Genomic DNA, 109,253 nt, shown 5'->3' with positions numbered 1-109,253 from the left:
GGCGAACCCGTACCTCGCCCGCGCCTTCGCTTAGATCTCAGGGGTTTTCGGCACTGCGTAGGCTCCCTCTCATGAGCGACCCCGGCCTGCGTGAGCGCAAGAAGCAGCGGATGTACGAGACCGTGTCGGACATCGCCGTGCGGCTCTTCATGGAGAAGGGGTTCGACGCGGTGTCCGTCGCGGAGGTGGCGGCGGCGGCCGAGATCTCGAAGCCGACGCTGTTCCGGTACTTCCCGGCCAAGGAGGACCTGGTGCTGTACCGGATCGCCGATCACGAGGGCGAGGCCGCCCGGGTGGTCGCGCAGGGCGAGGGGGCGGCCGTGGAGGCGCTGCGGCGGCATTTCCTGGCGGGGCTGGAGCGCGGCGACCCCGTGACCGGGCTCAGCGACCATCCCGACGTGCTCGCCTTCCACTCCCTGCTCTACGGGACGCCCTCCCTGGTGGCCCGGGCGTACACGCACCAGGAGCGGTCGGAGGCCGCGCTCGCCGAGGTGCTCGGGGGTGATCTGGACGCGCGGCTCGCGGCCGGGCAGATCATGGCCGTGCTGCGGGTGCTGGCGCTGGAGAACTGGCGGCGGATCGCGGCGGGGGAGCGGGTGGCGGACGTGCGGCCGGACGCGGTGGCGGCGGCGGAGCGGGCGTTCGGCCGGCTCGCGGCCGGGCTGCCGCCGCACCTCTCTGGTGATACTCGGTAATTTATTTAACTCGGTCACTTTTTCGCGTACGCTCGGGGGAATGACCTCGACCGAACCCGCCCTTCAGCACGTCCTCGACCGGGAACGCGCCCACCACGAGCGCTGCCGGACCGCCCTCGCCGCAATGGTCGAGGGCGCCGGTGAACAGGTCGTCATCGGGGAGGACGTGTCCGCGTCCGGGGCGGATGCCGAAGTCCTCGGACACCAGCTGCGCAGCCGGGCGAAGGCGCTGCGGGAACTGCCCGAGGGGCCGCTGTTCTTCGGGGCCCTGCGGGGCGGCGAGGGGCAGTTGCACATCGGGCGGCTGCGGATCTCCGAGCACCCGGCCGAACCGCCCCTGGTCGTCGACTGGCGTGCGCCCGTCTCCCGCGCCTTCTACCAGGCGTCGGCCCGTGACCCGCAGGGCGTGGTGGTGCGCAGGCGCTTCGGGTGGGCGCCCGGGAGCCGGGGCGACTCCGGGGATCTCACCGGCCTGGAGGACGAACACCTGGAGCAGGGGGAGACGCGCGACAGCGAGATCGTCGCCCGGGAGATCGAACGGCCCAGGGTCGGACCCATGCGGGACATCGCCGCGACGATCCAGCCCGAGCAGGACGACCTCGTCCGGGGGGATCTGGCGCTGTCGGTGTGCGTGCAGGGCGCGCCGGGCACCGGCAAGACCGCCGTCGGGCTGCACCGGGCCGCATATCTGCTCTATACCTACCCGCAGCGCATCCGGCGCGGCGGTCTGCTGATCCTCGGGCCCAACCGCACCTTCCTGTCGTACATCGCCGAGGTGCTGCCCGCCCTCGGCGAGACCGGGGTGCGGCAGTCGACCCTGGTGGAGGAGATCGCGCGCGGTCCGGTCCGGGGCGTGGACGACGAGCGGGCCGCCGTCGTGAAGCACGACGCCCGGATGGCCGGGGTGCTGCGGCGTGCGCTGTACGCGAGGGTGCGCGCCGACGGGAATGGCGCGGAGATCGCCCTGCCGGACGGGGCCTACCGGTGGCGGGTGCCGGCGGGGCGGCTCGCGCGGATCGTGGCCGAGGTGCGGGAGGAGGAACCGCCGTACGAGGTCGGACGGGAGCGGGTCCGGGCGCGGATCGTGCGCTGCCTGCGCGAGCAGGCCGAGCGGCGGGCCGGACCGCCGCCGAACGCCTGGGTGCGGCGGGTCGAGCGGGCGCGGCCGGTGTCGGCGTACATCGACGCCGTGTGGCCGCGGGTGCGGCCCGAGGAGGTCGTGGCCGGACTGCTCGGCGACGCGGGGGCGTTGGCGGCGGCCGCCGAAGGGTTCCTCGACGCCGGTGAGCAGCGGGCCCTGCTGTGGGAGCGGCCGCCCCGGTCGTGGAAGTCGGCGCGCTGGTCGGCCGCCGACCTGGTGCTGCTCGACGAGGTCGCCGGGCTGATCGCACATCCGGCAGGGTACGGGCACGTCGTCGTCGACGAGGCGCAGGATCTGTCCCCGATGGAGTGCCGGGCCATCGCCCGCAGGGCCCGCTTCGGGTCGCTGACGGTGCTGGGCGATCTGGCGCAGGGGACGACGCCGTGGGCGGCGCGGGCCTGGCCCGCGGTCCTCGCGCACCTGGGGAAACCGGACGCGGCCGTGGTCGCCCTGACCACCGGGTTCCGGGTGCCGCAGGCCGTCGTCGGCCTCGCCAACCGGCTGCTGGAGCGCCTCGACGTGCAGGTGCCGGCGGCCCGTTCGCTGCGCGGTGACGGGGAGTTGCGGATGCGGGAGACGACCGTGGAGGGCGTGCCCGGGGCGGTCGTGACGGCCGTCCGGGACGCGCTGGGGCGGGAGGGCTCGGTCGGGATCGTCGCGGCGGACGCGGACGTTCCCCGGGTGCGGGCGGCACTGGACGCGGCCGGCATCGAAGCCGCGGGCCCGGACGAACTCGGCGCGCGGGTCGCCCTGGTGCCGGCGAGTGTGGTCAAGGGCCTGGAGTACGACCACGTCCTGGCCGTCGAACCGGCGGCGATCGCCGAGGCGGAGGAACGGGGACTGCACCGGCTGTACGTGGTGCTGACGCGAGCGGTGTCGCGGCTGGAGGTGGTGCGGGCGAGGGAACTGCCGTTCTAGGGCGGCTGTTCGACGACTAGGGTCCCTGCCATGGCTGACGTCGACGCGTTCACGGACATACCCACGACCACACTGGCCGACCTGCTGGGCCGCGCGCAGGTCATGGACTTCGGGATCCGGCCGCTGTGGGGGCCGGTGCCCCGAGTGGCCGGACCCGCCTTCACCGTGCGGTGCCCTCCCGGCGACAACCTGATGCTGCACGCCGCGATCCACCGGGCCGCCCCCGGCTCGGTCGTCGTCGTGGAGTCGGGCGACCTGGACTACGCCCTGGCCGGCGGCAACGTCTGCGCCGTCGCCCGGCGCCGGGGCATCACCGCGTTCGTCGCCGACGGGCTGATCCGCGACCTCGCCGAGGTCCGGGACATGCGCTTCCCGGTCTTCGCGCGCGGCGTCATCCCCATCCCGGGCACCAAGTCGGCCGCCCGTCCGCTGAACGAGCGGGTGCGCTGCGGCGGGGTGGACGTGGACGCGGGTGACGTGGCCGTCGCCGACGAGGAGGGCGTCGTGGTGGTCCCCGGCGCCCGCCGCGAGGAGATCCTGACCGCGGCCCGGACCAAACTGGCCGAGGAGGCCGCACAGTCCCTGGACACCTGGGAGTCGGCACACCGGGCCCGCGTCAACGGGATCCTGGCGGACCAGGGATTCGAGAGCTGACCGGCGCTTCGAGGGCTGACCCGCCGGCCTGTCGCTACGCCGCGGCGAAGGGGCCTCCCTTGGTGAACGCCAGTTCGTGGAAGCGGTCGCCGATGTGCTGGTGGGTGGCTGCGTCCGGGTGGACGTGGTCGGGCAGGGGGAGGGCGGCGGCGTCCTGTGGGCCGTAGAGGTCGAGGCCGTCGAGGTAGTGGAGGTTCGGGTCGTCGGCGGCGCGCTGTTCGACGATGCGGGCCAGTTCCTCGCGGATGACGGTCAGGGTGAGTTTGCCCATGGGCGTCTCCGCCGGGTCGCCCATGGGGGCGAAGACCAGGCGGCCCTTGCCGATCTCGTCGATGTCGGGGGCGGTGGGGCCGGGTGTGTCCTCGTGGATGGCGCAGTGGATGGGGGAGACGAGCAGCAGCGGGGTGTCCGGGTGCCCGTCGCGGATCGTGTCGAGGAACCCGTGCACGGCGGGGCCGAAGACGCGCAGCCGCATCGCGTCCTGGTTGACGAGGTTGATGCCCATCTTGACGCTGATCAGGTCGGCCGGGGTGTCCCGCATGGCGCGCGCGGTGAACGGGTCGAGCATCGCGCTGCCGCCGAAGCCGAGGTTGACCAGCTCCACACCGCCGCGCAGCGCGGCGATCGCCGGCCAGATGGCCGTGGGGCTCGCCGCGTCCGAGCCGTGGCTGATCGAGCTGCCGTGGTGCAGCCACACCCGGCGGTCCCGGTCCGCCGCGGGAGCGACGGGCGCGTCCGTGCGCAGGGCGACCAGCTCGGTGGTCTCGTTGTGCGGCAGCCAGATCTCGACGTCCTTGTCCCGCGCGGGCAGACCCGTGAAGCGGACGGTGCCGACCGGGCCGGTCGTGACCTCGCCCGCCCAGGTGGCAAGGTCGACGGTGAGGCGGTTGCCGCCGGTCCCCGAGGCCTGGCCGGCCGGGACGCCGTCGACGAGCAGGTCGTACAGCCCGTCCGGGCGCGGCGGGAAGCCGGTGTAGTCGCGCTTGGTGCGCAGCGTGTCCAGCTCGACGGCGGTCGCGGCGGTACGGAACACCAGGCGTACGCCGGAGGGCTGCGCCTCGGCCATCGCCAGCTGCGCGTTGGTGTTCTGCGCCCGGGCCCGGGCCGGGAGCCGGTGGGGCAGCAGGCCGTGCTCGGTGCGCTCCACGTCGAGGGCGCCGCGCAGCAGGTCCGCCGTGAGGGGGGTGGTGATCCAGTCGTGCTCGGTGTGCATGGGTGTCAGCCTCGGGGGTCGGTGGGGGCCGCGGGCCAGTTCCGCAGCAGCGTGTCGAGGGCGTCGAGGATCCGGGCCCAGGTCTCCTCGGTGTCCGGGGCGCTGTGGCTGAAACCGCCGCCGAGCTCCAGGCTGACGTAGCCGTGGAAGACGCTGCCGAGCAGCCGGACGGCGTGGGTCTGGTCCGGTTCCGTCAGGTCGTAGCCGCGCAGCAGCGCCCGGGTCATCTGCGCGTGCCGGACACCGGCGCTCGCGGCCGCGGTCTGCGGGTCGAGCCGTAGCTGGGCCGCGGCGTAGCGGCCCGGGTGTTCCCGGGCGTAGTCGCGGTACACGTTGGCGAGGGCGGCCAGGGCGTCCTTGCCGGCCCGTCCGGCCAGGGCCTCGGCGGCCCGGTCGGCGAGTTCCGCGAGGGCGAGCAGGGCGATCCTCGTCTTCAGGTCGTGGGAGTTGCGCACGTGCGAGTAGAGGCTCGCGACCTTGACGTCGAACCGCCGGGCGAGTGCCGAGACGGTGACCTGCTCGAAGCCGACCTCGTCGGCGAGCTCGGCGCCGGCCTCGGTCAGACGCTCGGGCGTCAGTCCTACGCGTGCCATGAGGCTTCTCCCTTCTGCCTGAAAAGAGTGTGCCCCTGCCTAAAAGATTTAGGCAAATGCCTGTGGCTTTCTGCGGCCGCGGCGGGTCTTCCCCCAGGGCTTCAGGACGGAGATCACCGTCATGAAGACGTACGCGGACAGCGACACGACCGGCCCGAACAGCACGTCACCGGCGTCCGGCAGCGGCCCGCCCGCGGCGACGGCGGTGACCGCGGAGTTCACCCCGGGACGCAGCGCGAACACCGTGGCGGTCGTCGTGGCGAGGGTCAGCCAGAACTTCGTGTACACCCAGCGGTACCGGGCCAGACCCCACACCGTGCCCAGCGACAGCAGCAGGCCGCTGAGGAGCGTGAGGAACGCGACGGGCAGCAGGAGCCAGTCGGCGAAGAGTTTCATGGCCCGGACCGAGGCCTCCACGGTCCCGGCGGAGCCGTCGGTGGCGGCCGTGATCCCGAGTGCGAGCAGCCCGAGCGTGAGCCCGAGCCAGCCGGCGGAGGCGATGACGTGCACGACGAGGGCGGCCCGGCGGGCCGGGCGGCCGAGCCTCGGCGGCGGACCTGGGTGCGGCTTGGCCGGCTCCTGTTCGGTATGCGTGTCCACGTCGACCACGCTGCCGGAAGGGGGCCTCGGGGTCGTCTCACGGCGGGAGTAGACCGGCGTACTGGCGTCGGAGTACGGACGTGTCACTCCCGTCGCCTAGGTTCGCGGCATGACCGAGCCGTCCCACCTCACCGCGGTCCGCGAGTCCTACGACGCCGTCGCCGCCGACTACGCCCGGCGCGTCAAGGAACCGGCCGAGCTGGACCCGGTGTCCCGCGCGATGCTGGCCGCGTTCGCCGACCTCGTCCGGCCCCCGCACCCCGGGCCGGTCGCCGACCTGGGCTGCGGCCCCGGCAAGGTGACGGCACATCTGGCCGCCCTCGGGGTCCCGGCGTTCGGCGTGGACGTGTCGCCGAGGATGATCGAGCTAGCCCGGGCGGCGTACCCGGAACTCCGTTTCACCGTCGGCTCGATGACCGCGCTGGACATCGCCGACGGCGAGCTCGGCGGCATCCTCGCGTACTACGCCACCCACCACACCCCGCCGCAGTGGCTGCCGACGGTGTTCTCCGAGTTCCACCGCACCCTCGCGCCCGGCGGCCGGCTGATGCTGGCCGGCCACGTCGGAGGCGGCGAGCACCTCCACCCGACCCACGCCTACGGCGACCACCCGGTGTCCTACGCGTCGTACCTGCTCCCCCCGGACCGCATCGCCGAGCTCCTCCAGCGGGCGGGTCTGGTGGTCACGACGCGGGTGGTGCAGGAACCGGAGGGAGGGTCGAAGAGGCAGGTGGGCACGTTCCTGGCGTACAAGCCGCACTAGCGGCCGGCTACCCGGCGTGTGTCCACACCCGGAGCGGCCCGACGGCCTCGAAACCGTACCGGAGGGCGGCCGTCAGGTCGTCGCCCTGCTCGTAACCCACGACGGGCAGACCGGGGAACAGCCGGCCGACCGCGTGCAGGACGAGGGGCCAGGCCACGTGGGGCGGGCCGAAGACGTTGGACACACCGACCACGTCACCGCTCCGGCCGCCACCGCTCCGACGGCCACCCGCCCGTCGGCGGACCGCCCGGCGAGGACGACCGTCTCCGGATCGTCGAGCAGCGCCGGCCGGAACAGGCCGGCGTTCCCGCCCCCGTCGTCCCAGGCCCGGGCCCAGTCCCGCAGCGCGTCCGGATCCCGCACGGCGTCCCACGCGAGATCCGGCGCCGTGACGGGAACACCCGCCGGACGATGGATCCACTCCGCCTCGAACAGCACCCGGAACCCCGCCCCGGTCAGATCGAGGTCGGCGAAACTGTCCTTCACCGACGCCCCGGGCGAGACCGTGTCGATCCGCGCCACGAGCGCCGCCGGGTCGGCGCCCGGCTCCAGGGTCACGGCGTCCGGGGAGTACACCGGCGTACGCCGGGCGGCGGCCCACGCCTCGCCCCCGAACGCGCTCGCCACCCCGTGCGCCCGGCCCATCACCGCACACCACTCGGCGTTGTTGCGGGCGGCGGCCCGGACGAGGTGTCGCTGGGGAGGAGTCGTCACGAGGACGGATCATGGCGTGTCCGGCCGCGGCCGTCGATCGATTTCGCGTGCCGGGGGCGGCGCCGTCCCGCTGTTCGCGTCCCGCTGCCGGCAACTGCCGGCCACCGTCTCGGCGAAGGACCGGGCGAGTGGAGAGAGGGCGTCCCAGCGGCGGACGGCCCAGCCGACGGCGAGCGGCGGCAGGTCGGGCACCGGGACGAGGCGCAGCGGCCCGTCGCCGGGGACCGGCCGGCCGGGCACAGCGGGCACGACGGCATGGCCGAGGCCGAGTTCGGCCAGCAGCAGAGCGGTGTCCCAGTCGGCCACACCGGTGTCGGAGCGGCTCCGGATGCCCGCGTCGGCGAAGGCGGCGTCGAGCCGGGCGCCCGAGGTGGAGTTGTGGGGGAGACGGATGAGGCGCACGTCGGCGAGATCAGCCGCGTCGAGGCGGGAGCGGCCGGCGAGCGGATCGTCGGCGCGGACGGCCAGCACCCAGGGCAGATCCACGACGGGACGCTGTTCGATGCCCCGGACCGGGCCGTCCATGGTGACCCAGGCGAGGTCGAGGTGCCCGTCGGCCAGAGCCTCGAAGCACCTGCGGCTGGACGTCTCCGTCTGGAACTCCAGGCTCACCTTCGGGTAGCGCTGCCGGAACGCGACGACGGCCTCGGCCATGAAGTGCCGTACGGTCGTCCCACCCGTGGTGACGCGCACGGCGCCGCTGTCGCCGTTGACCAGGTCGCCGACGCGGCGCAGGGCCGCGTCCAGGCCGGCGATGCTGTCGGCGGCGGCATCCCACAGCACACGCCCCGCGTGGGTCGGTACGACGCCCCGCGGCCGGCGTTCCAGGAGGCTGACGCCCGCTTCCCGCTCCAGCCGCTTCACGTGCTGGCTCACCGCGGACTGGGTGCAGCCCAGTTCCCGGGCGACGGCACTGAGGCTGCCCGCCCTGCACACGCTCACGAAGACGCGCAGATCGTCCAGAGTCACGTGACCCAAGCTACAGCTTGGGTCGGTGCAGCAATTCATAGGATTGACTGGGGTGTTGCGCTTCGAGCATGCTCGGTACCGGGCCCAGGCGGCAACCCGTCCGGCGCTTTCGCAGGGTCCGGACCCGCAGCCGAAGGCACGGACGGGTGCCGACCGCGTGCCGACCGAGTCCCGGAAGGACATGCCCGTGCCCGCATCTCCCGTCGCCGCCGACCGGGCCGTCGTGCTGCTGAGGGGCCTCGGTGCCGCTGCCGTCGCCCATCCGGGCGGCACCCTCCTCGCGCACCTCACCCGGGTCCAGGGACAGCTCGCCGCGTGGGGCGCCCGTCCGGCCCTCCAACGGGCGGGCCTGTGCCACGCGTTCTACGGCACCGACGGCTTTCCCGAGGCCCTGCTGCCGACGGACCGCCGGGCGGAGCTGACTGCGGCGATCGGTGCGGAGGCCGAGGCGCTCGTCTACCTGCACGCGTCCTGCGATCGCCGGGCCACCTATCCTCGGCTCGCGGATGCCGACGGGCCCTTCCACGACCGGTTCACCGGCCTGAGTCACGTCCCGGGCCCGCAGGCACGGCGTGACTTCGCCGAGTTGTCCGCCGCCAACGAAGTCGACCTCGCCCGCACCGACCCCGCCTTCCGCGCCGCGTGGGGCCCCGGGCTCCTGAGCCTCTTCACCCGCATCCACCCCCTGCTGAGCGGGCCTGCCTGGACGTCCTGCCAGGAGGCCTTCGGCCGATGAGGAGCCATGCCCCTACAGATGACGTTGAGCGCGATCACCCTGGACTGCGCGGACCCGCTCGCCCTCGCGGCGTTCTACCAGCAGGCCACCGGCCTGGAACCGCACCCGAAGTCGAACGCCGACTTCGCCGCGCTGGGCGGTGAGGGCGGACTCATCCTCGGCTTCCAGCGGGTCGACGGCTACCGGGCACCGAGCTGGCCCGACCAGGACGTACCCCAGCAACTGCACTGCTGCTTCGACGTTCCGGACCTCGACGAGGCGGAGGCACGTCTCGTAAAACTGGGCGCGGTCAGGCCGGAGCACCAGCCGAACCCCGACAGGTGGCGGGTACTCACGGACCCGGCGGGGCATCCGTTCTGCATCGTGCGGGGCTGACCTGTCCTGTCTCAGATAAGTCCGGACAGTACGGGGCATTGACCTGCGGTGCCCGGAGACCGGTGAGACGAGTCGGAGCGGATCGTCTCGGGTAAGTCCACTTGGCGTGAATATTGAGGCGCACGCGACCACCGGCTATGACATGGTCAGATCATGAAAAGGATCGCAACGGGGGCGGCGACGACACTTGCCGCAACGGCCCTTCTCACTGGCAGCATCACTACGCCCACCCATGCCGCACCGGCCTGGGACAAGACCGTCAAGTGCAAGCAGAAGGACTGGGACGACCGGGTGATTCCCACCCGTGTCGGCAACAGCAAGCTCGGCTGGAAGCACTTCTCCGGTCCGCACAACATCAAGAAGTGCAAGATCGTCAATGCCGCTATCAACGGCAAGCCCGACAAGAAGAACGGCGCCCGCCTTGAGTACTGGGCCTATGCGTGGAACGGCAACCGCCGTGTGCAGGTCATCGTGATTGTCCAGTACGCCCGCAAGACCGCAGATGGAGACTACGACGCCGGTGCCGGCCAGAAGATCGGTGTCATCACTGCCTACTGCAAGGGCATGAACAGGTGCCCGAACTGGCTCAACCAGTGACATCGTTTGACGCGTGACTCTCACGTACGACGACATCGCGGAGCAGCAGGCGGACATCGTCCGTCTGCTGCTCCACCACATCCACGCCCCCCTGCCCGATGGCCGTTTCATCCGAGGCGTCCTGCCCTCGCCGTCTCCCGCCGCAGGGGTCCGGATTGTCACTGGCCCTCAGCATGCGAGTGCTCCAGGCGACTTGATGGTCTGGGAGATCCCTCTGCGCGCCATCGACGACCCGGAGGAGCTAGCGGGCGCGAATGACGTCCTCGGTCTCGTGCGTGCCTTGAGCACCGGCACGCAGATCGTCTCCAGCAGCCGTGTCGACTCGGTGATGGGCATGACCCTCGTCCATGTGGATCCGGCGCAGGTCGCTCCCGCCGGCCTGGAAGAGCGCGACAACGCCTTCACCATCCTGCGCACCCTTACCTATCCCTGGACCGAGGAACAGCCCGACCCGCGGCTGCGAGGATTTCTCCTCCAGGGCCCCGATCGGATGCGCCTGTATATCGACCACGAAGAAGACACCGACGTGGTCGCCGCCGACGTGAGACTGTCCGGTGCTCTGACCGCCCTGCTGGCGGCTCTTCCCTCCCTGATCGAGGAGGTGGAACGGACCGTGCCGGGCGACATCGGCGACCCGCACTGTTCCCGCTTGATCAATCTCGTCGACTGGTGACCCGGCAGGGCTGAGACCTGGAATCCTCTCCGATCGCTTCGGTCTGAAGTCCGGGCATGGTGTTCACCTGCTCTGATGTCAGGGCGTCGGCCGGGTCGAAGCCGGCCTCGGTCAGGACGTCGGCGGCGACTCCGCGGCCGACCTGGGCGAGGCCGTTCGGCCCGGGCGATCTCCTGCTCGGTGACCGGATCGGTGCCGCGCTCGGCGAGGACGCGGCGGGTGTGGTCCCAGGCCAGCTCGCCCATCGGGGTCGGTGCGGTGCGAAGGTGCCGCCAGAGCGCGGTGATCCAGCCGCCTTCGCGGTGATTGCGTACCCAGAGGCGGGAGATGTCGTAGGGGTCGTAGCGGACTTCCCACCGCCTGCCACCCGGTCCGGTGCCCGACGGCTGCCGTCGAAACGGCGTCAGCTCAGGACTGTCGTAGGTGCGATGCCGGATGCGGACGCCGTAGGAGTTGATCGTTCTGAACTCCCGGGGCAGCAGACCGATGTATTCCTGCGGGCCGAGCGGGACCGGGACGTAGCCGGCGGCGGCGACCAGGGCGGCGTACTTCTCGTTCGGGCTCATCGACCGCCCGGGTATGAACGGGTCCCGCAGCCCGTCGTGCGGGCGGTTCTGCCAGGTGACGATCCGAGACGTCAACTCAGATGCCCGGAGATCTCCGAGACTGCCCGGACATCACAGAGACAGGACATGACCGGTCCGGCCCGCCGGGTGGCGTGGCGCACTTTTGCAAGCGGGTGCTTGCAATAGTTAGCGAGGTGCTGCACTGTGGAGGCATGGCATCGCTCAACGTCGGCAATCTCGGTGACTATCTGCGCGAACAGCGGCGCACCGCGCAGCTGTCGCTGCGGCAGCTCGCCGATGCCGCCGGGGTGTCCAATCCGTATCTGAGCCAGATCGAGCGCGGGCTGCGCAAGCCGAGCGCGGAGGTGCTCCAGCAGGTCGCCAAGGCCCTGCGGATCTCCGCCGAGACGCTGTACGTCCGGGCCGGCATCCTCGACGCCGAGCGGGACCGGGACGAGGTGGAGACGCGCGCCGTCATCCTCGCCGACCCGGCGCTGAACGAGCGCCAGAAGCAGGTGCTGCTGCAGATCTACGAGTCCTTCCGCAAGGAGAACGGGTTCGGGAGCGGCGACGGCTCGGATGTCCCGGGTGCTGTGGACGGCTCGGGCGGTGCGGGCGTCGTCGGTGTCGTCCCCGGGGGCGGCGCGGTGAGCGTGGACGGGGACGCTCCCGGCGCCGGAGCCGAGATACCGGCGCCCGGCCCGGCCACGGGCGCTCAGCCCGCCCGGCGGCGCAGCCGCAAGAGCGCCGGCAAGAGCATCGAGAAGAACGACGGCAGCGACATCGACCCGCAGCAGAGCGCCGGCTGAGCCGGACCAGGGCACCGGCCGCTCTGCCGCGGATCACACAACCCTCAGCCGAACCCTCAAGCGATACAGAATCCGGGAGGACCATCACCATGGCCATCACCGACGACCTGCGCAAGACCTTCAGCGACCCGACCCCGCTCTACTTCGCCGCAGGCACCGCCGACCTGGCCCTTCAGCAGGCCAAGAAGGTGCCGGCCCTGGTCGGGCAGCTGCGCTCCGAGGCCCCCGCGCGGATCGACGCCGTACGCAACACCGACACCAAGGCCGTCCAGGAGAGGGCGTCCGCCCGGGCCAAGGAGGCGTCCGCCCGCGTCAAGGAGACGCAGGAGACCCTGCAGACCAAGGTCACGGAGTTCATCGGCTCCATCGACGTCGACATCAAGAAGCTCGGCAGCACGATCGACGCGGACCTGAAGAAGTTCGGCGAGAGCGCCCAGGACTTCGCGCTGCGCGGCGTCGGCGTGGCCGCCGAGTACGCCGTCAAGGCCCGTGAGACCTACGAGAAGGTCGCCGAGCACGGCGAGCAGGCCGTGCGGACCTGGCGCGGCGAGGCCGCCGACAGCATCGAGGACGTCGCCGAGGGCGTCGAGGAGCTGGCCGTGGCCGTCGAGCCGAAGCCGAAGCCGCAGCCGGTCGAGGTCAAGGAGGAGCCGGCGAAGCCGGCGGCCGCCGCCCCGGCGACGAAGGCCCCCGCCAAGAAGGCCCCGGCGCGCAAGACCGCCACCGCGAAGAAGACCACCCCGCCCGCGAAGTAGGACAGGCGGAGCAGGACGACGGAGCGGTCACACGGGCCGGGCACCCTGGGGGTGCCCGGCCCGTTGTACGGGTACGGTGACGCGTAGGACGAGCCGAGTCAGGTGGTGGACGTTGTGCTGATGCAGGGCTTCGCAGGGTTTATGTGGCTTCTGAGCATGGCCCTGATCGTTTTCAGCGGCTTCGCGTTGTTCGACGCGGCTGTGCGCCGGGAGGACGCCTACCGCGCGGCCGACAAGAAGACCAAGCCCTTCTGGCTGATCATCCTGGGCATCGCCTTCGTGGTGAACCTGCTCTTCCCGATCCTGTCGTTCCTGCCGATCATCGGCCTCATCGCGACGATCGTGTACATGGTCGACGTACGGCCCGCGATCCGGGCGCTCCCGGGCGGTGGCCGCAGCCAGCGCGGCTCCAGCAGTGACGGCCCCTACGGCCCGTGGAACGGCGGCCGGTAAGGGCTCCCTCCCGAGCAAGCGCCGGGGCTACGGCACGCGGTCCAGCAGCAGGACCGCCACGTCGTCCGTCAGCTCGCCACCGTTGAGGTCGCGCACCTCGTTCACGGCCGCCCGCAGCAGCTGCTCGCCCCGCAGGCCCTCGGCGAACTGGCGGCGGACCATCTCCGTCATGCCGTCCTGGCCGAGCCGCTCCCGGCCCTGGCCGATGTGGCCCTCGATCAGGCCGTCGGTGTAGAGCATCAGGCTCCACTCGGCGCCCAGCTCCACCTGCATCCGCGGCCAGCGGGCGCCGGGCAGCAGCCCGAGGGCCGGGCCGTTGTTGTCGTACGGCAGCAGGCGGGCCGGCTTGCCCGGGCTGGCCAGCAGCGGCGACGGGTGGCCCGCCAGGCACAGGCCGGCGCGGCGGCCGTCCGGCGCGATGTCCACCGTGCACAGCGTCGCGAAGATCTCGTCGTCGGCCCGCTCGTGCTCCAGCACCTGCTGGAGCGTGCCCAGCAGCTGGTCGCCGCACAGGCCCGCCAGGGTCAGCGCGCGCCAGGCGATCCGCAGCTCCACGCCGAGGGCGGCCTCGTCCGGGCCGTGGCCGCAGACGTCGCCGATCATGGCGTGCACGGTGCCGTCCGGCGTGCGCACGACGTCGTAGAAGTCGCCGCCGAGCAGCGCGCGCGAGCGGCCGGGGCGGTAGCGGGCGGCGAACCGCAGCGTGGAGCCCTCCAGCAGCGGCGTCGGCAGCAGACCGCGCTCCAGGCGGCGGTTCTCCTGCGCGCGCAGCCGGCCCTCGGCGAGGCGGCGCTCAGCCGACTCGGAACGCTTGCGCTCCACCGCGTAGCGGATCGCGCGGCTCAGCAGCCTGCCGTCCAGCTCGTCGCGGAAGAGGTAGTCCTGGGCGCCGACGCGCACCGCCTCGGCGCCGCGCTCGGCGTCGCCGGATGCGGTCAGCGCCAGGACGGCATGCCGGGGCGCGAGCTCCAGCACGTGCCGGAGCACGGCGAGCTCGTCCTCGGAGTCGCTGTGGCCGGGCGCGGGCAGCGCCAGGTCCAGCAGGATGCAGTGGACGTCGTCGGTCAGCAGCCGCCCGGCCTCCGTCAGGTTGCGGGCCGTGCGGACGCGGATCGGCTTGCCCGCCTGGTCGAGCATGTCGGGCACGATCGGCGAACCGGCCGGATCGTCCTCGATCAGCAGCAGCGTCAGGTTGGTGTGGGCGGTGTTGTTCTCCACCTTGTCCGTGGTGTTGCCGGCGGTGTCCGGCGTGCGGCCCGTGGGCGAGACGTCCTTCGCGGACTCCTCGGCCGAGCCGCCGTGCGGGGACGCGGCCTGCGCCTGACCACTCTCCACGGCCGGGATCGCTCTCTGCCGCGGTATGGGTACGGGCATCGTCTTGGGTTCCTTCCCTCCCCCCGAGGGCACGGTGGGGCGAGGGACCTCGACCCACCGACGGGGACCATAGCGGGTGTCGGCGCCGCATTGGAATGGTGTGAGCCACGCCGCTGTGCCATCGGTCAGTGTCATATGCCGCGATATGTACCGCAGTTGGACAGCTCGGAGATGCTGCGGGGATGACGAACGTCACGTCAGCGCACGGTTTGCCCGCGGTGGGGCGTGCGGTGGGTCACGTGGGCCAGGTCACCGCGGGTGTCCGATATCCGGTGCGCTGCCTTCAGACCGCCCTCCTCAGGCCGTCGTGTCCGGGTCGTCGCGTTCGGGCCGTCGCCTTCAGGCCGTGACCGGTGATCAGTTGGCGCCGGTGTCCGGGTCCGGCCGGACCACCCCGAGGATGGGCATGGATCCGGCCCCCGCGATGGTCACGGTACGTCCGGGCCGCGGCGCGTGCACCATCGCCCCGTCGCCGATGTACATCGCGACATGGCTGGCGTCGCCGAAGTAGATGATGAGGTCGCCGGGCCGCATGTCCTGGACGGCGATGTGCTTCAGCCGCTTCCACTGCTCCTGCGAGGTGCGGGGGACGCCGCGCCCGGCGGAAATCCAGGCCTGTGACGTGAGCCCCGAGCAGTCGTACGTCTTCGGGCCCTCGGCGCCCCACTGGTACGGCTTGCCGATCTGGGCCGTGGCGTACTGAACGGCCTTCTTGCCCTGCTCGGAGGCCTTTCCGTCGATCTCGTCGAGGATGCCGGAGTCGAGCCAGGCGGTCTGCGCCTTGTTCGCGGCCTCCTTCTCCAGTTCGGCGAGGCGCTCCTGCTCCTCCTTCTGCAGCGCGGATTCGAGCTTCTCCGCCTGCGCGATCTGCTTCTCGATCTTCTTCTGTGCGGCGGCCTTGGCCTTGCGGCCCGCCTCCAGCTTCTTCCACTGCGCGGAGGCGTCCTTCGCGTACTGCTCCAAGTCCTCCTGGGTGCGGGTCAGTTCGCCGAGCAGGCCCTTCGTCGCGTGGTGGCCCTCGCGGACGCGGCCGGCGCCGTCGAGGAAGTCCTGCGGGTCGTCGCTCAGGACCAGGTGGGCCTCGGGGGGCAGCCCGCCCCCGCGGTACTGGGCGGCGGCCGCGGCGCCCGCGCGGGCCTTCAGCTTCCGGAGCTTCTCCTTGCCCTTGACGATCTTCTTGGCCAGTTCGACGACCTCGGCGGACTGCTTGTCCGCCTTCTCCTCGGCGGCGTTGTACTCGTCGGTGGCGCGGCCCGCGGCGCGGTAGAGCTTGTCGAGCTTCTTGCGGACGGCTTCGAGGTCCTGGCCGGTTGCGAGGGCCGGGCCCGCGCTCGGGGTGGGGGAGGGGGTGGGATTCGCGAACGCCGTGCCCGGTGCGGCCAGCACCGTGACCGCGCAGACCACGGCCACCGCCGTCGCGATCAGGCCACGCTTGCCCGTTCCCATACCTCAGCCCCCAAACTGATTAACCGTCAGTAACGTGCGGTTCGTCCGGGGATGCTGCCATGTCCGTCCGGAAAGCGACAGGGGTAGTACTTCCCGCCGCCCCCTCGCCGTTATGCCCCCGGCCCGCGATCTCTCCGGTCTGTGTGACGAACGACTCAAAGAGATCGTTCCATCGAAGCGTGTCCTGACCGCGGCAACCCCCGCGAGGGTCAGGAGCGGACACCCGGGGCCAACGCTCCCCAGCGCACCGTCACTTCGCCCTGCCGCCACCGCGCCGGGCCGTCCGTCACCGGCCAGTCGGTCGTCAGGTCGCGCACCGCGCGGATCCAGCGCTGCCGGGCGCCGTAGGAGGCGTAGGGCGCGGCGGCCGCCCAGGCGCGGTCGAAGTCCCGCAGGAAGGCGTGCACCGGCTCGCCCGGGACATTGCGGTGGATGAGTGCCTTCGGCAGCCGTTCCGCCAGGTCCGAAGGGCGCTCCAGGGAGCCCAGCCGGGTCGCGAAGGTGACCGTGCGCGGTCCCTCCGGCCCGAGCGCGACCCAGACGTGCCGGCGCCCGATCTCGTCGCAGGTCCCCTCCACCAGCAGCCCGCCGCGCGACCCGGTCGCCGGGTCGGCCGGGGCGAGCCGCGCGCACAGCCGCTGCCACACGGCCGCGACCTCGCCCTCCTCGTACTGCCGCAGCACGTTCGCCGCGCGGACGAGCAGGGGCCGCTGCGGGATCGGGATCTCGAAGCCGCCGTGCCGGAAGACGAGCCCCGGCCGTTCGTAGGGCAGCGCCGCCGCGACCCGTGCCGGTTCGATCTCGATGCCCACCACGCGCGCGCGTGGCGCGACCGTCCGCAGGCGCTGGAGCAGCTCGACGGCCGTCCAGGGGGCGGCGCCGTATCCGAGGTCGACCGCCACGGGATCCGTGGCGCGGCGCAGCTCGGCGCCGTGCGTGGCCGCGATCCAGCGGTCCATGCGGCGCAGCCGGTTGGGGTTGGTCGTCCCGCGCGTCACCGTGCCGAAGGGGCGGGTGGCTGCGCGGGGTGTCATGCCTACGAGGTTAAGCGGCCGTCGGCGCTGTCAGGCGCGAGGTGCAGGCGCCAGTAGGTGGGGCGCCAGTAGTAGAGGGTGGTGAGGTCGCCGGGCATCGGGTCGTGGGCCGGACCCTGCTCGAACGGGTCCCGGTCCGGGTCGGCGGGCCGGAAGCCCGGGTCGACCGGCTCGTCGGCCCGTGGTGGCCGTACGTGGCGCCGCATCTCCTCGGTGACCGCGCCGATCCGCCGGAAGTTGGCCTGCGCCTCGATCAGGCTGAGTCCGTGGTTGGGGCCGCCGCCGGACGTGGGGTGGCGGAGCTGGGAGGGATCCTCCTCCCAATAGCAGACCGGGCAGATCTCGTAGGCCCACAGCTCGCCGAGGGTCTGGTGGCCGCAGCACGGGCAGGGGAGGAACTCATCGGGCGGCGGCGGTCCCGGGCTGTGCCGTGTGTCCGTCATGCCGGTGAGGGTAGGGGGCGCGGGCGCCCGCGCCCCGCTCTTTCCGGCGCACGGGCCGGGCGACGGCCACCCCCGGGCGCGCCGGTGGTTCCCGGGTCGCCCGATGGCTCCCGGGCCGGGCGACGGCCACCCCCGGCTCGGCCGGTGGCTCGCGGGCCGGGCGAGGGCCACCCCCGGCTCGGCCGGTGGCTCGCGGGTCGCCCGGCGGCTGCTCCCGGCCCGTACGTCCGAGGCCCGGCGGGCGGGGAACCTCCACGTCCTCGAACGGTTGAGCGACAAGCGGTAATGATTCGGTAAAACTGCCGAATCGGGAAATGGAGCACCTGCTTCCAGTGTTGGACTCCGTCGGAGGGCAGCGGGCGCCCTGCGGTAGGCATGCCCCGAGCGAGGAGGAACGCCACGTGAGCCAGTACATCGGCAGGCTCGGCCGGCGCTCCGCGTCGTCGTCCCCGCGCCTCCGGCTGCACCGCAAGCCCCGCCGCGTCGCCATGCTCTCCGTGCACACCTCCCCGCTCCACCAGCCGGGCACCGGCGACGCCGGCGGCATGAACGTCTACATCGTGGAGCTGGCCCAGCGCCTCGCCGCGCACGGCGTCGAGGTCGAGATCTTCACGCGCGCGACCGCCGCGGCCCTCCCCCCGACCGTCGAGCTGGCCCCCGGCGTCCTCGTCCGGCACGTCGACGCCGGCCCCTACGAGGGCCTCAACAAGGAGGACCTCCCCGCCCAGCTGTGCGCCTTCACCCACGGCGTCATGCAGGCCTGGGCCCACCACCGCCCCGGCCACTACGACCTGGTCCACTCCCACTACTGGCTCTCCGGCCACGTCGGCTGGCTCGCCGCCCAGCGCTGGGGCGTCCCCCTCGTGCACGCCATGCACACCATGGCCAAGGTCAAGAACGCCAACCTGGCCGACGGCGACACCCCCGAGCCCGCCGCCCGCGTCATCGGCGAGACCCAGATCGTCGCCGCCGCCGACCGGCTCATCGCCAACACCACCGAAGAGGCCGACGAACTGGTCCGGCACTACGCGGCCGACACCGACAAGGTCGCCGTGGTCCACCCCGGCGTGAACCTCAGCCGCTTCTCGCCCGCCGACGGCCGCGCCGCCGCCCGGGCCCGCCTCGGCCTGCCCCAGGACGCGCTGATCCCGCTCTTCGCGGGCCGCATCCAGCCCCTGAAGGCCCCGGACGTGCTGCTGCGCGCCGTCGCCGTCCTCCTCGACCGGCGTCCCGAACTGCGCTCGCGCATCCTCGTGCCCGTCGTCGGCGGCCCCTCCGGCAGCGGCCTCGCCAAGCCGGAGGGCCTGCAGAAGCTCGCCGCCCGCCTGGGCATCGCCGACGTCGTACGGTTCCGCCCGCCGGTCGGCCAGGAGCAGCTGGCGGACTGGTTCCGCGCCGCCTCCGTGCTGGTCATGCCCTCCTACAGCGAGTCCTTCGGCCTGGTGGCCATAGAGGCGCAGGCGGCCGGCACCCCGGTGCTCGCGGCGTCGGTGGGCGGCCTGCCGGTCGCCGTGCGCGACGGGCACACCGGCTTCCTCGTCCAGGGCCACGACCCGGCCGAGTACGCGCGCGTGCTGGGCGACTTCGCCGACGACCCGCAGCTGGTGCCCCGGCTCGGCGGGCAGGCCGCCCGGCACGCCCAGTCCTTCGGCTGGGACACGGCGGCCGCCGCCACGGCGGACGTCTACACGGCCGCGATGCAGGCCCACCGCCGTCGCGTACGCTCGCTGCATGGGTGAAACCGATCAGGAACAGCGCGCGGCCCAGGTCATCGAGGGAGCGCTGAAGGACGCCGACCTGGAGTGGGAGAGCCCCCGGCCCGGCACCTACGTCGCCCAGCTCCCCGGCACCCGCAAGCTCAAGACGACCGTCTCCCTGATCGTCGGCCGCCACTCCCTGTCGCTGAACGCCTTCGTCATCCGCCACCCCGACGAGAACGAACAGGGCGTCCACCGCTGGCTCCTGGAACGCAACCTCAAGCTCTACGGCGTGAGTTACGCCGTCGACCAGCACGGCGACGTCTACGTCACCGGCCGGCTCTCCCTGCCGGCCGTCACCGCCGACGAGCTCGACCGGCTGCTCGGCCAGGTCCTGGAGGCGTCCGACGGCGCCTTCAACACCCTGCTGGAGCTGGGCTTCGCCTCGGCGATCCGCAAGGAGTACGAGTGGCGGGTGTCGCGGGGGGAGTCCACGCGCAACCTGGACGCCTTCGCGCACCTCACCCAGCGCCCCGAGCGCTAACCCCCCGGCCCGCCCGGTAACGCCCCGGCGGCACCCCCACCAACTTCCGGAAGTGCCGGGTGAGGTGCGACTGGTCGTAGAAGCCGGCCGCCACCGCCGCGTCGCCCGGTGAGCGCCCCTCCAGGAGCAGCCGCCGGGCGCGCCCCACGCGCAGGGACGTCAGGTACTGGTGCGGGGCGATGCCGTAGGCCGCGCTGAACGCCCGTACGAGATGGGCGGGATGGGCGCCGAGCAGCCCGGCGGCCTCCCGCAGGGCGACGCCCTCGACGATCCGCTCGTCCAGCAACTCCCGCAGCCGCCGTGCCAGAACGGGATCGGCCGGCCGCGGGGCAGCGGGGTCGCAGCGCAGGTGCCCGCGCAACCGCTCCCCGACGAACAACAGCCTGCTCTCGGCCTCCAGTTCCTCACCGGGCCGCCCCAGCGCGCCGTGCAACTGCCCCACGCGGCGCCGCAGCAGCGGATCGCGCAGATCGGGCCGGTCGACGGCGGCCCCGATGAACTCGTTGCCGAGATGCGTCGCGTCGAGGTACAGCACCCGCTTGCGGAAGCCCTCCGGGGTGACGGGGGAGCCGTTGTGCGGCACGTGCGGCGGCAGCAGCGACACGGTGTCGTGCGGGGTGCCGTGCTCGTGCCGGTCGAGGTCGTACCGCACGGCGCCGGTGTCGACGATCAGCAGCGTCCAGGCGTCATGGACGTGCATCGGATACGCGTACTCGGTGAACCGCGCGTGGAAGACCTCGACGACACCCGGGACGGCGGGCCGCCAGGCGGAGACGATCCGGGCGGGCTGGGAGGCCATGCAAAGAACGTACAAGACCTCGACGGGGACCGCCCGGCACGCTCGGATCATGAACACGAGCACCGAACCCCCGCGCCCGGAGCCGGTCCGCTTCGACACGAAGATCGCCGTGCTGCTGCGCGCGGACCTGGAGCCCTGGCAGCGCCTCAACGTGACGTCGTTCCTGGTCAGCGGCCTGGGCACGCAGCTTCCCGAGGTGATCGGCGAACCGTACGAGGACGCGGACGGCGTGCCCTACCTGCCCATGTTCCGCCAGCCGGTCATGGTCTTCGAGGCCACCAAGGAAACCCTGGCCACCGCCCACGCCCGGGCCCTGACCCGCGCCCTGCCCCGCGCGGTCTTCACCTCCGACCTCTTCGCCACGGGCAACGACCGCGACAACCGCGCGGCCGTACGGGCGGTGCCGACGGCGGCTCTGGACCTGGTCGGCCTCGCGGTCCACGGCCCGAGGAACGCGGTGGACAAGGTGGTCAAGGGAGCGCGGATGCACCCCTGAAACCAAAGTCGGCCCCCCGTAGACCAACGGCTGATGACAGGGCGGACGGCTCCTCAGGAGACTGGCCGCATGGAGGAAGCCAGGAACGTTTCCATGGGCAAGAAGAGCCCCCGGACGCGGGCGGAGGGGGCGACGGAACTCGCCGAATCGGCCTGGGCCATCGTGCTCTTCTGCGTCGCCTGCGGTGCCGTGGCCGGCGCGCTGCTCCCGCTCCTCGCCCGCTGGCTGCTCACCCTGCCGTGGGCGCCGCTCGAAGGCCCGGCCGAACTGCTGACCTCGGTCCCGGAACCCGCCCTCACCCTCGGCACGATCGCGGTGGGCGTCCTCGGTGGCCTGCTGCTCGGCTTCACGGCGGTGCACGAGTCGCTGTCGGTCGGCATCTCCGGCACCCGGGTGACCCTGACCATCAGGGACGGCTCCCGGGCGTTCACCCGCGAGGAGATCTCCGTACTCTTCCGGGACGGCAAGCAACTCGTCCTGCTCGGCCCGGACGGCATGGAACTGGCCAGGGAGCACTGCGGCCTGCCCTGGCGGCGCCTCGCGGACGCCCTGAGGGAACACGGATACGCGTGGGCGGAGGAGGACCCCTACCGCGCCGAGTTCCGCCGCTGGGTCCCCGGCACCCCCGGCCTGCCCCCGGGCGCGGACGCCCTGCTGCGGGCCCGCGCGCAGGCCCGCAAGCACGAGGACGACGCCAAGGATGCCCGGGAGTTGCGTGACGAGCTGCTGCGCCTGGGGGTGGTCGTACGGGACGAGGAGAAGCGGCAGTACTGGCGGCTGGTACGCCGGGACTGAGGTTCACGGCGCCGGCCCGCGCCGCCGGCACCGGCGGCTAGAATCCGCGCGGAGGTCCCGTGACAGTGACCCGCGTACCTGGCCCGGCCACAGCGCTCGCGGTGCTCGTCGCCATGGTGTCGGTCGCAGGATGTGCCGACCGGGCCCCCGACGCGTCGTCGGACCGGAGCCCGGCAGGATCGGCACTCCGAGCGGCCCTTCACCTCGACGAGGACGACGGCCGCGTGGTGGTCCCCGGCGGCCCGCCGGTCCCCTTCCGTGTCTCCCTGGAGGGCCGCCTCACCGACACCCAGGCGGCACAGCGCGTACTGGGGCTCTACGTCGGCGTGATCCCCGACCGGCTCCAGGTCCGGGAAGACGGCGGGTGGCACGACGTCCCGCTCCAGTGGACCAACGAGCAGGACGACAACGGCGAGTTCGCCGCCGTACTGCCGCTCGCGCACCGCGGCAGAGCCCGAACGCAGTTCGCGTTCCGGCTGTTCACCGCGGACAGGGAGCGCGACTCCACGGCGGCCGGACTCTCCGCCGTACGCATCGCCGCGCAGCCGGCCCGGAAGGGCTGGACACCCGGCGCTCACCCGGAGGCGTCGGCGCCGCGGGTCCGCCTGCCGGTCGACCCCACGCACCTCACCATCGAAGCCCCGAACCTGCCCAGGGCGGCCAAGGGGGGCCCACCCGTGGAGTGGAAGGTGCGCGTGCGCAACGCGGCTGGCACCCGCACCCGCTCCGGCCTGCGCATCGCCGTCACTCTGAGCCCCGGAGACGCCCACCGGCCCGTCAGCCGCTTTCCCTGGTCGATCGGCGTGGACGGCCGGTGGACCGATCTGACGGGCCGGACGCACGCCGTGACGGACGAGTTCACGCTCCCGCCCGGCCGGTCCCGCACCGTCCGCGTCCGCATCGCGCTGCCGCCCGGGGCAGCAACGAACAGCCTCGAAGCCGGCGCGGTCCTGTCCGCGGCGGTCACGGCCCCCTGGTGGCCGTCCGACCCTGACGAACCCTCGGGCATCTCCGGCGACCCGGCGTCCACGAACGTCCTGGCCCAGCGGTAGGGCGGCGCTGTCACGGGGTGCAGGCCTCGGCGATCGACAGGCTGTTCTCGTAGAGGTGGTGCCGGGTGATGCGCCCGTCCTCGACGGTGAGCCGCAGCGCGAAGGGCCCCTCGAAGGACTTGCCCGTCGCGCGTACGGTCCCCGAGAGGTGTCCCATCAGCACGGCGTCGGCGCCGTCGACGAGAAAGGCGTCGACGGACGCACGGGCGTCCTCCGGCACCGTGTACTCCATCAACTCGGCGCCCTGCGCGGCACATTCGGCGCCCGTGGACCGCGGCCGGATCCATGGCACGGCCGGATTCTCGGCGAGCACCCAGTCGACCTCGTCGGCGAAGAGCGCGGTGAGCCCCTCGGTGTCGCCGGCGAGCCGGAGTGCGAGGAATCTCTGGACGGTGAGACGGGTGGCTTCCGCGATGTCGGTGGATGTCATGGGCCCAGCCTGCCGGGGCGTCGGCGGTGCGTCGATGACCTCGGAGGTAAGGGGTGCCGCCGCGGGTGGTGGTCCGGGGTGGGGGTGGGCCGGAGGCGGCGTCGAACTTAGAATCGAACGCATGAACGATCCAGAGTCGCGGCTCGCGCTGCTCCGCTTCCTGGAGCGCGTGCAGGAACGCGACCTGGCCCGCACCCGGCGGTGGATCGCTGACGAGGAACGCCGCCAGGCCGAACGCCGGCACGGTCTCCTCGCCCGGCCGCCCACGCCGGACTGGCTGATCGAGCGCGGCCTGTCCGGACAGGAATCCGTGTACGTGCACGTCGGCGGCTGCTGGAACGCGGGCCGGCGCAGCAAGGGCGTCGACCGTGACCACGCCCGGCGGGCCCTGGCCGAAGGGATCAAGGCCTGCCCGCAGTGCAGGCCGGACACGGAGCTCGGCTTCGTGGACGGGTAGAACGGCCGTGCTCGCGCGGGGGCGGCGCCGGAGCACCTGCTCCGTTGTCGGTGCCCGGGGCTAGGGTCGCAAGCGCGCGGCCGGCTTCCGGGGGTTCCAGCTCTGCAGGGAATGGTTGCTATCCCCGATCTGTCCGGGGGCGGCCCGGAGAAGTCGTCCGGGACCCAACCGACGGTCGGGCTTCGTCGATGGCCAGGAGGAGACCTGCCAGCGCCGGCCGCGCAGCACACCGCTGCGGGCGCGAGGGGTGAAGCGGGAGGTCAGGAGGGTGCCGCCGTCATGGCGAGGAGTGGTACTCCTCCCGCGTGAGGGTCATGACCCGGACCGGCTGCCCATGGGCGGGGACCCGCGTGGTGCGGTCGTACGTCATCCCGAGCTTGGTCATGACGCGGAGCGAGGCGTGGTTGTCGACGTGGCAGATGCTGACGACACGTTCCAGGCGGGGCTCACTCTCCGCCTCACCGAAGGCGAACGCCAGGACCTCGCGTGCGGCTTCCGTGGCGTAGCCGCGGCCCCAGGACCGGCGCCGCAGCCGCCATCCGATCTCCACCGCCGGCATGACCTCGGGGAGGAAGGCCGGAACGGCCAGCCCCACCCAGCCCACCAGTTCGCCGGTCGCGGTCTCCTCGGCGGCGAAGAGGCCGTAGCCGTGCTCGTCCCAGGTTGCGCGCACCCGGCCCACCCGGCCCAGCACCGCGGCGGTCCGCTCACGGGTACCGGTCGAGCCGTCACCGATGTACCGCATGACGTCCGGGTCCGCGTCCATCTCCGCGAGCGCGTCCAGGTCCGCCTCGGTCCACTGACGCAGCCGCAGGCGTTCGGTGCGACGCTCGGGGTGCCGTGCGGTCACGGTGTCCCGCTCCTTCGTGTGTCCCCGCCGGGCCCGGCCGGCAGCGCCCGGAGCCCGTCCGCCGCCTCCGCTCCCGCTCCCGCCTCCGCCACTGCCTTCTCCCCGTCCTCGGCGACCCGCCGCATCAGCACGGCGTACCCCGCCCCGGCCACCGTCCCGAGCACCGCGCAGGACCCCCACAGCCACTCCGCCCCGAACCGGTCGATGACGAACCCGGACAGCAGCGGGGCGACGAGGGCGGCCACGGACCAGGACATCGTGTACATGCCCTGGTAGCGGCCGCGTCCGTGCACCGGGGACAGCCGCACGACGAGGCCCGTCTGCGTGGGCGCGTTGACGATCTCCGCAAGGGTCCACACGCACACGGTGAGCGCGATGACCCCCACCGAGCCCGCGAACGCGGTGAGGGCGAAGCCGTACCCCGCGAGGACGGACGAGACGACCAGCAGCCGACCGGGATCCCGGTGCTCGATGAAGCGGGTGACGGGGATCTGGAGGACGACGATCAGCACGCCGTTCACGGCGATCGCCATGCCGTACTCGGCCGGAGTGAAACCGGCCTCGCCCATCGCCACCGGCAGCCCGACCGACCCCTGCTGGAATATCAGCGCGATCAGGAAGGACAGCCCGACGACGCTCATGAACCGCCCGTCACGCAGGACGGTGCCCAGGCTCACGGACTCCTCCAGAGCGGCGGTCCGCACCGTCGGCTCGGCGGGCTTGGACTCCGGCAGCCGCAGGAAGACGAGGATCGCGCAGGCCATCGTCATCCCCGCCTCGATCAGGAACCCGGCGCGGTAGCTGACCTCGGCGATGAACCCGGCCGCCATGGAGGAGACGGCGAAGCCGAGGTTGATGGCCCAGTAGTTGAGGGAGAAGGCACGGATCCGGTCCTCGGGCCGGACGATGTCCGCCATCATCGCCTGCACGGCGGGCCGCGAGGCGTTGCTCGCCATGCCCACCAGGAAGGCGACACCGGCGATCGCGACCGGGTCGTGCACGAACCCCAGCAGCGCCACCGACACGGCGGTCGAGGCCTGCGCGATCAGCAGCGTCGGCCGCCGGCCCAGCCGGTCCGCCATCACCCCGCCGCCCAGCGAGGAGAGCACCCCGCCGAGCCCGTGCAGGGCGGCGACCAGACCGGCGTACGTGGCGGAGTAGCCGCGGTCGAGGGTCAGGTACAGCGCCATGAAGGTGGCGACGAAGGCACCGAGCCGGTTGACCAGCGTGCTGGTCCACAGCCACCAGAACTCGCGGGGCAGACCCGAGACCGTCTCCCGGACGGCACGTCGGGCACGCAGGACGTACGGCATGGATCCCCCCGGAGACGACAAGGTGTAAGCAGCGCTGGTGGTACGCGCAAATTACAAGCGGCCGGTTGACGGGGGCCACTCAATTAACAGATCCAGTCAAACGTCCGCCTGCCGGGCAGCCACGCGAACGGGCGAAAGCGTGGATTACGCTCTGAGGCATGGCCGACGCACCGTACAAGCTGATCCTCCTCCGCCACGGCGAGAGCGAGTGGAACGCGAAGAACCTGTTCACCGGCTGGGTGGACGTCAATCTCAACGAGAAGGGCGAGAAGGAGGCAGTCCGCGGTGGCGAGCTCCTGAAGGACGCCGATCTCCTCCCCGACGTGGTCCACACGTCCCTCCAGAAGCGCGCGATCCGCACGGCCCAGCTCGCGCTGGAGTCCGCGGACCGCCACTGGATCCCGGTCCACCGCTCGTGGCGCCTGAACGAGCGCCACTACGGCGCCCTCCAGGGCAAGGACAAGGCCCAGACGCTCGCCGAGTTCGGCGAGGAGCAGTTCATGCTGTGGCGCCGGTCCTACGACACCCCGCCCCCGCCGCTCGACGTCGACGCCGAGTACTCCCAGTTCTCCGACGCGCGCTACGCGACCCTCCCGCCGGAGCTGCGCCCCCGCACGGAGTGCCTGAAGGACGTCGTCGTCCGCATGCTCCCGTACTGGTTCGACGCGATCGTCCCCGACCTGCTGACCGGCCGCACGGTCCTGGTCGCGGCCCACGGCAACTCGCTCCGCGCCCTGGTCAAGCACCTGGACGGCATCTCCGACGCGGACATCGCCGGCCTCAACATCCCCACGGGCATCCCGCTCTCCTACGAGCTCGACGCCGACTTCAAGCCCCTGAACCCGGGCGGCACCTACCTGGACCCCGAGGCGGCGGCAGCGGCCATCGAGGCGGTCAAGAACCAGGGCAAGAAGAAGTAAGCAGAGCTGATCAAGGCCCCTACCTGCGGTTTCTCCGCTGGCAGGGGCCTTGTTGCTGCGGTGGGGCCGTCTGTGGGCCGTCAGCTGCTTGGTCGGGCCGTGCTCAGTGCCTGGGGAAGCCCGGCTCCGGCTGTTCCCTCGCTTCTGCTCGTGCTCCCACGTCATGCAGGGCCGTGACGGCTTCCTCAGCGTCTTCCTGAGGCACGCCGACGAGGATCACGGCTGGGATCTGTGTTGCAAGGACCTTGCTGCGCCAGAGGCTCAGTCCCGTAAGTCGACGAACGACCTGAACGACGTCCAGCACACGGACGCCGGTGTCAGTGAGCACTACGTCATGGGGCACGTCGTCGCACACCAGCGAGACGTACTCGTCTGCCATCGCCACTCCCGCCCCTCTCCGTATCGGAGCGTACGAGCCCTCAACCGCCATGTCGCGTCGGTTTGGCTGCTTCGAAGATGGAGGCCACGGCCTTACGAGTGCGCTCCTGGCTCGACGGCATGAGGTGCGCGTATACGCGGAGTGTCAGGCCGGGGTCCGAGTGGCCGAGGTACTCGGCGAGGGCCTTGATGTTCTCCCCAGCGTCCAGAAGCACCGAGGCGTAGAAGTGGCGGAGCGCGTGCATGCCGTTCTCGCGGGACTCGGCGTAGGACTCTCCCGGCTTCCGCTCGGGGATCACCCCGGCCGACGCCAGCGCCCGCTTCCACACTTCCTCGTTGAGCGACGTCCGCCAGACATGACCGCCACGCGGACCGGTGAAGATCAGCTGCTTGGTCACCGGAGGCCCGTCCGCCACCTTCCACGGCAAGGTGATCTCCACCGGCGGGAACCGCTTCATGTGGTCCCGGAGGGCATCAGCGACCGGACCGGGCAGCGGCACGTCCCGCAGCTTGCCACCCTTGGGCGGGGCGAACACGGGCTTGCTGCGGCTCAGCTTGAGCTGCCGGACCACGTGGAGCGTGCCCGACGCGAAGTCGATCGCGTCGACGGCGATGCCAAGGATCTCCCCCTGGCGGAGACCGCAGCCGCCGCCCAGGTCGACCATGGCTTGGTACCGCTCATTCAAGTGCGGCTCGCTCCGCTCCCCGCTCGCGGCCCGGCCCCCGGCCGGGCCTGCGCTCCAGTCTCCGCCCCGCTCCAGCCCGGCCGGCGCCCGTGCCGCGCGATGGCAAACGGCCGCTTGCTGTCAGAGAAGGGGCACGTCGTGGTTGGGGAGGCCGGCTCCACGGCTTACGCAGCCGCTTTTGCGCGAGTTTCGAAGATCGTGGCCCCAACATCGTGCTTTACCAGGCAGATCCTGCCCGAGGCGCCGAGAACTTACGGGACCATGATCACTCGCGCAAAAGCGGCTCCACCCAAAGCCGCTCCGCCAACCTTGCTGTAGCCGCCCTTGGTGCGACCGGCCGTAGTTCAATAGAGTGATCAGCCGACAAATGCGCATACTGCAGTCCTATGCGACGGAACAGTTATAATATGCGGCGCGTATTCACCCAAACGGGCTCTACACCCAATCGTCTAAATCGAATGGCGTTTCTGTTCCTAGCCGTGGTCTCGTCGTGCCTACTAACCAGCGCCTGGGACACGTTCCCAAGAGGGTACGCACCGAGATCGACCATCGAATCACATGCGCGCACGCCTCAGCAAACACCCAATGTCACTGTGACCCTCTTGGGTGCTCAAGGAATGACGGACCGCTCACCATGCGAACTCACAGCTGTAGCAAAAAATCTGTCAGCGCAAACTGTCAATATGCAACTCTCCGTTTACGCCGGGCATCACGAGGCATGGATCGCAGCGAAGCCCAGTGCACTAGAGAAGAAGCCCAGGAAAAAGGCATTGAGATTGGAAATCGCCCCGGGGAGTGTAACTCTCTCTTACATTAACGTGCAGGCTAAGTACCCTGTACGGCGGGGAAAATCCGCCGTGGTGGTGAGCGCCACCCCCGTCGATGCCAAGTCGAACAAAACCATCGGAGCCCCTACTGCAGTTGCAACCCGTGAGATTAATGTAGATCTAGCAGGAAACAATCTGCTGACTGGAACGCTAGCCGGCGTCGGTGCAGCTGCGGCTATTGTGATTCCGGGGATCTTCGCATTGGCAGCCTGGCTCCAGATTTGGGTTTACGACCGACGTCGGCTGGGGCTAGAGGGCAAGAACGCCGCCGAGACAATTTGGGAAGACAAGTGGATGCTTCTATTTGCGGTGATTATTTCCTTTCTTGCCGCCTGGATCTACGATCTCACATCCGGTCGCGACCTGCTAGACGCCTACACCCTGCTTGATTTGCTTTGGGTTACCCTGATGGCTTCCCTGGGTGGCGGCGCACTGTCTTGGTTGTCTCTCGTCGCGTATCGATGGAAGAGGCCGCGGATCGTAAGAAGTAGTGAAATCCGTGAAGTTCTACGCGCCGCCGAAAAGTACAATACGAGGGTCGAACGGGATGTGTATGCCGCGCCCAACGACGAGAAAGGCGTTCTCTTGCATCGAGAACGGGGGAACATCGCGATCCTGATTCCGCCGATTGAATTCACTGGCCCGGATGCCTTGTGGGAAGCATCCAAGGCAAGTGATTTCAACATGAAGAATGCGATTGATGCTGTAGGCAAAGAAACCAGCAGCGATCCCTTCAATGGCACATACGCTGTTGATCAAGAGGTGAATTGGGTACGGGCACCTGTCGCGGTTGTGGACCCGCAGCCGGCTTCGGAGCCAGCCTCACAAAAGATCATTTACTACGGGAGTCGACCTGAGGGAGACGAAGAATGATCGACTGCAAGAAGAACCGGCACCGCGCCGATTGCGCGGTGCCGGTCGGGCTCTCCGACCTCGTAGCCGGGCAGAGCGGTGATGCCAGGTAGAACCATAGGCCCGGTGAAAGAGCACATAAGTCCGTATACCGCACGTCGCGCTACTCCCGCGAACGTGCACCCAGCTGATGTCACCACCACAATTATACGACGGAGTCTTCGAGAGAGGAGCCTGCGATGGCCGATGCGCAGAGGGAGGCGGCGGTCTCGGTCCGTCACCTCAGGGTCTCCTACGTGACGGCTCGCATCCACGACAAAGTGGATCTTGAACTCAGACGCCCGGCGGCTTTCGTCAGCCGCCTGTGCGATCTTCAGCCAATCAGTGGTCTTCAAGTTGGGCTTCCTTTCCGCGTGCCCGTTGAGAAGCGAGATCCGGCTTGGCAGTTTTGGTCCCACGTGGCAGAGAAACCGAAATTGCGCCCCCCTGCCGATTTTCACGACACTGCGACTAGTCGTGCCCAGGCGGAGCAGCTCCGCAAACACCTGGTGCCGCTGCGCCATGAGGCAGGGCTTGAGATCAATGTCGGGGATGACGTACCAGAGATCGTGAAGTCCGGTTTGGAGGTGTTTCTCCATCCCTTTGGTTGGACACCCCTTGCTACGGTCAGTTTGAAATGGCCGCAACCCATCCCGGTTATGGACGCTATTCAGGCTCTTAATGCGCTCGAGAGCCATGAATCCGCCATAGTCTCTTTGGGCGGGGCGAGACGGCGGGTGTCTCTAGCAGCTGCGGTCGACGTTGCAGCTGATTTGTTGTCTGATCGACTCGTTACCGACGAGGACGACACGGGCTGGTCCATGGATACAGCTTACCGACTAGCCACGGTCATTGAGGGTAGTCCGAACAGCAACCCCGCAATGCCGGAGGCAGGAGAAGCTCTTCATTTGGCGCTGAATTCCCTGGCGTGTGGTGAGGAGCCGCCGCTTCCGCCGCAGGAGGCTCTCCTGCCTCAGTACCGGAAAGACTCAAATCGATTTGCATGGAGCCCCACCAACCTCGTCTTCATGCTCGGATGTGGCACTTCTGTGGTGCTCCCCGAAGCTCTTTCCAAGCACCCCCACGGCCTCGCAGAAAGTGCCGCTGAAAGACACCGCCGTCTTGCCCTCCATCTCTCGTACCTCGCTGCCGCTACTGGGCTCATCCGGTCAATCCCTGCCACCGGTGGAGCGGACGACCTGCGGGACTGGGCTAGGCATGCAAGTTTCTCCCTGGGGCGTCACTTTGCTCCAAAGCCAGCAGACACACGCTTTTGGGGCCTTGAGACTCGCGCCTTCCTGGATAAGACAGATGCTCAAGGTGATGTTCAGCGGCTACGGAAGAAGCCGCTGAATCCGCTGCACGGGCTACCAAGCGAGTATCCTTAGACGTCCCAAGCCGCTTTTCTGTTTTTCGGCGGGTGTGCGCTCTCACTGTGCTTCTCCCCACTGGGCTTCACCTTGGCGGCCTCCAGCAGAGAAGTACAGCAACCACCCCGTCCGCAGCCAACCATCAAGAGCCTTCGGCGGACGACTGACGCTCCCAGGTGATCTCAGTGGCTGGCAGGCGAGATTTCGGGACGAAGAGGTCGTGCCAAACGTGTGCCAGATCGTACGGAGAACCGCAGGAAGCCAAGGAGCCCGCCTAGTGGGAGTCGACACCCCTCCGCCGCAGGTCAGCCCCGTGACAAGCCCTAGATCACCTGAGCTTCCCAAGCTGAGGGCTCGGCCGGCCGCCGTCGTCAGGCGCTGGTCGTCGACACAGGCAGCATGGCTGAGGCCGGTGGGGGTGCAGCGAGGCACACGCGTGCGTGATCGGTTGGCGCACCCGCCGTCGTGGCGGACTGTCCTCGGCGGAGGTTCAGACGGGACTCATCCTTGGTGCCGACCGTCAGTCGAGCGCGGCGATGCTGGGCCGTCTCTGGGCCGTCCGAGGCTGCTCGACAGTGCCCAACGACGACCAACGAGGACCACCAGGCGCACGAGCCCACCGCCCCTGACCAGCAAAGACCCAGCTCACCAAGATTCTCGGCAAGACCCAGGGCAAGAAGAAGTAGGTTCTGTGATCATGCCCCTGAGCTGCGCACACGGCGCGACTCAGGGGCCTTTTCATGCCGTGGCACCTCCCTGGAATCTCAGTCCGTGTGATCTTGCGGCCGGAGAGGCTGCCCGAGAGCCTTCCGGGCCCGCTCTCGGCTGCTCGGCATGAGGTGGGCGTACACCTTCAGCGTCAGCCCTGGGTCCGAGTGACCGAGGTACTCCGCGAGGGCCTTGATGCTCTCTCCGGCGTCCAGGAGCACGGACGCGTAGAAGTGCCGGAGCGCGTGCATGCCGTGCTCGCGGGCGGCGGCGTGCACGCGGCTCTTGGCCTTCGGGATGACGCCCGCCTTGGCGAGAGCGGGCTTCCAGAGGTCTTCGTTCAGTGACGTACGCCAGACGTGCCCCCCGTTGGGGCCCGTGAAGATGAGCCGCCGCTGACGCACCCCGATACGGGGGAAGGCGCGCAGCTTGAGCCCCGCGCTGCAAGCCGCCGAGCACACGTCGTTCTTCTCGACCTTGATCTGCCTACCAGGTGACCGGAAGTTCACGCACGCCGTAGACCGTCATGGCCGACCGCAGTGGTACTTCCTCGGGTGCGACTGTGAGACGTAGTGCCGGGAAGCGGCGGAGCAGTGCGGGGAGGGCGATGCGCATTTCGGCGCGGGCCAGTCGCTGCCCGAGGCACCGGTGGAGGCCGTGACCGAACGCGAGGTGTCCGGCCGTGGAGCGGGTGAGGTCAAGCGCGTCCGGGTCGCCGAAATGGTCAGCATCCCGGTTCGCTGCGGAAAGTGCGACGGTGACCGACTCGCCGGCCTTGATCAGACAGCCGTGGAGCTCGATGTCCTCAAGTGCGACGCGGACCACGTGATGGATGATCGTGAGGTAACGCAGCAGCTCCTCGACCACCGCAGGGGCGTCTTCCTCCTTGTCGCGGACCTCGGCTGACTGCGCGGGGTTGGCCAGCAGAGCGAAAGTGCCCAGCGCAAGCATGTTCGTCGTCGTCTCATGCCCGGCGATCAGGAGCAGGATCGCCAGTCCGGCCCTCTCGTCCTCAGTAAGTCCCGCGTGCGCAGCGAGCCCGCTGAGCACATCTTCCTCTGGCCAGGAACGCTTGTGGCGCAGCAGGTCCCGTAGATATGCCATGAGCTCCCTGACCGCCTCTTGCCGGCGTTCCGCTGTGAGGTCGCTGTTCCAGAGCGTGGCGGCGTTCCGCTGGAACCCCTGCCTGTCGGAGTAGGGCACCCCGAGCAGTTCGCCGATCACTTGTGACGGGATCGGCAGCGCGAATGCCTTGAACAGGTCGGCCGGGCTCCCGGCGAGCTCCATCGCGTTCAACTGGTCATTGACGATCGCTTCGATCTCCGGTTCGAGGAGCTTTATCCGGCGCACCGTGAAGTCACCGATGAGCGACCGCCGATAGTGGTCGTGCTCGGGCGGGTCCATGCGGAGGAAGAATCCTGGCGGCACGGGCGCCGTTCCCGGCTGGGCAATCGGTGAGCGCATGTGGTCCGGGCGGACGCTGAAACGGGGATCTGCCAGGATCGCCCGCGCTGCGGCGAAGCCGGTCACCAACCACCCCTGACCACCGTCGGCGTAGGTCATCCGATGGATTGGGCCGAGCTCCTGCCGGCGGCGCAGTTCCTCGGGCGGGTCGAAGGGGTTCTGGCGGACCGTGGGCATGACCATTGCCGGGGCGACAGCAAGGACGACATCGTCTTCTTCGACGACAGGTCGCGGCTGGAGCGCGCGGTCGAGATCATCGGAGAACGGCAGCCCGGCGAACCGGTGGCCGACCTGCTGCGGCGCGTCATCGACCAGAGTGTTTTCGCGGACACGGACTCGGAGTTGGCGCGGAAGGTCGGCCCAGCGCGGACCCGGCTGATCGCATCGGTCCCGGCACTTCAGGCGCGCGAACTGCACCTGCTGTTCGACATCCAACTACAGCTGACCGAAGCGCTCCACCTCGCTTGCCCCGAGCTGGACCTCGTCGAGGCCGCCGCGGCGGTGGGCTCGCTGGTCGGGGCGATCAAGGTCGTCGTCGCCGCATGCCAGAAGCGGGGCGACCGGCCGGAGCAGACCTACAAAGCCGTTCAAAGGGCCACCGACATCGCAATCAACGGCCTAACCTCGCTCCCCCGCCCCGCTTAGCGTGTGCAGCGCACGCGCGCTCGGTCGTGGCACGGAATAGCGGTCAACGCAGCCTCAGGCCGGTTTTCGAGGCCCGGACGGTCAGCCGGATGCTGCGCTCTGCGCTCGGACGGCCGGGGTGCTGGCGAGCCGGTCGAGGAGATCGCTGCTGGCACCGTCGCGGACATCGCCGCTCAGATACTCGCCGTGCACGACCGGATCAAGCGCATCGGCCAGCAGATCCGCCAGGCCTTCCACACCCACCCCCAGGCCGACGTCATCGAGTCCCCGCCTGGCATGGGCCCGATCCCGGGAGCCGACTTCGGTTCAGACCAAGCGCTCAGCCAGGCCACAAGTCGGTCACTGATCTACGGGGGCGGGCCGGCGCTGCGGCCCCTCTGTTCCCCGGCGTGCGGCGGGTCGTGCGGTGGCACTGTCGGCTCCGTCCTCACGACGAGAACCCGCGTGCCGCCCGCAGGATGTCACCAGGGGCCGTCCCGCACTGGGCCCATGCGATGCCGACACCCGCGTGCATGCGCACGGTCTGGTCGCCCAGGGGGATCGCCTGGTGGATCCGGTCCTGCATCCACACCGCGGCGGTGTGGGCGCCGGCGGGGTCCAGGCCGTCGGCCAGGACGACGAACTCGTCACCGCCGTACCGGGCCACCGTGTCGCCGTCGCGCACGGCCTCACCGAGCCGTCGGGCGACCTCGACGAGGACGCCGTCCCCCGCGTCGTGCCCGAAGCGCGTGTTGATCGCCTTGAAGTCGCGGAGGGCGAAGAACAGCACGGCCAGGCCGTGGGTGTCGGCGTCGCCCACGGGGGCCCGGACATGAGTGTGGATGGTCGCGGCCGGGTCGGCGTGGCCGAGGAAGGGGTCGGCGACCCCTCCCGCGGTGTCGGACCCGTGCTCCCGGAGTGCGCAGAGCCGGGCGTCGATACGGGCGTGCAGCTCGGCGGGGTTCGGCAGGCCGGTGAGGGCGTCGTGCGAGGCGCGGTGGGCGAGATCGAACTCGCGCTGTTTGCGCTCCTCGATGTCCTCGACGTGCGTGAGCAGGAAGCGGGGGCCGTCGGCCTCGTCCGCGACGACGCTGTTGCGCATCGACACCCACAGGAACGTCCCGTCGCGGCGCCCGAGGCGCAGTTCCGCGCGCCCGCCCTCGGCGCTGGTGCGGAGCAGGACGCCGATGTCCTCGGGGTGGACGAAGTCGGAGAACGCGTAGCGGCGCATGACGGAGGCCGGGCGGCCCAGCATGCGGCACAGCGCGTCGTTCGTCCGGAGGATGCGGCCGTTCTGGTCACCGCCCAGCTCGGCGATGGCCATGCCGTTGGGCGCGTACTCGAAGGCCTGCCGGAAGGACTCCTCACTGGCCCGCAGCGTCTGCTGCTCCCTGTCCAGTCTGACCAGGGCGCGCTGCATGTTCGTGCGCAGCCGCGCGTTGCTGATCGCGATGGCGGCCTGGAAGGCGTACTCAAGAGGCGGTCGGCCGGGTGCCACTCGTCCTCGAAGCGGGGGGCGGGGCCGTCGGTGTACCACTGCGGGACGTCGTCGTCGTCGAGGACCCAGCCCTCGCTGTGCGGGATGAACACCAGGTCGCCCCAGTGCTCGCCCATGCTCAGCCTGCGGTCCCAGGACGCGCGCGAGCCGGCACGGCCGGTGAGGAGGGCCTCGGCGGCGGAGTCGCCCGCCAAGGAGGCGACCACGAGATCGCCGTCCGGGCGGACGAGGTTGACGCACGCCAGCTCGTAGCCGAGACCGGTGACGACTCCGTCGGCGACGATCTGCAGAGTGTCCGCGAGACTGCGGGCGAGATGCAGACCCTGGACCGCGGCCTGGAGGTTGTGACTCTTGTCGATGGCGAGCGCGCTGCGGGTGGCGAACTCGGCGGCGACCGACAGGTCGGCGTCCTGGAAGGCCCGCTCGGCGGCGTGACGCAGGAGGACCGCCGCGACCCAGGCGGTGCCCCCATGAAACACACCTTCCCGGCGTTGCTGCTGCTCGCGCTGGCGGTGGCCGTCCTCTTCTCCCTCGTCGCCGCGGCGATCGCCTTCGCCCTCGCCCGCTGGGAGGGGGCCGCGGTGCCGGCGGCCCTGTCCCGCTGCGGCATCGCGTTCGCCGCCAGCCTCACCCTGTGCCTGGCCGTCTTCACGGCGTTGGACCGGACGTAGCGGAGGGGGGACAGGGGGCAGGCGGTCGACGGAGCCAGGCCGCGAGGGCGCGGAAGTCGGCGTCCACGAGGCCCGCGGCCGGGTCGACGCGATGCAGCAGGGACGGCCCGGGGTGACTCGCCTCGACCCACAGGTGATCCATCGTGCCGATCTCGTCGTCGACCCAGATGAACGGCCGGCCGCCGGCCCACTCGACGAGGGGGCCGGTCTTCCAGTGCAGGCCGTTCGGGCTCTGGTCGGCGCCGTGGGCCGGCCACTCCACCACGGGCAGTCGCGGCAGTCCGACGAGGGGAGAGACGACCTCGTTCGCCTCCTCCATCCAGGTCGTCGCCCAGACGAGCTGACAGTCGAGAGCCAGCAGACGCGGGCCCAGCCCGGGGTCGAGCCGCTCCAGCAGGGGGTTCTCCCGATCGGGGCGGGCCGGAGAGCCGGCCGCAGCGGTCGGTGACCGAACGGACGGTGATCCGAACGGGAGGAGCGGGCCGTCGACGTCGAGGAAGAGGAGGGGAGGCCCCGCAGCGCCGGTCACGACGGCACCATAGCCCGGCGCCGCGATCGCGGCTGGGTCAGTGCTGGGCCGCCCCGGGGGTCGCCGCCTTCCTGCCCCCGCCCGCCCCCGGGATATTCGGTGGCGGCCGCGCGCTGCCCGGTCCACCATGCCCGCATGGTCTCAGGCGAACACACCGGCGAACGAGCGGCATCCACCGCGTCAGCGACCTCGGACACGACGCGCTGGACGAAGGCCACCGTCTACCCCGACATGTGGGTCGACCCCGACGACGACCCTCGCGAGACCGACACCCAGCCGGTCGACGAGCGCGGCATCCTCCTCGACTACCTGCGCAACTACCGCCTCACCTTCGAGATGAAGTGCGCGGGCCTGGACGCCGAGCAGATGGCCCGGCGGTCCTGCCCGCCGTCCACGATGTCGCTGCTCGGACTGGTGCGGCACCTGACGGAGGACGAGCGGCACATCCGCCGGGTGATGGCCGGCGAGGACGCGCCGAAGCTGTACCGGACGGAGGAGGACCGGGACGGTGACTTCAACGGTGCCGTCGCCGACCCGGCGGTCGTGGAAGAGGCCTGGCGGCAGTGGCGTGCCGAGTGCGAGCGCACGGACCGCTGGCTGGCCGGCGTCACCGACCTCTCCACGCGCAACACCGGCTTCTCCGACTACGGCCCCGAACCCGGCGGGCAGGTCCAGCTCCGCGACATCCTGGTCGCGCAGATCGCGGAGTACGCACGGCACTGCGGCCACGCCGACCTCCTGCGCGAACGGGTCGACGGCCGCGTTGGGCAGTGATCACCGGGGCCGCAAAAAAACTTCGGCGAGGATGTCGAAAAGCCGTGCCCCGCTCCGTCCCCGGGGTGAAGGCGGCCAAGATGGGTCGCACCGGCACCGAGGAGAGCCACCATGGCCAAGTACCTGCTTCTGAAGCACTACCGCGGCGCCCCGGCAGCGGTCAACGACGTGCCCATGGACCAGTGGACGCCCGAGGAGATCTCGGCGCACCTGCAGTTCATGCGCGACTTCGCGGACCGGCTGGAGAAGACCGGCGAGTTCGTCGACGGCCAGGCGCTCGCCCCCGAGGGGGCATGGGTCCGGTACGACGGTGAGGGACGCCCGCCGGTCACCGACGGCCCGTTCGCCGAGACCAAGGACCTCATCGCCGGCTGGATGATCATCGACGTCGACGGGTACGACCGTGCCGTCGAGCTGGCCGGGGAACTGTCGGCCGCCCCCGGGGCGGGCGGCAAGCCGATCCACGAGTGGCTGGAGGTGCGCCCCTTCCTGGCCGCCCATCCCACCGTCACGGAGTGACCCAGCCGATGGACGAGGCGCTCGTCAGAAGCCTCACGCCCGGCGTGCTCACGATCCTCGTCCGCCGCGGAGCCGACTTCGCGGCGGCCGAGGACGCCGTGCAGGACGCCCTGGTCGAGGCGTTCCGCGTCTGGCCGGCAGCCCCTCCCCGGGACCCGAAGGGGTGGCTGGTCACCGTGGCCTGGCGCAAGTTCCTCGACCAGGCGCGGGCGGACAGCGCCCGCCGCCGGCGTGAGGACCTCGTCGAGGACGAACCGACGCCCGGGCCCGCGCCCGGCGTGGACGACACCCTCCAGCTCTACTTCCTGTGCGCCCACCCCTCGCTGACGCCGTCGTCGGCGGTCGCGCTCACCCTGCGCGCCGTCGGCGGGCTCACCACCCGGCAGATCGCCCGGGCCTACCTCGTGCCCGAGGCGACGATGGCCCAGCGCATCAGCCGGGCCAAGCGCACCGTCTCCGGCGTGCGGTTCGACCGGCCCGGCGACGTCGCGACCGTGCTGCGCGTGCTCTACCTGGTGTTCAACGAGGGCTACTCCGGCGACGTCGACCTCGCCGCCGAGGCCATCCGGCTCACCCGGCAGCTCGCGGCCGCGATCGACCACCCCGAGGTGGCGGGGCTGCTCGCGCTGATGCTGCTCCACCACGCGCGGCGGGCGTCCCGCACCGCGCCGGACGGCAGCCTGGTGCCGCTCGCCGAGCAGGACCGCGGCCGGTGGGACACGCGGATGATCGCCGAGGGCATCGGGATCCTCCAATCGGCCCTCGCCCGCGACCGGCTGGGCGAGTTCCAGGCGCAGGCCGCCGTCGCGGCCCTCCACGCCGACGCGCCCACCGCCGGGGAGACCGACTGGGTGCAGATCGTCGAGTGGTACGACGAACTCGCCCGCCTGACCGACAGCCCGGTCGTCCGGCTCAACCGCGCGGTCGCCCTTGGCGAGGCCGACGGACCGCGCGCCGGACTCGCGGCGCTCGCGGCACTGGACGACTCACTGCCCCGGTACGCGGCGGTGGCGGCGTACCTCCACGAGCGCGACGGTGACCCGGACACGGCGGCCCGCCTGTACGCCGAGGCGGCCCGCACGGCGCCCAACCTCGCCGAACGCGACTACCTGACCCGGCAGGCGGCCCGCCTCAACGCCGCCCGGCGCCGCTGACGGACCGCGTACGGCGGGTCACCGCACCGTCAACGGCACGGGGTGCACCTCGTCCGCCTTGTGCCCGGCGCGCTCGTGAATGCGCTGGACCGCTTCGGCCGAGGGGGCCTCGGAGAGGCAGTAGACATGGCCGGACTCCGGGTCCGCCCAGGCCATCTCGAAGTGGACCTGCTCGTCCTTCTCTATCGCGAGGTCCGCGTTGTGGGCTTCACGCAGCTGTTCCTCCGTGATGCCCTTCATGCCTCTGTGGACATCCATGAACTTGGGCATGCCTGGCGCCTCCTTCCGGCAACGGCGACGGCAACGCCCGACGGCGTCGGCCCGCGCCGCTTCGCCTCCCTCCCATGCTCCGCCCGTACAGCCACCCGGGCGACCCCGGCGGGCTCCACACCCCGGGCTCCACGCAGCAGGGCCCCGGCGTGACCGCCGGGGCCCTGAAGGACGTACGGAACGACACTGCGCCGGCGTCAGCCGCACTGGCAGGGGCTGCCCGACTGGCACCCGCAGCCACAGCCCGAGCCGCAGCCGCACGCGGCGATCAGGGGCAGGCTCCTGATCTCGGCGGGCTGTTCGGTCTCGCGCTGCCGGGCGGGGTCGGGCGTCGTGCTGGGGGATTCGGCCATGGGTCCCTCCTAGAGGCTGGTGCCTGTGCCCATTGGATGCCCATGCCGCTGGGCGCATCAACGGCGCATTGAGGCGCCCGCGCGCCCGGCCCTGACCCCTCGGCTCGACCCGGCACGACCCCCGGGACGGATCCGTCAGGCGCTCTCCGTCCCCGGAACCGCCTGGATCTCCGGCTGAGCGTCCGTCTGGAGCTCGTCCGCGTGCTCGCCCGTCACCAGGTACACCACGCGCTTGGCGACCGACACCGCGTGATCGGCGAACCGCTCGTAGTAGCGGCCGAGCAGCGTGACGTCCACGGCCGTCTCGATGCCGTGCTTCCACCGGTCGTCCATCAGGTGCTGGAAGAGCGTGCGGTGCAGCAGGTCCATCTCGTCGTCGTCCTGCTCCAGCTGGAGCGCCAGGTCGACGTCCTTGGTGATGATCACCTCGGCGGCCTTCGCCATCAGGCGCTGCGCGAGCTGGCCCATCTCCAGGATGGTGGCGTGCAGGTCGCTCGGGACCGCGCGGTCGGGGTAGCGCAGGCGTGCGAGCTTCGCCACGTGCTGGGCGAGGTCGCCCGAGCGCTCCAGGTCGGCCGACATCCGCAGCGACGTGACGACGATCCGCAGGTCCGTCGCCACCGGCTGCTGCCGCGCCAGCAGGGCTATGGCCCGGGCCTCCAGCTCGTGCTGGAGCTCGTCGACCCGCTGGTCGGCCTCGATGACGTTCTCGGCCAGCTTCAGGTCGGAGTCGAGCATGGCGGTCGTGGCGCGCCCGATCGCCGACCCGACCAGCCGGGCCATCTCCACCAGACCGTCGCCGATCGAGTCCAGTTCCTCGTGGTACGCGTCCCGCATCAGGCTTTCCCTCTCGTGCGTCTCAGTCGGGGGTCCAAGGGCCGGGGCCCACCGGACAACCGGCGGTACGACCGTCGTATTACCAGCGGTCCGAACCCCACGCTCCCACGTTCCGGCCCTAACGCGTCCGTTTCCGTCATCCCAAATGAACCAATACTGGCTCCAAGGTGAACTCTGGGCGACGAGTGTTCGAGCTCGCAGCCCGACGGCTGTGGAGGGTGCCCGAGCCATGCCTAACCTGGGTGCATGGACGTGAACGCGGCGGTCGCCGCAGTGGCTGCGATCGCCGGAGTGCTCACCGGCGTCATCGCCATGCTCGCGTTCCGCTGGAGTGAGCGCGAGCAGAAGCGCCCCACCCGTAGCTCCCTGCACACCGACGCGGTGCTCCCGCCGGGCGTGGACACGGTCCTGTCGGTCCTCAGGTCGTCCGCCGTCGTCCTCGACGAAGCGGACGCCGTGGTCAAGGCCAGCTCGGCGGCGTACGCCCTCGGCCTGGTCCGCGGCGGCAAGCTCGCCGTCGAGCCGATGCTGCAGATGGCCCGGGACACCCGGCGGGACGGCGAGATACGCCAGGTCGAACTGGACCTGCCGCGGCGCGGCACCGGACGCGGAGAGGCCCTGGCCGTCTCCGCGCGGGTCGCGCCGCTCGGCTCCCGGCTGGTGCTGCTCCTCGTGGAGGACCTGACCGAGGCCCGCCGCATCGAGGCGGTCCGGCGCGACTTCGTCGCGAACGTGAGCCACGAGCTAAAGACACCCGTCGGCGCCCTCTCGCTGCTCTCCGAGGCCGTGATGGACGCCTCCGACGACCCCGAGGCCGTCGAGCGGTTCGCCGGGCGCATGCAGATCGAGGCCACCCGGCTCACCAGCCTCGTGCAGGAGCTCATCGACCTCTCCCGGGTGCAGAACGACGACCCGCTGGAGGACGCCGAACCGGTCCGGGTCGACGAGCTCGTCGCCGAGGCCGTCGACCGCTGCCGACACCAGGCCGGCGCCAAGCAGATCACCATGGCCTCGAATGTCTGGGCGCCCGAAGGGCCCGATCAGGGTGGTGGCGGGCGACGGGAGGGCGGCACCGCAGACCTGCGCGTCTGGGGAAACCGCGGCCAGCTCGCCGCCGCGCTCGGCAACCTCGTCGAGAACGCCGTCAACTACTCACCCGCCCGCACCCGCGTCGGCATAGCGGCCCGCAGCGTGAACGCGCCCGGCGGGGACCACATCGAGATCGCCGTCACCGACCAGGGCATCGGCATCTCCGACAAGGACAAGGAGCGCATCTTCGAGCGCTTCTACCGTGTCGACCCGGCCCGCTCCCGTGCCACCGGCGGCACGGGACTGGGACTGGCGATCGTGAAGCACGTGGCCGCCTCGCACGGCGGGGAGGTCACGGTGTGGAGCGCCGAAGGCCAGGGCTCCACCTTCACCCTGCGGCTGCCGGAGGCCGGTGCGGCCCGCGACCGCGCACATCAGCAGCCCGCCCGAGAGACACGCGCAGGAGGCGCGGGCCTCGACGTGGAGGCCGGGCGGTCCACCCCTGAATCCCCCGAATCGAACGCGTACGAAACGCTTCCCGCCCCGGAGGTCCTTCCGTGACCCGTGTGCTCGTCGTCGAGGACGAGGAGTCCTTCTCCGACGCCCTGTCGTACATGCTCCGCAAAGAGGGCTTCGAGGTCGCGGTCGCGACCACCGGGCCCGACGGACTCGACGAGTTCGAGCGCAACGGCGCCGACCTCGTCCTCCTCGACCTGATGCTGCCCGGCCTGCCGGGCACCGAGGTCTGCCGCCAGCTGCGCGGCCGTTCCAACGTCCCCGTCATCATGGTGACCGCCAAGGACAGCGAGATCGACAAGGTCGTCGGACTGGAGATAGGAGCCGACGACTACGTCACCAAGCCGTTCTCCTCGCGCGAGCTGGTCGCCCGCATCCGCGCCGTGCTGCGCCGCAGAGGCGAGCCCGAGGAGGTCACGCCGGCGGCCCTGGAGGCCGGCCCGGTCCGCATGGACGTCGACCGGCACGTAGTCACCGTCGGCGGCACCAAGATCGACCTGCCGCTGAAGGAGTTCGACCTGCTGGAGATGCTGCTGCGCAACGCCGGCCGCGTCCTCACGCGCATGCAGCTGATCGACCGGGTCTGGGGCGCCGACTACGTCGGTGACACCAAGACCCTCGACGTCCACGTCAAGCGCCTGCGCGCCAAGATCGAGCCGGACCCGGGCGCCCCGCGCTACCTGGTGACGGTCCGCGGCCTCGGCTACAAGTTCGAGCCGTAGACCGGCCGCGCACGACGGCACGACGAAGGGCGGGCCCTCTCCGAAAAGAGGGCCCGCCCTTCGTCGTGCGGCGTCCTGCGACTGACTGCTCAGTGCCCGGCGCTCGCGCTCGCCGAGGCCGCGTCGGTCGGCGTCCCGGACGCTCCGTGGCCACCGGGCGTCTCGCCGCCCGCGGGGCTCTCCGGCGCGCCGGACTCACCCTCGGCGGGGGAACCGGCCGGCGAACTGGACGGGGAGGACGAGGCGCCCGGCGCGGCCGGAACCTCCGTCGGGCCCCACTCCTTGAAGTAGTGCTCGGCGGGGACGACGAACGCGCGCAGGCTCACGGCACCCGTCTTGCTGAAGGTGAAGGTGACCTTCTGCGCGTTGCCGTCCCGCACCGCCTCGCGGCTGCTCGGCAGCATCGCCGTGGCGTTGTTCTGGCCGCCCAGGACCAGCGAGCCGCCGGGCGGGATGCTGAGGCTGCCGCCCTTGGCGGGCTTCAGCTGGGCGGTCTTGCCGGTGCCCGGGAGGGTGATGGACTCCAGCGTCTCGGCCGTGCGGCCGGAGTTGAAGAAGGTCGCGGAGATCGCGGCCGGGCCGGTCGACTCGAGGTCGGGCTGCGTGATCACGACCGCGTTCTGGATCTTGATGTCGCCGACGCTGGTGGCAGCGTTGTCCGGCTTGATCTCCAGGGTCTGGGCGTTGGAGCCGGCGCCGCACGCGGCGAGCGAGGCGATCGAGAACGCGGTGACGGCGGCGGCGAGGGCACCGCGTCGAAGGCTGCTGCTCACGGCGGCGGCAACTCCTTGACTCGAGCGGAGCGGCCGATAAAGCCGCCCTAAGTGTCTGTCAGCGGGCCTTAGGTTACCGAGCCGCCCTCGTCCGGCCGCACCCGACCCCCCGGCACCGCCGGGTCCACCTGAGTCACACATGACTGCCGCGTCACATTGGCGTGGCGCTCGTCCGGCATTCACATTAGAGCCCCGGGCAGTGGCACGGATTTTCCGTGAAGGAATGCGCGGGGCCCCTCGGAATTGATCACCGACGGCCCGCCCGTGCGCCCCGTGATCAATTCCGGATTCGACCGGAACCCGGCTCGGGCCACCGAACGGAGTAGCGGAAGTCGATCATACGGAACCGGACATATAGGGATGTTCGTCCTTCTGGAGGATGCTCCGGATGCGTGTACCGTACGCGTTTCGCTCGGCCCGGAGAGCCGCTCCCACCTGCGAATACCTTCTTCCACTCCCTGTCCGAAGCACGTTCCTGTCGGAGTTGTCAAGCCCCGAGATACGCCCTGACCTGCGAAAACGCCATTCAGAACCCGCGATTTCCGTGTTACCCTGGATAGCCACGGAAGGGGTACCTGTCACATGACGTTCAAGGTTGGCGACACCGTGGTCTATCCCCATCACGGGGCCGCGCTGATCGAGGCCATCGAAACTCGCCAGATCAAAGGCGTGGACAAGACCTACTTGGTGCTGAAGGTCGCCCAGGGCGACCTGACGGTACGTGTGCCAGCGGACAATGCGGAGTTCGTCGGCGTGCGTGATGTGGTCGGTCAGGACGGGCTGGACCGGGTCTTCGAGGTGCTGCGCGCGCCGTACGCCGAGGAGCCCACGAACTGGTCCCGTCGATACAAGGCAAACCTGGAGAAGCTCGCCTCGGGCGATGTCATCAAGGTCGCGGAAGTGGTGCGTGACCTGTGGCGTCGTGAGCGCGAGCGTGGACTCTCCGCCGGTGAGAAGCGCATGCTCGCCAAGGCCCGCCAGATCCTGGTGAGCGAGCTGGCCCTCGCGGAGAACACCAACGAGGACAAGGCCGAAGCCCTGCTCGACGAGGTCCTCGCCTCCTGAGGCGAAGCCGGTCGTACAGCGCTCTGCGCATCAAGCGCGCGCCTGCACATCGAAATGCCGCGGTGCCCGATGACGAATTCTTTGTCGCCGGGCGCTGCGGCATGTTCAGTTCGTACTCCGACGCCGATGCGCCACCGCCCCGGGTTGTGTTATCACTCACGCCCCGGTGTTTGGCGTGCCGGGCCCGGGCAGCCGGCTCGACCAGCGTCACGGAAGGGTCCGGTCGAGCGCGTCGCGCCCGGCACTCCTCCAGGCCATACCCACGCCAGGCCAGCACACAAACCTGACAGGAACCGATGTCTGACGATTCGCGTCCCTCGCCGCCCGCCGCCCCCTCGGCGGCCCGTACGGCGGCCGTGATCCCGGCCGCCGGCCGCGGTGTGCGGCTCGGCCCGGGCGCCCCCAAGGCGCTGCGCGCGCTGAGTGGCACCCCCATGCTGATCCACGCGGTCCGTGCGATGGCCGCCTCCCGGGCCGTCTCCCTGGTCGTCGTCGTGGCCCCGCCCGACGGTGCCGCCGAGGTCAGGTCCCTGCTCGACGCGCACGCGCTGCCCGAGCGGACGGACTTCCTCGTCGTCCCCGGCGGGCAGAGCCGCCAGGAGTCCGTGAGGCTCGGGCTCGACGCGCTGCCGCCCGGCCACGACATCGTGCTGGTCCACGACGCGGCCCGGCCGCTGGTGCCGGTGGACACGGTCGACGCGGTGATCGAGGCCGTACGCGACGGCGCACCGGCCGTGGTCCCGGCGCTGCCGCTGGCCGACACCGTCAAACAGGTCGAGCCCGCCGGCACCCCCGGCGAGCCGGAGCCGGTCGTCGCCACGCCGGAGCGCGCCCTGCTGCGGGCGGTGCAGACCCCGCAGGGCTTCGACCGGGCCACGCTGGTCCGGGCGCACGAGACGGTCACCGGCGAGGTCACCGACGACGCCGGCATGGTCGAGCAGCTCGGCCTCACGGTCGTGGCCGTCCCCGGTCACGAGGAGGCCTTCAAGGTCACCCGCCCCCTGGACCTGGTCCTCGCCGAGGCGGTCCTGGCCCGCAGGAGGCTCAACGATGGCTTCTGACCAGCCCGTTCTGCCCCAGGTCGGCATCGGCACCGACATCCACGCCTTCGAGGAGGGCCGCGAGCTGTGGTGCGCCGGCCTGAAGTGGGAGGGCGAGGGTCCGGGCCTGGCCGGCCACAGTGACGCGGACGTCGTCGCCCACGCCGCCTGCAACGCCCTCTTCTCCGCCGCCGGCCTCGGCGACCTGGGCCGGCACTTCGGCACGGGCCGCCCCGAGTGGTCGGGCGCCTCCGGGGTCACCCTCCTGACGGAGGCCGCGCGCATCGTGCGCGAGGCGGGCTTCCGGATCGGCAACATCGCCGTACAGGTGGTGGGCCCCCGCCCGAAGATCGGCAAGCGCCGGGACGAGGCCCAGAAACTCCTGTCCGAGGCGGCCGGAGCCCCGGTGTCGGTGTCGGGCGCGACGACGGACGGCCTCGGCTTCCCCGGCCGGGACGAAGGGCTGATGGCGGTGGCCACGGCGCTGGTGGTGCGCACGGGCTGAGGGCAAGCGTTCGGGGCGTACCGGTTGCCAATGTCACGAATATGTGCGCCGCGTGGGGAAGGTCCTGATGCACACCCCGGGGCCCACTACCCTGGAGTGGTGACTATTCGCCTGTACGACACCAGCGCCCGGCAGATCCGTGACTTCTCCCCGCTCCAGCCGGGTTGCGTCTCGATCTACCTGTGTGGTGCCACCGTGCAGGCCGCCCCGCACATCGGGCACATCCGCTCCGGGCTGAACTTCGACATCATGCGCCGCTGGTTCGAGTACCGCGGCTACGACGTCACGTTCGTGCGGAACGTCACCGACATCGACGACAAGATCATCGCCAAGTCGGCCGACCAGAACCGCCCTTGGTGGGCCATCGGCTACGAGAACGAGCGGGCGTTCAACGACGGCTACCGCGCCCTCGGCTGCCTGCCCCCGACCTACGAGCCGCGCGCCACCGGCCACATCACCGAGATGGTCGAGATGATGCGCGGCCTGATCGAGCGGGGGCACGCCTACGTCGCGGACGGCAGCGTCTACTTCGACGTCCGCTCCTTCCCCGCCTACCTGGCGCTGTCCAACCAGGACATCGACGACCTGCGCCAGCCCGACGAGGGCGTCTCGGGCAAGCGCGACCCGCGCGACTTCGCCATGTGGAAGGCGACCAAGCCCGGCGAGCCCGACTGGGAGACGCCCTGGGGCCGCGGCCGTCCCGGCTGGCACCTGGAGTGCTCGGCGATGGCCCACAAGTACCTCGGGACCGCCTTCGACATCCACGGCGGCGGCCTCGACCTGGTCTTCCCGCACCACGAGAACGAGATCGCCCAGGCCAAGGCCTACGGCGACGAGTTCGCCCGGTACTGGGTGCACAACGCCTGGGTCACCATGAGCGGCGAGAAGATGTCCAAGTCGCTCGGCAACTCGGTGCTGGTCAGCGAGATGGTCAAGCGCTGGCGGCCCATCGTGCTGCGCTACTACCTCGGCACCCCGCACTATCGCTCGATGATCGAGTACAGCGAGGAGGCACTGCGCGAGGCCGAGTCGGCGTTCGCGCGGATCGAGGGCTTCGTGCAGCGCGTGGTCGAGAAGGCCGGCGTCGTCGAGCCCGCCGCCGAGGTGCCACTCGCCTTCGCCGAGGCCATGGACGACGACCTGGGCGTGCCGCAGGCACTCGCCGTGGTGCACACCACCGTCCGGCAGGGCAACAGCGCGCTCGCCGCCGACGACAAGGAAGCAGCCGTGGCCCGGCTCGCCGAGGTCCGCGCGATGCTCGGCGTGCTCGGCCTCGACCCGCTGGACCCCCAGTGGGCCGGGGAGGGCGACCGCGGCGACGACCTGCACGGCGTGGTCGACACGCTCGTCCGCATGGTGCTGGACCAGCGCGAGGCCGCCCGGGCCCGCAAGGACTGGCCCACCGCGGACGCCATCCGGGACCAGCTGAGCCAGTCCGGCCTGGTCATCGAGGACAGCCCGCAGGGGCCGCGATGGAGCCTCGGCCCGCGCTGAGACAAGCCCCACGGGCTGCCCGACTGTGCCGCCCGGGCCTCCGGGCGGCACACTGCACAGACGTACACACTTCACCGCCTCACGGCGACAGCAGAGACAGGTAGGTCATGGCAGCCAACAACCGCCGCATGTCCGGCAAGAAGGGCGCGCAGGTCGGCAGTGGCGGCCAGCGGCGCCGGGGCCTGGAAGGCAAGGGCCCCACCCCGCCCGCCGAGATGCGCAAGGGGCACAAGAAGAACCGCGTCGCCAACGCCAAGGCCAAGCAGGCCGTGCGCCGGCCCACCGTGCGCGGCCGGGGCGGCAAGGGCACGTCCGAGCTGGTCGTCGGGCGCAACCCGGTCCTGGAGGCGCTGCGCGAGGGCGTCCCGGCGTCCACGCTCTACGTCCAGCAGTTCATCGACAACGACGAGCGGGTTCGCGAGGCCCTCCAGGTCGCCGCCGAGCGCGGCGGGATCAACCTCATGGAGGCCCCGCGGCCCGAGCTGGACCGGATGACCAACGGCCTCAACCACCAGGGCATGGTCCTCCAGGTCCCGCCGTACGAGTACGCCCACCCCGAGGACCTGGCGTCCGCCGCCTACGACGAGGGTGTGGACCCGCTGATCGTCGCCCTCGACGGCGTCACCGACCCGCGCAACCTCGGCGCGGTCGTCCGCTCCGTCTCCGCCTTCGGCGGTCACGGCGTGGTCGTCCCCGAGCGCCGCGCGGCCGGTATGACGGCCGGTGCCTGGAAGACGTCCGCCGGTACGGCGGCCCGCACCCCGGTCGCCCGCGCCACCAACCTCACGCGGGCCCTGGAGGCGTACAAGAAGGCCGGCATCACGGTCGTCGGCCTGGCCGCCGACGGCGAGGCCGAGCTCGGCGAGCTTCCGGCGCTGGACGGCCCCGTCGTCATCGTCGTCGGCAGCGAGGGCAAGGGGCTGTCCCGGCTGGTCGGCGAGACCTGTGACGTCCGGGTGCGGATCCCGATGCCGGGCGGCGCCGAGTCGCTCAACGCCGGTGTGGCGGCGGGAATCGTGCTGTACGAGGCGGCCCGCCGGCGCCGCTGAACAGGCGTCCGGAACTTCACCCGTACGGGGTAATTCCGGTGTCAACGGGGCGACAAGGACAAGCTTGACGGGGTCCGGACAGATCCGGCGGGTCAAAGCAGTGTCCTAACGCGACGTCACTCGGTTAGATGAGTGTGGACACCAGAACACCCCGCACACCCACGGGGGACCGCTCGTCGGGACTCGACGACGCTCCCGCGCTGAGCATGGTGAAGGTGCCGAGCGACCCGGCGCAGGTCATCGTCAATCACGCGAGTTTCCGCGTGCAGTTGGGCGTTTCGACGCGTCGCGTCCAGTCCCCCCGGGTCGCACGGCACATGACCGCCACCGAGGACACCGCCCGCATGCCCCGCATGGGGGGCGAGGCGGACGGGGCCACCGCCCGCCGCCGGCCCGTCGTCTGGAGCGGCAGATCCGCCCCCGACGACACCGGCGCGCACCGGCTCCTGCAGGCCGTGCGGCACGAGAGTGTCCGCCACGCCGACGAGCCCGCCTCCGACACCGGAGCCACCCAGGTCATCTCCCGGGTGGGCCCGGGCTACGACGAACCCGGGTACCAGGGCGCGGGCTACGGCGGCGACGGCTACGGGGACGACCTCGCCCAGACCGTCGAGACCCCGGTCGTCGGCCCCCAGCGCACCCACGACCCCGCCGACGGCACCCGGCTGCTGCCGCCCATGCGCACCGTCGGCAGCGCCTACGACGAACCGGCGTACGGCCAACCGGCCTACGAGGACGGCGAGTTCGAGGAGTCCGCCCCCGGCGCGGACGACGACACCGGGCGCCGGGCCAAGCGGCACGGCGACGACCCGGCCCGGCACGCCTACTACCCGGGCCGCCGGATGAACCTCGGCGTCGTCCTGCTCCCGCTGCGCGTCTTCCTGGGCTTCATCTCGATCTATGCCGGCATGGGCAAGCTGTGCGACCCCGTCTACTTCGAAGGCGGCAAGCGCGGCTCCATGGTCAAGTGGCTCAACACGCTGCACCCGTGGGAAGTCGCCGAGCCGCTGCGCCAGTTCGCCCTGGAGCACCCGGTCGGCGCCGGCCTGGTCATCGCCTTCGCCCAGGTCATCGTCGGCGTCCTGACGGTGCTGGGCTGCTGGCAGCGCGTCGCCGCCTGCCTGGGCGCCCTGCTGTCGGCCGCGCTGCTGGTCACGGTCAGCTGGAAGAGCGTCCCCGCCTACGAGACGCCCGACATCATCTACCTCGCCGCCTGGTCCCCGCTGATCATCGCCGGCGCCCCCGTGTACTCCGTCGACGGCCGGCTGGCCGGCAGCGCCTGGCGCCGTCTCGGCCCCCGCGCCGACATCTGGGACCTGCGCCGCTACGTGCTGCGCCGCGGCGCCCTCGTCACCGCCATCGCCACCGGCGTCACCCTGCTCGTCGGCTCGCTGCTCGGCGGTGCCGTGCGCGACGCCGACCGGGTCGTCGTCCCGGGCCCCGGCGAGGCCCCGCGCAACGAACTGCCCGGCTCCCCGCTCCCCGGCGAGCCCAACAAGCGCAAGGAGAAGCGGACTCCGTCGGCCTCCTCCTCGCCCACCCAGGGCGCCACGGCCGGCTCCGCGAGCCCGAGCGCGGGCACCACGACCCGGCCGGACGCCACCCGCGACACCGGCACCGTCACCGGCGGCTCGCCCAGCCAGACCCAGGGCACCGCGGGCCAGGCCCCGCCCCAGCGGTCCACCCCGGAGAACCAGGCCCCCAGCACCACGACCGGCCCCACCTCCGGCGGCACGGCGACGGGCGGCGCGGGCTCGACGGGCGGCTCGGGCAACGGCGGTTCGTCCTCCACGGGCCGCCCGGGCCTGGTGGGCGGCCTCCTGGGCTGACACCCGGCCAGAACGCCACAAGGCCCCGCATCAGGCAGATGCGGGGCCTTCTCGCGCGTACGGGGAGACGCCCCTCTGAAGGGGCGCGGGGAACTGCGCGACAAGCCACGACGAGCGGTCAGTCGCCGACGGGAAGCAACCGGCCGAGCTCTCAGCGTCCCAACGCGGCCAGCTCCTTCGCCGCCTCCGTCAGGTCCTTCGCCGTGTCGATGGCCCGCCAGTACGACCCCTGAGGGATCGTGAACCCGGCCAGCCGCCGCTCACGGGCCAGGTGGGGAAACGTCGTCCGCTCATGGTCACCCCGGTGCGGCAGCAGCCCGGCGAACTCGGGGGAGAAGACGTACACGCCGGCGTTGATCTCGAAGGTCGACGGCGGCGCCTCGATGAAGTCGGTGATCCGGCCGAACCCGTCGGTCTGCACCGCCCCCCACGGCAGCCGGGGCCGCGCCAGCGCCAGCGTCGCGACGGCGTCCCGCTCGGCGTGGAAGTCGGCCATGTCCCGCAGCGAGAACCGGGTCCAGATGTCCCCGTTCGTGGCGTACCAGGGCCGGTCGGGGTGGGGGAGATGCGCCGCGGCGTACTTGAGGCCGCCGCCGCGCCCGAGCGGCTCCGGCTCGACGACCGTCGTGACGGAGACCGGCAACTCGGCCGTCTCCAGCCACTTCTGCAAGACCTCGGCGAGGTGGCCGCAGGAGACCACGACGTCCGTCACACCCTCGTCGGCGAGCCAGGACAGCTGATGGCCGATGATCGGCGTCCCCGTCCCGGGGATCTCGACCATCGGCTTGGGCCGGTCGTCGGTGTACGGACGCAGCCGGGAGCCCTGGCCACCGGCCAGAACGACGGCTTGAACGGGGCGGGACGCGGCGCTCGGATCGCTCATGAGAGTGAACTGTACGTGGCGTCCCGCCCGTGACCGCGGCCGACGATCGTTCCGGCGCCGGCCGTCAGGGACTTCCCACCCGGTGGCAGGGCGGTGCGCTCAGCTGTGCGCGGCGGCGACGCCGGTGGCGAAGGCGGTGTCGCACACCGGGCGCGCGTACGACTGGGCGCGGGTCGGGCCGTAGACCCGGACGGCGGCCTGGCCGAGGGCGCGGGCGATGGACGCGCAGTGCTTCGCCAGCGACGGGCGGCCGTTGACGGCCTGCTGGAGGTGGGTGAGGGCGACGCCCGGGTCCTCCTTCTGCAACTCGGTCAGCAGCTTGTCGCGCAGGATGTCCTGGGGGGCGCGCTTGGCGGCCCGCGGGCTGCCCACGGAGGTGTCCGCGGCGGTGAGCACCGGGTCGGTGGAGTTCCCCGACCAGTTGACTCGGGTGACCGCGAGGGTCCCGGAGAGCACCAGGACGACGGGCAGGACGAAAGCGAGGGTGCGGCCGATCCGGCGGGCCGGGCCCCGGCCGCGTCGCGTCTGTTGGTTCATGGAGTGCTTCACGCGTGTGAGGGTAGCGCCCGGTAATGGTTTGTAGACATTGAGTCACCGGTTCGGGGGATGAGAGAGTGCCACTTTCCGGGTAGGGCGTTGACGCACACAGCTCGAAACGTCCGGTCTGCCGGGGTATTTGTCGACAACGGAAAGGGCCCCGCAGCGCGCCGCGGGGCCCTCTTCGTCAACCTGGGTGATTCACCCGGGGTTGTGCGTTTGCTGGTTGATCAGTCGGACAGGCGCGCACCGGTCGACGTCGAGAACACGTGGGTCTCGCCGGAGCGGGGCACGACGTGCAGCTGGCTGCCCTTCTCCGGGACGTCACGGCCGCTGACGCGGACGACGAGGTCCTTGGATTCGTCGCCGACCTTGGCGGTGCCGTAGACGTACGCGTCGGCGCCGAGCTCCTCGACGACGTTCACCGTGACCGCGAGGCCCAGCTCGGCGTCCGCGCCGGCCACCTCGAAGTGCTCGGGGCGGACGCCGACGGTGACGGTCTTGTCGGTGGCGGCGGCGATCGCGTCACGCTGCACCGGCACGACCGACTTGCCGAACTTCACGCCGCCGTCGGTGATCGGCACCTCGACGAGGTTCATCGCGGGGGAGCCGATGAAGCCGGCGACGAAGAGGTTCGCGGGCTTGTCGTACATGTTGCGCGGGGTGTCGATCTGCTGGAGCAGACCGTCCTTGAGGACCGCCACGCGGTCGCCCATCGTCATGGCCTCGACCTGGTCGTGGGTGACGTAGACGGTGGTGATGCCCAGGCGGCGCTGGAGCGAGGCGATCTGCGTACGCGTGGACACACGGAGCTTGGCGTCCAGGTTGGACAGCGGCTCGTCCATGAGGAACACCTGGGGCTCACGCACGATGGCGCGGCCCATGGCGACGCGCTGGCGCTGACCGCCGGAGAGGGCCTTCGGCTTGCGGTCCAGGTAGTCCGTGAGGTCGAGGATCTTCGCGGCCTCCTCGACCTTCTGCCGGATCTCCGCCTTGTTGACGCCGGCGATCTTGAGCGCGAAGCCCATGTTGTCGGCGACGGTCATGTGCGGGTAGAGCGCGTAGTTCTGGAACACCATGGCGATGTCCCGGTCCTTCGGCGGCAGGTGCGTGACGTCGCGGTCACCGATGCGGATGGCTCCGCCGTTGACGTCCTCCAGGCCCGCGAGCATGCGGAGCGAGGTGGACTTGCCGCAGCCGGAGGGGCCGACGAGGACGAGGAACTCGCCGTCCTCGATGTCGATCTCCAGCGCGTCGACGGCGGGCTTGGTGGAACCCGGGTAGATCCGGGTCGCCTTGTCGAACGAGACAGTGGCCATGGTGAATGAACCCCTTCTACCGGCAGGAACGTGCCGGACGATCCGAGTAGGAAGGCGGTGCCACGACGGGTGTTCCGTTGTGGTGTAGTCCACGCGTGTGAACTGGCTCAGGACGGTACCTGGCGTTCACACGTCTGTCAGTAGTTCCGGGCCTGTGAACTTCGCGGAAATTTTCGAAGCGGCACGTCACGACTGGTCGACACGGGTCGACGGCTCCCCGTACCGTTCCGCCAGCGCCGCCACCGCCCGGGCAACGGCCTGCCGGAGCCCGGGAGGGCCGAGCACCTCCGCCTCCGCGCCGAGCCGGAGCAGATCTCCCACGGCGACCGCCTCCGATTCCACGGTCAGCTCCACTTCCACCCAGCCGTCCCCGTCGGGCGGCCCCGCGCTGTCCAGGGCCCGTACGCCCGCCGTGCCGAACTGCATCGGCAGCAGCCGCCGCGCGCGGGGCGAGATCCGCAGCCGGGCGGTGTCCTGCCGCAGGGCGGCCTCCAGACGCCGGGAGGACTCGGCCCAGTAGGCGGCCAGGTCGAAGCCCGCGGGCCGCTCGAAGACGTCCCCCGTCTCCTCCGCGTCCAGCACGCGCGACACCCGGTAGGTCCGTACGGCCTCCTCCGCGAGGGCGACCAGGTACCAGATGCCGCCCTTCAGGACGAGCCCCAGCGGCCGCACCTCCCGGCGCACCTCGCCGCGCCAGCGCCGGTAGTGCAGCCGCAGTGTCCGCCGCTCCCACACGGCCGCCGCCACGGCCTCCAGGCACGGCACCGGGTCGGCCTCCCGGAACCAGGCGGGGGCGTCCAGGTGGAACCGTTCCTGGACGCGCCGCGCCTGCGCGGACAGCTCGGCGGGCAGGGCCGCCTGGACCTTCAGCTGGGCGCTGGCCAGGACGGCCCCAAGACCCAGATCCCGGGCCGGCCCGGGCATCCCGGCGAGGAACAGCGAACCGGCCTCGGCGTCGGTCAGACCGGTCAGCCGCGTCCGGTACCCCTCGACCAGCCGGTAGCCGCCCGCGGGTCCCCGGTCGGCGCACACCGGCACACCGGCCGCTCCCAGCGCCTCGACGTCCCGGTAGACCGTCCGTACCGACACCTCCAGCTCGGCGGCGAGCTCGGGTGCGGTCATCCGTCCGCGGTTCTGGAGCAGCAGGAGCAGGGAGAGGAGCCGGTCGGCGCGCATGAGGGCCATTGTCGCGGCGTACGTCCCGTACCTGACAGGAGATGTCAGGTACGGCGACCAGACTGGTCTCGCCCGTCAGCCCGACCGAGAGGACCACCTCATGCCCGGCACCAACCGCACCATCACCACCACCGGTCACTTCACCTTCGCCGACTGGCAGGAACGCGTGATCGCCCCCGGCGAGGACGCGAACCCCCGCCTCGCCCACGCCTCCGTCCGGAACACCTTCACGGGCGGCATCGAGGCGGCCGGGACGACCTGCGAGTACTCGATCGTCTACGTCACCGCGAAGACCGGTTCCTTCAGCGGCATGGAACTCCTCACCGGCCGCGTCGACGGCCGTGAGGGGAGTTTCGCGGTGGAGGAGAGGGGGTTCTTCGGCGAGGACGGCACCGTGCACTGCACCTTCGAGGTGGTGCCGGGGTCGGGGAGCGGAGAGCTGACCGGCCTCACCGGGAGGGGCGACTTCACCGCACGGCACGGTGAGACGGCGGTGGCGTACCGCTTCGCCTACGAGCCGGCGGAGGAGTCCGCCCGGACGGAACGTCGTGGCTCGGCGTAACGGGCTCTGTGTACAGTGGTGCCGCCCTAGCGCACGACAACCCGGCGCACGGCACCCGCCTCCTTAGCTCAGCTGGCCAGAGCAACGCACTTGTAATGCGTAGGTCGTCGGTTCGAATCCGACAGGGGGCTCTGGTGAACCCCAGGTCGGACGTCTCTGACCTGGGGTTTCGTCGTCAGCGGATGCGGCGTCGGCGCCGGGCGCGGGCCGCGCGGGTGTCGGCGGTCTCAGTTCTGGTCTCAGTGGGGCCCGGATCCGGGGTCGAGGGCGCGGGCACGAAAAACTCGCCCATGCGTCGCATGGCGTCCTTGGACAGGTGGGACCGGCCCTTCACGTATCGCCGGGTCTGGCTGATCTGGGTGTGGCGGAGGATCTCCATGATCGTGGGCATGTCCACGCCCAGCTCGTTGAGGATGGTGCCGGCGGTATGGCGGCTTCCGTCGTAGAGGCGGCGGTCATCGATCCCGGCCTCCTTGAGCAGCTCCTTAAATTCCTCGTAGTCGGCGCGCGGGTCGAGCGGGCGTCCGTCCGGCCGGGAGAACACGACATCGTGCTCCTGCCACAGCTCGCCGGCGGCGGCCCGCAGCTCCTCTTGCCCGGCCTTGTGCTCGTGCAGGAACGGGATGAACACAGGCGGGATCGGGACGGCGTTCCGGCTCTTCTTGGTCTTCGGGCGGGTGAAGACGAGCCCGCCCTCTTTTCGCTGGGGGCAGGCGCTCGCGTGCCTCGTGCAGGTCTTGGGGCACGGCTTCGGGCAGCCGCGCTTGTAGCTCTTGTGCCGGGCGCATCCGGCAGGGCACGGCTCGAAGCGGTGGAGGCGTGCCCCGCAGGCGTGCGTGTCCTCGCATCCGTGCCGCCACGTGAGGCGCTGCAACTGCCACTCGGGGCGGAACAGCTCCGCCTCCAGGTCAACGTACGACCAGCGCAGGCCGAGCGTCTCGCCTTGCCGGAACCCCATGCCGACGCCGACAATCCACCGCATGAACGTGGGCCGCTTCGACGCGGCCTCCAGGAAGGCCTTGGCCTCTTCCTTGGTGAAGGGGTTGGCCTCAATCTCATCGATGCTGGGCGGGTCCACGAGCGTGGCCACGTTCTCGCCGATGATGCGACGCCGGTGGGCGATCTTCAGGGCCCGGGACAGGATGCGGTGCACCTTCACGACGTGCGAGGGAGCATGGCCGGCGTCGAGCATGGCCCGGTACATCCGCTCCAGGTGCTCGGGCTGCAACTTGTCGATGCGGTGCTGGCCGACGCCAGGGATGATGTCGTTCCGGGTCTTCGACCAGTAGTCATCGAGCGAGCGTGGCTTGAGCTTCAGGCTCGCGATGTCGGTGAGGTAGGTCTCCATCCACCGCGCGACGGTGGGCTTTCGCCCCGCGGTGGTCGCGCGGCCCTGGTCGCGCAGTCGCTCCAGCTCCCGGACCTTGCGGCGAACCTCCGCCTTGGTCTTGGCGCGGCGGTGCCGGCGGTCGGGGCTGCCGTCGTTCTTCACGCCCATCGTGACGCGTCCGTGCCACCAGCCGTCCGCACCGAAGTAGATAGTCGATTCCATGTTGGGCTTGCGGGGGCTCATGTGCTCCTCCATGAGGGAGGCGCCCCGAGCGGAGTGCTCGGGGCGCCTCGGGGCGTGCGCTGGTTCAGTTGGGCAGGGGGGCGAGGCTCGCCACGTAGGCTTCGAGGTCCGTTCGCCGGATCCGGCGCGTGCGGCCCAGCTTGATGTACTTCAGGGCGCCTTCGGCCATCAGCTCGTAGATGGTGGATCGGCCGATGGCGAGCGCTTCGGCAGCTTCCTCGGGCTTGTACAGGAGTCGGTCGACGGGGGCGGCGGTCGCCGTGGTCATCCGGGATGCCTCCTAGACGGGACGGAGGGGTCTTGGGCGCTCTCAGGTCTCGTGTCTGTCCGAAGTGCGGATTTCTGCGTCATTGCGTCATCAGCGTCATCCGCGGTGCTGACCTGCGGCTTTGGGTGACGCAGTGGTGTGAGGGTGCGTCATCAAGGCGTCATGGGCTGCGTCATCGGGTGACGCAGATGACGCAGGATGACGCAGGCACCGCCGTCTGCGTCATGCCCCTAGCCGCAGGTCAGGGGCCGTTTCTCTGCGTGCATGACGCAGATGACGCAGGGTTCCTCCCCTTGGGACAAAAGAGGGGGTGGTGTCTGTTGCGGTGCGGTGCCGCTTCAAGCATGAAGAGCGAGCCGCTACGCGGCGCGTCCCTTGCAGGGCGGCTGTCGCCGCCGAACAGCAAGAAGAGCACGCCTGGCCGGTGGTGCTCTTCTTGCTTGTCCGGGGACGGTACGCGGGCGCGGGGTCAGAACATCCGCTTCTCCTCGTGGGGCGGCGGCGCCTGCAGGTGGGTCATTTCGAGGTAGCGGCCCTCGCTGGTGCGGCCCGATTCGATCAGGACACCCCGGGCGGCAACCGTGGGCTGGAGGCGCTTGAGCCGGTCGGAGAGGACCTTGCCGGTGGTCGGCCACCCCTTGGGCAGCGGACGCATGTCGTCGCCGCTGTAGAGGCGGCTTAGGCAGTGCAGCCACTCCGTGGAGGTCATCCGCTGCGCGCCGCCCGGCTCGATGGTCTCGGCGTGCTTGAGGACGGTCTGCGCGAGCAAGTCGCCCTCGATCACGTCGTCGTTGAGGTCGTCGAGGCTGCGCCGGTAGGCAGCGAGGGCGCCCAGGCCGGTCGCGGCGTCGAGCTGCGCGCACAGATGCGCGAAGTCCGCCATCCGCAGATCGGTCGGGGTCTCCGCCTCAGCCGCGCGGACCTTGACCGTGAGGTCGAGCAGGGAACCGAGAATGACCGGCAGAGCCTCGGCGTACTCCGCCCACAGCTCCGCCTCCGTGCGCCGGACGCGCGGGCGCTCCAAGCGCAGGGGCAGGAGGCGTTCGGCGAGGTCGGGCCGGATAACGCCGACGTCGATGCCGGTCAGGAGCATGGGGCGGCGGTAGCGGGCGCGGACCACGTCTCCGTCGGTGTAGAGAGCGCGTTTGACGTTCTCGGCGCCGGTGACGATGCAGCACATCGCGTCCGACAGGTCCGGGGTCATGTGGGAGAGGTTGTCCAGGGCGGTGACCCATCCGGCGGCCACGGCCGCGATCAGGTTCTCCTCGTCCTTCGGGGCGCGGCGCAGGTCGCCGCTCATGCCCTCGATGATCCGCACGAGCATCCGCCCGCCCGTGGACTTGCCGGCGCCCTGCGGACCGGTCAGGAACGGTGCCGGGACGGGCACGGACGGCCCGAGACAGCCGATCAGCCAGGCGATGGCCAGGCACTCGGTCTCGGCGCCGGCGAAGTTGCATAGCCGGAGAAGGAGATCGATGCCCTTGCCGTCGGTGTCCTTGACCGGCAGGGGCAGTTCGCCCGTGAGCTGTGTCCGGCGCCAGCACACTTCCCGCGGGTCGGGGATGGCAATGTCCCAGCCGGTGGGGTGGATACGGACGGACTGGCCGTCGGTGCGGCCCAGGTCCAGCCACGTCGCCCCGTCGAACCCGGGCGCCACGCGGATGTGGACGGGCTGCACGTCTTCGGTCAGCGCCAGGGCCTCGATCAAGTCCAGTGCCTCCTTGAGGGCGGTTCCGTTGAACACGCCCAGTCCGTCGCGGTAGAGACCGACCATGAGTTCCTGGCGGTGGCTGCCCGTCGTGCCCTGCGAGCGGATCGGGCGGGCCACGGGGTGGCCGTTCTTCTGCGCGTAGACGGTGCCGTCGGCGGTGCGGAAGTACCGGAAGTGGGCCTGTGCGTAGTCGGTGATGACCTCGCGGGCCGGGGTCTTGTCGTCGTCGGACATGCTCACAGTCCCAACCTGGTGCGGGCGTTGGTCCACGCGTCCGTGCAGTGCCGGAGGGTCTCGCCCTTGCCCTGCGCGGCGGCGAACAGCCGCGCCACGTGCGCGTCGGTGAGGCAGCCGCACCGGCCATGCGTCGAGAGCACGGCGAGGAAGGTGCGGTAGACGGTGGCGTGGACCGCGCTGCGGGCCTCGGTGATGCGCTGGACCGCCATGGCGATTCCGCGCTCCAGGTAGGCGGGCGTGCGATGGGGGCACGCCACTTCCCCGGTCGGTGCGGGGACGGTGAGGCCGTGCGGCGCCGGCACGGCCGGGGAGGCCTCCTTCACGGCGAGCACGCGGACGGTGTCCGGCAGGGCGGTCATGGTCCCGGTGCCAGGGCCGAGGTAGCGGGCGTAGGACATGGTCGACTTGATGTCGACGCCGGGCCGCACCGCGTTGTGCGACGACATCGCGCCCCGGTAGATCCAGTGCTCACCACGCGTCGTCTCCACGGTCCGGGTGACAGGCAGGGCGGTGCGGGCCCATGCGACGGCTTCCGCGTCGTCCAGGTCCACCACGGTCAGTTCGGCGCCGCCGGGATGGTAGGCGACGCAAGCGGCCCGTCGCCATGCAGCCATCCAGGCCGGGGAGGTGAGCACGGCCGGATCGGTGGTGGCGGCGGCCCAGCCGTGACATGGAACCGGGCACTGGCAGGGACCCGCCGCCTTCATGTTGGGTCGGTCCCCACAGCCGCCATCCCTGCAGTCGGGGCAGTTGCCGAACGGCATCTTCCCCGCGCGCAGGGGTAGCACCGGCACACCGGTAGCGGCCAGTGGCAGCGCGGTCCGCAGGGCTTCGGGCAGTGCGCTCGTATCGCCGCGCCCTCGCCGGATCAGGGTCGGTTGCGTCATGCTGGGAGACCTCCACAGGTCAGTTGGATGGCAGGTGGGCAAGGGCGGCCCCGGTTCTTTGGCGAGATGCGGGGGCCGTCCTTGGCGTAGCTAGAAGGGCGGTTCGTCGCTGTATCCGTTGGGCGCCCACGGGTCGGGGTCCTGCCGGTGCCGGTACAGCCAGCGGGGGCGGCGGGGGATGGGCAGCAGGAACCAGCGGCGGTCCTCGTTCCAGCAGGGGCAGGGCTCCCAGTTGGTGCCCGCGTACTCGCCGGTGTCGTGGTCGCCGTAGTGGTGCTCGGTGCCGCCCACGCCGTCGCACTCGGGGCAGTCTGGGCGGGGCGTGTCGGTCAGGATCAGCGCGTTGCGCGGCCACGTGGCGCGCTGGATGCGCAGTCGCATTTGGTCTCCTTGTCAGTGCTTGCCGCGGGTCAGGCGCAGGGTGATGCCGCCGATGCCGACGGGTCCGGCGACTCCGGCGATGACGGTGGCGGTGTGGGCGGCTGCGTCGAGCAGGAAGCACAGGGCGGCGACCAGTCCCCAGCCACCGGCGACGGTCGCCCCGGCGATGGCGAAGGGGATCAGGATGCGGCGCCACGGAATGCCGTTCGGCGGGGCGTCGTGAACGACGATGACGATGGGCTGTCCGGTGGCCTGTGCGCGCTGCCAGTCGTCGGCGGGTATGTGCGGGGCGATGTTCCCCGGCGGGGTCCGGTGGGCCATTGCGGGACTCCTCTTGGATGAGCCGCGGGCCCGCACCATCCGGTGGTGCGGGCCCGTGCGGGTGGGCGCGTGCTTGTCGCGTTGCTTGTCGTCTCCCTTGTCGCGTGCTTGTCGTCTGGCTTGTCGCTTGTCTTGTCTTGTCGCTTGTCGCCTTGCAGGTCACAAGCTGTTTCCGCGCTCTCAGACACGGCACGGCGGCATGTGTTCCGGCGAGGGCGACAAGCGACAAGTGATCAGTCCTCGGAGGGCTGGTCGGGGGCGTGGTGGCGGTGGACGTAGCGGGCTTTGGTGCCCTCTCCGAGGCGGACGGCGGTGCCGTCCTTCACCCAGTCGCGCAGCCAGCCGACGACCGTCTGACGGGACGTGCCGTGTTCGTCGGCGAGTGCGCGGGCGATCGCGGAAGCTCCGGTGCCCTCCCGTCCGGCCGCGAGCAGCAGCGCCAGGGCGGCCTGCTGCGCCGGGTTGTCCTGCTCGCTCCGCAGCGCCGACAGGTTCAACCCGCCAGTGGACGGCGTCCCGTGACTCCCTGCGGGACTCTGCGGTTCGGGGGCGGTGCCGAACTGTGCGTCGATCTGCTCCCGGAACTTGCGCAGCATCTCGTTTTCCGGCGAGAGCGGCACCTGCTCCTGGTCGCTCAGGGCAGACAGCTTCAGCCCCGCTCCCGCCGTGTCGGTGGTGCTGCCGGCATCGCCGTCGATCTGGTCGCGCATCCACGCGATGCGCTCTGAATCCCAGCGGCGCGTGTAGGCGGGCCCGGCGGCCTTGGCGGACACCGCGTCGAGGGTGGGGTGCCGCTCTGAGGTGGCGGCGATGATCTCCCGGATCTGGTTGGGCAGGATCCGCCAGGCTTTGAACAGCGCGGCTGGGGACTCCGGGGTGCCCATGAATCCGGCGCCCTTGTGCGGGGCTTGGTCGACGCGCAGTCCGCGGGAGCCGGGGAACATCTTCGACAAGTCCATGCCCTCGGTCTCACCGCCGGTCAGGGCAACCCTGACCTTGGCTTCCCGCCGGATCATGAGGTTGCTCAGCACGCTCCCGGTGGCGCCCAGGGCGGTGAGGACGGTGCGGATGCCCATGGCGCGGGCGATCCGGATCACTTCCAGGATCTTCTCTCCGAGCTTGCGCACTTGGCGGTCCGGGCTGGCCAGGATTTCCGCGCCCTCGTCGATGACCAGCATGATCTGCGGGATCTTGGCGCTGATGGGCAGCAGATCGGTGTTGGCCTTGGCCAGGACGTCCTGGTAGCCCATCTTGCGCTGCTTGGCCACGCGCACGGCGGTGTCCAGCATGGTCATGGCCTCGTCGTACGTCCCGGCGAGCCAGTCAATGCCGGGCCGGACTGGCTTGCCGTCCGGGGTGCTGATCTCGCCGTTGAGGGCGGGGAGCACCCAGGGCAGGCCGGCCGATCCGGCGTTGAGGTCGATGACCCAGGTCAGGATGTCGTCGGCGCGGGCGAACCCGGCGAGGATCGAGTGGACCATGTTCGTCTTGCCCGATCCGGTCGGACCGACGATCAGCGCGCACTGCTCGCGCAGGTAGGCCAGGATCTGCTCGGCGTTGGTCCGATACCCCCACGGGATGCCGGTGTGAACGGACAGCGGCCCGTAGTCGGCGGGGTAGGTGCGCTCCTGCTCCAGCACGTTGACTGTGGTCACGTCGATGATGACGCGTCCCTGGTGGATGCCGGGGGAGGCGGTGGCGGTGCAGCCGTGCGGCAGCCGAGCGTCCGCGGACAGGCGGGCGGACTCGGCGGCAATCTTGCTCCAGGTGGCGCCACCGGCCGGGAGTTCGGCGTCGATGGAGTATCCGGCGCCGGTGGCCCACTGTTCGACTCCGACCACGCGCACGGTGATCGAGCACACCCGCTGGATGCGCTCCACCCACTCCGCAGCGATCGCCCGCCGGTCGGCGGACAGCTCGGCGGCGATCTGCCGCTGCTCCGCCGTGATGGCCTCTTCCTCCCGGGCCTCTTCGAACAGCGCGGTGGAGCGGGCGGCGGCGCCGATGCCGACGCCGATCGTGGCGAGGGAGCCGAGGGCGGCCCAGGTCAGGGGGCCGTGGGTCATGGCCCATGTGGTCCATCCGGCGCCCACGAGCCAGGAGGCGGCGCGGGTGGCCAGGGTGCGGCGGGCGTTGCGCACGCGCAGGCCGACGATGGTGTGTCCGAGGGCGCCGGCGGCGCCGACGGCCAGGGCCCAACCGGGGGGCATGGCGGTGGCGGCGCCGGTGGTGGCGACGGCGAAGGCTCCGGTGGTGGCGGACAGGGCGCCGGTCACGGGTCCGTGACCGGCCGCCCAGTCCAGCACCGGCCCACTGCCCTGCTGTTTGGCGGTGGCGGTGCTGCTCATGTCAGACGTTCCAGCCCTTCTCGGCCTCGGTGCCGTTGCGGGGGTCCTCGTGCCGGGCGATGTCCTGCTCGTGCACCTCGCGGAACAGCGGGCCCATGTCCTCCGCGACCGCGACGGCGGCCATGAGGGCGCCGAAGATGTCGTTGAAGCCGTCGGCAACCGCCTTCTCCAGCGGGAACTCCGAGTCGGAGCGCTCCGCGAGGATCTTCATCACGTTCGCCACGCTCGTGAGTGCGGCGGGCAGGCCCTCGACCATGGCGAGGATCTCCATGGCGTTGTCGGGGTCGTAGGAGTTGGCGGCCTGCTCCATTTCGGCAGCGGCCTCTTCGAACCGGAAACCGGACACGTGCGCTCCTTCACTCGGGTCGTTTGTGCTGGTGGGAACGGTGGACGCGGGCCGCTCGACGCTGTCCGCGATGCCGTCCGCGCCGTCCTTTGCCGCCTCCGCGTCGGCGGCGGCTTCCTGCTCGGCCTGCTCCTGGCGGATGGCCTCATCCCGCGCGGCCCGCTGCTCGGCAGAGACACCGGCCAGCCGCCGGTATAGGCGCCGGCCGGGGTGGATCAGCCAGGGCAGGTTGAGCTTCCGACCGATCGGGCTGGTGACCAGCCCGAGCAGACCAACCGGCAGGGCGAGCAGGGCGGCGAGCAGGCGACGGCCGTGGAAGCGGGCCGCAGAGCGGCGCAAAGCCTCCCGGGCCGCCCGGCGGGCCGGGGCTTTGCGGACCGCTGCCCGCTTGGCCGCGACCGTGCCGGCCGTCTTGGCGTCCCGCTTGGCGCGGCTCTTGGCGACCGCAGCGTCCCGCGCGGCGCGGGCCTTACGCGCGGTGCCCCCGAGCATCCGGCCCGCCAGAGCACCCTTTCGCCCGGCGCGGGACAGGGCGTCCTTGCCGCCGCCGGTGGTGCGGGCCTTGGCGTTGCGGCGAGCGTCGGCGACCGCGCGGCGGGCGGCGGTGGTCTGTGCACGCTGTCCGGCGCGGGATCCGGCCGTGGCCTGCTGCGCGCTCCGCAGAGCCTTGACCTGTCCTACCCGGCCCGCCGCCTTACCCAGGGCGCCGGCCGCGCGCTTGGACGAGCCCTGACCGGCCTTGCTGCGGGTCTTCCCGGCCGTGGCGGTGCTGCCGTGCCGGGCACTCGTGCCCGCTCCGCGGCGGTGCTGGCCGGACCCGCTGCCCGATCGGCCACCACGAGCAGCAGACGATCGGCCCCCAGCGCGGCTGCCGGGCGCTCCCGCACCGCCGCGGCGCAGACCCGCGCTGCGGGCAGCGGACCGGCCGGCGGTACGGGCCGCTGCCCTCCGGGCTTCCTTGCGCGGGTCGGCCTTGCGGCTGCGGGTGGCGGCGACGGTGCCGAGGACGGCGGCGCCGGTCGCGGCCACCATCGCGGCGATCGGGCCGCCGGCCAGGGCGGCGGTGGCGACCATGCCCACGGTGCTGTTCGCCCCGGACAGAGCGAGCGGCACGACCGGCCAGCCGCCGGGTGTGTGCTCCACCTCGGCCACAACCGGAGCCGGAGCCTGCTCCGTTGGTGCAGGTGAGGGAGGGGGCGGTGCGGGCGCGGGAGCCTCGACGGCTACCGGCTCGGTGCTGAGTTCCGTCATGCTGTGAGCACTCCTTCACGGGAGTAGGGCCCGGCCAGGGCTGTAGGAGGCGTATGGCCGGGCCCGCCAACAGGGCTTATGCGGCGCGCTGTTCGTCGGGATAGGCGCCCGGGGGTGCACATGCCGAGTGCCGGCGGGATGACGTATCCGGCATCCCGCCGGCACTCGGGGCAGATACGGCGGGCGGCGTTGGCCTTGGCCAGGGCCGCCCACTTCGCGGGCGTCATCGGCCGAACCGGCTTCGCCGTGTCTATGCGGTAGAGGTAGGCGACCAGCGGGTCACGACGGCGCCGGGGACGCTCCACTTGCGCTGCCACGTCCTGTCCACCGGGCCGCAGCCCGAGGGCGCGCAGCTGGCGGCGCGTGGCTAACCCGTCCGACGCCAGGCGCCACCGGTAGACGGGAAGGGCACCCATCACTGACCCGCGATGGCGAGTTCAGCGCGACCACCGGCGGCGGGGGCGCGGTGCTCGGCGTAGCGCTGGGAGACCCAGCCGACCGACCAGCCGCACAGCTCCGCCGCCTGGCGCACCGACAGGCCCGACTCGAAGGCAGCGGCCACGATCCGGCGCGCCTCGACCTCCGGCAGCTTGTCCTCAGCCGGGCCGCGCTCCAGCAGCGCGGCGCGTTCACGCTCGGCCCGCTCCTCGCGTTCACGGCGTTCACGCTCCGCCTTCTCGGCGCGCTCGCGCTGCTCGGCCTCGGCCCGCCCCCGGGCCTGCTGTTCAAGCCGCAGCCGCTCTTGTTCACGCTGTTCACGCTCGCGTTCACGGCGTTCACGAGCCTCCCGCTCGGCAGCCTCAGCCCGCTCCCGGGCCTCACGCTCCTCGCGCCGCTGCCGCTCCTCCCGCTCCGCCTGCTCACGGGCCAAGCGGGCTTCATGTTCACGCTGTTCACGCGCCAACATCGAGGCGTGCTCACGCTCCTCCCGCGCCTCCGCGCGGGCCTGCTCGGCCCGTTCCCGGGCCACCCGCTCCCGCCGTTCCCGCTCGGCTTTCTGCTCAGCTTCCAGGGCCGCCACGGCGGCGGCGATCGCCCGCCGGTAGGCCAGGCTGGTCTCTGCCGTGACGATCAGCAGCAGCGGAGCAACCGAGTGGACGGCCACGCCCACCAGGTCTTTCTTCAGTGCGGAGTCAGCGGTGTTGAGGGCGAGGGTCATCAAGCCCGTCATCCAACGCAGGGTGATGGGCCAGCGTCCGGCGTTGCCGCCCAGGCGGGCCAGCACGTCATCGAGCTTGACCACGATGACCACCGCCGCGTCCACAACCAGAGGCAGGATCGGGGCCGTCCAGTCCCATTTCTCGGCCGTGTGCTTGGCCATCAGCGGCGTCACGGTGAGGATCGAGTACAGCATCGCCCCACACACGATCAGCCACGTACCGCCCGACAGGGCGCGCTCCGCTGAACGCGTCTGAACACTGTTCACGCTGCCCCCTCGATCGGCTTGCGGTCGGGCATGTGAGCGCGGCGGAACCCATTGGAGGCGGCGTTGTAGATGAACGCCTCACACCGCCACATGGACGCGGACGCCGGGCGTTCACCCGAGGGCACCCACCGGTCCGGATCGGCGCCGTGGGTGGCGGTATCGGCGTAAGCGTCCTCGCGGCAGGCGTAGATGGTGTGCGGCTCGCCGTAGTGCAACAGCACCGTCAGCGACCGCCCCTCCATCGACTCGCCCTCCAACTGCTCCCGCAGCCGGCGGATCTCGATGTCCTTCAGCAGCAGTTCCTGCTGCGCGGCAGACAGCTCCGCCACCGCGCCGGCCAGGAGCTCGCCCACCTCGGCCGTGGCAGCCTCCGCCCGCTCCGCGCGATTGGTGACAGCGAAGAGCTCCCGCACATGGCGGCCCCAGGCGGCATCCGCCTGCGCCTGCGTGTCCCGGGCGCGGATGCGTGCCTGCTCGGTCTCCCGCTCCAGCCGACGCAGACGGCCGGTGGTCACAATGCGGATCACGCCGCGCCCCCAATGGGCTCCGGGGCGCATGCATTGCTGTAGCCGGTCAACTCCAGCACGGATCCCGCGAAGTCGGCGGACGCCTTCAGCACGCGCGTTCGGCCGTCGCCCTGCTCGCGGTAGACCACCGCGCCCGGGGAGATGCCCAGCGCCTCCCGCCAGACCTCGAAGTCCGGCAGGCCGCGGTGGAAGCTCAGCTCCAGCCGGTCCGGGAAGACGGGGGACACATGCACGTCCGGCGCGGGAAGGTGGCTGAAGTCCACGGCCAGCAGGCGCAGCGCCCGCAGCGGCACGGCCAGGCCGTCCAGCGTCAGGTCCTCGCTCACGCCCCCACCTCCGTCACCGTGCGGGTCTGGTTCGTGAGCTCGCGACGCGTGGCCAGCACCTTGCGGCGGGCCCGGCGCAGCCGTCGCGCGTCCAGCTCGGTCACCGGCCGGTCCATGAGGCTGATCTGAACGTCCAGCTCCTCGACCTCCGCGCGGATCAGCGGCATCTCGGCGTCGATGGCGTCCAGCTCCGCGTCCGTCGGCTCGCGGTCCTGCTCGCTCGCGTCGATGTCGGACAGCATGTGAAGGGGGAGAATCTTCATGGGTCGTGTTCCTCTCGAAGTGTGGAACGGCCCGAACGCGGCTCCCGGGTGGCACCCCGGGGGCCGCTTGCCGTTGAAGCCGGAAACGTCTCGGCTCCCCGCGCCCCGCCCGTACGGCGCCCGCGCGGTACGCGGGCCCGGACGGGCGAGGGAGGCAACCGGCCGCAGCGTTAGCCGCTGCGAGGACAGGAAGGGAGCGGACCGGTTCGGCCGCGAGCGTGCCTTCCGCTCGCGGACCTGGATGACGTGCTGGCACCCGCCGGCCGATCCGTCACGGCGGCGCCCAAAGTCTTCGTCGATGCACTGGAATGCCTGTCTGTCGGGGTCAGCAGGGGTAAAGCACTGCAAGGGGGACCACGTCCCCACCCTCCGGCCGTTGCTCGCGGTCGCCGGGCCACCTCGCCAGTACGGGCCGAAACCCTGTTCTGCCTGGCCTTCAGCGGGATTGCAGCGTCCCCGCCTTCTGCGCATGCGGCATGAAGCCGCGTTCCGACCGAGGTGGTGCACTCGGCCGTTGCGGTACCTGTTTTACAGGTTCCGCATGAGGGTCCGTCAAGTACGCCGACGGAACCTCCTGGTTTCGCGCCGGCACTTCTTGGCGCACATTCAGAATCGCTGCTGGTCAGGGGAGTTGGTTACCTCGCACGTAGACAGCTGTCGGCCTTCTAGCTACGGTCAAGAAGTCCCTAGAAGTCCCTACGGGGGTGCAGATGTCGAATGAACGTTTACGGTCCGCCCTCCTCGCACGCGGCATGACCGTGCAGAGCCTCGCCGAAGAGATCGGCGTCATCCCGAAGACGATCGAACGCTGGATCACGCAGGGCAAAGTCCCGTACCGGCGTCACCAGTACGCAACGGCGGCGGCGCTGAACGTCGACGTGACGACGCTGTGGGATGACAGCCGTGCTGTCGAAAGCGCAGCGGATCTGACCAAAGCCGAGATCGCGGCCGTCTACCCCCACCGGCACGTCGTGCCGTCAGCCCTCTGGCGCCAGATGTGCGAGCGGGCCACGGAGCGCATCGACATCCTTGTGTACGCCGGCATCTACCTGGCGGAGGACCCGCTCTTCTTCTCGACGCTGAAGCAGAAGGCCGAGAGTGGGGTCCGTATCCGCGTGCTCATGGGCGATCCAGAGTGTGAAGCCGTTGTCCGACGCGGCATCGACGAAGGTCACCGCATCATGGATGGCAAGATCCGCAATGCGCTGGTGAACTACCGGCCGCTGTTCACCAGCCACCCCGAGATTGCCTTCCGCCTGCACGACACGGTGCTCTACAACTCGATCTACCGCGCCGATGACGAGATGTTGGCCAACACGCACGTGTACGGCATCGGCGCCTACATGGCGCCCGTGTTCCACCTGCGGCGACTCCCCGGAGGTGGTCTGTTCGACACCTTCGCCAATAGCGTTCAGCAGACCTGGGAAGGCGCCAGGCCGGTAACCGAACGCGACATCACGGGAGCTTGACCATGGGACGTATCGACTACCTGCACGACCCGGACGCCCCGCCGGCCAACTCGGTCGTGCCGTCCGTCGTCGCGTTCGTACAGAACGACGCGGGACAGGTGCTGATGATTCAGCGTTCCGACAACGGGCGCTGGGCACTGCCCGGCGGTGGTCACGACGTGGGGGAGTCGATCAGCGACACCGTTGTCCGCGAGGTCTGGGAAGAGACCGGGATCAAGGCGGAAGTCGTCAACATGTCCGGGATCTACACGGACCCCGGGCACGTGATGCAGTACGACGACGGCGAGGTCCGTCAACAGTTCAGCATTTGCTTCCGCGCGCGGCCGATTGGCGGTGAACTCCGGACGAGCAACGAGACGACTCAGGTCCGCTGGGTCGACCCAGCGGACCTGACGACGTTGGACGTGCACCCCACGATGCGGCTCCGGATCGAGCACGCCATGGACCGGGCGCGCACGACTCCCTACATCGGCTAACGCTTGGCGGCGGCGACCCGTTCGAGCACGCGGGACGTGCAGGCCAGGATTTCCGGTTCGGCCCGGCGGATGAACTGCCCGATCAGGCTGTCCGGCCCGTACCGTCCGGCGATCTCGTTGATCCGGTCGATCGGGGTCGTGGACGTGCCGTCCGGTGTGGTGTTCATGTCGCAGTAGCAGAGCGCGTCGTTCAGGTGCGCGCTCTCGCGTGGGAACTCGCTCTCCAGCTCCTCGCGCATGCCGCGCGCTTCCGCCTCCATCCAGGCGCAGGAGTGGTGGGCGACGAGGTTGATGATCCGTTTGTCGGCGCCGGCCACGTCTCGGAGGTAGCGCGCGCCGTCGAGCGGGTGAAAGCCCGTCTTGGCCAGGTCCGGCGCGTAGCCGATGTCATGCAGGACTGCGGCAGCCTCCAGCAGATCCGCGTCCTGGTCTAGAACGAGCGCGATTGTGCGGGCTCTGTCGGCGACACCGAGGCAGTGCTTCCATCGCCGCGGCAGCGGCTCGGCGAGCAGGGACTCAGCCAAGGGATAGGCCCACTCCGTCAACTTCGGCAAGCTACGAACTCTCCTCTCGCGTCGGCAAGGTGCGGACGGTCCGCACCTTGCCCTGTCCGCCCCCCGCCAGCACGCCGGCGGTTTCCAACTTCTCCAGTGCTTTGGCCACTGTCGGACGTGATACGCCGAACCGCTCGGCGAGCACGGAAGCGCTCGGGAACGCTTCCCCCACCTTGAGCCCCTCAGCCGTGATGATGTCAGCGATCCGCTGATCGAGCGGTCGCCGGTCGACTCGCGCACCTGCGCGCACAACGCGCCACCGCTCACCTGGCGATGGTTCGGCCATACCTTCCAGCCGCAGCACGCTGAACGCGCGGAGGGCGACTCCTCGCGAGACCTGGTAGGCGTGCATCACTTCAGCCAAAGACGGAAGCTCCGTCATGTCAGGGTCGGCCTCGATCTGCTGCTTCACCGAGTCGGCAATCTTCAGGAAGGTCCCCCGAGGGTTGGCCTGCTGCGACACTCGCTCTCCCTCTCCGTGCGCCCGTCGTCACCCACAAGACTCCCATGAGGAGCAATCCTTGCAGAGTGCGTCACGTCGCCATCCAGCCTGAGTAGTGGATCAAGGGCCAGGCACTGGCTCTAGCCGTCGGTCGTTTGTCGAGCGAAGAACCGGCCTGGCGCTTCCGCTGGGCGGAGTGCTTTGGAGCTGGATAGGGCGACTGTAAAGAAGGAGGCGATCCTAGAGACAGACCAGTCTGTCAACTGGCGACTGAGAAGGAGCCATGTCGGTGATCTCTCGGATGGTAGGTCGAAAAATCGGACGTGCAATTTGCAGGTCGACGCTCAAGGCAGATGCAACGACATCGATTTAGTCGCTCCGTCATCGAGGACGCCAGAATGTCCGCTAGACTTCTATTGCTCGTGTATGTTCCGAGGTTCGAGTCGAGGGAGCCGCGCTCATGCCAAAAGCGCAATTTGTGAGAGAAGCTGACATGCTCGAACCGATTGTTAAGCATGCATCCAAGTTGATTGGCGCCAGAAGCAGGGTGTTTTTCGAGGTTCAGTCAACCTCGGGTGTCCCTGACGTTGTCCTCGTATGTTTCGATGAAGAGGCGGTCCGTCGCCGGCGTCTGCGATCACAAGGTTTGATCCTGGACCTTGCTGACATGAGTGTCCTATTTTCCCTGCAAAAGAGACTGGGTGAGACCCTGTCTCCCTCTCAGATCGCCAAGCAGACCCATTTGAGCCCTGGGCATATTTCCTCTGCCGTCCTCCCCCGGCTTGCTCGCTCGGGACACGTAGAGAAGCGTTCGAGGGGGCAGTGGAGGGCAGTGAGCCGATTCCGTAGCCTGGCTACTCGAATCTGCACCATCGAAGCAAAAATTCGCGATTGGCGAGGAGGGTATCACCAAACCCTTCGCCACGGCCTAGCGGCCGATGAGGCCTGGCTAGTGCTGGACGCTGAGTTGTCCGCTCCGGCTCTCGCACATCGTGACTGGTTCTCGATCGCCGGAATTGGGCTTGCATCTCTAGACCAGAAGACCGGGCTCAAGCCGCTGGTTCCTCCGAAGCCGGATAGAGGCCAGGGGGGGAGTGTTTACAGGGAGCTGCTCGTGGAGAGAGCCGCTGAGCTATGCATGCGTGGCAAGGTGAGCGGCCCCATCCATCACGTGTTTGGAAGTGACCTAACCACTTCTACAGGGCCTGACCCCAGGCGTCCAAATGCTTTGGAGACTGTTCCGCACTGAGGGGCAGACCAGTCGAGAATCTCTGGGCGGCTGCAACAATTCTTCTAAGAGCGGCGTGCCTTCCATTGCGGGCCGAGTCTCGGTGCACCTTAGCTGTGAGTTCCCCCATGCTGTGTAAGTAGTGGAGAGCGGAAAGTTCGTGAGACCATGGCTCGTTTGCGAAGAGCGCAGGGCAGTATGGGCATGTGCACCGTGTATAGCCAGGCGTCCTGGCCAGTACGTTATGCGTGTTCCTATCGAGAGTGTGGAGAAGCTGCCTCTCGAAGTACCGTTCAATCGCGCCCTTCGCACCGGCGCGGAATACGTATTCGGCAAACGCCTGATCGGCTCCGCTGACGCCAAGTCCAAACCCAGCAGCTCCGTGGGCAAGGGAATACCAGCCAGTCAAACCAGTCTGCGGCAGGAGAAGACACCTCTCCTCATCCGCGCACAGGTTTGCAAGCTTCTTGATTCCTGCAAGTAGCTCGGCGTCGTCTGGGGGAATGAACGCCTTACCCTGAGCCCACTGCACGCGGACGTACAGGGTGTCAAATTGATCCTGGTCCATGATTTGGTCCAGGAGGCGGTTTCTGAGCGCAGGGCTCGAAAGCCAGCGTGCTGGCAGCGTGAGATTTAGAGCGACGCGTTCGCAGCGGTCAAGATGAGAAAGGACGTCGTCGCCTTGCTCGTAAGTTCTGTCCAGAGATTTTTGAGGATCGTCAGGGTCGAGCGCCCTTCCTGGGGTCAGGAGGAGATTGGCGCCGGAAGCTCTTTGAGCGTCGAGCACGCGCTGTACCCAACCAGATGTTTCGGCGTGCGCGAGGTACGGGGCGTTCTTGTATCCGCGAGCCTTGATCGGTTCTTTTGGTAACCTCAGAATGTCTGTATCGAGGAGGTAGCAGCGGGGGTCTGCAATCCGAAGCGCTGAGACTGGAGAAAGAGCGAAGAAATCACGGTGAGCTTGCGAATTGGCTGATGGGAGGTTAGCAATTGCCCCCAGAGCCAAGCTGTCTCCGTAGGATGCGTGAAGGCCGACGAGAACACGAGGTATGAACCTGTGATACCTGCCTCCCCGCTGAACGAGGTAAATGGGTCGCGACCCCGCTAGCGCCTCATCGCGTTCGATCCTGGGCGGCGCGTTACCGCTTCTACTCGCCACTGATCCCGCTGGCGGAGCGGTGACTACGCTGCCAGCATTATCGCCACTCAGTATGAGGAAGCCATCCTCGCTGGGCAGGGGCACATATTCGTCTTCTGCGTCTAGGTAGGCATTGAGTGCCGCGTTTTGTAGCTTTTCCTCGTCTACCACGGGCCAGTCGAGTTCATCCTCCACGCCGGTTGACCAATCCAGGTCCTCCTCAGGCATCGGATCGGGCTCGTCCTGATGCATCTCAATCCCCCAATTAATAATCGCGGCTCAGGCGTATCAGATTACTTGAAACGCTTCCTCGCTCGTGCTCCACCACCGACGTGAGTCGATCAAGAATTGCCGAGACGCTTTTTGGGCAGTTGCTGGATAGCGGCTGTGGCCCCTTAGTCAGGCACGTGTACGCCTCGTCGACAGTGTACTTGTTTTCGATCTTATAGAAGGGGTGATTTCCCGTCAGGGCGTGCCTTACCGTTACCCCGATAGCCCACAGATCGGCTGCTTTTCGTGCTCGCTGTCCGATGAGTTGCTCGGGCGCCATGTAGGGAAACGTTCCAATATGCCCGGGGTAGATGGTGATAGTGCTCGCGTCGATCTGCTTAGCAAGGCCAAGATCCAAAATGACTGGGTCAGACCACCTACCGTTACGCAATGCGATATTCGCGGGCTTGATGTCGCGGTGGATAGTGGCAGCCTTGTGTAGGGCCTGAACTCCAACTAGAAGTCCCCTGAGGAACTCCTCTGCATGCTCGGGTGGCAACAGCTTGCCATCAGCTATCCGCCCCTCAAGGTCCCCACCGGCGATGTACTCGAACCGCAACCCTGGCCTGGCTTTACCGCCAAGTTGGACAGTGATGGGGCCGCGGAAGGCGACGACGTGCGGTGAGCTGACGCGTCGAAGTCCCTCGACTTCCCGTTCCAGCCGAGCCATGGAGTAGTCATCGGTACAGATGATCTTGACTGCCTCACCGCCTACCTTCCATGTGTCGCCGAAGGCGCCGGCGCCGAGGAACGATGCCTCCGCGCCTAGCTGCTTAGCGACCTCTTCAGGCGCGAACCGTGGCACGGCAGGCTGGTTCAAGACTCTCCTCGCCTCGTTGTGCGCTACGCCAAGTGATGGTGCGACCACACAATCATGCAGCATCTCGTCACACGTTCAAGGGGTTCGACGGAACCTGCCCTGCTCAAGGCCCAGATGAGGCGGAAACGCTTCCGCAGACTCCATCTCGCTTGTGGTCTCAACGAGGTCGGGCTCCAGCGGAGTCCACTGACGTTGGGGAGAGCCGGGCGCCCTTGCTGAACAGCGATTACGTGACTGAGTTCCGGCGGTGGACACCCCCGACCAAGATCAGACAACCCCTAATGGGCCTGACAGCGGTAGGCGATGTTCACGGCGCGCGACAGTATGCGGTGGACCTTGAGCACGTGGGGCGGGGCGGCGCGCCCCTCGCCGGCCCTGTAAATCCGTTCAGGCGTTTCCGTTCGAGGCCCCCGGGATGATGTTGCTGCGGGCTGGACCAGTAGCCATCGAGGGAACGAGGACGAGCTTCATCCGCGGCGTGGTGAGGTACGTGTCCATCCATCCACTGGGCCACCACGAGGGGGCCCCAGATGCATGTATGGCGTTCTGGAGTAACCATGGAATCATGAAGCGATCACGTAGAGTGAGCGCCGCGAATGTCGATGCCGCCCGCGAGATCAAGATGTGGTCGGCCGCCGCGGTCGCTATTTATTCCGTAGCGGTTATCGCTTACCTCTTTCAGTTCCCATGGACCAAAGCTTGGTCTGTCTTGGGAGTGACTGTACTTACTGGCGCTTCAGCCTTCGCTTTGGGCCTGCTTCTGGGTTTTCTTTTCGGGCTCCCGCGAACCCTCGAAGATGTTGAGTCCATCTCGCGTCGCGAAATCATCATGCAAGCCGCAGGGAAAATTGACGCTGAGCATCCGTGGCCGGTCTACCGCTCAAATACAAATCTGGAGCAGATATCTGATTGGCTCACCAAGATCCTAGTCGGCGTCGGGTTGATACAGCTCATTAGGATACCGAGCGGCATGGAGTCATTGGGTGAATGGCTTAAGCCCGCCTTGGGGGATGTCGCAAGTAGTGAGATATTTGCGATTGGGCTTGTGCTCTATAACGTCATCGGCGGATTTCTGATTGGCTACTTGCTTACGAGGCTTCGAATGGCTCAAGCGCTCAGCTCCGCTGAAGCATCCATGCGTCAAGAGAAAGCTGAGCTGCAGGACGCGATCAGGTCCATCTCGCACGGTAGCAAAGCCGAGCGCGACAAGGTTGACGATGAGGAGACGAAGGACGAAGATCGGCGTCCTGTATCGGAAGACGATCGGCGCGCCGTATCGGAACTTAAGGCGAGAGTCCAGACTCTCGAAGGCGCAGGCGGTCGTCTAGACGCGGACGCATACTGCATCCTTGCGTATGAGCTTAAGCGTGCAGGTAAGTATGTGGAGGCGGAAGACGCCTACCTGAAGGCCGCAGAAATGCGGCCGGAGGATCCTGTCCCATTGACCTACGCTGGAGTGCTTCGCGGAAAGTACATGGGGGATTATGACAGAGCGGACAAGCTCTATCGCAAAGCGATTGCGCTAGACCCCACATATACGCCGGCAATCTATAATCTCGCCTGTAACGAAAAAAGAAGGGGCAGGGTGCGTGAGGCGCTCACGTTGCTAGCAACTGCCGTTTCCGCGAGTCCAGAAAAGTACCGCCGCATGGCTCGCGAGGATGAGGTTTGGGACGACCTTAGGGGTGATCCGTTGTTTATTAGCATAATCGACAACGGAACCAATGGAGATTCAGGCGATGCTAGGAAGTGAACTGTGGCGATAGGATCGCAGGGTTGGTGCTGCCCGCGGCACTGGTAAGAGTCAAACCTTCAGCGACCAGTCTGGAGGGTAAGGAGGCCGGGTACAAGGTCGAGGCCCGGTCTCATTTGCAGTCTCACTCACGTCCGATCCGCCGTCGTCCATCGTTGTGTGCCGGATTCCATCACCCCTTTCCGAGCAGGGGTGAACCTGTTTGGTGGATGCCCCCGGACACATCTGGACCAAGATCCGACAACTTGTAATGCGTAGGTCGTCGGTTCGAATCCGACAGGGGGCTCTGGTGAAACCCCAGGTCAGATGTGCTCTGACCTGGGGTTTTGTCGTCAGCGGATACGGCGGCGGTACAGGGCGTCTGAGGATTGATCAAGGGCGCGTCGCTCGGCACGCTGCTGTGGGCCGGAACCCTGAACGGAGTAGCCCCCCGTGCGCATCGCTTACCCAGGTTTCAGCTTTGCCCTATGAGTATGCAGCCATGGGTGACCGTGGGTCCGCCTGATGGCCGCGGTCTACGCAAGATCACAATCGGCGGCGAGGTGGTCGGCAGCGCCTGGTCACTTCGTGACCTGCGGAAGATTCTCGACCGCCTCGGCTATGCGGAATTGGATGACACATCGTTCTACTGGCGCGGAGGTGACAAGGAGACCTGGCCCGACTGCCCATGGAGACGGCGCACGATCCTCGCACTGATGATAGGGGGAATGCTCGGCTCTGCGATCTTGCATCTGAGTATCGGCTGGCCGGATGCTCTCCGGGCGCTCACTTTTGCGCAGCGAATCGTAGGAGCCATTTTCATCCTGGCCGGCTTATTGCTGGTTGGGGCGGTGCTTGCAGTGTATGACTATTGGGGCAGGCGGGAGTTCAGGCCGTCGGGGACAGTCGTCCTGGTCGGCACATTAGTTACTCTGGCGTCCAGCATTCTGCTTTTGATCATGTGGCTCGAAGAGAGGGAATACACGCCCTATCTGCTGGCATTTATTCCACTCTCTTTTTGGTCCCTCTGGGCGCTTTGCTTGCTTGTTCGCGAAAAGCCGTGGAAAGAAGTGCCCCATCCGACGAGGTTTGCGGCTGGGGTGGCCGTAACGGCACTCCTTACGGCGGTAAGCCTGGCCTACTCGACCATGTATCAACCTACGTCCGCACCCATCAATATCACACTCAAGGTGGAATTTGGGACACCGCAAAAGAGTCCAGACCCTCAATATATTCACGTTCCGCTAAGGTTGCATGCAAAGAACGATGGGGGGATTCCTGTATACATCCTCAACAGTGATTACACGGTCCTGGGGTCGTCGGTCAGCTACTCCGCCAGCGGTGAAGGGTTGGATCAGTGGGCAGCTGCTACAGAGGATCGCGGCGATACCGCCGAAGCTCAACGGCATGCCAGTAATGACGAGGATGCAACAGTAGGTTCAGGGCCCTTCTATTACCCTGGAGCCTGGCTCGAAAAAGGAGAGCAATATGCCAAGAGTACGGTAATCAGGATTCCCAGGCGAAGCAAGTACGACACGTTGAAGGCCTCGCTTTCCATCGACATCATGAGGAAAGACCGAGGGAGGATTGATGAAGAATTCTCCATCTCCAGATTCTCCTGGGGGGAGTATGAGGGGGAATTCTACTGCCCTCTGAATGAGTGCCGGGATTACGGGCCGTACGTCGTCTATCACGGGCGCGTTCACCACAATAACAACCTGATCAACGTGACGCGCAGGCCGCGGTATGTGACGGCTTTCTGGGGTCCGGAGGCCACTTACAGTCACTACATTTCATCCCTCGATCTCAAGAGAAAGACAATAGCGGCATATGAAGATGCCCTGTTCGGCTCGGCAGGAGCGCAGGCGGAATGGCGGAGAGAACGGTACAGGTACGGCGTAGGAACGGTTGAAACCTATTCCGAGACGTCAATGAGTGCATTGCTCATTCGCTCCGGGGAGTGAAGGCAGAGACTTGCATCCGGTCGCGCAGCCGCCGGGCGATCTCCAGCTGGGCGTCGTCGACGGGGCGGCCGTCCTCGATGTCCCACAGGGTGTTCTGGAGGAGGCGGGCGAGGGTCCAGGCGTGGGCTCGGGGGCGGTCCAGGGTGAGGATGTCGGTCATGGCGTCGAAGCGCCAGAGGATGTCGTCGGGGTCGTAGCGGTTGTCGAGGGCGGGCCACAGTTCGAAGCCGGGGTCGCCGGCGAGGGGCTTGGGGTCGATCGCGAGCCAGGGGGCGCGGCCGGAGGCGAGGACGTTCTCGTCGTGGAGGTCCCAGTGGAGGAGGCGGTCGCCCGGTTGGTCGACGACCTCGCGGACGGCGGCCGCGCAGTCAGCGATCAGGCCGCGCGCCTCCGGGTCGGGGATGCGGGCCAGGGCCCAGGGGGTCCGGTCGAGCATGCCGCGGGCGATGTCGCCGAGGCGGCGCATGCCGGGCGGGGCCGGGAAGGACGTGAGGTGGGACAGGAGTTCGGCGATGGTGACCACGGCCTCGTGAACGTCCGGCACGTGGGACAGCATGCGGGTCTCGTCGAGGCGTTCCAGCAGCATCGTGCCGGTGGGCTCGTCGTGGTCGAGGAGGCGGACGGCTCCGTCGCCGTTCCAGGCGCGCAGCGCGACCGGTTCGCCCGCGCTCTCCTCGTCGAGGATCTGGAGCTTGAGGACCGCGGGGGTGCCGTCGGCGGTCCGGACGACCGGCACGACCAGGGCGGAAACGCCGTGCATCGGAGGGCCGTCGGGCTTCAGGCCCCAGTGGTCGAGGAAGCGGGCCGACTGCTCCGGTAGTCCGGCGATGAAGGCGCGGCCCGCCTCTCCGTTGAACTTCTCCTGTGCTGCCGCCAGTTCCCGGGGAATGTCGATCACTCTCGGCACGGTAGCCGGGCGCCCCGGGCTGGGCAGGCGATTTTGTCGGGGCCGGTCAGGGCTCCAGGACCACCTTTCCGGTCGTGCCCCGGGTCTCCAGCGCCCGGTGCGCCGCCGCCGCCTCGCTCAGCGGGAAGCGCTGGACGGCCGGGGTGAGCCGTCCGGACGCGGCCTCGGTGAGGGCGCGCAGTTCCAGGGTGCGGACGGGGTCGGGTCCGCCGGCCTTCCCCAGCATCACCGGGCCGAGGACCTCCTCGGAGACGCCGTCGACGAGGTAGGGGCCGCCGCCCTGGATGCCCTCGCCGGACCAGCCGAAGACGATGTGCTTGCCGCCCGGGCCGAGGAGGGCGACGGCCTCGCGGGCGACGTCGCCGCCGACGCCGTCGAAGACGACGGTCGCGGTCCGGCCGCCGAGGTGCGCGCGGACCTTCGCGGGCCAGGCGGGGTCCTTGTAGTCGACGGCGAGGTCGGCGCCGCCCGCCTGCACCCTGGCGGTCTTCTCCGGCCCGCCCGCGAGGCCCACGACGGTCGCGCCGGCGTTCTTGGCGTACTGCACGAGGAGGGTGCCGAGGCCTCCGGCGGCGGCCGGGACGACGACCACGGAGTCGGGGCCGAGGTCGGCGAACTGGAGGATCCCCATCGCCGTACGGCCCGTGCCGATCATGGCGACGGCCTCGGCGAAGTCCAGGTTTCCGGGGATCTCGTGCAGGCGCTCGACCTCGGTGACGGCCAGTTCCGCGTAGCCGCCCGGGACGAAGCCGAGGTGGGCGACGACCTGCTTGCCAAGCCACACCTCGGCCACGCCCTCGCCCAGGGACTCGACGACACCGGCGACCTCGCGGCCGGGGATGGTCGGCAGCGGCGTCGGCTCGGCCGCCGGGCCACCCGCCATGCCCTCGCGCAGGGCGGCGTCCAGGAGGTGGACGCCCGCCGCCCGTACGGCGATCCGGACCTGCCCCGGGCCCGGCAGGGGGTCCTCGACCCGCTCGTAGCTGAGGTTCTCGGCCGGGCCGAAGGCGTGCAGGCGGATGGCGTGCATGGCGACTCCTCTGGAGGGGCGTTCGGTGCGACCAGTGTTCAACCTCAAGCTTGCTTGAGGTCAAGCTCGTGCCGGCCGAGGGCCAGGGAGACCGCCGTCAGGGCGCTGTTGAAGGACACCTCCGACAGCACACCGGGGGCAGCGACCTGGTCACCGGCGAGGTAGACCCCGTCGCCCCGGTCCACGGCCGGCCGGTCGCGCCAGCTGGTGCCGGGGAGGTCGACCGCGCCCGTACGGCCGTTCGCCACCGAGTCGCGCCGCCAGGTGAGCCGTTCGCGCCAGCCGGGGAAGCCCAGGTCGAGCAACTGCTCGGCGCGGGCTGTGCCGTCGGCCTTCGACTCATGCGGGGCGATGGGGATCTGACCCTGGATCAACTGCTCGCCGGCCGGGGCGAGACTGCGGTCCTGGGCCGTGAACCGTTCCAGCCAGCCGGGTGCGTCCAGGTCGGAGACCGCGAAGGCGTCGCCGCGCCGGGTGCGGACGGCCAGGTCGACGAGGGCGGTGCGGCCGCTCGGCCAGGTCAGGGAGTCGTCGCCGAGCAGGCGGCGGGCGGCGTCGAGGGAGGTGGCGACGACGACCGGCGTGTCGGTGGGGAGCGTGTCGACGCGGGACAGCGTCTCCATCCGGACGCCAAGGTTCCAGGCGTGGGCGGCCATCCGGTCGATGAGGCTCGCCCAGCCGCCGCGCGGGTAGTGCGCCTCGGGCGGCAGCTTGGTGGCGCGGCGCAGCCGCTCCTGCACGAACGCGGCCGACAGCGATCCGGGATCGTGGTGGAACAGGGCGACCGCCGAGTAGTGGGCGGCGGCCCTGGCCCCCTCCTCGCCCGCGATGCCCGTCGCCCAGGTCAGGAAGTCGGCGTCGACGGGTGCCTGCCGGCCTGTCCGGCGCAGCAGCTTCAGCATCGCGAAGGGCGGGGTGCGGCGCAGCACGCCCTGGTGCCGGAGCCGGAGCCGGGCCGCTTCCAGGGGCGGCAGCGGGGCGAGCGGCCCGATGAGGTCGCGCTGCCTGAGCCAGGCCCAGTGCGGGCCGCCGTTGTAGAGGGCGTGCGGGCCCTCGTTGGTGCGGTACGGGCCATCGGCGGTGCGGGCCCGGCCGCCGAGCGTGTGGTGGGCCTCGTGGACGGTGACCCTGGCGCCAGCCTCGGCAGCGGTGATGGCCGCGGTCAGTCCGGCGAAGCCGCCGCCGATGACGGTGATGCGGTGCATGACTTGGATCTCCCTCGGGTCGGGGCCGCCTTCTGGGAGTACGACCGATCGAGGGCGCCGGAATGTGACATCGCCGGTGTCCGAGCAGGTCAGGGCAGGTCAGCGCCGGTTGTCGGTGGTGGGGTGCAGCATGGGCGCATGGCGAGGAGAGCGGCGGGCGGTACGGGTGTGAAGGGCGCGCGGCGACCGGAGGTGCGGCTGCCGGTGCTGGAGCCGTACGGGGGCGGCGAGCTGGAGCCGGACGGGGACTACGACGGGCTGGATTTCCGGGAGGCCGGCTTCACCGGGCAGGACGGCTCGGGCGCCCGTTTCATGGACTGCGCGTTGACGGGCTGCGCGCTGGACGAGACCCGGCTGCGGCACGCCCGCGTCCTGGACTCCGTCTTCACCGGCGTCCGCGGCGTCGGCACCGACCTCGCCGAGGCGACCCTGCGCGACGTGGAGCTGACCGATGCCCGGCTCGGCGGACCGCAGCTGCACGGGGCGGTGCTGGAGCGGGTGCTGGTCCGCGGCGGCAAGATCGACTATCTGAACCTGCGCACGGCCCGGCTCAGAGACGTCGTCTTCGAGGGCTGCGTCCTGGTCGAGCCGGACTTCGGCGGCGCCCGCCTGGAGCGCGTGGAGTTCGTGGACTGCGCGCTGAAGGGCGCCGACTTCCATGCGGCGACCCTGACGGACGTCGACCTGCGCGGCGCCGCTTCCCTGGAGATCAGCCGCGGGCTGGACCGCCTGTCGGGGGCGGTGATCAGCACGGCGCAGCTGCTGGACCTGGCGCCGGTGCTGGCCGCGCAGTGGGGGATCCGGGTGGAGGGCTGACCAGGGCGGCGTCAGGGGCGTTCAGGGCAGGCGGGGGAAGCGGGCCTGGAGGGTCCAGATCGCCGGGTTGTCCGCGAGGTCGTCGTGGAGGTCGGTGAGGTCGGCGATCAGGTCGTGCAGGAAGTCCCTTGCCTCGCGGCGCAGTTCGCTGTGGGAGACGGTGAGCGCGGGCTCCTCCGCGCGCATCCAGTCGGCCTCGATGTCCACCCAGCCGAAGCGGCGCTCGAACAGCATCCGGTCCGTCGACTCGGTGAAGTCCAGTTCCGCCCGCTGCGGCCGGGAGGCCCGTGAGCCCGCCGGGTCCCGGTCGATTCGCTCCACGATGTCGCAGAGCGCCCACGCGAAGTCGAGCACCGGCACCCATCCCCAGGCTGTGGACACCTCGTGGTCCGTCTTGGTGTCCGCCAGGTAGACGTCGCCGCAGAACAGGTCATGCCGCAGGGCCCGGACGTCCGCGTGGCGGTAGTCGGTCTGCGGCGGGTCGGGGAAGCGGTTGGAGAGGGCGTAGCCGATGTCGAGCACGGAGGTGATGGTGTCACGCGCCCGTAGGATCACGTCCGTGGCCCGATCTGTACGTCTTGTCCCCACCCTGTCCGCCCCCATCCTGTCCACAGCCACCCTGCCCGCCCCCGTGCTGCCCGTATCCGCCCTGCTCGCCTCCGCGCTCCTGCTCACCGCGTGCGGCGGCGGAGTGCACGGCACCCCGGGCGGCTCCGGCGTCCGCGACCCGTTCTTCCCGAAGGCCGGCAACGGCGGCTACGACGTCTCCCACTACGGACTGCGCCTCGCCTACGACCCCGCCGACCACCACCTCACCGGCACGGCCACCCTCACCGCCCGCGCGACCAAGGACCTCTCCGCCTTCAACCTCGACCTGCTCGGCATGGAGGTGGAGAAGATCACCGTCGACGGCGCGACAGCCCGCTGGAACCGCGCCGGGCAGGAGCTCACCGTCCGCCCGCGGGAGGACCTCGACCGGGACGCGACGTTCAGCGTGACGGTCCGCTACGCGGGCGCACCCGAGACCGTCACGGACCCGGACGGCTCCCAGGAGGGCTGGCTGCGCACCACGGACGGGGCGCTCGCGCTGGGCGAGCCGACGGGGTCGATGGCGTGGTTCCCCGGCAGCCACCACCCCTCCGACAAGGCGGCCTACGACCTCGCGGTGACCGTGCCCCAGGGGCTACGGGCCGTCTCCAACGGGGAGTTGCGCAGCGAGCGGACCGTGCGGGGCCGTACGACGTTCGTGTGGCACAGCGGGGAGCCGATGGCGAGCTACCTCGCCACCCTCGCGATCGGCCGCTTCGACATCAGCCGCTCCCGAGCCGGGGACCTGCCCCTGTACACGGCTGTCGACCCGGCCGAGGCGGCGGCGAGCCGGCCCGTGCTCGGGCGGCTGCCCGAGGTGCTGCGGTGGGCCGAGCGGCGGTTCGGGCCGTACCCCTTCTCCTCCGCGGGCGCGATCGTCGACAGCGCCGCGTCCGTCGGCTACGCGCTGGAGACCCAGAGCCGGCCGGTGTTCCCCGGGGCGCCCGACATCACACTCCTCGTCCACGAGCTCGCCCACCAGTGGTACGGCGACTCGGTCTCGCCGGAGAGCTGGCGGGACATGTGGCTCAACGAGGGCTTCGCGACGTATGCGGAGTGGCTGTGGGAGGAGGACCACGGCGGGGACAGCGCGCAGCAGACGTTCGACGCGCTGTACTCCGGTGAGCACTTCGCCACGGAGGAGGAAGGGGAGGAGATCTGGGAGTTCCCGCCGGCCGACCCGCCGAGCGCCGGGCGGATCTCCGACCCGCCGGTGTACTTCCGGGGGGCGATGGTGCTGCAGAAGGTGCGGCAGGCGGTAGGGGACGCCCGGTTCTTCTCGATCCTCAAGGGGTGGGCGGCCGAGTACCGGTACGGCAACGCCGACACCGCCGACTTCAAGGCCTACGCCGAGAAGCAGGCGCCCGGGGCGGACTTGTCGGGGGTCTGGGAGGACTGGCTGTACGGGGAGGGAAAGCCGGAGCGGCCCTGAGGCCTCACGGCGTGGTCAGTGCTTTGCGGAGGACGGTGCAGGGGCGCCCCATGCCCCGGTCCTCGCGGTGGTCGAGGACCTCGTAGCCCAGGGCGGTCCAGAAGGCCAGGGCCCTCGGGTTGTTCGCGAGGACGGCCAGGCGGGCGGCAGCGCGGCCGGCCGCGCGGAAGCGGTCCTCCACGAGGGCGGCCAGGCGGCGGCCGTGGCCCTGGCCGTGCAGCCCCGCGTCGACCATCAGCAGGCCGATCCAGGGGTCCGGGTCGGCGGGGTCGGGGTGGTGGGCGAGGGTGACGGCGATGCCGGTCAGACGGCCGGAGTCGCGGGCGAGCAGGATCTCGGTGCCGGGCAGCTCCCGCTCCTCGGCCAGCGCGGCGGCCACCTGCTCGGGGCGGATCTCCTCCGGGTCGGGGAAGTCGCCGGTGATGCGGTGGAACGCGGAGTTGGAGGCGTAGAGGGCGGTCAGCTCCGCCAGCAGGGAATCGGACGGAGGACCTGCGGGCAGGGGGTCGAGGATCATGGGGGAGACATATCCCTGGTGGAGGGGGCTTCGATGCGCCGTAGGGGCTCGGGTGTTCTGTCCGGTGCGGGTGGGGTGTGGCTTGTCGCGCAGTTCCCCGCGCCCCTCAGGGCGGAGCCCCCGGGCCGGTCGTCGACCCGGGGGCTCCCTGCGAAACGCTCAGGCGTTCGTCAGACGTTCACGCCGAAGTCCTGGGCGATGCCGACCAGGCCCGAGGCGTAGCCCTGGCCGACCGCGCGGAACTTCCACTCCGCGCCGTTGCGGTAGAGCTCGCCGAAGACCATGGCCGTCTCCGTGGCCGCGTCCTCCGACAGGTCGTAGCGGGCGATCTCCGCGCCGCCGGCCTGGTTGACGATGCGGATGTAGGCGTTGCGGACCTGGCCGAAGTTCTGCGAGCGGTTCTCCGCGTCGTAGATCGAGACCGGGAAGACGATCTTGTCGATGTCGGCCGGGAGGGCGGCGAGGTTGACGTTGATCGCCTCGTCGTCGCCGGCGCCCTCGCCCGTGCGGTTGTCGCCGGTGTGGACGATCGTGTTGTCCGGCGTCTGCTTGTTGTTGAAGAAGACGAAGTGGGCGTCCGAGTAGACCTTGCCCTGCGTGTTGACCGCGATCGCGGAGGCGTCGAGGTCGAAGTCCGTGCCGGTGGTGGTGCGGACGTCCCAGCCGAGGCCCACGGTGACGTCGGTCAGGCCCGGAGCCTCCTTGGTGAGCGAGACGTTGCCACCCTTGGACAGGCTTACAGCCATTGTTGGGAGTCCCTTCCCTCGTTTACGTGCGGCAAAGAAGCTGCGGCACCGAAGCTACAGCTACCCCCATGAACGTGGAGAGGGGTACGCGAGGTTCCAGCTCCTTTACTTTCTTTACCCGCGATTATTCGGGTGACGTGGACGGGACAGGAGCGGGAACATGGGGGGCATGTCTGGTCCCCACGTCATCCGCGGCTCCGTCTCCCTGCCCGAGGCCGAGCTCATGTGGCGTTTCTCGCGGTCGTCCGGACCGGGCGGGCAGCACGTCAACACCAGCGACTCCAAGGTCGAGCTGAGTTTCGACCTCGCGAAGACCGAGGCGCTGCCGGCGGTGTGGAAGGAGCGGGCCCTGGAGCGGCTGGCCGGGCGCCTGGTCGACGGGGTCGTCACCGTACGGTCCTCCGAGCACCGCTCCCAGTGGCGCAACCGCGAGGCCGCGGCCGTCCGCCTCACCGCGCTCCTGGCCGAGGCCACCGCACCCCCGCCCCGGCCCCGCAAGCCCACCCGCATCCCCCGGGGCATCAACGAACGTCGGCTGCGGGAGAAGAAGCAGCGCTCGGAGACGAAGCGGGGGCGCTCCGCGCGGGACTGGGGCTAGCCGGAGAGCCCTTGGGCCAGGTCCAGGACCCCGACCGTCTGTCCGCCGCTGTTCTCGCCGTCCGGGCGGAAGCCGAGGCCCAGGTAGAAGCCCTCGGGGCCGGCCGGGCCCGGGTGCCAGGTCACGTAGAACTTCTCGGTGCCGCGTCGGCGCAGTTCCTCGGCCACCGACTCGACGGCGAACCGGCCGTACCCCCTGCCCTGCTCACCGGCCGCGATGTTCAGCCGCCACAGGCCCGAACGGATCTCGCTGCCGTCCCCGTACCAGTCGATGCCGAGGCAGGCCATCAGGAAGCCGACCGGGCGGTCGCCGTCGAGGATCAGGCGGGGCCAGGCGATGCCGGGATGGACGTAGGCCTCGGCGAGCGACTTCACGACCGGGGCGACCGCGAACTCCTGTTCGGGGCGGACGCGGATGCCGAGGGCGGCGTCCAGGTTTCCGGGCGTGATCTCCGCGAGGTGCGTGCCGGTCGTGGTCCTGCGCGCACCCTAGGCGGGCCGTACGCGCCCGGGCCAGCGGGTTTCCTCAGCCCAACTGCCGGTACCGGCCCCGGAAGTAGGCCAGCGGTCCGCCCTCCGCGCTCGGCACCCGGGCCGTCAGAACCCGGCCGATGACCAGCGTGTGGTCGCCCGCCGGGACGCGCTGCTCGGTGCGGCACTCCAGGACGGCCAGGGCGCCGCCGACCAGCGGGGCGTCGGTGTACTCGCCGCGGGTGTACGGGATGTCGGCGAACAGCAGCCGGTCGCTGAGCCGGCCCTTCATCGCGAAACGGCCCGCGATGTGCCGCTGGCTCTCGGAGAGGACCGAGACCGCCCACAGCTCCTGCTCCTCCAGCAGTTCGTCCATGCGGGAGCCGTTGCGCAGGCTCACCAGCACCAGGGGCGGGTCCAGGGACACCGACATGAAGGCCGTGGCCGTCATGCCCACGTCCTCGACATCCGGCGCCGAGGGGTCGTCCGGGTCGAGCGAGGGCTCCTGCGCGGTCACCAGGACCACACCCGAGGCCAGCCGGGACATGGCGGCGCGGAACTCGTCGTTGCTCACCCCCTCAGCATGCCCGGAGGCGGGCGACGGAATGATCGCGGACGTGGCGGCGGGAGTGTTCGGCACGCCGGAAACGCTAATCTCCGCCCCGTGCGCCCCGCATCGGACTCCCGCCCGATCACGGTCCTAGGACTCCCGACGGACCCGCGCGGCCCTCCGGGAGGGCCGAAGGAAAAACATGTGCGCAACCTGACAAAGTTTGCGATCGGTAGCCGCACGTGAAGAACGCAGAAACTCCACTCAATTGTTCAGGTTTGCCTGTGACTTGAGTCACAAGGGGCAGGAATTGTTGACCCTGTGTACCGAGTGAGCAGCGCGCTGTGATTCAGTGGCTGGGAAGCTGCCAGGACGATACGCCGACGAGACCCTTGAATCGCTGCGAGTACTCGGGGGGAGGGCGAGCATGGAGACCGAGTCGGAACCCTACGTCCGTCTTGCGTCCCTGCGACAACTGCACCAGGTCATGGCCGACATGAACACGGCCCGCAGCCTGGCGGACACACTGCAGACCGTCGCGGAGGGCGTCGTGGCGGCCCTCGGGTACGAGCTGGCGTGCGTGAACCTCGTACGGCCGGACGGCCTGGGTCCTCGACGACGACGACGTCCCGCAGTGGTACACCGACGGCCCCGCCCCCCGCTTCGAGGACGAGTGGCACCCGGCCGACCGCCTCTTCGCCCCCATGTACGCGCCCGCCCCGAAGGGCAGCGGTACGTGCGGCGAGCTGATCGGCGTGCTCTCCGTGGACCGGCCGCGCAACGGCCGCCGGCCCGGCGCCTGGGGCCGCGAGGCGCTCCAGATGTACGCCTTCCAGGCCGCCATCGCCATCAGCAACGCCCGGCTGCGCGCCAACATGCAGCGCGCCCTGGTCCGGCTGGAGCGCGAGCAGCAGGCCCTGCGGGCGAGCGAGGAAAGCTTCAGGCAGGCCTTCGAGTACGCACCCTCCGGCATGGCCATCGCCGAGATGGGCGGCGACCAGCACGGCCGGATCCTGCGCACCAACGACGCGCTGTGCCGGCTGCTGGGCCGCCCCGCCTCCGCGATGCGCCGCTACTCGTTCTCCGACCTCGTCCACCCCGAGGACATAGGCACCCTGCTGCGCACCTCGGCGGAGGGCGGGCGCGCGGAGCTCCGCCTCGGCCGCCGTGACGGCACGTACGTCTGGGTCAGCCTGCGCAACAGCGTGGTCGCGGACGCCGCCGACGGGCCCCGCTTCCTCCTCACCCACGTCGAGGACATCGAGGAGCGCAAGCGCCGCGAGCTCCAGCTCGCCCACCGCGCCTCGCACGACTCGCTCACCGGCCTGCCGAACTCCGCGGAGCTGCGCTCCCGGCTGTCCGCCCGGCTCTGTCAACGCGCGTCATCCCCGCACACCGCCGTGGAGTCCGTCGACGCGGCCTACGGCCATCCGGCCTTCGACGTGGTCGGGCCCGGCTTCGACTTCCGGCAGGGCGCCGAGCCGTACGACGCCTACGACCACCACGTGCACACCGTCGCCCCGGACGGGGACCACGACGACGGCACCAAGGGGCTCGCGGTGCTCTTCTGCGACCTCGACGGGTTCAAGTCGATCAACGACCGGTTCGGGCACAACGCGGGTGACGCGGTTCTCATCGAGGTCGCCCGGCGGCTGAGCAACGGGGTGCGCGACGGGGACACGGTCGCCCGGCTCGGGGGTGACGAATTCGTCATCCTGGCCGACGGGCTCGGCCGCGCCGACGCGCAGGACCTCGCGGTCCGGCTCCGCAACGAGATCATCCAGCCCATCCGTGCCGAGGGGCGGGCCGTCCGGGTGGGCGCCAGCTTCGGCATCGGATGGGCACACTGTGGAATGACGGCGGACGAAGTGTTGAAATCCGCTGACGAGCGGATGTACGTCGAGAAACGATCTCGTCCCAAACAACACAGACGCGCCGGGTGAAGCCCTGGTCAGCGAGTTGATGCGGTCTGAGTCACCCGTTTGGGTCTCTGGGAGCGGGTAGGCTCGCTTACTCACCCGTGTACCGCATGCACCGCACCTGACTGAGGAGACCAAGGGATGACGCCCGGCAACAACGGCGCGAGCACGCCCGAGGACGACGACCCGTTCGGCTATCTTTACGCCGACGGGCAGGCCAACGGGGCCCAGCCGCCGTCCGGCGGCGGCTACGGCTACCCGAACTCGGTCAACCGGGTGCGCGCGGTCGGCACGCGCCAGTACGGCCAGCAGCCGCAGAGCGCCCAGACCGCGCCGTACGGCCAGGTCCCGCAGCAGGCTTCTTACAGCCAGCCGAACGCGCACTATGCGGCGCCGGAGACGCTGCCGGGCGGTGCGCAGACCGCGCATCACGCGACCCCGGCGGGCGGCGGCGGCCGGGGTGGCCGCGGCCCCAATACCAAGGGTCTGCTGATCGGCGCGATCGCGGTGGTCGCCGCGGTCGTCATCGGCATCGGCGTGGCCATGCTGGGCGGCGACAAGGACAAGGACGACGCGTCCGACAAGCCGGGCACGACCCCGACCCAGTCCGAGGAGTCGAAGCCGAGCCCGTCGGCGAGCAAGGGCGGAGCGGCCAAGCAGGATCTCCCGAAGACCGACGCGAAGGCCCTGCGGCTCAGCCCCGGCATGACGACGGCGTCCGAGTTCAAGGGCGCGAAGGCCGACGGCGGCGTCTATGTGACGGGCTTCAACCATGTCGGAGCCAAGGTGACTTGGACGGTCAACGGCATCGAGGAGGCCGGCGACTACCGGCTCTACGCCCGCTACAGCGTTCCTGGAGTCGACGCCAATGCGACGCTGCTGGTGAACGGCAAGGCGAACACCCAGCCCATGGGGCTGAAGAACTTCATCAATTCACCGAAGGGCGACTGGGAGAAGGGCTGGCAGACCTCTTGGGCTCCGGTCACCCTGACCAAGGGCACCAACACGATCGAGCTCGAGTGCAACGAGGGCAATCAGTGTGACGCAGTCCTCGACCAGCTCTGGGTGCAGTAGGGCTCTGACAGCGGAACGGCCCGCCGGTACATCGGCGGACCGTCCTCGTGAGGCTCCGGCTGCGCGGCACTAACCTCCGTAGATCGCAATGCCGGTAACGGTGCCACGGGTGTCGTCCGAGTAGGTGTGTGGCTTCAGAGTGACCAGCTTGCTGCCGACTCCGCATCCGGTGCCTGGGGTGATGTGCCAGAATTCGATGCGATAGGACGTCTGGTTCGAGACGGACCGCGCAGTCTTGAAGGGCTGGCAGCCAGGCGTGACAGACAGGACGGTCCTGGTCCCAGTCCTATTTTTCCCCGACCATCCGCAGACCTTCCCTTGCGGGCAGGTCTTGGGATCGGCCGCCGCAGCCGGTGTGGCGAAAGCACCGGACAGCAGTGCACCGACGACAGCCCCGGTCATCAGGCTTTTCTTGAGCATGCTCATACGAAGTCCCCTTACATCTTTCGGTGCCGGTCATGCACCGAACAAATGATCACCCAATCATCGAGATAAGGGGGAGGGGCGCTTTTCGGCCAAACAGCCTGGCAGGCATACTCGGCGAGAACGTACAGCTCCTACGCTGCCGACGGCGTGCTGGTCACTGACACCTGTCCCAGCAGCTCCTCGTACACCCCCCGGTCGAACTCCCCCGCCACCGGTGCCAGCACCGTCGCCGTCGACAGGGCTATGGCCCGGGTCAGGCGGGCCGGCCAGGGGAGGTGTTCCACCAAGCCCGACAGCAGGCCCGCCACCACCGCGTCGCCCGCGCCCGTCGGGTTGCCTCGGGTCGGCGTCGGCGGGGTGGCTCGCCAGCGGCCCTCTCGGGTGGCGGCGAGGAGGCCCTCGGGGCCGAGGGACGCGACCACCGCGCCCGCGCCCCGGCGGCGGGCGTCCTGGGTGGCTCGCAGGGGGTCGTGGGAGCCGGTGAGCTCCGCCAGTTCGTCGGCGTTCGGCTTGATGATGTCGGGGCGGGCCGCGACGCCCCGGCGCAGGGGTTCGCCGCTGGTGTCGAGGAGGACCGGGAGGCCGAAGGAGCGGGCCGTGCGGATCAGGCCCGCGTACGCGCCCACCGGGACGCCCGGCGGCAGGCTGCCGCACAGGGCCACCGCTGAGGCGGAGGGAAGCAGGTCCTCGTACGCCTCCTGGAAGGCGGACCACTCCGTGGGTGTGACCGTCGGGCCCGGTTCGTTCAGCTGCGTCGTGTCGCCGGTCCGCTCGTCGACCACGGCGACCGTGCGGCGGGTCGCGCCCGAGAGCGGGACCAGCGCGTCCACCACGCCCGGTACCGCCGCGAGCTTCTCCTGCACCACCCGGCCCGTCGCCCCGCCCGTGAACCCCGTCACCGTCACCTCGTGCCCGAGGGCCGCGAGCACCCGGGCCACGTTGACGCCCTTGCCGCCCGGGCGTTCCGTCACCTCGGAGACGCGATGCGAGGCGTGCGGCCTGAGGGACCGTACGCGGTAGGTGATGTCGAGAGCGGTGTTCAGCGTGACCGTGAGGATCACCTGGGCCGACCTCCCCCGATGTGCTTGCCGACGTGAACGTGCAGGTAGCCCGATCATGCCAAAGAGACGGCGGTCGGCCCAGTCCTGGAGTCGGCCACCGTCTCTCGACTGGGGGATGGATCAGCCCAGTTGGGGACCGACCACCCATTCACCCCGGCGCATCACGCCCTTCAGCTCGTACGCGGAGTCCAGGATCAGCAGGTCCGCGTCCTTCCCGGGCTCCAGTGAACCGATCGTGCCGGCCATGCCGAGCAGCCGGGCCGGGGTGGCGGACAGGGCCGTCACCGCGTCCTCGACGGACAGGCCGTCGACCGTGACCGCCCGCTTGAAGGCGCGGTCCAGCGTGAGGGTCGAGCCGGCGATCGTGCCGTCCTCCACCAGCCGGGCCACGCCGTCCGCGACCTCCACCTCCAGCGGACCCAGCCAGTAGCGTCCGTCGCCGAAACCGGCCGCGTCCATCGCGTCCGTGATGAACGCGACCCGGTCCGCTCCCGCGTGGTGGAACGCCAGTTGCAGCGCGGCGGGGTGCAGGTGCGTGCCATCGTTGATCAGCTCGACGGTGACCCGGTCGTCCTCCAGGAGAGCCGCGATCGGGCCGGGGGAGCGGTGGCCGAGCGGGGGCATCGCGTTGAAGAGGTGGGTGGCGACCGTGGCGCCCGCGTCGATGGCCTCGACCGTCTGCTCGTACGTGGCGTCCGTGTGGCCGATCGCCGCGATCACGCCGTGGTCGGCGAGGAGGCGTACGGAGTCGAGGCCGCCGGGGAGCTCGGCGGCCAGCGTGAGCATCTTCGCCCGGCCCCGGGCCGCGTCGATCAGCTTGCGGACCTCCGCGGGGTGGGGGTCGCGCAGGAGGGCCTCGGAGTGGGCTCCCTTGCGGCAGGGGGAGATGAACGGGCCCTCGAAGTGGACGCCGGCGATCTCGCCCTGCTCGGCGAGTTCGCTCAGCAGGCCGGCGCGGTGGGTGAGGGAGTCCATGTCGCCGGTGACGGTGGAGGCGACCAGGGTGGTCGTGCCGTGCAGGCGGTGGGTGTGGATGCCCTTGAGGATGTCGTCGACCGAGCCGGAGGTGAAGGAGGCTCCGCCGCCGCCGTGGTTGTGCAGGTCGACGAAGCCGGGGATCACGTAGTGGTCTGTTACGTCGATGACCTGGGCGTTTTCCGGGGCGGCCCGGGCGATGCGGGTGCCGTCGATGGCTACCTGGCCGTTTTCGACGGTTCCGGTCGGGAGGACCACTGTCGCGCCGGTGAGCACAGTGGGGGTCCCCGATGTGGCGGAGTGCGGGTGCGTCGTGGCTGGTCGCGCAGTTCCCCGCGCCCCTGGGGCATCCGTCATCAGGGCGTTACCTCCATACGGTCGGTCGATGCCAGAAGGTCCCAGGCCAGCAGGCCCGCCCCCAGGCAACCGGCGCTGTCCCCCAGCGCCGCCGGGACGAGTGTCGGCTGTTTCTGGAAGGTGAGGCGGCCGTGGATCGCTTGCCTGAGCGGCGTGAACAGGGTTTCCCCCGCCTCCGCCAAGCCGCCGCCGATGATCAGAGTGCGGGGGTCCAGCAACGTCAGAGCGGTGACCAGGCCGTCGGCGAGGGCGTCGACCGCCTGCTGCCAGACCGCCCGGGCCTTCGGGTCGCCGGAGTCCACCGCCTTCGCGCAGTCCGCCGCGTCCGCGTCCGGGTCGCCGGAGGCCGCGGCCCAGGCCTCGCTCACGGCCGCCGCCGAGGCGAAGCGCTCCAGGCAGCCGTGCTGCCCGCACGGACAGGGGGACCCGCCGGGGCGTACGACGATGTGGCCGATCTCGCCCGCGAAGCCGTGCGCGCCCGCCTCCACCCGGCCGTCGACGCCGATGGCGCCCGCGATGCCGGTGCCCAGGGCCACGAACAGGAACCGGTCCGCGCCCCGGCCGGCGCCGACCCGGCCCTCGGCGAGGCCGCCGGTGCGCACGTCGTGGCCGAGGGCGACCGGAACGCCGAGCCGCTCGGACAGCAGGGCGCGCAGCGGGACGTCGCGCCAGCCGAGGTTGGCGGCGTAGACGGCGACGCCGTCCGTCTCGTCGACGATGCCGGGGACGGCCACACCGGCGGCGGACGCGGGCGTGCCGAAGTGCTCGGCGCCGTAGGCGTGCAGCTCGGCGGCGAAGTCGAGGATGCCCGCGACGACGGCGTCCGGCCCCTGGGCGCGTCCGGTGGCCCGGCGGGCCCGGTGCAGCACCTCGCCCCCGGGCCCGGCCAGGGCGGCCTTCATTCCGGTGCCGCCCACGTCGAGGGCGATGACATGTCTCACGGAAACAGTGTGACCCGGTGACCCGCAAGAGGTCTAGTCCACTCACGTGGTGTAGACCTTATTCCGAATATCGAAAAGTTTCAGAGGCGGCGACGCCAGGGTTGGGGAAGAACAGCGGTGCAGCGGCGGCGAATGGCAGGAACGATCGCGGCGGTGTCCGCACTGGGCATGACGGCGGTGCTCGGCGGCTGCGGCATGACGGGCGGCTCGGGGGACGTGACGCTCAAGCTGGTCGCCGCCGACTACGGCGACAGCGCGGCCAACAGCTCGAAGAAGTACTGGGACAAGCTCGCCGAGGAGTACGAGGCCGACCACCCCGGTGTCACGATCGACGTCAGCGTCTACTCCTGGAACGACGTCGACCGCGAGGTCAGGGAGATGGTCGCCGCCGGTGACCCGCCGGACATGGCGCAGATCGGCGCCTACGCCGACTACGCGGCCAAGAACCAGCTCTACAAGGCCGACGAACTGCTCTCCATACCCGTGCAGGCCGACTTTGTCGGGCAGCTGGCCTCCGCGGGCCAGGTGAAGGGCGTGCAGTACGGGATGCCGTTCGCCGCCTCCACGCGCGTCCTCTTCTACAACAAGACCCTCTTCGCCAAGGCCGGCATCACAGCGCCCGAGTCCTGGGACGACCTGGCCGAGAACGCCGAGGCGCTCAAGGCCGAGGGCGTGACGTATCCGTACGCGCTGCCGCTCGGCCCGGAGGAGGCGCAGGCCGAGACGATGCAGTGGATGCTCAGCGGCGGGGGCGGCTACACCGACAGCGTCGACAGCTACGGCATCGACTCCCCGGAGAACATCGACACCTTCTCGTGGCTGAAGAACGACCTGGTCGGCAAGGACCTGACCGGGCCGGTCGCGCCGGGCGAGCTGAACCGGGCCGCCGCGTTCGCCGCCTTCGCCAAGGGCCAGGTCGGCATGCTCAACGGCCACCCCTCGCTGATGAAGATCGCCGAGAGCAAGGGCGTGAAGTACGGCATGGTGCCCATGCCGGGCAAGGGAGGCCCGAGCAAGTCCACGCTCGGTGTGGCCGACTGGATGACGGCCTTCCGCGAGAACGGCCACCGCGACCAGGTGGGCGACTTCCTCGACTTCGTCTACAGCGAGAAGAACGTGCTGGCCTTCTCCCGCGAGTACGACCTGTTGCCGGTCACCTCCTCCGCGTCCACCACCATGGCCGCCTCCGACGAGGACCGGCACCTCAGGCCGTTCCTGGAGGAGCTGCTGACCTCCGAGCTGTACCCGGTCGGCAAGACCTCCTGGGCCGACGTCAGCGCCCGGGTCAAGCAGCAGATCGGCAAGGCCGTCGCGCCCGGCGGCAGCCCTTCGGGCGTCCTCGGCCACCTCCAGGCGGCGGCGGGCCGGGCGGAGAGCGCGGAGTAGCTCCGCTGGGCTGTCGGTGGGGGGCGTTACGGTGCCGGGTATGGACGAGGACACGGGTGAGCAGGGGCTCGGGCGCCGGGAGCGGGACATTCTCGCGCTCGAACGCCGGGGCTTCTCCGGGCCCGGCGTGAAGGAGCGGGCCATACGGGAGGAGCTGGGGCTCGCTCCTGTGCGCTACTACCAGCTCCTCAACGCGCTGCTGGATGATGCACGGGCGTTGCAGCATGATCCGGTGACGGTGAATCGGTTGCGGCGTGTTCGGGAGCGGCGTCGGTCCGAGCGGTGAGTGGGGATTCCCGGCCGTCGCGGGCCGCGGGCCCGTTGTGGTTGCTCGCGCCCCGCGGCGGAGCCGCATATCGATGCTGCCCCGCGCCCCTGAGGGACGTTGCCCTTCAGCCGATCCGGTTCGCCAGCGCGGCCAGCAGCCGTACGACACCCTCCGGGCCGTCCACCACCACGTCCGCCCGTTCGCTGAGCTCGCTCACCTCGTCGCTGCCGCTGCACACCAGCAGGCCCGGGGTGCCGGACATGCGGAGGGTGTCGACGGCGGAGTACGCGGGCAGGTCGCCCAGGTCGTCGCCGCCGTAGAGGACGGATCCGGCGCCGATCTCCCGGGCGAAGCCGGTCAGGGCGACGCCCTTGTCCATGCCGGGCGGGCGCAGTTCGAGGACCATGCGGCCGGGCTCGACGATCAGGCCGTGCCGGGTCGCCAGGCCGGTGAGCGGCTCGCGCAGGGCCTCGAAGGCGGCCTGCGGGTCGGCGGCCCGGCGGGTGTGCACGGCCACCGCCCGGCCCTTGTCCTCGACCCAGGTCCCGCTCCCTTCGAGCAGCCCGGGCAGCTCGGCGCGCACGGCGTCGACGCCCGGGTGCGGGTCGGGGGCGGTGACCTCGCCGCTGCGGGCGTCCCACCGCTCGGCGCCGTAGTGCCCGAGGACGACGAGGTGCTCCAGACCCGGCACGCCCGCGAAGCCGCCGTTGCGTACGGCGACCTCGGCCGGCCGGCCGGTGATCACCGCGACGGCGGCGACCTTCGGGGCGAGCGCCACCAGGGCGCCCAGCGCCTCCGGGTGGGCCCGGGCCAGCTCCGGGTCGGCGACGATCGGCGCGAGCGTTCCGTCGAAGTCCAGGGCGACAAGCGCCTTGCCGGGGTCGGCGAGCAGGGCGGCGAGCCCCTCCTGCCCGGCCTTCGTGACAGGCGCGGGCAACGCGTTCGCGGTCATCGCCGTTCAGCCCCTCAACGCGTCGAGCTGGTCCACGAACCACTGCGCCGGCGGCAGTGCCGTCGCCGCCGCTGCCAGGCGCTTGCTGCGCTCGGCGCGTTCCTCCGGGCGCATCGACAGCGCCTCGTGCAGGGCCGCGGCCGTGCCCGTCACGTCGTAGGGGTTCACCGTGATCGCGTCCTCGCCCAGCTCCTCGTGCGCCCCGGCCTCCCGCGACAGGACGAGCGCGCAGCCCGCGTCGGAGACGACCGGGACCTCCTTGGCGACGAGGTTCATGCCGTCGCGGATGGGGTTGACCAGGGCCACGTCGGCCAGCCGGTACGCGGCCAGCGAGCGGGCGAAGTCGTCCTTGACGTGCAGCACGACCGGCGTCCAGCCCGGCGTGCCGTACGCGGCGTTGATCTCGTCGGCGACCCGCTGCACCTCGGCCGTGTAGTCCCGGTACACCGCGAGGTCCTGCCGCGAGGGGTAGGCGAAGGCGACGTGCACCACCTGCTCGCGCCACTCGGCGTGGGTCTCCAGCAGCCGGCGGTAGGCCAGCAGGCCGCGCACGATGTTCTTCGACAGCTCGGTGCGGTCGACCCGCACGATGGTGCGGCGGCCCTCGCCGATCTCCTGCCGCAGCGCTGCCATCCGCTCCTCGACGTCCGGCTCGTGCGCCCGCTTGCGCAGGAAGTCGGCGTCGGCGCCCAGGCCGTGCACCCCGACCCGGGTGCCGCCGAGCCCGCCTGCGAACCGCTCGGCGCACGCGGTGAACGCCTCCGCCCAGCGCTCGGTGAGGAAGCCGAGGCGGTCCGCGCCGAGCATGCCGCGCAGCACCTGCCCGGCCACGTCGTCCGGCAGCATCCGGAAGTACTCGGGCGGCGCCCACGGCGTGTGCGAGAAGTGCCCGATGCGCAGGTCGGGCCGCAGCTCGCGCAGCATGCCCGGCACCAGCGTGAGGTGGTAGTCCTGCACCACCACCGCCGCGCCCTGCGCCGCCTCCTCGGCCAGCGCCTCGGCGAACGCCCGGTTGTACGCCTCGTAGGACGCCCACTGCCGTCGGAACTCCGCGTCGAAGACCGGCTCCAGGGGCGTCTGGTAGAGCATGTGGTGCACGAACCACAGGACCGAGTTGGCGATGCCGTTGTACGCGTCGGCGTGCACGTCGGCCGGGATGTCCAGCATCCGCACGCCATCCTCGCCGACCCCACGCCGGACCGCTTCCCGGTCGCCGTCGGACAGCGCCGAGCACACCCACAGCGCGTCCGCGTCCGAGCCGATCGCGGAGAGGCCGGAGACCAGCCCGCCGCCGCCCCGTTTGGCGTCCAGCGAACCGTCCTCACCCACCGTGTAGGAGACCGGACCCCGGTTGGAGGCCACCAGCACCTGCGCAGCACCGTACGTTGAAGCCATAAGCCTCAACCTAGCCCGGCCCCCAAACGCTCAAACGTGCGGATCTGTCGGGTCCGGCCGAAAACGGCCCCGGTCAGGCCGCTCTCCGCGCCTGGTACTCGGCGATGTCCACCATCGGCGGACGCTCCTCGGTGTCCACGGAGTAGGTGCGCGGCTCGAAGCCGTCCTCCCCCCGCTCGAACTGGGTCAGGGACGGCCGGATCAGATGCCCGCGGGCCAGCCGCAGCTGGGCCGTGCGGTAGATCGCGGCGGCCATCCGGCCCAGCGCCTGCCCGTCCTGGTGCCGGTGTTTGCGCACCCCGACGTCCACCTGGGCGAGGGCGTCCAGGCCCGCCAGGTGCAGGGCGTCGACCAGCATCCCCAGCTCCACGCCGTACCCGACGGGGAACGGCAGCTGCTCCAGCAGGGAGCGGCGGGCCGCGTACTCGCCGCCGAGCGGCTGGACGAAGCCGGCCAGCTGCGGCCAGTGCATGTTGAGCAGCGGGCGCGCCATCAGCTCGGTGACCCGGCCGCCCTGCCCGGCGGCACCGGAGAGCGGCCGGTCGTACATGGCCTTCACCAGCTCCACGTCCGGGTCCGTGAGCAGCGGGCCCACGATCCCGGAGACGAAGTCGGACGAGAAGTCCCTGAGGTCCGCGTCGACGAAACAGACGATGTCCCCGCGGGTGACGAGCAGCGAGCGCCACAGCACCTCGCCCTTGCCGGGCACGGCGGGCAGGCGCGGGAGTATCGCGTCCCGGTGCACCACCCGCGCGCCCGCGGCAGCGGCCACCTCGGACGTACGGTCGGTCGAGCCGGAGTCGACGACGACCAGTTCGTCGACGAGCGGAACCTGCCGCATCAGGTCATGGCGGATGACGGCGACGATGTCGCCGACCGTTGCCTCCTCGTTGAGGGCGGGCAGCACGACGCTGACCGTCTGGCCCGTGCGCTGCTTCGCGGCGAGCATCTGGTGGAGGGGGCGTTCGTTCGCTGACCAGGAACGGGTGCTCAGCCAGCGCTCGACTTCTTCCAGCACCGTGGCGGCTCCTCTGCGTACTCTCGGCGGGACGGGGTGTGATCCATCTCGCGGTTCGGACGACTATCTCAACTGTCCTGGTCGTCGGTTACAGTCTTGAACAAGGCGGATGACCATCGCATGTCCGGGGTCACCCGCCGCCTACAACCACATACAGCTCATCCAGAGGGGCAGAGGGAAACGGCCCGATGAAGCCCCGGCAACCCTCCAGTCGGTACTCGTAGGTCACTGTCGACCTCGTGCGCGAGGCTCCCGGCTCGGGAAGGTGCCAAATCCGTCTCACGGCGAGATGCGTCGTGAGGAAGATGAGGAGAAAGGGCCTCGCCTCACATGGCTGTGCAGACTGTTGCAAGCACCACTGACTCCACCGTAGACCTCGGTCCCGCTGCCGCGCTGAGCTGCCGCGAGTGCGGTCACCGCGTACCCCTCGGACCGGTCTTCGCCTGCGAGGAGTGTTTCGGCCCGCTGGAGATCGCCTACGACTTCTCGGCCTACGACACCGAGGAACTCCGCAAGCGGATCGAAGCGGGCCCCGCGAACATCTGGCGCTACGCCCCGCTGCTGCCCGTCCCGGCCGACGTGGCGGACAAGCCCAACATCAACCCCGGCTGGACCAAGCTCGTCAAGGCCGACAACCTCGCGCGCGAGCTGGGCGTCGACGCCGGCAAGCTGTTCGTCAAGGACGACTCCGGCAACCCGACGCACTCCTTCAAGGACCGCGTCGTCGCCCAGGCCCTGGAGGCCGCCCGCGCCTTCGGCTTCACCACGCTCTCCTGCTCCTCCACCGGCAACCTCGCCGGTGCGGTGGGTGCCGCCGCGGCCCGCGCCGGCTTCCGCTCCTGCGTGTTCATCCCGCACGACCTGGAGCAGGGCAAGGTCGTCATGGCCGCGGTCTACGGCGGCGAGCTCGTCGGCATCGAGGGCAACTACGACGACGTGAACCGCTTCTGCTCCGAGCTGATCGGCGACCCGGCGGGCGAGGGCTGGGGCTTCGTCAACGTCAACCTCCGGCCGTACTACGCGGAGGGCTCCAAGACCCTCGCGTACGAGATCTGCGAGCAGCTCGGCTGGCAGCTGCCGGACCAGCTCGTCGTGCCGATCGCCTCCGGCTCGCAGCTCACGAAGATCGACAAGGGGCTGCAGGAGCTGATCAAGCTCGGTCTTGTCGAGGACAAGCCGTACAAGATCTTCGGTGCGCAGGCCGAGGGCTGCTCGCCGGTGTCCGTCGCCTACAAGGCCGGGCACGACGTCGTGCGGCCGCAGAAGCCGAACACCATCGCCAAGTCGCTCGCCATCGGCAACCCGGCGGACGGGCCGTACGTGCTGGACATCGCGCGGCGGACCGGCGGTGCGGTGGAGGACGTGAACGACGAGCAGGTCGTCGACGCGATCAAGATCCTCGCCAGGACCGAGGGGATCTTCGCGGAGACCGCCGGTGGTGTGACGGTGGGTGTCACCAAGAAGCTGATCGAGAGCGGGCTGCTGGATCCGTCGAAGACGACAGTGGTGCTCAACACCGGGGATGGCCTCAAGACGCTGGACGCAGTGGCGGGCACGGGTCTGACGGCGACCATTCGCCCCAACCTCGAATCGTTCCGTGAGGCCGGGCTGCTCTGAGCGTCGTTGTTCGCTGCGGGCCCGTGGGGGTTGGTCGCGCAGTTCCCCGCGCCCCTGAGCGCGCTACCCAACCGGAGGTTTTGAAGTCATGAGCGTCACCGTTCGCATCCCCACCATCCTGCGTACCTACACCGGCGGGCAGGCCGAGGTCGCCGCCGAGGGCGCGAACCTCGGTGAGGTCATCGCCGATCTGGAGAAGAACCACACCGGGATCGCCGCCCGGGTGCTCGACGACCAGGGCAAGCTGCGCCGGTTCGTCAACGTCTACGTGAACGACGACGACGTGCGGTTCGAGCAGGGGCTGGAGACGGCGACGCCGGACGGTGCCGGCGTGTCGATCATTCCCGCCGTCGCCGGTGGCTGAACCGGTCGACCGGCCCGATTGTTACCTTCGGTAACGACGATTACCGAGAGTTCATCGAATTGCCCCCTCCGTGAGAGAAGCGGAGGGGGCAATTCTGTGTGGTTGAGCGGGGTACAGTTGGGGAACGCGATACCGATCCCCCGATCGAAACCCTGAATTCCTGCCGCGAGTCCGACAAGATGTAGCCAAAGTGTGCGCGTCTTTCGCGGCTTTTGTTCCTTTTATGGAGCCCGACTTGCCCTGAATTCGGGCGAATTCTCCCCACATTCCGGACCCTGCGCGTCCAGAATTCTCGTCCGATTGACCTGTTGCAGACGGCAGTTGGACAGATACATTCAGCCGCGGTCGACGCGTTCCGGCGCACGCCCCCAACCGTGGGGGGTGAGGTCTGACCCGGGTCCGCGAAGTGTGGATCTGTGCAAGGGCCAGTAATAGGGGAGTTAGGCATGGCTCAGGGCACCGTCAAGTGGTTCAACGCGGAGAAGGGGTACGGCTTCATCGCGGTCGACGGTGGTGCGGATGTTTTCGTCCACTACAGCGCGATTCAGATGGACGGCTACCGCACCCTTGAAGAGGGCCAGCGGGTCGAGTTCGAGATCTCGCAGGGCCAGAAGGGACCGCAGGCCGACATGGTTCGCGTCTCTGCCTGAACGCGCACCACGACCACCGCTCAAGCGACCGGTCTTCTCAGAAGGGCCCGTACCCCCCGGGGTGCGGGCCCTTCCGCGTGTTCGAAGGGCCTGGCCGACGGTGTTCGCGGGCGGCTGACGACCCCGCCCGATCCAGGGCGGGCGCTTGCGCCCGCCCGTCACCCGACCACCACCCCTCAACGAGCACTCGCTGCGCGAGCGCGCCTTGCACTCTCGGGGGTCGAGTGCTAATCATTGCGTTAGCACTCTGAAGGTGAGAGTGACAACGTAAGGACCGGGTCGGTGAGGCCCGCAGGCCAGGTGGGGAAGGAACCACAAGGCAAGCGAGCCGTCCGTCGCGGGCGCGGGCGCGGTCCGAAGTAATCACCCCCAGTCCTGGAGGGACCACTTCACATGGCCAAGATCATCGCGTTCGACGAGGAGGCGCGGCGCGGCCTCGAGCGCGGCATGAACCAGCTCGCGGACGCCGTCAAGGTGACGCTCGGCCCCAAGGGCCGCAACGTCGTCCTCGAGAAGAAGTGGGGCGCGCCCACGATCACCAACGATGGTGTCTCCATCGCCAAGGAGATCGAGCTCGAGGACCCGTACGAGAAGATCGGCGCCGAGCTGGTCAAGGAAGTCGCCAAGAAGACGGACGACGTCGCCGGTGACGGTACGACCACCGCGACCGTTCTCGCCCAGGCCCTGGTCAAGGAGGGCCTGCGCAACGTAGCCGCCGGCGCCAACCCGATGGCCCTCAAGCGCGGTATCGAGAAGGCCGTCGAGGCCGTCTCCGCCGCCCTGCTGGAGCAGGCGAAGGACGTCGAGACCAAGGAGCAGATCGCCTCCACGGCCTCCATCTCCGCCGCCGACACCCAGATCGGCGAGCTCATCGCCGAGGCCATGGACAAGGTCGGCAAGGAAGGCGTCATCACCGTCGAGGAGTCCCAGACCTTCGGTCTGGAGCTGGAGCTCACCGAGGGTATGCGCTTCGACAAGGGCTACATCTCGGCGTACTTCGCGACCGACATGGAGCGTATGGAGGCCGTCCTCGACGACCCGTACATCCTGATCGCGAACTCCAAGATCTCCAACGTCAAGGACCTGCTCCCGCTCCTGGAGAAGGTCATGCAGTCGGGCAAGCCGCTGCTGATCATCGCCGAGGACGTCGAGGGCGAGGCCCTGTCGACCCTGGTCGTCAACAAGATCCGCGGCACCTTCAAGTCCGTCGCCGTCAAGGCCCCGGGCTTCGGCGACCGCCGCAAGGCGATGCTGCAGGACATCGGCATCCTCACCGGCGGCGAGGTGATCTCCGAGGAGGTCGGCCTCAAGCTGGAGAACGCCACGCTCGACCTGCTGGGCAAGGCCCGCAAGGTCGTCATCACCAAGGACGAGACCACCATCGTCGACGGTGCCGGCTCGGCCGACCAGGTCCAGGGCCGCGTCAACCAGATCCGCGCCGAGATCGAGAACAGCGACTCGGACTACGACCGCGAGAAGCTCCAGGAGCGCCTGGCGAAGCTCGCCGGCGGTGTCGCGGTCATCAAGGCCGGTGCCGCCACCGAGGTGGAGCTCAAGGAGCGCAAGCACCGCATCGAGGACGCCGTGCGCAACGCCAAGGCGGCCGTCGAGGAGGGCATCGTCGCCGGTGGTGGCGTGGCCCTGCTCCAGGCCTCCCAGGTCTTCGAGAAGCTGGAGCTCGACGGTGACGAGGCGACCGGCGCCAACGCCGTGAAGCTCGCGCTGGAGGCCCCGCTGAAGCAGATCGCCGTCAACGGTGGTCTCGAGGGCGGCGTCGTCGTGGAGAAGGTCCGCAACCTCCAGGTCGGCCACGGCCTGAACGCCGCGACCGGTGAGTACGTCGACATGATCGCCGAGGGCATCATCGACCCGGCGAAGGTGACCCGCTCTGCCCTGCAGAACGCCGCCTCCATCGCCGCGCTGTTCCTCACCACCGAGGCCGTCATCGCCGACAAGCCGGAGAAGGCCGCCGCGCCCGCGGGCGGCGGCATGCCGGGCGGTGACATGGACTTCTGATCGACCCGGTCGATCAACGTCCGCTCCGAGGGCGGCACTTCCTGTTCCGACAGGGGGTGCCGCCCTCGGGCGTGTCCGGGATGCGTGCGGGGCGCGTGTCCGGGATCACAGCGGGGGTGGGATGGCGGGGCGGGACCGGATGGTTGAAGGTGAGGTCGGTCCTATGCGTATGCACATACCCGCCGGTATCCGAAAGTGAGCCCCCACGTGACTGTCGCCGCCTCCGCCTCCCGCGCCGCCGAAATCCTGTCCCGGCCCGTATCGCTGGGCGGCCTGACCGTTCCCAACCGGATCGCGATGGCGCCGATGACCCGCATGTTCTCCCCCGGCGGTGTGCCCGGCGAGGACGTCGTGTCGTACTACGCGCGCCGCGCCGCCGCCGGCGTCGGCCTGATCGTCACCGAGGGCACCTACGTCGGCCACGAGTCGGCCGGGCAGAGCGACCGCGTGCCGCGGTTCCACGGCGAGGAGCAGCTGGCGGGCTGGGCGAAGGTCGCCGAGGCGGTGCACGCCGCGGGCGGCACGATCGTGCCGCAGCTCTGGCACATCGGCATGGTCCGCAACCAGGGTGAACCGCCGTTCGCGGACGCCCCGGCCGTCGGCCCCTCCGGCCTGCGCATCGGCGCCGACGAGCCCACCGGCAAGGCCATGACCCAGGCCGACATCGACGCCGTCATCGGCGCGTTCGCCGAGGCCGCTGCCGCCGCCGAGCGCATCGGCTTCGACGGCGTCGAGCTCCACGGCGCCCACGGCTACCTGCTCGACCAGTTCCTGTGGGAGGGCACCAACCGCCGCACCGACGCCTACGGCGGCGACCGGGTCGCGCGCGCCAAGCTCTCGGAGGAGATCGTCGCGGCCGTCCGCGAGACCGTCTCCGCCGACTTCCCCGTCATCTTCCGCTACTCCCAGTGGAAGCAGGAGGCCTACGACGCCCGACTCGCCGAGACCCCGGAGGAGCTGGAGGCCATCCTGACCCCGCTCGCCGCCGCCGGCGTCGACGCCTTCCACGCCTCCACCCGCCGCTACTGGCTCCCCGAGTTCGAGGACTCCGACCTCAACCTGGCCGGCTGGACCAAGAAGCTCACCGGCAAGCCCGCCATCACCGTCGGCTCGGTCGGCCTGAACGGCGACTTCATCAAGGCCTTCCAGGGCCAGGGCGCCGAACTGGGCGACCTCGACAACCTCCTCGACCGCTTCGAGCGTGACGAGTTCGACATGGTCGCTGTCGGCCGCGCCCTGCTCCAGGATCCCGAGTGGGCCCGGAAGGTGCTCGACGGCCGCTTCGAGGAGCTGGCGCCCTACGACCCCGCGGCGCTCAAGTCCCTCAGCTGACCCCCGCCCCTGAGGCCCTGGATCTGCTCACGCCGGCCGAGGACACTGACGGAGCGCCTGTTCACCGGCCTTGAGTGAGGAGATCCAGATGACGACGACCGAGTCCCGCCCGCCGCACGACGGTTCCGCCGGACAGCCCGGGCCGGTGGTGCGCACCACCGCCGGTGCCGTCCAGGGCCGGAGGGAGGCGGGGCTCGCGGTCTTCCGCGGCATCCCGTTCGCCGCACCACCGGTCGGGGAGGCCCGCTTCCAGGCGCCGCGCCCCGCCGAGAGCTGGGACGGCATACGTGACGCGTACGCCTTCGGACCGCCGCCCCCGCAGGACCTCGGCAACCTGGGAGGCCCGGGCCTGCTCGGCCTTCCCGAGGGCGACGAGTGGCTCACGGTCAACGTCTGGACCCCCGACCCCGATCCGGCGGCCCGCCGTCCGGTGATGGTGTGGATCTACGGCGGCGCCTACAAACTCGGCCACTCCGGCAGCCCCGGCTACGACGCCCGGCACATCGCCGAAGACGGCGACGTGGTCGTCGTGTCCCTCAACTACCGCCTGGGCATGGAGGGTTTCGCGCACATCGAGGGAGCGCCCGCCAACCGCGGACTGCTCGACCAGGTGGCCGCGCTGGAGTGGGTGCGGGTCAACGTCGAGGCGTTCGGCGGGGACCCCGGCCAGGTCACGATCTTCGGGGAGTCCGCAGGCGCGGGCTCGGTCGCCTCCCTGCTCTCCATGCCGCGTGCGGCCGGCCTGTTCCGGCGGGCGATCGCGCAGAGCGTGCCGGGGACCTTCTTCTCCGACGCCCTGGCCCGGGACATCGGCACCGCCCTCGCCGCCGAGCTGGGCCTGCGCCCCACGGTCGCCGACCTGTCGACGATCGCTCCGCGCAAGCTGACCTCGGCGGGCGAGACGCTGAGTGCCAAGATGCTCCAACGCGTCGACCGCTGGGGCCAGGCGGCGCCCACGGTCACGCCCTTCTCCCCGGTGGTCGACGGGGAGGTCCTGCCGGCCACGCCGTGGCAGGCACTGGCGGCCGGTTCGGCGAAGGACGTCGACCTCCTCGTCGGCCACAACCGCGACGAGTACCGCCTGTTCATCGCCATGGTGGGCCAACTGAACCGGATCACCGAGGAGAGGGCGGCCTCGGCCCTGCGCCTGTTCGCCCCCGGTCCCGACGGCGAACAGGCCTACCGCACGGCCTTTCCGGAGGCCTCCCCTTCGGAACTCTACGAACGCGTCCAGACGGACTGGCTGTTCAACATGCCGTCCCTGCACCTGGCAGAGGCGCAGCGCGCGGGCGGCGGACGCGCGCACGTCTACGAACTGACCTGGCCGGCCCCGGGCAACGGCGGCGCGCTCGGCGCCTGCCACGGCCTGGACATCCCGCTGCTGTTCGGCACGTACGGGGCCGACCTGGGGCTTTTGCTGTTCGCGGGCGCGGAGCCGTCCGCCGATGCCCTCGCGCTGTCGTCCCGCTTCCGCACGTCCTGGACGTCCTTCGCGCGGTCGGGCGACCCGGGCTGGCCGGTGTACGACGACGCCGAGCGGCTGGTGCAGGTGCTGGACGCGGAGCCGGTGGTCACGGCGTACCCGGAGGAGCGCTCGCGGCGCCTGTGGGAGGGACACGAGTTCCTGCCCCTGCCGCTGCTGTAGGGGCCTACAGGTTGCCCATCGGCTCGATGTCGATCCGTACGGGCGTCCCCCACACCCGCAGCACCTCGTAGTCGGTGAACTCGTGCACCAGCCGGTACGCCATGGCGGCCCGGGGTGCCTTGCGCTGGGCGTTGATGAACAGCTCGGCCTCGCGGCGGTCCCGGCGCGGGGTGCCGCACAGCTGCCAGGTCTGGCCGTTCCACAGCTCCGCCAGCCAGCGCTGCTGGGGCTGGGGGCGGTCGCCGCGCACGCCGTAGCGGGACGGCGCGGGCTGGATGGGCTGGTGCTGGGGGGCGGGCCCGTTGAACTCGTTCCGGCGGGCGGCCCGGCGCCGCGTCTCGCACAGCAGGCACAGGTCGGGGGCGGCCTCGTCGACCGGGCCGTTCGGGTGCTCGGGGCAGCGGGTGGTGGGCGCGGCGTTCGAGACGCTCTCCTCCAGCAGGTCCAGCGCGCGCTTCAGATCGGCCTTGACCTCGTGCAGCTTGGCGTCCGGGGTGTCGGCGGTGAGGGCCTCCCCGTGCTCACCGAGGAGACGGAGGGCACGGCCTAGGGCGGTCAGCTGGGCGTGGTTCATGGTGCCCATTGTCCTCAGTCGGTGTAGTCCTTGAGCTTCTCGGTGTCCAGGGTGATGTTCACGGGGGTGGGGAGCTCGACGGTGGCGCCCCAAGGGTGTCGGGAGATCTGCTGGTAGCGGCCGTCTTTCGGTTCGCTGTGGACGGTGAGTGTGTTGTTGTCGCGGTCGATGAGGAGGTAGACGGGGATCGCGGCTTCGGCGTAGCCGATGGGCTTGTCGATGCGGTCGCGTTGATCGGTGTCGCGGTCGTGGGAGGTGATCTCCACGGCCATCAGGGCACCGTCGGGGTCGGACCACTCTCGGTCGCCTTTGAAGTGATCCACTGGTGCCAGGAACCCATCCGTGCGTGCCCGGCCCTTGCGGTAGGCCTCTGCCTTGACGCCCCGCTCCGGTGCGAGATCCAGGTCGGGTCGATGCTGCATGCACTGGCGCGACAGCCACAGGAAGATCGACGTGTGGTTGCCGTCCGGCATGGCTTTGACCTCTACCTTTCCATTGATGTACTCAAGCCGCACTGCCTCGGGCGCCACTGCGGCAAGCTCCTCGAACTCGTCCACGTCGAGGGGGCCGTGCCGGATGCACAGTCGCCCGCCCAGGAACTCCAGCCTGTTCCGGATCTCCCTCGGAGCCCTGCTCACGAGTTCGTCGAAGTCCTCGACATCCATCTGCGGGCGGTCGGTCGTGTCTCGGGTCATGGTGTCGCCTCCTTCCCTCCATCGTGCCCCGGGCTGGTGGCGCCGGACCGTAGGAGCCGTCATGCGTGTGCCCTCTCTTGTCGTCGTCGGGACATCGCAGCGCGGATCTGGGCCGCGTGGTCGTGAACTGTGGGGGCGGACAGGGGTGCGGGCGGTTGCGCGGGGGCGCGTTCGCCCCGGCAGGCGCTGCAACGCCCCCCTGGCAGGGACTCCGGACGGCCCGGGGCGCCGCAGTTGGCGCACTCCAGGACGCGCAGGGGTGGGCGGGCGGGTGGGAGCGGAAGTTTGCTGGTCAGGCGTCTGCGGACCAGGGCCGCTGCGTGATGGACGGGCGCCGGCAGGCCGGCGGTGAGCGCACGCAGTACGTCGTCCTCCGAGGCGCCTCGCTCGAACCAGTCCGTCACGAGTGGGGCGAGCGTCGCGCAGTCTGCTTCGGAGAGGGACAGAACTGGGGCCGTGCGGCCGAGGGCGGCCAGGAGGATGTGGGCGCGGGAACGGGTGGGGCGTGTGGCCTCCGGCCGCGGTGCGTCGCCGCGAGTGAACGCCGTCCACCAGTCGTCATCCCGGGCGGTACGGGACCACCACGATCGGGTGATCCAGCGGGAACTGCCGTCGTCGGCCGTGATGCACTCCCGGCCTCGGCGCAGGTGGCCTGCCTGCTGGATGCGGTTGAGGGCCGTGCCGAGGGCGCACTGGCCGTAGGGGAGCTGTTTGGCCAGCGTCTTTACGGAGATGTCCGTGCCGTCGGGGAGCCGGTCCAGGTAGGCGGCGATGGCGGCTTCGCGGGGTGGGAGGTGGGCGAAGTCGTGGTTTGTGGCGCGGAGTTGGTCCGGAGCGGTGCGTTTGCCGTAACCCGGGCCCGCCGTGGGGTGCGCGGACGGGGAGGCAGCACTAAAGTTGGCTTCAGCCATGGGATCGACGTCTCTCGATCTCGTTGGTTAAGCCCCCGCAGGTGTTGGCGCACCGGGCGGGGGCTGTTGCTTGTCCAGGAACGGTAGAGGTAGGTGACTGTCCGTGGCAAGCCGGGCGCGTCGCGTCAACTCACCGGGTGGGAGGGTGGGTTGAAGCCCTCCACCCATTCCTTGAAAAAGGGGCTCGAAGCCCGGGTCCCGAAGCTCAGGCCCTCTCGTCCTTGAGGTTCTCGACGAATGCGGCCCAGGCAGTGGCCCGGAACACGAGCTTCAGGCCTTCGGGGTTCTTGGAGTCGCGAACGGGGATGAGGGTGCGGTGGCCGTCGGCTATCTCCAGGCAGTCGCCGCCGCTGCCGCCGCTGTAGCTGGACTTGTACCACTCAGGCATGTTCCTCATGGCCGCAATCCTGCGCGATGTCTTCGATGAGAGCCAGGGATCCGTCCGGGGAGAGGGCGCAGGCGGTGAGGAGCTGGAAGGTGCGCCGCTGGTGGTGGACGGTTGCCGGGTCGTCCTCCAGTCGTCCCGTGCCGACTCCCTCGAAGTAGAGCAACGGAGGCGCGTCCTCGAAATCCATCAGCTTCATGGAGCCCTCCATCGACGCGTGGGCTCCCGCGCCGAACGGCAATCCCTGCACGATGATCCGGTTCCTGCGGATCAGGGCCGTGACATGGCGTAGCGCTCCTGCCATGACCTCTCGCCCACCGGTCTCCCTCCGTAGAGCAGCCTCGTCAATCACCACCCACAACAACGGGCTTGTTGGATCGTCGAGGATGCGAGCCCTGTCCATCCGGGCGGCCACCAACTCCTCGATCACCGCCTCCGGTGCTGTGGGCCGGTACGCGCGGAACACGGCCCGTGCGTACGCGGGGGTTTGCAGTAGCCCGGGAATGAGAAGCGGCGCGAACTGCCGGATCTCAGTGGCCGCAGCCTCCGCCTCCGCCGCCTCCGCGAAGTGCTCTGGATACTTCGACTTCGCCGCCGCCCCACAATTCCGCTGGAAGAAGTCCTCCGTCCCCAGCACCTCGTCCAGCAACCGCGCGTACTCCCGCTGCAACCTCCGCGTCCCGCCTCCAGTTGCCCGATGAACGACCCGCTCACGAACAGCCGCTGTCCCAGTTCCTCCTGGCTCAGGCCGGCCTTCTCGCGGGCGTGGCGGAGTTCGGCGCCCAGGAGGGCCCGAGGGGAGGAAGACGGGTCGAGGTCCCTGGATCCGGGCATGGGGACTCCCTGTCGTACAGATCGGGTTGTTGGATTGCCGTATATGGCCAGGCTAGGGACGCACCGGCCACGCTGTGTCGTGAATCACAAACTCAGCGTGGAGGTAGGAACAAGGTGCGCTCGACCGAAGACATCGTGAAGTCGCTGCGGGACGCCCTCGCGGGAGTCGGTGTCGTGCTGCCGTCCCTGCGCGTGGATCCGGTCACGGCCGCGAGTGACGAGCCGCTCGCCCTGGTCGATCTGGGGCGGTGCAACGTACGGACGGCCGAGCAACTCACCGACGTACTGCGGTCGTTGCCCGCGAGGGAGACGCTGCGGGCTCGCGTGCGGCAGGTCAACCGGGAGCCGAAGCCGAGGTGAGACTCAGCCGTTGCGCCCCTCCACCGTCGAGGCGACGTCGTCGAGATCCTTCGTGATGACCTTCCGCACGGCCCGCGCCCCCAGACCGCCCAGGAGCTTGGCGAGGAGCCCCCGGGCACCGCCCGGCGTCTCCGCGCCGAACGTCATCCGCACCGTGGTCGCCGACGGACCGTCCGTCCGCAGCAGCCACTCCGAGACATAGCGCGTGCCCTGCGTCTCGGCCTCCACCACGTAGCGCTCGGGCGCCTCGCAGGCGGTCACCCACATTTCCTCGGTGGCTTCCTTGCCGAACATCCGCCGTGTCTCCCTCCACCGCGTGCCGACCCCGAAACCGCCCTCGGTGAGGACCTCGACC

General features: G+C 70.1%; 113 protein-coding genes, 1 tRNA gene, 8 pseudogenes and 1 riboswitch (2 of these 123 only partly in view). Of the genes and pseudogenes, 55 read left to right on the top strand and 67 right to left on the bottom strand.

The window, feature by feature from the left end; all coding sequences use genetic code 11:
- The 4 genes in view from OO68_RS30230 to OO68_RS30215 are tightly spaced (at most 40 nt apart) and all read left to right on the top strand, a layout consistent with a single transcriptional unit that may run on beyond the window.
- Nucleotides 1-34, top strand: the 3' end of a protein-coding gene (locus tag OO68_RS30230) for a phosphotransferase family protein (RefSeq protein ID WP_033312332.1). 2,156 nt of this gene lie to the left of the window's left edge; the window shows 34 of its 2,190 coding nt (coding positions 2,157-2,190); the start codon falls outside the window, past its left edge; its stop codon occupies nt 32-34.
- Between the two features lie 37 nt (nt 35-71).
- Entirely contained in the window at nt 72-695 is a 624-nt protein-coding gene (locus OO68_RS30225; protein ID WP_033312331.1) for a TetR family transcriptional regulator, read from the top strand.
- A 40-nt stretch (nt 696-735) separates the two neighbouring features.
- Nucleotides 736-2,754: a HelD family protein gene (locus OO68_RS30220; RefSeq protein WP_033312330.1), complete on the top strand. Its 2,019-nt coding sequence runs from the start codon at nt 736-738 to the stop codon at nt 2,752-2,754.
- 30 nt (nt 2,755-2,784) lie between these two features.
- Nucleotides 2,785-3,408, top strand: a complete 624-nt coding sequence (locus OO68_RS30215; RefSeq protein WP_033312329.1) for an RraA family protein — start codon at nt 2,785-2,787, stop codon at nt 3,406-3,408.
- 34 nt (nt 3,409-3,442) lie between these two features.
- Here OO68_RS30215 and OO68_RS30210 read toward each other — a convergent pair whose 3' ends face one another.
- Genes OO68_RS30210 through OO68_RS30200 form a run of 3 tightly spaced genes read right to left on the bottom strand, consistent with a single transcriptional unit; the run spans nt 3,443 to nt 5,814 of the window.
- Nucleotides 3,443-4,621 carry a GDSL-type esterase/lipase family protein gene (locus OO68_RS30210; protein WP_033312328.1) on the bottom strand — a complete coding sequence of 393 codons (1,179 nt, stop codon included), beginning with the start codon at nt 4,619-4,621 and terminating at the stop codon, nt 3,443-3,445.
- Between the two features lie 5 nt (nt 4,622-4,626).
- Nucleotides 4,627-5,214, bottom strand: a complete 588-nt coding sequence (locus OO68_RS30205; protein WP_033312327.1) for a TetR/AcrR family transcriptional regulator — start codon at nt 5,212-5,214, stop codon at nt 4,627-4,629.
- Between the two features lie 48 nt (nt 5,215-5,262).
- Nucleotides 5,263-5,814 (bottom strand): hypothetical protein, encoded by a 552-nt coding sequence (locus OO68_RS30200; RefSeq protein WP_033312423.1) that lies wholly within the window; start codon nt 5,812-5,814, stop codon nt 5,263-5,265.
- A 109-nt stretch (nt 5,815-5,923) separates the two neighbouring features.
- Between OO68_RS30200 and OO68_RS30195 the strand changes: the two genes are divergently transcribed.
- On the top strand, nt 5,924-6,577 hold the full coding sequence (locus OO68_RS30195; RefSeq protein WP_033312326.1) for a class I SAM-dependent methyltransferase: 654 nt from the start codon (nt 5,924-5,926) through the stop codon (nt 6,575-6,577).
- Between the two features lie 7 nt (nt 6,578-6,584).
- On the opposite strand, the pseudogene OO68_RS42510 reads toward OO68_RS30195, so the two are convergent.
- A pseudogene (locus OO68_RS42510) lies at nt 6,585-7,222 on the bottom strand (hypothetical protein).
- A 78-nt stretch (nt 7,223-7,300) separates the two neighbouring features.
- Nucleotides 7,301-8,260: a LysR family transcriptional regulator gene (locus OO68_RS30185; RefSeq protein WP_051814859.1), complete on the bottom strand. Its 960-nt coding sequence runs from the start codon at nt 8,258-8,260 to the stop codon at nt 7,301-7,303.
- A 181-nt stretch (nt 8,261-8,441) separates the two neighbouring features.
- On the opposite strand from OO68_RS30185, the gene OO68_RS30180 reads away from it, so the two are divergent.
- The 4 genes from OO68_RS30180 (at nt 8,442) to OO68_RS47205 (ending at nt 10,641) form a co-directional block, all read left to right on the top strand.
- Entirely contained in the window at nt 8,442-8,996 is a 555-nt protein-coding gene (locus tag OO68_RS30180; RefSeq protein ID WP_033312421.1) for a DUF6817 domain-containing protein, read from the top strand.
- Nucleotides 8,997-9,002: 6 nt separating this feature from the next.
- Entirely contained in the window at nt 9,003-9,371 is a 369-nt protein-coding gene (locus OO68_RS30175; protein WP_033312325.1) for a VOC family protein, read from the top strand.
- A 153-nt stretch (nt 9,372-9,524) separates the two neighbouring features.
- On the top strand, nt 9,525-9,968 hold the full coding sequence (locus OO68_RS30170) for a hypothetical protein (protein ID WP_157852766.1): 444 nt from the start codon (nt 9,525-9,527) through the stop codon (nt 9,966-9,968).
- A gap of 13 nt (nt 9,969-9,981) precedes the next feature.
- The gene (locus OO68_RS47205; RefSeq protein WP_033312324.1) at nt 9,982-10,641 is read left to right on the top strand and encodes a hypothetical protein; all 660 of its coding nucleotides are present in this window, start codon (nt 9,982-9,984) and stop codon (nt 10,639-10,641) included.
- A 296-nt stretch (nt 10,642-10,937) separates the two neighbouring features.
- Here the strand turns inward: OO68_RS47205 and OO68_RS47200 are convergent.
- A pseudogene (locus OO68_RS47200) lies at nt 10,938-11,207 on the bottom strand (Mu transposase C-terminal domain-containing protein); the annotation flags it as partial.
- A 212-nt stretch (nt 11,208-11,419) separates the two neighbouring features.
- Here OO68_RS47200 and OO68_RS30160 point away from each other — a divergent pair.
- The 3 genes from OO68_RS30160 to OO68_RS30150 all read left to right on the top strand — a co-directional run bounded on the left by OO68_RS30160 (nt 11,420) and on the right by OO68_RS30150 (nt 13,224).
- Nucleotides 11,420-12,016 carry a helix-turn-helix domain-containing protein gene (locus OO68_RS30160; RefSeq protein WP_033312323.1) on the top strand — a complete coding sequence of 199 codons (597 nt, stop codon included), beginning with the start codon at nt 11,420-11,422 and terminating at the stop codon, nt 12,014-12,016.
- An 89-nt stretch (nt 12,017-12,105) separates the two neighbouring features.
- Complete coding sequence (locus OO68_RS46375; protein WP_033312322.1) at nt 12,106-12,771, top strand: hypothetical protein; 666 nt, start codon at nt 12,106-12,108, stop codon at nt 12,769-12,771.
- 120 nt (nt 12,772-12,891) lie between these two features.
- A complete protein-coding gene (locus OO68_RS30150; RefSeq protein ID WP_078625544.1) occupies nt 12,892-13,224 on the top strand; it encodes a DUF2516 family protein in 333 nt (110 codons plus the stop codon).
- Between the two features lie 27 nt (nt 13,225-13,251).
- On the opposite strand, the gene OO68_RS30145 is transcribed toward OO68_RS30150, so the two are convergent.
- From OO68_RS30145 to OO68_RS30130, 4 genes are all read right to left on the bottom strand, one after another.
- Nucleotides 13,252-14,598 (bottom strand): PP2C family protein-serine/threonine phosphatase, encoded by a 1,347-nt coding sequence (locus OO68_RS30145; RefSeq protein ID WP_033312321.1) that lies wholly within the window; start codon nt 14,596-14,598, stop codon nt 13,252-13,254.
- 357 nt (nt 14,599-14,955) lie between these two features.
- Complete coding sequence (locus OO68_RS30140; RefSeq protein WP_033312320.1) at nt 14,956-16,044, bottom strand: C40 family peptidase; 1,089 nt, start codon at nt 16,042-16,044, stop codon at nt 14,956-14,958.
- 209 nt (nt 16,045-16,253) lie between these two features.
- Nucleotides 16,254-17,078, bottom strand: a complete 825-nt coding sequence (locus OO68_RS30135) for a class I SAM-dependent methyltransferase (RefSeq protein ID WP_033312319.1) — start codon at nt 17,076-17,078, stop codon at nt 16,254-16,256.
- Between the two features lie 2 nt (nt 17,079-17,080).
- Entirely contained in the window at nt 17,081-17,521 is a 441-nt protein-coding gene (locus OO68_RS30130; protein WP_051814857.1) for a CPCC family cysteine-rich protein, read from the bottom strand.
- A gap of 103 nt (nt 17,522-17,624) precedes the next feature.
- Between OO68_RS30130 and OO68_RS30125 the strand changes: the two genes are divergently transcribed.
- The 3 genes from OO68_RS30125 to OO68_RS30115 all read left to right on the top strand — a co-directional run bounded on the left by OO68_RS30125 (nt 17,625) and on the right by OO68_RS30115 (nt 19,762).
- Nucleotides 17,625-17,807 carry a hypothetical protein gene (locus OO68_RS30125; RefSeq protein WP_033312318.1) on the top strand — a complete coding sequence of 61 codons (183 nt, stop codon included), beginning with the start codon at nt 17,625-17,627 and terminating at the stop codon, nt 17,805-17,807.
- A 115-nt stretch (nt 17,808-17,922) separates the two neighbouring features.
- A complete protein-coding gene (gene mshA / locus OO68_RS30120; protein ID WP_033312317.1) occupies nt 17,923-19,260 on the top strand; it encodes a D-inositol-3-phosphate glycosyltransferase in 1,338 nt (445 codons plus the stop codon).
- A complete protein-coding gene (locus tag OO68_RS30115) occupies nt 19,253-19,762 on the top strand; it encodes a type III secretion system chaperone family protein (RefSeq protein WP_033312316.1) in 510 nt (169 codons plus the stop codon). The genes mshA and OO68_RS30115 overlap by 8 nt, the downstream gene beginning before the upstream one ends.
- On the opposite strand, the gene OO68_RS30110 is transcribed toward OO68_RS30115, so the two are convergent.
- Complete coding sequence (locus OO68_RS30110; protein WP_033312315.1) at nt 19,740-20,561, bottom strand: helix-turn-helix transcriptional regulator; 822 nt, start codon at nt 20,559-20,561, stop codon at nt 19,740-19,742. The genes OO68_RS30115 and OO68_RS30110 overlap by 23 nt on opposite strands.
- 49 nt (nt 20,562-20,610) lie before the next feature.
- On the opposite strand from OO68_RS30110, the gene OO68_RS30105 reads away from it, so the two are divergent.
- The 3 genes from OO68_RS30105 to OO68_RS30095 all read left to right on the top strand — a co-directional run bounded on the left by OO68_RS30105 (nt 20,611) and on the right by OO68_RS30095 (nt 22,904).
- The gene (locus OO68_RS30105; protein ID WP_033312314.1) at nt 20,611-21,057 is read left to right on the top strand and encodes a DUF2000 domain-containing protein; all 447 of its coding nucleotides are present in this window, start codon (nt 20,611-20,613) and stop codon (nt 21,055-21,057) included.
- Between the two features lie 69 nt (nt 21,058-21,126).
- Entirely contained in the window at nt 21,127-21,852 is a 726-nt protein-coding gene (locus OO68_RS30100) for a YqeB family protein (RefSeq protein ID WP_033312313.1), read from the top strand.
- A gap of 65 nt (nt 21,853-21,917) precedes the next feature.
- A complete protein-coding gene (locus OO68_RS30095; protein ID WP_033312312.1) occupies nt 21,918-22,904 on the top strand; it encodes a hypothetical protein in 987 nt (328 codons plus the stop codon).
- A 10-nt stretch (nt 22,905-22,914) separates the two neighbouring features.
- Here OO68_RS30095 and OO68_RS30090 read toward each other — a convergent pair whose 3' ends face one another.
- Complete coding sequence (locus OO68_RS30090; RefSeq protein WP_033312311.1) at nt 22,915-23,334, bottom strand: nuclear transport factor 2 family protein; 420 nt, start codon at nt 23,332-23,334, stop codon at nt 22,915-22,917.
- A gap of 121 nt (nt 23,335-23,455) precedes the next feature.
- Between OO68_RS30090 and OO68_RS30085 the strand changes: the two genes are divergently transcribed.
- Entirely contained in the window at nt 23,456-23,791 is a 336-nt protein-coding gene (locus OO68_RS30085; RefSeq protein WP_033312310.1) for a DUF6233 domain-containing protein, read from the top strand.
- Between the two features lie 277 nt (nt 23,792-24,068).
- On the opposite strand, the gene OO68_RS30080 is transcribed toward OO68_RS30085, so the two are convergent.
- Both OO68_RS30080 and OO68_RS30075 read right to left on the bottom strand, forming a co-directional pair.
- Entirely contained in the window at nt 24,069-24,641 is a 573-nt protein-coding gene (locus OO68_RS30080) for a GNAT family N-acetyltransferase (RefSeq protein WP_033312309.1), read from the bottom strand.
- A complete protein-coding gene (locus OO68_RS30075; protein ID WP_051814855.1) occupies nt 24,638-25,954 on the bottom strand; it encodes an MDR family MFS transporter in 1,317 nt (438 codons plus the stop codon). Before OO68_RS30075 ends, OO68_RS30080 begins: the two co-directional genes overlap by 4 nt.
- Before the next feature lie 158 nt (nt 25,955-26,112).
- Here OO68_RS30075 and OO68_RS30070 point away from each other — a divergent pair, with 158 nt between their 5' ends.
- Nucleotides 26,113-26,874, top strand: a complete 762-nt coding sequence (locus tag OO68_RS30070; protein WP_033312308.1) for a phosphoglyceromutase — start codon at nt 26,113-26,115, stop codon at nt 26,872-26,874.
- Between the two features lie 103 nt (nt 26,875-26,977).
- On the opposite strand, the gene OO68_RS30065 is transcribed toward OO68_RS30070, so the two are convergent.
- Nucleotides 26,978-27,253 carry a ribosomal protein L7/L12 gene (locus OO68_RS30065; RefSeq protein WP_033312416.1) on the bottom strand — a complete coding sequence of 92 codons (276 nt, stop codon included), beginning with the start codon at nt 27,251-27,253 and terminating at the stop codon, nt 26,978-26,980.
- A 40-nt stretch (nt 27,254-27,293) separates the two neighbouring features.
- Nucleotides 27,294-27,932, bottom strand: a pseudogene (locus OO68_RS30060) (tyrosine-type recombinase/integrase); the annotation flags it as partial.
- Nucleotides 27,933-28,621: 689 nt separating this feature from the next.
- Between OO68_RS30060 and OO68_RS46370 the strand changes: the two are divergent.
- Together OO68_RS46370 and OO68_RS46365 are read left to right on the top strand one after the other, a co-directional pair.
- Nucleotides 28,622-29,638: a hypothetical protein gene (locus OO68_RS46370; RefSeq protein ID WP_157852765.1), complete on the top strand. Its 1,017-nt coding sequence runs from the start codon at nt 28,622-28,624 to the stop codon at nt 29,636-29,638.
- 218 nt (nt 29,639-29,856) lie between these two features.
- On the top strand, nt 29,857-31,044 hold the full coding sequence (locus tag OO68_RS46365) for a hypothetical protein (protein WP_157852764.1): 1,188 nt from the start codon (nt 29,857-29,859) through the stop codon (nt 31,042-31,044).
- 746 nt (nt 31,045-31,790) lie between these two features.
- Here OO68_RS46365 and OO68_RS30055 read toward each other — a convergent pair.
- A pseudogene (locus tag OO68_RS30055) lies at nt 31,791-32,129 on the bottom strand (tyrosine-type recombinase/integrase); the annotation flags it as partial.
- Nucleotides 32,130-32,220: 91 nt separating this feature from the next.
- On the bottom strand, nt 32,221-33,381 hold the full coding sequence (locus tag OO68_RS30050; RefSeq protein ID WP_033312415.1) for a cytochrome P450: 1,161 nt from the start codon (nt 33,379-33,381) through the stop codon (nt 32,221-32,223).
- Here OO68_RS30050 and OO68_RS30045 point away from each other — a divergent pair.
- Entirely contained in the window at nt 33,301-33,843 is a 543-nt protein-coding gene (locus OO68_RS30045) for a TetR/AcrR family transcriptional regulator (RefSeq protein ID WP_209442631.1), read from the top strand. The two genes, OO68_RS30050 and OO68_RS30045, sit on opposite strands and share 81 nt — an antisense overlap.
- 81 nt (nt 33,844-33,924) lie before the next feature.
- Here the strand turns inward: OO68_RS30045 and OO68_RS46360 are convergent, their stop codons facing one another.
- Both OO68_RS46360 and OO68_RS42505 read right to left on the bottom strand, forming a co-directional pair.
- On the bottom strand, nt 33,925-34,080 hold the full coding sequence (locus OO68_RS46360) for a hypothetical protein (protein ID WP_157852763.1): 156 nt from the start codon (nt 34,078-34,080) through the stop codon (nt 33,925-33,927).
- 190 nt (nt 34,081-34,270) lie between these two features.
- A pseudogene (locus tag OO68_RS42505) lies at nt 34,271-35,679 on the bottom strand (diguanylate cyclase domain-containing protein).
- 111 nt (nt 35,680-35,790) lie between these two features.
- Between OO68_RS42505 and OO68_RS30035 the strand changes: the two are divergent.
- Nucleotides 35,791-35,991 (top strand): hypothetical protein, encoded by a 201-nt coding sequence (locus tag OO68_RS30035; protein WP_033312305.1) that lies wholly within the window; start codon nt 35,791-35,793, stop codon nt 35,989-35,991.
- On the opposite strand, the gene OO68_RS30030 is transcribed toward OO68_RS30035, so the two are convergent.
- The gene (locus tag OO68_RS30030; protein ID WP_051814853.1) at nt 35,969-36,520 is read right to left on the bottom strand and encodes an HAD domain-containing protein; all 552 of its coding nucleotides are present in this window, start codon (nt 36,518-36,520) and stop codon (nt 35,969-35,971) included. The genes OO68_RS30035 and OO68_RS30030 overlap by 23 nt on opposite strands.
- A gap of 135 nt (nt 36,521-36,655) precedes the next feature.
- Here OO68_RS30030 and OO68_RS30025 point away from each other — a divergent pair, with 135 nt between their 5' ends.
- From OO68_RS30025 to OO68_RS30015, 3 genes are all read left to right on the top strand, one after another.
- On the top strand, nt 36,656-37,294 hold the full coding sequence (locus OO68_RS30025; RefSeq protein WP_403549636.1) for a DinB family protein: 639 nt from the start codon (nt 36,656-36,658) through the stop codon (nt 37,292-37,294).
- Between the two features lie 111 nt (nt 37,295-37,405).
- Complete coding sequence (locus tag OO68_RS30020) at nt 37,406-37,813, top strand: YciI family protein (protein WP_033312304.1); 408 nt, start codon at nt 37,406-37,408, stop codon at nt 37,811-37,813.
- A gap of 8 nt (nt 37,814-37,821) precedes the next feature.
- On the top strand, nt 37,822-38,967 hold the full coding sequence (locus OO68_RS30015) for an RNA polymerase sigma factor (protein ID WP_033312303.1): 1,146 nt from the start codon (nt 37,822-37,824) through the stop codon (nt 38,965-38,967).
- Between the two features lie 18 nt (nt 38,968-38,985).
- Here OO68_RS30015 and OO68_RS30010 read toward each other — a convergent pair whose 3' ends face one another.
- The 3 genes from OO68_RS30010 to phoU form a co-directional block, all read right to left on the bottom strand.
- On the bottom strand, nt 38,986-39,237 hold the full coding sequence (locus OO68_RS30010) for an SCO4226 family nickel-binding protein (RefSeq protein WP_033312302.1): 252 nt from the start codon (nt 39,235-39,237) through the stop codon (nt 38,986-38,988).
- A 197-nt stretch (nt 39,238-39,434) separates the two neighbouring features.
- The gene (locus OO68_RS46960; protein WP_167345925.1) at nt 39,435-39,590 is read right to left on the bottom strand and encodes a hypothetical protein; all 156 of its coding nucleotides are present in this window, start codon (nt 39,588-39,590) and stop codon (nt 39,435-39,437) included.
- A 135-nt stretch (nt 39,591-39,725) separates the two neighbouring features.
- A complete protein-coding gene (phoU, locus tag OO68_RS30005; RefSeq protein ID WP_033312301.1) occupies nt 39,726-40,427 on the bottom strand; it encodes a phosphate signaling complex protein PhoU in 702 nt (233 codons plus the stop codon).
- 246 nt (nt 40,428-40,673) lie between these two features.
- On the opposite strand from phoU, the gene phoR reads away from it, so the two are divergent.
- Both phoR and phoP read left to right on the top strand, forming a co-directional pair.
- The gene (gene phoR, locus OO68_RS30000) at nt 40,674-42,017 is read left to right on the top strand and encodes a two-component system sensor histidine kinase PhoR (RefSeq protein WP_033312300.1); all 1,344 of its coding nucleotides are present in this window, start codon (nt 40,674-40,676) and stop codon (nt 42,015-42,017) included.
- 5 nt (nt 42,018-42,022) lie between these two features.
- Nucleotides 42,023-42,694: a two-component system response regulator PhoP gene (gene phoP, locus OO68_RS29995; protein ID WP_020271862.1), complete on the top strand. Its 672-nt coding sequence runs from the start codon at nt 42,023-42,025 to the stop codon at nt 42,692-42,694.
- Between the two features lie 89 nt (nt 42,695-42,783).
- On the opposite strand, the gene OO68_RS29990 is transcribed toward phoP, so the two are convergent.
- Nucleotides 42,784-43,467: a copper chaperone PCu(A)C domain-containing protein gene (locus OO68_RS29990; protein WP_033312299.1), complete on the bottom strand. Its 684-nt coding sequence runs from the start codon at nt 43,465-43,467 to the stop codon at nt 42,784-42,786.
- A gap of 582 nt (nt 43,468-44,049) precedes the next feature.
- On the opposite strand from OO68_RS29990, the gene OO68_RS29985 reads away from it, so the two are divergent.
- The 6 genes from OO68_RS29985 to OO68_RS29960 all read left to right on the top strand — a co-directional run bounded on the left by OO68_RS29985 (nt 44,050) and on the right by OO68_RS29960 (nt 50,449).
- Nucleotides 44,050-44,532, top strand: coding sequence for a CarD family transcriptional regulator (locus OO68_RS29985; protein ID WP_003953493.1), 483 nt, complete (start codon nt 44,050-44,052; stop codon nt 44,530-44,532).
- Nucleotides 44,533-44,828: 296 nt separating this feature from the next.
- A complete protein-coding gene (gene ispD, locus OO68_RS29980) occupies nt 44,829-45,593 on the top strand; it encodes a 2-C-methyl-D-erythritol 4-phosphate cytidylyltransferase (protein WP_033312298.1) in 765 nt (254 codons plus the stop codon).
- Nucleotides 45,583-46,077: a 2-C-methyl-D-erythritol 2,4-cyclodiphosphate synthase gene (gene ispF / locus OO68_RS29975; RefSeq protein WP_033312297.1), complete on the top strand. Its 495-nt coding sequence runs from the start codon at nt 45,583-45,585 to the stop codon at nt 46,075-46,077. Before ispD ends, ispF begins: the two co-directional genes overlap by 11 nt.
- Before the next feature lie 99 nt (nt 46,078-46,176).
- A complete protein-coding gene (gene cysS, locus OO68_RS29970; RefSeq protein ID WP_033312296.1) occupies nt 46,177-47,571 on the top strand; it encodes a cysteine--tRNA ligase in 1,395 nt (464 codons plus the stop codon).
- Between the two features lie 107 nt (nt 47,572-47,678).
- Nucleotides 47,679-48,620, top strand: a complete 942-nt coding sequence (gene rlmB, locus OO68_RS29965; protein ID WP_033312295.1) for a 23S rRNA (guanosine(2251)-2'-O)-methyltransferase RlmB — start codon at nt 47,679-47,681, stop codon at nt 48,618-48,620.
- Between the two features lie 128 nt (nt 48,621-48,748).
- Nucleotides 48,749-50,449, top strand: coding sequence for a DoxX family protein (locus tag OO68_RS29960; RefSeq protein WP_033312294.1), 1,701 nt, complete (start codon nt 48,749-48,751; stop codon nt 50,447-50,449).
- Nucleotides 50,450-50,600: 151 nt separating this feature from the next.
- On the opposite strand, the gene OO68_RS29955 is transcribed toward OO68_RS29960, so the two are convergent.
- The 4 genes from OO68_RS29955 to OO68_RS29940 form a co-directional block, all read right to left on the bottom strand.
- Nucleotides 50,601-51,332, bottom strand: a complete 732-nt coding sequence (locus OO68_RS29955) for a nucleotidyltransferase family protein (RefSeq protein ID WP_033312293.1) — start codon at nt 51,330-51,332, stop codon at nt 50,601-50,603.
- Between the two features lie 99 nt (nt 51,333-51,431).
- Nucleotides 51,432-51,881 carry a hypothetical protein gene (locus OO68_RS29950; RefSeq protein WP_033312292.1) on the bottom strand — a complete coding sequence of 150 codons (450 nt, stop codon included), beginning with the start codon at nt 51,879-51,881 and terminating at the stop codon, nt 51,432-51,434.
- Between the two features lie 218 nt (nt 51,882-52,099).
- Nucleotides 52,100-53,188 (bottom strand): ABC transporter ATP-binding protein, encoded by a 1,089-nt coding sequence (locus OO68_RS29945; protein WP_033312291.1) that lies wholly within the window; start codon nt 53,186-53,188, stop codon nt 52,100-52,102.
- A 186-nt stretch (nt 53,189-53,374) separates the two neighbouring features.
- Nucleotides 53,375-54,364, bottom strand: a complete 990-nt coding sequence (locus tag OO68_RS29940) for a helix-turn-helix transcriptional regulator (RefSeq protein WP_209442630.1) — start codon at nt 54,362-54,364, stop codon at nt 53,375-53,377.
- Between the two features lie 100 nt (nt 54,365-54,464).
- Here OO68_RS29940 and OO68_RS29935 point away from each other — a divergent pair, with 100 nt between their 5' ends.
- Complete coding sequence (locus OO68_RS29935; RefSeq protein WP_051814852.1) at nt 54,465-54,926, top strand: DUF3224 domain-containing protein; 462 nt, start codon at nt 54,465-54,467, stop codon at nt 54,924-54,926.
- A 57-nt stretch (nt 54,927-54,983) separates the two neighbouring features.
- Nucleotides 54,984-55,057: transfer RNA gene (locus OO68_RS29930), tRNA-Thr, on the top strand.
- Between the two features lie 44 nt (nt 55,058-55,101).
- Here the strand turns inward: OO68_RS29930 and OO68_RS29925 are convergent.
- From OO68_RS29925 to OO68_RS29870, 13 genes and pseudogenes are all read right to left on the bottom strand, one after another.
- Nucleotides 55,102-56,499, bottom strand: coding sequence for a tyrosine-type recombinase/integrase (locus tag OO68_RS29925; protein WP_033312289.1), 1,398 nt, complete (start codon nt 56,497-56,499; stop codon nt 55,102-55,104).
- Between the two features lie 64 nt (nt 56,500-56,563).
- Nucleotides 56,564-56,767 carry a helix-turn-helix domain-containing protein gene (locus OO68_RS29920; protein WP_033312288.1) on the bottom strand — a complete coding sequence of 68 codons (204 nt, stop codon included), beginning with the start codon at nt 56,765-56,767 and terminating at the stop codon, nt 56,564-56,566.
- A gap of 469 nt (nt 56,768-57,236) precedes the next feature.
- Nucleotides 57,237-58,712 carry an AICE element replication initiation protein gene (locus OO68_RS29915; protein ID WP_033312287.1) on the bottom strand — a complete coding sequence of 492 codons (1,476 nt, stop codon included), beginning with the start codon at nt 58,710-58,712 and terminating at the stop codon, nt 57,237-57,239.
- Between the two features lie 2 nt (nt 58,713-58,714).
- The gene (locus OO68_RS29910; RefSeq protein WP_209442629.1) at nt 58,715-59,602 is read right to left on the bottom strand and encodes a bifunctional DNA primase/polymerase; all 888 of its coding nucleotides are present in this window, start codon (nt 59,600-59,602) and stop codon (nt 58,715-58,717) included.
- Between the two features lie 90 nt (nt 59,603-59,692).
- On the bottom strand, nt 59,693-59,983 hold the full coding sequence (locus tag OO68_RS29905; protein WP_033312286.1) for a hypothetical protein: 291 nt from the start codon (nt 59,981-59,983) through the stop codon (nt 59,693-59,695).
- Between the two features lie 12 nt (nt 59,984-59,995).
- Nucleotides 59,996-60,304: a hypothetical protein gene (locus tag OO68_RS29900; RefSeq protein ID WP_033312285.1), complete on the bottom strand. Its 309-nt coding sequence runs from the start codon at nt 60,302-60,304 to the stop codon at nt 59,996-59,998.
- A 233-nt stretch (nt 60,305-60,537) separates the two neighbouring features.
- Nucleotides 60,538-62,652: a hypothetical protein gene (locus OO68_RS29895; protein WP_033312284.1), complete on the bottom strand. Its 2,115-nt coding sequence runs from the start codon at nt 62,650-62,652 to the stop codon at nt 60,538-60,540.
- Nucleotide 62,653: 1 nt separating this feature from the next.
- The gene (locus OO68_RS29890; RefSeq protein ID WP_033312283.1) at nt 62,654-64,249 is read right to left on the bottom strand and encodes a hypothetical protein; all 1,596 of its coding nucleotides are present in this window, start codon (nt 64,247-64,249) and stop codon (nt 62,654-62,656) included.
- 76 nt (nt 64,250-64,325) lie between these two features.
- Nucleotides 64,326-64,665: pseudogene (locus OO68_RS47840) on the bottom strand (RRQRL motif-containing zinc-binding protein).
- Nucleotides 64,665-65,675 (bottom strand): RNA polymerase sigma factor sigma-70 region 4 domain-containing protein, encoded by a 1,011-nt coding sequence (locus tag OO68_RS29885; RefSeq protein ID WP_033312282.1) that lies wholly within the window; start codon nt 65,673-65,675, stop codon nt 64,665-64,667. The pseudogene OO68_RS47840 and the gene OO68_RS29885 overlap by 1 nt, the downstream one beginning before the upstream one ends.
- Nucleotides 65,672-66,202: a hypothetical protein gene (locus OO68_RS29880; RefSeq protein ID WP_033312281.1), complete on the bottom strand. Its 531-nt coding sequence runs from the start codon at nt 66,200-66,202 to the stop codon at nt 65,672-65,674. Before OO68_RS29880 ends, OO68_RS29885 begins: the two co-directional genes overlap by 4 nt.
- Nucleotides 66,199-66,528 carry a hypothetical protein gene (locus tag OO68_RS29875; protein WP_033312280.1) on the bottom strand — a complete coding sequence of 110 codons (330 nt, stop codon included), beginning with the start codon at nt 66,526-66,528 and terminating at the stop codon, nt 66,199-66,201. The genes OO68_RS29880 and OO68_RS29875 overlap by 4 nt, the downstream gene beginning before the upstream one ends.
- Nucleotides 66,525-66,791, bottom strand: coding sequence for a DUF6284 family protein (locus OO68_RS29870; protein WP_033312279.1), 267 nt, complete (start codon nt 66,789-66,791; stop codon nt 66,525-66,527). The genes OO68_RS29875 and OO68_RS29870 overlap by 4 nt, the downstream gene beginning before the upstream one ends.
- Nucleotides 66,792-67,543: 752 nt before the next feature.
- On the opposite strand from OO68_RS29870, the gene OO68_RS29865 reads away from it, so the two are divergent.
- Entirely contained in the window at nt 67,544-68,260 is a 717-nt protein-coding gene (locus tag OO68_RS29865) for an XRE family transcriptional regulator (RefSeq protein WP_078625521.1), read from the top strand.
- A 2-nt stretch (nt 68,261-68,262) separates the two neighbouring features.
- Nucleotides 68,263-68,736 (top strand): NUDIX domain-containing protein, encoded by a 474-nt coding sequence (locus tag OO68_RS29860; RefSeq protein ID WP_033312277.1) that lies wholly within the window; start codon nt 68,263-68,265, stop codon nt 68,734-68,736.
- Here OO68_RS29860 and OO68_RS29855 read toward each other — a convergent pair.
- From OO68_RS29855 to OO68_RS44470, 4 genes are all read right to left on the bottom strand, one after another.
- Nucleotides 68,733-69,290: an HD domain-containing protein gene (locus OO68_RS29855; protein ID WP_033312276.1), complete on the bottom strand. Its 558-nt coding sequence runs from the start codon at nt 69,288-69,290 to the stop codon at nt 68,733-68,735. The two genes, OO68_RS29860 and OO68_RS29855, sit on opposite strands and share 4 nt — an antisense overlap.
- A 1-nt stretch (nt 69,291) precedes the next feature.
- Nucleotides 69,292-69,753 (bottom strand): GntR family transcriptional regulator, encoded by a 462-nt coding sequence (locus tag OO68_RS29850; RefSeq protein WP_033312275.1) that lies wholly within the window; start codon nt 69,751-69,753, stop codon nt 69,292-69,294.
- Nucleotides 69,754-70,928: 1,175 nt separating this feature from the next.
- On the bottom strand, nt 70,929-72,350 hold the full coding sequence (locus tag OO68_RS46355; protein WP_157852762.1) for a hypothetical protein: 1,422 nt from the start codon (nt 72,348-72,350) through the stop codon (nt 70,929-70,931).
- 13 nt (nt 72,351-72,363) lie between these two features.
- Nucleotides 72,364-73,188 carry a serine/threonine-protein kinase gene (locus OO68_RS44470; RefSeq protein WP_157852761.1) on the bottom strand — a complete coding sequence of 275 codons (825 nt, stop codon included), beginning with the start codon at nt 73,186-73,188 and terminating at the stop codon, nt 72,364-72,366.
- Nucleotides 73,189-73,753: 565 nt separating this feature from the next.
- Here OO68_RS44470 and OO68_RS45690 point away from each other — a divergent pair.
- Together OO68_RS45690 and OO68_RS46350 are read left to right on the top strand one after the other, a co-directional pair.
- Nucleotides 73,754-74,941 (top strand): tetratricopeptide repeat protein, encoded by a 1,188-nt coding sequence (locus tag OO68_RS45690; RefSeq protein WP_167345924.1) that lies wholly within the window; start codon nt 73,754-73,756, stop codon nt 74,939-74,941.
- Between the two features lie 467 nt (nt 74,942-75,408).
- Entirely contained in the window at nt 75,409-76,884 is a 1,476-nt protein-coding gene (locus tag OO68_RS46350) for a YidH family protein (RefSeq protein ID WP_157852760.1), read from the top strand.
- On the opposite strand, the gene OO68_RS29770 is transcribed toward OO68_RS46350, so the two are convergent.
- Genes OO68_RS29770 through OO68_RS29760 form a run of 3 tightly spaced genes read right to left on the bottom strand, consistent with a single transcriptional unit; the run spans nt 76,865 to nt 80,026 of the window.
- Entirely contained in the window at nt 76,865-77,791 is a 927-nt protein-coding gene (locus OO68_RS29770; RefSeq protein ID WP_063739346.1) for an aminoglycoside phosphotransferase family protein, read from the bottom strand. The two genes, OO68_RS46350 and OO68_RS29770, sit on opposite strands and share 20 nt — an antisense overlap.
- 46 nt (nt 77,792-77,837) lie before the next feature.
- Entirely contained in the window at nt 77,838-78,821 is a 984-nt protein-coding gene (locus OO68_RS29765) for a zinc-binding dehydrogenase (protein ID WP_033312273.1), read from the bottom strand.
- 44 nt (nt 78,822-78,865) lie between these two features.
- Nucleotides 78,866-80,026, bottom strand: a complete 1,161-nt coding sequence (locus OO68_RS29760) for an FAD-dependent oxidoreductase (protein ID WP_033312272.1) — start codon at nt 80,024-80,026, stop codon at nt 78,866-78,868.
- Between the two features lie 138 nt (nt 80,027-80,164).
- Here OO68_RS29760 and OO68_RS29755 point away from each other — a divergent pair, with 138 nt between their 5' ends.
- Nucleotides 80,165-80,842 (top strand): pentapeptide repeat-containing protein, encoded by a 678-nt coding sequence (locus OO68_RS29755; RefSeq protein WP_078625518.1) that lies wholly within the window; start codon nt 80,165-80,167, stop codon nt 80,840-80,842.
- A 21-nt stretch (nt 80,843-80,863) separates the two neighbouring features.
- Here the strand turns inward: OO68_RS29755 and OO68_RS29750 are convergent, their stop codons facing one another.
- Nucleotides 80,864-81,364, bottom strand: a complete 501-nt coding sequence (locus tag OO68_RS29750; RefSeq protein WP_033312407.1) for a hypothetical protein — start codon at nt 81,362-81,364, stop codon at nt 80,864-80,866.
- A gap of 7 nt (nt 81,365-81,371) precedes the next feature.
- Between OO68_RS29750 and OO68_RS29745 the strand changes: the two genes are divergently transcribed.
- Entirely contained in the window at nt 81,372-82,862 is a 1,491-nt protein-coding gene (locus OO68_RS29745) for a M1 family metallopeptidase (RefSeq protein ID WP_167345928.1), read from the top strand.
- Nucleotides 82,863-82,866: 4 nt separating this feature from the next.
- Here OO68_RS29745 and OO68_RS29740 read toward each other — a convergent pair whose 3' ends face one another.
- On the bottom strand, nt 82,867-83,379 hold the full coding sequence (locus OO68_RS29740) for a GNAT family N-acetyltransferase (RefSeq protein WP_033312270.1): 513 nt from the start codon (nt 83,377-83,379) through the stop codon (nt 82,867-82,869).
- Between the two features lie 170 nt (nt 83,380-83,549).
- Complete coding sequence (locus OO68_RS29735; RefSeq protein WP_033312269.1) at nt 83,550-84,125, bottom strand: TerD family protein; 576 nt, start codon at nt 84,123-84,125, stop codon at nt 83,550-83,552.
- A gap of 160 nt (nt 84,126-84,285) precedes the next feature.
- Here OO68_RS29735 and arfB point away from each other — a divergent pair, with 160 nt between their 5' ends.
- Nucleotides 84,286-84,723: an alternative ribosome rescue aminoacyl-tRNA hydrolase ArfB gene (gene arfB / locus OO68_RS29730; protein WP_033312268.1), complete on the top strand. Its 438-nt coding sequence runs from the start codon at nt 84,286-84,288 to the stop codon at nt 84,721-84,723.
- On the opposite strand, the gene OO68_RS29725 is transcribed toward arfB, so the two are convergent.
- Entirely contained in the window at nt 84,720-85,172 is a 453-nt protein-coding gene (locus tag OO68_RS29725; protein ID WP_033312267.1) for a GNAT family N-acetyltransferase, read from the bottom strand. The genes arfB and OO68_RS29725 overlap by 4 nt on opposite strands.
- A gap of 76 nt (nt 85,173-85,248) precedes the next feature.
- On the bottom strand, nt 85,249-85,833 hold the full coding sequence (locus OO68_RS29720) for a flavin reductase family protein (protein ID WP_078625516.1): 585 nt from the start codon (nt 85,831-85,833) through the stop codon (nt 85,249-85,251).
- A 337-nt stretch (nt 85,834-86,170) separates the two neighbouring features.
- On the opposite strand from OO68_RS29720, the pseudogene cdgB reads away from it, so the two are divergent.
- Nucleotides 86,171-87,686 (top strand): annotated as a pseudogene (gene cdgB, locus OO68_RS42500) (diguanylate cyclase CdgB).
- Between the two features lie 117 nt (nt 87,687-87,803).
- On the top strand, nt 87,804-88,736 hold the full coding sequence (locus tag OO68_RS29710; protein WP_033312265.1) for a CBM35 domain-containing protein: 933 nt from the start codon (nt 87,804-87,806) through the stop codon (nt 88,734-88,736).
- A 69-nt stretch (nt 88,737-88,805) separates the two neighbouring features.
- On the opposite strand, the gene OO68_RS44465 is transcribed toward OO68_RS29710, so the two are convergent.
- The 4 genes from OO68_RS44465 to OO68_RS29695 all read right to left on the bottom strand — a co-directional run bounded on the left by OO68_RS44465 (nt 88,806) and on the right by OO68_RS29695 (nt 92,496).
- The gene (locus tag OO68_RS44465) at nt 88,806-89,162 is read right to left on the bottom strand and encodes a peptidase inhibitor family I36 protein (protein ID WP_078625515.1); all 357 of its coding nucleotides are present in this window, start codon (nt 89,160-89,162) and stop codon (nt 88,806-88,808) included.
- Nucleotides 89,163-89,293: 131 nt separating this feature from the next.
- Entirely contained in the window at nt 89,294-90,223 is a 930-nt protein-coding gene (locus OO68_RS29705; RefSeq protein WP_033312264.1) for a 1-phosphofructokinase family hexose kinase, read from the bottom strand.
- 120 nt (nt 90,224-90,343) lie between these two features.
- Entirely contained in the window at nt 90,344-91,474 is a 1,131-nt protein-coding gene (nagA, locus tag OO68_RS29700; RefSeq protein WP_033312263.1) for an N-acetylglucosamine-6-phosphate deacetylase, read from the bottom strand.
- An 80-nt stretch (nt 91,475-91,554) separates the two neighbouring features.
- Nucleotides 91,555-92,496: an ROK family protein gene (locus tag OO68_RS29695; protein WP_051814851.1), complete on the bottom strand. Its 942-nt coding sequence runs from the start codon at nt 92,494-92,496 to the stop codon at nt 91,555-91,557.
- A 132-nt stretch (nt 92,497-92,628) separates the two neighbouring features.
- Here OO68_RS29695 and OO68_RS29690 point away from each other — a divergent pair, with 132 nt between their 5' ends.
- Both OO68_RS29690 and OO68_RS29685 read left to right on the top strand, forming a co-directional pair.
- Nucleotides 92,629-93,882: an ABC transporter substrate-binding protein gene (locus tag OO68_RS29690; protein WP_033312261.1), complete on the top strand. Its 1,254-nt coding sequence runs from the start codon at nt 92,629-92,631 to the stop codon at nt 93,880-93,882.
- 40 nt (nt 93,883-93,922) lie between these two features.
- The gene (locus tag OO68_RS29685; RefSeq protein WP_033312260.1) at nt 93,923-94,168 is read left to right on the top strand and encodes a DUF3263 domain-containing protein; all 246 of its coding nucleotides are present in this window, start codon (nt 93,923-93,925) and stop codon (nt 94,166-94,168) included.
- A 106-nt stretch (nt 94,169-94,274) separates the two neighbouring features.
- Here OO68_RS29685 and otsB read toward each other — a convergent pair whose 3' ends face one another.
- From otsB to OO68_RS29670, 3 genes are all read right to left on the bottom strand, one after another.
- The gene (gene otsB / locus OO68_RS29680) at nt 94,275-95,102 is read right to left on the bottom strand and encodes a trehalose-phosphatase (RefSeq protein WP_033312259.1); all 828 of its coding nucleotides are present in this window, start codon (nt 95,100-95,102) and stop codon (nt 94,275-94,277) included.
- A gap of 6 nt (nt 95,103-95,108) precedes the next feature.
- On the bottom strand, nt 95,109-96,497 hold the full coding sequence (locus OO68_RS29675; protein WP_106974453.1) for an alpha,alpha-trehalose-phosphate synthase (UDP-forming): 1,389 nt from the start codon (nt 96,495-96,497) through the stop codon (nt 95,109-95,111).
- A gap of 73 nt (nt 96,498-96,570) precedes the next feature.
- Nucleotides 96,571-97,515 (bottom strand): glucosyl-3-phosphoglycerate synthase, encoded by a 945-nt coding sequence (locus OO68_RS29670; RefSeq protein ID WP_033312257.1) that lies wholly within the window; start codon nt 97,513-97,515, stop codon nt 96,571-96,573.
- 155 nt (nt 97,516-97,670) lie between these two features.
- Nucleotides 97,671-97,827: riboswitch (SAM riboswitch) on the top strand.
- Between the two features lie 18 nt (nt 97,828-97,845).
- Here OO68_RS29670 and thrC point away from each other — a divergent pair.
- From thrC to OO68_RS29640, 6 genes are all read left to right on the top strand, one after another.
- Entirely contained in the window at nt 97,846-99,132 is a 1,287-nt protein-coding gene (thrC, locus tag OO68_RS29665; RefSeq protein WP_033312256.1) for a threonine synthase, read from the top strand.
- 88 nt (nt 99,133-99,220) lie between these two features.
- Nucleotides 99,221-99,496 carry a MoaD/ThiS family protein gene (locus tag OO68_RS29660; RefSeq protein ID WP_003991133.1) on the top strand — a complete coding sequence of 92 codons (276 nt, stop codon included), beginning with the start codon at nt 99,221-99,223 and terminating at the stop codon, nt 99,494-99,496.
- A 446-nt stretch (nt 99,497-99,942) separates the two neighbouring features.
- Nucleotides 99,943-100,146, top strand: a complete 204-nt coding sequence (locus OO68_RS29655) for a cold-shock protein (protein ID WP_010035953.1) — start codon at nt 99,943-99,945, stop codon at nt 100,144-100,146.
- 393 nt (nt 100,147-100,539) lie between these two features.
- Complete coding sequence (gene groL, locus OO68_RS29650) at nt 100,540-102,162, top strand: chaperonin GroEL (protein ID WP_033312255.1); 1,623 nt, start codon at nt 100,540-100,542, stop codon at nt 102,160-102,162.
- A 207-nt stretch (nt 102,163-102,369) separates the two neighbouring features.
- Nucleotides 102,370-103,494, top strand: a complete 1,125-nt coding sequence (locus OO68_RS29645) for an NADH:flavin oxidoreductase (RefSeq protein WP_033312254.1) — start codon at nt 102,370-102,372, stop codon at nt 103,492-103,494.
- Nucleotides 103,495-103,582: 88 nt separating this feature from the next.
- On the top strand, nt 103,583-105,139 hold the full coding sequence (locus OO68_RS29640; protein ID WP_033312253.1) for a carboxylesterase/lipase family protein: 1,557 nt from the start codon (nt 103,583-103,585) through the stop codon (nt 105,137-105,139).
- A 4-nt stretch (nt 105,140-105,143) separates the two neighbouring features.
- Here OO68_RS29640 and OO68_RS29635 read toward each other — a convergent pair whose 3' ends face one another.
- From OO68_RS29635 to OO68_RS42495, 5 genes and pseudogenes are all read right to left on the bottom strand, one after another.
- The gene (locus OO68_RS29635) at nt 105,144-105,713 is read right to left on the bottom strand and encodes a hypothetical protein (protein ID WP_033312405.1); all 570 of its coding nucleotides are present in this window, start codon (nt 105,711-105,713) and stop codon (nt 105,144-105,146) included.
- A 14-nt stretch (nt 105,714-105,727) separates the two neighbouring features.
- A complete protein-coding gene (locus tag OO68_RS29630; RefSeq protein ID WP_245237215.1) occupies nt 105,728-106,408 on the bottom strand; it encodes a Uma2 family endonuclease in 681 nt (226 codons plus the stop codon).
- 59 nt (nt 106,409-106,467) lie between these two features.
- Nucleotides 106,468-107,319: a hypothetical protein gene (locus tag OO68_RS29625; protein ID WP_033312252.1), complete on the bottom strand. Its 852-nt coding sequence runs from the start codon at nt 107,317-107,319 to the stop codon at nt 106,468-106,470.
- 205 nt (nt 107,320-107,524) lie between these two features.
- Nucleotides 107,525-107,716 (bottom strand): DUF397 domain-containing protein, encoded by a 192-nt coding sequence (locus OO68_RS29620; protein ID WP_033312251.1) that lies wholly within the window; start codon nt 107,714-107,716, stop codon nt 107,525-107,527.
- A pseudogene (locus OO68_RS42495) lies at nt 107,700-108,538 on the bottom strand (helix-turn-helix domain-containing protein). Before OO68_RS42495 ends, OO68_RS29620 begins: the two are co-directional and overlap by 17 nt.
- A gap of 114 nt (nt 108,539-108,652) precedes the next feature.
- Here OO68_RS42495 and OO68_RS29610 point away from each other — a divergent pair.
- Nucleotides 108,653-108,898 (top strand): hypothetical protein, encoded by a 246-nt coding sequence (locus tag OO68_RS29610; RefSeq protein WP_033312250.1) that lies wholly within the window; start codon nt 108,653-108,655, stop codon nt 108,896-108,898.
- A 3-nt stretch (nt 108,899-108,901) separates the two neighbouring features.
- Here OO68_RS29610 and OO68_RS29605 read toward each other — a convergent pair whose 3' ends face one another.
- On the bottom strand, nt 108,902-109,253 hold the 3' portion of the coding sequence (locus OO68_RS29605; RefSeq protein WP_033312249.1) for an SRPBCC family protein. 113 nt of this gene lie beyond the right edge of the window; 352 of the gene's 465 nt are visible here — the last part of the coding sequence; the start codon falls outside the window, past its right edge; the stop codon is at nt 108,902-108,904.

The sequence above is a fragment of the Streptomyces iakyrus genome (genome assembly GCF_000717055.1).
Lineage (GTDB): Bacteria > Actinomycetota > Actinomycetes > Streptomycetales > Streptomycetaceae > Streptomyces > Streptomyces iakyrus.
The sequence above is the reverse complement of the archived record's forward strand: the minus strand, read 5'-3'. Positions and strand labels throughout refer to the sequence as shown.

Bases quoted from the DNA above. Each gene is read 5' to 3' on its own strand.
- OO68_RS30225 (WP_033312331.1), top strand. From the start codon at position 72: ATGAGCGACCCCGGCCTGCGTGAGCGCAAGAAGCAGCGGATGTACGAG.
- OO68_RS30220 (WP_033312330.1), top strand. From the start codon at position 736: ATGACCTCGACCGAACCCGCCCTTCAGCACGTCCTCGACCGGGAACGC.
- OO68_RS30215 (WP_033312329.1), top strand. From the start codon at position 2,785: ATGGCTGACGTCGACGCGTTCACGGACATACCCACGACCACACTGGCC.
- OO68_RS30210 (WP_033312328.1), bottom strand. From the start codon at position 4,621: ATGCACACCGAGCACGACTGGATCACCACCCCCCTCACGGCGGACCTG.
- OO68_RS30205 (WP_033312327.1), bottom strand. From the start codon at position 5,214: ATGGCACGCGTAGGACTGACGCCCGAGCGTCTGACCGAGGCCGGCGCC.
- OO68_RS30195 (WP_033312326.1), top strand. From the start codon at position 5,924: ATGACCGAGCCGTCCCACCTCACCGCGGTCCGCGAGTCCTACGACGCC.
- OO68_RS30180 (WP_033312421.1), top strand. From the start codon at position 8,442: ATGCCCGTGCCCGCATCTCCCGTCGCCGCCGACCGGGCCGTCGTGCTG.
- OO68_RS30175 (WP_033312325.1), top strand. From the start codon at position 9,003: ATGCCCCTACAGATGACGTTGAGCGCGATCACCCTGGACTGCGCGGAC.
- OO68_RS30170 (WP_157852766.1), top strand. From the start codon at position 9,525: ATGAAAAGGATCGCAACGGGGGCGGCGACGACACTTGCCGCAACGGCC.
- OO68_RS30160 (WP_033312323.1), top strand. From the start codon at position 11,420: ATGGCATCGCTCAACGTCGGCAATCTCGGTGACTATCTGCGCGAACAG.
- OO68_RS46375 (WP_033312322.1), top strand. From the start codon at position 12,106: ATGGCCATCACCGACGACCTGCGCAAGACCTTCAGCGACCCGACCCCG.
- OO68_RS30150 (WP_078625544.1), top strand. From the start codon at position 12,892: ATGCAGGGCTTCGCAGGGTTTATGTGGCTTCTGAGCATGGCCCTGATC.
- OO68_RS30145 (WP_033312321.1), bottom strand. From the start codon at position 14,598: ATGCCCGTACCCATACCGCGGCAGAGAGCGATCCCGGCCGTGGAGAGT.
- OO68_RS30140 (WP_033312320.1), bottom strand. From the start codon at position 16,044: ATGGGAACGGGCAAGCGTGGCCTGATCGCGACGGCGGTGGCCGTGGTC.
- OO68_RS30135 (WP_033312319.1), bottom strand. From the start codon at position 17,078: ATGACACCCCGCGCAGCCACCCGCCCCTTCGGCACGGTGACGCGCGGG.
- OO68_RS30130 (WP_051814857.1), bottom strand. From the start codon at position 17,521: ATGACGGACACACGGCACAGCCCGGGACCGCCGCCGCCCGATGAGTTC.
- OO68_RS30125 (WP_033312318.1), top strand. From the start codon at position 17,625: ATGGCTCCCGGGCCGGGCGACGGCCACCCCCGGCTCGGCCGGTGGCTC.
- OO68_RS30115 (WP_033312316.1), top strand. From the start codon at position 19,253: ATGGGTGAAACCGATCAGGAACAGCGCGCGGCCCAGGTCATCGAGGGA.
- OO68_RS30110 (WP_033312315.1), bottom strand. From the start codon at position 20,561: ATGGCCTCCCAGCCCGCCCGGATCGTCTCCGCCTGGCGGCCCGCCGTC.
- OO68_RS30105 (WP_033312314.1), top strand. From the start codon at position 20,611: ATGAACACGAGCACCGAACCCCCGCGCCCGGAGCCGGTCCGCTTCGAC.
- OO68_RS30100 (WP_033312313.1), top strand. From the start codon at position 21,127: ATGGAGGAAGCCAGGAACGTTTCCATGGGCAAGAAGAGCCCCCGGACG.
- OO68_RS30090 (WP_033312311.1), bottom strand. From the start codon at position 23,334: ATGACATCCACCGACATCGCGGAAGCCACCCGTCTCACCGTCCAGAGA.
- OO68_RS30085 (WP_033312310.1), top strand. From the start codon at position 23,456: ATGAACGATCCAGAGTCGCGGCTCGCGCTGCTCCGCTTCCTGGAGCGC.
- OO68_RS30075 (WP_051814855.1), bottom strand. From the start codon at position 25,954: ATGCCGTACGTCCTGCGTGCCCGACGTGCCGTCCGGGAGACGGTCTCG.
- OO68_RS30070 (WP_033312308.1), top strand. From the start codon at position 26,113: ATGGCCGACGCACCGTACAAGCTGATCCTCCTCCGCCACGGCGAGAGC.
- OO68_RS30065 (WP_033312416.1), bottom strand. From the start codon at position 27,253: ATGGCAGACGAGTACGTCTCGCTGGTGTGCGACGACGTGCCCCATGAC.
- OO68_RS46370 (WP_157852765.1), top strand. From the start codon at position 28,622: ATGCAACTCTCCGTTTACGCCGGGCATCACGAGGCATGGATCGCAGCG.
- OO68_RS46365 (WP_157852764.1), top strand. From the start codon at position 29,857: ATGGCCGATGCGCAGAGGGAGGCGGCGGTCTCGGTCCGTCACCTCAGG.
- OO68_RS30045 (WP_209442631.1), top strand. From the start codon at position 33,301: ATGGATTGGGCCGAGCTCCTGCCGGCGGCGCAGTTCCTCGGGCGGGTC.
- OO68_RS30050 (WP_033312415.1), bottom strand. From the start codon at position 33,381: ATGGTCATGCCCACGGTCCGCCAGAACCCCTTCGACCCGCCCGAGGAA.
- OO68_RS30035 (WP_033312305.1), top strand. From the start codon at position 35,791: ATGAAACACACCTTCCCGGCGTTGCTGCTGCTCGCGCTGGCGGTGGCC.
- OO68_RS30025 (WP_403549636.1), top strand. From the start codon at position 36,656: ATGGTCTCAGGCGAACACACCGGCGAACGAGCGGCATCCACCGCGTCA.
- OO68_RS30020 (WP_033312304.1), top strand. From the start codon at position 37,406: ATGGCCAAGTACCTGCTTCTGAAGCACTACCGCGGCGCCCCGGCAGCG.
- OO68_RS30015 (WP_033312303.1), top strand. From the start codon at position 37,822: ATGGACGAGGCGCTCGTCAGAAGCCTCACGCCCGGCGTGCTCACGATC.
- OO68_RS30010 (WP_033312302.1), bottom strand. From the start codon at position 39,237: ATGCCCAAGTTCATGGATGTCCACAGAGGCATGAAGGGCATCACGGAG.
- OO68_RS46960 (WP_167345925.1), bottom strand. From the start codon at position 39,590: ATGGCCGAATCCCCCAGCACGACGCCCGACCCCGCCCGGCAGCGCGAG.
- phoU (WP_033312301.1), bottom strand. From the start codon at position 40,427: ATGCGGGACGCGTACCACGAGGAACTGGACTCGATCGGCGACGGTCTG.
- phoR (WP_033312300.1), top strand. From the start codon at position 40,674: ATGGACGTGAACGCGGCGGTCGCCGCAGTGGCTGCGATCGCCGGAGTG.
- OO68_RS29985 (WP_003953493.1), top strand. From the start codon at position 44,050: ATGACGTTCAAGGTTGGCGACACCGTGGTCTATCCCCATCACGGGGCC.
- ispD (WP_033312298.1), top strand. From the start codon at position 44,829: ATGTCTGACGATTCGCGTCCCTCGCCGCCCGCCGCCCCCTCGGCGGCC.
- ispF (WP_033312297.1), top strand. From the start codon at position 45,583: ATGGCTTCTGACCAGCCCGTTCTGCCCCAGGTCGGCATCGGCACCGAC.
- rlmB (WP_033312295.1), top strand. From the start codon at position 47,679: ATGGCAGCCAACAACCGCCGCATGTCCGGCAAGAAGGGCGCGCAGGTC.
- OO68_RS29960 (WP_033312294.1), top strand. From the start codon at position 48,749: ATGAGTGTGGACACCAGAACACCCCGCACACCCACGGGGGACCGCTCG.
- OO68_RS29955 (WP_033312293.1), bottom strand. From the start codon at position 51,332: ATGAGCGATCCGAGCGCCGCGTCCCGCCCCGTTCAAGCCGTCGTTCTG.
- OO68_RS29945 (WP_033312291.1), bottom strand. From the start codon at position 53,188: ATGGCCACTGTCTCGTTCGACAAGGCGACCCGGATCTACCCGGGTTCC.
- OO68_RS29940 (WP_209442630.1), bottom strand. From the start codon at position 54,364: ATGCGCGCCGACCGGCTCCTCTCCCTGCTCCTGCTGCTCCAGAACCGC.
- OO68_RS29935 (WP_051814852.1), top strand. From the start codon at position 54,465: ATGCCCGGCACCAACCGCACCATCACCACCACCGGTCACTTCACCTTC.
- OO68_RS29925 (WP_033312289.1), bottom strand. From the start codon at position 56,499: ATGAGCCCCCGCAAGCCCAACATGGAATCGACTATCTACTTCGGTGCG.
- OO68_RS29920 (WP_033312288.1), bottom strand. From the start codon at position 56,767: ATGACCACGGCGACCGCCGCCCCCGTCGACCGACTCCTGTACAAGCCC.
- OO68_RS29915 (WP_033312287.1), bottom strand. From the start codon at position 58,712: ATGTCCGACGACGACAAGACCCCGGCCCGCGAGGTCATCACCGACTAC.
- OO68_RS29910 (WP_209442629.1), bottom strand. From the start codon at position 59,602: ATGACGCAACCGACCCTGATCCGGCGAGGGCGCGGCGATACGAGCGCA.
- OO68_RS29905 (WP_033312286.1), bottom strand. From the start codon at position 59,983: ATGCGACTGCGCATCCAGCGCGCCACGTGGCCGCGCAACGCGCTGATC.
- OO68_RS29900 (WP_033312285.1), bottom strand. From the start codon at position 60,304: ATGGCCCACCGGACCCCGCCGGGGAACATCGCCCCGCACATACCCGCC.
- OO68_RS29895 (WP_033312284.1), bottom strand. From the start codon at position 62,652: ATGAGCAGCACCGCCACCGCCAAACAGCAGGGCAGTGGGCCGGTGCTG.
- OO68_RS29890 (WP_033312283.1), bottom strand. From the start codon at position 64,249: ATGACGGAACTCAGCACCGAGCCGGTAGCCGTCGAGGCTCCCGCGCCC.
- OO68_RS29870 (WP_033312279.1), bottom strand. From the start codon at position 66,791: ATGAAGATTCTCCCCCTTCACATGCTGTCCGACATCGACGCGAGCGAG.
- OO68_RS29865 (WP_078625521.1), top strand. From the start codon at position 67,544: ATGACCGTGCAGAGCCTCGCCGAAGAGATCGGCGTCATCCCGAAGACG.
- OO68_RS29860 (WP_033312277.1), top strand. From the start codon at position 68,263: ATGGGACGTATCGACTACCTGCACGACCCGGACGCCCCGCCGGCCAAC.
- OO68_RS46355 (WP_157852762.1), bottom strand. From the start codon at position 72,350: ATGCATCAGGACGAGCCCGATCCGATGCCTGAGGAGGACCTGGATTGG.
- OO68_RS45690 (WP_167345924.1), top strand. From the start codon at position 73,754: ATGAAGCGATCACGTAGAGTGAGCGCCGCGAATGTCGATGCCGCCCGC.
- OO68_RS46350 (WP_157852760.1), top strand. From the start codon at position 75,409: ATGAGTATGCAGCCATGGGTGACCGTGGGTCCGCCTGATGGCCGCGGT.
- OO68_RS29765 (WP_033312273.1), bottom strand. From the start codon at position 78,821: ATGCACGCCATCCGCCTGCACGCCTTCGGCCCGGCCGAGAACCTCAGC.
- OO68_RS29760 (WP_033312272.1), bottom strand. From the start codon at position 80,026: ATGCACCGCATCACCGTCATCGGCGGCGGCTTCGCCGGACTGACCGCG.
- OO68_RS29755 (WP_078625518.1), top strand. From the start codon at position 80,165: ATGGCGAGGAGAGCGGCGGGCGGTACGGGTGTGAAGGGCGCGCGGCGA.
- OO68_RS29745 (WP_167345928.1), top strand. From the start codon at position 81,372: ATGGTGTCACGCGCCCGTAGGATCACGTCCGTGGCCCGATCTGTACGT.
- OO68_RS29740 (WP_033312270.1), bottom strand. From the start codon at position 83,379: ATGATCCTCGACCCCCTGCCCGCAGGTCCTCCGTCCGATTCCCTGCTG.
- OO68_RS29735 (WP_033312269.1), bottom strand. From the start codon at position 84,125: ATGGCTGTAAGCCTGTCCAAGGGTGGCAACGTCTCGCTCACCAAGGAG.
- arfB (WP_033312268.1), top strand. From the start codon at position 84,286: ATGGGGGGCATGTCTGGTCCCCACGTCATCCGCGGCTCCGTCTCCCTG.
- OO68_RS29710 (WP_033312265.1), top strand. From the start codon at position 87,804: ATGACGCCCGGCAACAACGGCGCGAGCACGCCCGAGGACGACGACCCG.
- OO68_RS44465 (WP_078625515.1), bottom strand. From the start codon at position 89,162: ATGAGCATGCTCAAGAAAAGCCTGATGACCGGGGCTGTCGTCGGTGCA.
- OO68_RS29690 (WP_033312261.1), top strand. From the start codon at position 92,629: ATGGCAGGAACGATCGCGGCGGTGTCCGCACTGGGCATGACGGCGGTG.
- OO68_RS29685 (WP_033312260.1), top strand. From the start codon at position 93,923: ATGGACGAGGACACGGGTGAGCAGGGGCTCGGGCGCCGGGAGCGGGAC.
- otsB (WP_033312259.1), bottom strand. From the start codon at position 95,102: ATGACCGCGAACGCGTTGCCCGCGCCTGTCACGAAGGCCGGGCAGGAG.
- OO68_RS29675 (WP_106974453.1), bottom strand. From the start codon at position 96,497: ATGGCTTCAACGTACGGTGCTGCGCAGGTGCTGGTGGCCTCCAACCGG.
- thrC (WP_033312256.1), top strand. From the start codon at position 97,846: ATGGCTGTGCAGACTGTTGCAAGCACCACTGACTCCACCGTAGACCTC.
- OO68_RS29660 (WP_003991133.1), top strand. From the start codon at position 99,221: ATGAGCGTCACCGTTCGCATCCCCACCATCCTGCGTACCTACACCGGC.
- OO68_RS29655 (WP_010035953.1), top strand. From the start codon at position 99,943: ATGGCTCAGGGCACCGTCAAGTGGTTCAACGCGGAGAAGGGGTACGGC.
- groL (WP_033312255.1), top strand. From the start codon at position 100,540: ATGGCCAAGATCATCGCGTTCGACGAGGAGGCGCGGCGCGGCCTCGAG.
- OO68_RS29640 (WP_033312253.1), top strand. From the start codon at position 103,583: ATGACGACGACCGAGTCCCGCCCGCCGCACGACGGTTCCGCCGGACAG.
- OO68_RS29635 (WP_033312405.1), bottom strand. From the start codon at position 105,713: ATGAACCACGCCCAGCTGACCGCCCTAGGCCGTGCCCTCCGTCTCCTC.
- OO68_RS29630 (WP_245237215.1), bottom strand. From the start codon at position 106,408: ATGACCCGAGACACGACCGACCGCCCGCAGATGGATGTCGAGGACTTC.
- OO68_RS29625 (WP_033312252.1), bottom strand. From the start codon at position 107,319: ATGGCTGAAGCCAACTTTAGTGCTGCCTCCCCGTCCGCGCACCCCACG.
- OO68_RS29620 (WP_033312251.1), bottom strand. From the start codon at position 107,716: ATGAGGAACATGCCTGAGTGGTACAAGTCCAGCTACAGCGGCGGCAGC.